A 114023-nucleotide genomic window follows, 5' to 3' on the forward strand; every position below is an offset into this window, starting at 1 on the left:
GGTATCGATCCAGTTAGCCTGATCGCCTTCGACAAAGTCGTTATGACTGCTGATGCAGTTAAGCAAGTTGAGGAGATGCTGGCATGATCCGTGAAGAACGTCTGCTGAAAGTACTGCGCGCGCCGCACGTATCTGAAAAAGCATCTAGCGCGATGGAAAAAACCAATACCATCGTTCTCAAAGTTGCTAATGACGCGACCAAAGCAGAGATCGTTGCTGCTGTTGAGAAACTGTTCGAAGTAGAAGTTAAAGACGTAAACACCCTGGTAGTTAAGGGCAAAGTTAAGCGTCAAGGACAGCGTATCGGTCGTCGTAGCGACTGGAAAAAAGCTTACGTCACCCTGAAAGAAGGCCAGAATCTGGACTTCGCTGGCGGCGCTGAGTAAGTCGGAGGAGAAAGACAATGGCAGTTGTTAAATGTAAACCGACATCTCCGGGTCGTCGCCATGTAGTTAAAGTGGTAAACGCGGAGCTGCACAAGGGCAAACCATTTGCCCCGCTGGTAGAAAAAAACAGCAAATCCGGTGGCCGTAACAACAATGGTCGTATCACTACCCGTCATATCGGTGGTGGTCACAAGCAGGCTTACCGTATTGTTGACTTCAAACGCAACAAAGATGGTATCCCGGCAGTTGTTGAACGTCTTGAGTACGATCCGAACCGCTCTGCGAACATCGCACTGGTTCTGTACAAAGACGGCGAGCGCCGTTACATCCTGGCCCCTAAAGGCCTGAAAGCCGGCGACCAGATCCAATCTGGCGTTGATGCTGCGATCAAAGCAGGTAACACTCTGCCGATGCGTAACATCCCGGTGGGTTCAACCGTGCATAACGTAGAAATGAAACCAGGCAAAGGCGGTCAGATTGCTCGCTCAGCTGGTGCTTACGTGCAGATCGTTGCGCGTGAAGGTTCTTACGTTACCCTGCGTCTGCGTTCAGGTGAAATGCGTAAAGTCGAGTCTGACTGCCGCGCAACACTGGGCGAAGTCGGCAACGCTGAGCATATGCTGCGCGTTCTGGGTAAAGCTGGTGCAGCCCGTTGGCGTGGTGTTCGTCCGACCGTTCGTGGTACCGCGATGAACCCAGTTGATCACCCGCACGGTGGTGGTGAAGGTCGTAACTTTGGTAAGCACCCGGTAACTCCGTGGGGCGTTCAGACCAAAGGTAAGAAGACCCGTAGCAACAAGCGTACTGATAAATTTATCGTACGTCGCCGTAGCAAATAATATTAGAGGATAAGCCATGCCACGTTCTCTCAAGAAAGGTCCTTTTATTGACCTGCACTTGCTGAAGAAGGTAGAGAAAGCGGTGGAAAGCGGTGACAAGAAGCCTTTGCGCACTTGGTCCCGTCGTTCAACGATCTTTCCTAACATGATCGGTTTGACCATCGCTGTCCATAATGGTCGTCAGCACGTTCCTGTCTTTGTTTCCGACGAAATGGTTGGTCACAAACTGGGTGAATTCGCGCCGACACGTACTTATCGCGGTCACGCGGCTGATAAAAAAGCCAAGAAGAAATAAGTAGGAGGAAGAGATGGAAACTTTAGCTCAACATCGCCACGCTCGTTCTTCTGCTCAGAAGGTTCGCCTTGTTGCTGACCTGATTCGCGGTAAGAAAGTGTCGCAGGCACTGGACATTTTGACCTACACCAATAAGAAAGCGGCTGTACTGGTCAAAAAAGTTCTGGAATCTGCCATTGCTAACGCCGAACACAACGATGGCGCTGATATCGACGATCTGAAAATCACGAAAATTTTCGTTGATGAAGGTCCGACCATGAAACGCATTATGCCGCGTGCCAAAGGTCGTGCAGATCGCATCCTGAAGCGCACCAGCCACATTACTGTGGTTGTGTCCGATCGCTGAGACTCTGGAGACTAGCAATGGGTCAGAAAGTACATCCTAATGGTATTCGCCTGGGTATTGTAAAACCATGGAACTCTACCTGGTTTGCGAACACCAACGAATTCGCTGACAACCTGGACAGCGATTTTAAAGTACGTCAGTTCCTGACTAAAGAACTGGCTAAAGCATCTGTCTCTCGTATCGTTATCGAGCGTCCAGCGAAGAGCATCCGTGTGACTATTCACACCGCTCGTCCGGGCATCGTTATCGGTAAGAAAGGCGAAGATGTAGAAAAACTGCGCACGGTCGTCGCGAAAATCGCTGGCGTTCCTGCACAGATCAATATCGCCGAAGTCCGCAAGCCGGAACTGGACGCGAAACTGGTAGCTGACAGCATTACTTCACAGCTGGAGCGTCGTGTGATGTTCCGTCGTGCTATGAAGCGTGCAGTTCAGAACGCCATGCGTCTTGGCGCGAAGGGTATTAAAGTTGAAGTTAGCGGCCGTCTGGGTGGCGCTGAGATCGCACGTACCGAATGGTATCGTGAAGGTCGCGTGCCATTGCACACACTGCGTGCTGACATTGACTACAACACCTCTGAAGCGCACACCACTTATGGTGTAATCGGCGTTAAGGTATGGATCTTCAAAGGTGAGATCCTGGGTGGTATGGCTGCTGTTGAACAACCGGAACCGGCTGCTCAACCTAAAAAGCAGCAGCGTAAAGGCCGTAAGTAAGGAGAGTCGCTGATGTTACAACCAAAGCGTACGAAATTCCGTAAGGTGCACAAAGGCCGTAACCGCGGTCTGGCTGCGGGTACGGATGTCAGCTTCGGTACTTTCGGTCTGAAAGCTGTTGGCCGTGGTCGTCTGACTGCTCGTCAGATCGAAGCAGCACGTCGTGCTATGACCCGTGCAGTTAAGCGTCAAGGTAAGATCTGGATCCGAGTATTCCCGGACAAACCGATCACCGAGAAGCCGCTGGAAGTGCGTATGGGTAAAGGTAAGGGTAACGTAGAGTATTGGGTTGCCCTGATCCAGCCTGGTAAAGTCCTGTATGAAATGGACGGCGTACCAGAAGAGCTGGCCCGTGAAGCATTCAAGCTGGCAGCAGCAAAACTGCCTATCAAAACCACCTTTGTAACTAAGACGGTGATGTAATGAAAGCAACTGAGCTGCGTGAAAAAAGCGTTGAAGAGCTGAACACTGAGCTGCTTAATCTGCTGCGTGAGCAATTTAACCTGCGCATGCAGGCAGCATCTGGCCAACTGCAGCAGACTCATCTGCTGAAACAGGTTCGCCGTGATGTTGCACGCGTTAAGACTTTACTGACTGAGAAGGCGGGTTCGTAATGACCGATAAAATCCGTACTCTGCAGGGTCGTGTAGTAAGTGACAAAATGCAGAAATCTGCAGTTGTCGCTATCGAACGTTTCGTGAAACACCCGATCTACGGCAAATTCATCAAACGTACGACCAAGCTGCACATCCATGACGAGAACAATGAATGTGGAATTGGTGACGTGGTAGAAATCCGCGAATGCCGTCCACTGTCCAAGACTAAATCCTGGACCCTGGTTCGCGTAATCGAGAAAGCGGTTCTGTAATAAGAATTGTTTTTTCTGAGGAAACCCTCTGCTTCGGCAGGGGGTTTTTTTTTACCTTTTATTCTGACTTGATCCATTTGTGCCTGCGGCAGAGCAGATTTGATGGCGCTCACAAATTTAGGGAATGGCGAGGATTAAGCTGCGACTCTTCAGGCGATGTGACCTGAAAGCTCCAGTCTGTTGAGGCCGGAGTTATCATAACTGTACAAGGAAATGTGCCGTGGAAATGGAGAATCATGATCGCTTACGCCGGTCACTGTTAAAATTACCACTGTTAGCTGCGTTACCAGCTATTAGCTCTGCCAAAAGCCTGCCGCTATTATCGGGTAGTACACACCCACAACCCACAGGCAATAGCATGGAACGAACGTTATTACTAAAGAACGCTGAATGCGTGGTCTGCATGGATGCCGAGCGTCGGGAAATACGTAACGCCAGTATTCTGATTAAAGGGAACCAAATCGTTGCGGTCGGGGAAGCAGGATCGTTACCTGATAGCGCGGATGAAATGATTGACCTTCAGGGACACATTGTTATCCCCGGGCTGATCAATACGCATCATCACATGTATCAGAGCCTGACCCGGGCTATTCCTGCGGTACAAAACGGCGAACTGTTCAACTGGCTGACCCACCTCTACCCACTGTGGCAGAACCTGACGCCTGAGATGATTCATATCTCAACGCAGATTTCGATGGCTGAGTTAATGCTCTCCGGTTGCACCACCACCAGTGACCATCTCTATGTCTACCCTAACGGTTGTAAGCTTGACGACAGCATTGAGGCTGCAGCACTGATGGGCATGCGTTTCCATGCCAGCCGGGGCAGCATGAGTGTGGGCAAATCCCTCGGAGGTCTGCCGCCCGATTCGCTGGTTGAGAATGAAGCCGCCATCATCAAGGATACGCAGCGTGTGATTGAACGCTATCACGATGACAGCCACGGCTCGATGTTACGCATCGTGGTGGCCCCATGTTCACCGTTCTCAGTCAGTCGTGAACTGATGAAACAATCCGCTGCACTGGCACGCAGCTTCAACGTCTCGATGCATACTCATCTGGCGGAGAACGACAACGATATCCGATATAGCCGCGAAAAGTTCCACATGACGCCAGCACAGTACGTTGAAGACCTCGGCTGGGTAGGGCCGGATGTCTGGCATGCACACTGCGTTAAACTGGATCAGTATGGTATGGAGCTCTTTGCACGCACCGGAACCGGCGTCGCACACTGTCCCTGTTCAAACATGCGGCTCGGTTCGGGCATTGCACCAATACGCCACATGTGCGATGCCGGTGTCCATGTCGGTATGGGCGTAGATGGGTCAGCCTCCAATGACAGCTCAGACATGATAGCGGAGGTACGTCAGGCAATGCTGTTACAACGCGTGGGTTTCGGCCCGGATGCGATGACGGCTCGTCAGGCTCTGGAGCTGGCGACGCTGGGTGGAGCAAAAGTGCTGAATCGCGATGACGTGGGCGCCATTGCGCCGGGCATGATGGCTGATCTGGCCATCTTTGATTTGAATCGCATTGGTCTTGCCGGGGCGGGGCACGATCCTGTCGCCGCCCTGGTGTTCTGTAATCCGGGGCAGGTCGCTTACAGCATCATCAACGGAAAAGTCAGGGTGCGAAACGGACAACTGGCCGGAATTGAACTGCCAGCCGTGCTGCATCAGCATAACCAACTGGCCAGAAAACTGGTTAGTTGAGTCATAAGGGCACTTTATTAGGGAGGCGACGAAAAATAAGGCAGATTACATTTGCTACTGTTCGCACTATTCCCTAGAATACGCCCTCCCTGTCATCAGGGAAAATCAGCGGCTCGATTGAGAGCCGTTTATTTTTTCTACCCATCTGTGAGAACCGGTGTTACAATGCCGCGCCCTCAATTATGGGGCTTTCTAACGACCTGAGGTTTAGGTCCCGAAGTAGTAGTTGACATTAGCGGAGCACTAAAATGATCCAAGAACAGACTATGCTGAACGTCGCCGACAACTCCGGTGCACGTCGCGTAATGTGTATCAAGGTTCTGGGTGGCTCGCACCGTCGCTACGCAGGCGTCGGTGACATCATCAAAGTTACCATCAAGGAAGCAATTCCTCGTGGTAAAGTCAAAAAAGGTGATGTCCTGAAGGCGGTAGTGGTGCGCACCAGGAAGGGTGTTCGTCGCCCGGACGGTTCTGTCATTCGCTTCGATGGTAATGCATGCGTTATTCTGAACAATAACAGTGAGCAGCCTATCGGTACGCGTATTTTTGGGCCGGTAACTCGTGAACTTCGTACTGAAAAGTTCATGAAAATTATCTCTCTGGCACCAGAAGTACTCTAAGGAGCGAACAATGGCAGCTAAAATCCGTCGTAACGACGAAGTTATCGTGTTAACCGGTAAAGATAAAGGTAAGCGCGGTAAAGTTAAGAATGTCCTGTCTTCTGGTAAGGTCATCGTTGAAGGTATCAACCTGGTTAAGAAACATCAGAAGCCGGTTCCGGCTCTGAACCAACCAGGTGGCATCGTTGAAAAAGAAGCTGCTATTCAGGTTTCTAACGTTGCACTGTTCAACGCGGCAACTGGTAAGGCTGACCGTGTAGGCTTTAGATTCGAAGACGGCAAAAAAGTCCGTTTCTTCAAGTCTAACAGCGAAACTATCAAGTAATTTGGAGTAGTACGATGGCGAAACTGCATGATTACTACAAAGACGAAGTAGTCCAGAAACTCATGACAGAGTTTGGCTACAATTCTGTCATGCAAGTCCCTCGGGTCGAGAAGATCACCCTGAACATGGGTGTTGGTGAAGCGATCGCTGACAAGAAACTGCTGGATAATGCAGCAGCAGACCTGGCAGCAATCTCCGGTCAAAAACCGCTGGTCACCAAAGCACGCAAATCAGTTGCAGGCTTCAAAATCCGTCAGGGCTATCCGATCGGCTGTAAAGTAACTCTGCGTGGCGAGCGCATGTGGGAGTTCTTTGAGCGTCTGGTCACCATTGCAGTTCCACGTATCCGTGACTTCCGTGGCTTGTCCGCTAAGTCATTCGATGGTCGTGGCAACTACAGCATGGGTGTACGTGAGCAGATCATCTTCCCAGAAATCGACTACGACAAAGTCGATCGCGTTCGTGGTTTGGATATCACCATTACCACTACTGCGAAATCTGATGATGAAGGCCGTGCTCTGCTGGCTGCCTTTGACTTCCCGTTCCGTAAGTAAGGTAGGGTTACTTAATGGCTAAGCAATCTATGAAAGCGCGCGAAGTTAAGCGTGCAAAATTAGCAGACAAATTCTTCGCTAAACGCGCTGAACTGAAAGCGATCATCTCTGATGTGAACGCTTCCGACGAAGACCGTTGGGATGCTGTTCTGAAGCTGCAGAGTCTGCCGCGTGATTCCAGCCCTTCACGTCAGCGTAACCGCTGCCGTCAAACAGGTCGTCCGCACGGTTTCCTGCGGAAGTTTGGGTTGAGCCGTATCAAGGTCCGCGAAGCCGCCATGCGCGGTGAAATTCCGGGTCTGAAAAAGGCTAGCTGGTAATTGTCACCAATTGAATCACGGGAGTAACACAGATGAGCATGCAAGATCCGATCGCGGATATGCTGACCCGTATCCGTAACGGTCAGGCCGCGAACAAAGTTGCGGTCACCATGCCTTCCTCCAAGCTGAAATTGGCAATTGCCAACGTTCTGAAGGAAGAAGGATATATTGAAGATTTCAAAATCGAAGGCGACATCAAGCTGGAACTGGAACTTACTCTCAAGTATTTTCAGGGCAAAGCTGTTGTAGAAAGCATTCAGCGAGTAAGCCGTCCTGGCCTGCGCATCTATAAGAAAAAAGATGAGCTGCCAAAGGTAATGGCTGGTATGGGCATCGCTGTAGTTTCTACATCTAAAGGTGTCATGACTGATCGTGCAGCGCGCCAGGCAGGTCTTGGTGGCGAAATTATCTGCTACGTAGCGTAATCGGAGGATACATATGTCTCGTGTTGCTAAAGCACCTGTCGTTGTTCCTGCCGGCGTAGAGGTAAAACTCGACGGTCAGGTAATTTCGATTAAAGGTAAAAACGGCGAGCTGACTCGTACTATCAATGATGCTGTTGAAGTTAAACATGCTGACAACGCTCTGACTTTCGCTCCGCGCGAAGGTTTCGTTGACGGCTGGGCGCAGGCGGGTACTTCTCGCGCGCTGCTGAACGCAATGGTTATCGGTGTTACCGAAGGCTTCACTAAGAAGCTGCAGCTGGTTGGTGTAGGTTATCGTGCAGCCGTTAAAGGCGACGTGGTAAACCTGTCTCTGGGCTTTTCTCATCCAGTCGATCACCAGCTGCCCGCGGGTATCACTGCAGAATGTCCAACTCAGACTGAGATCGTGCTGAAAGGCGCTGATAAACAGCTGATTGGTCAGGTTGCTGCGGACCTGCGCGCCTACCGTCGTCCTGAGCCTTATAAAGGCAAGGGTGTCCGTTACGCCGACGAAGTCGTGCGTACCAAAGAGGCTAAGAAGAAGTAAGGTAACACTATGGATAAGAAATCTGCTCGTATCCGTCGTGCGACCCGTGCACGTCGCAAGCTCAAAGAGCTGGGTGCTACTCGCCTGGTGGTACATCGTACCCCGCGTCATATTTACGCACAGGTAATCGCCCCGAATGGTTCCGAAGTTCTGGTCGCTGCTTCTACTGTAGAAAAAGCTATCACTGAACAACTGAAGTATACCGGTAATAAAGAAGCCGCAGCTGCAGTAGGTAAAGCTATCGCAGAACGCGCAATCGAAAAAGGCATCACTGGTGTTTCTTTCGACCGTTCCGGTTTCCAATATCATGGTCGCGTCCAGGCACTGGCAGATGCTGCCCGTGAAGCTGGCCTTCAGTTCTAAGGTAGAGGTCTAAGATGGCACACATCGAGAAACAAGCTGGCGAACTGCAGGAAAAACTGATCGCGGTAAACCGTGTTTCTAAAACTGTTAAAGGTGGTCGTATCTTCTCCTTCACAGCACTGACTGTGGTAGGCGATGGTAATGGTCGCGTAGGTTTTGGTTACGGTAAAGCGCGTGAAGTTCCAGCAGCGATCCAGAAAGCGATGGAGAAAGCCCGTCGCAACATGGTTAACGTCGCGCTGACCAACGGCACCCTGCAGCACCCTGTTAAAGGTGCACACACGGGTTCCCGCGTGTTCATGCAGCCGGCTTCAGAAGGTACCGGTATCATCGCCGGTGGTGCAATGCGCGCCGTTCTGGAAGTCGCTGGAGTTCATAACGTACTGGCAAAAGCCTATGGTTCTACTAACCCGATTAACGTGGTTCGTGCAACTATCGACGGCCTGGGCAATATGAAATCTCCGGAAATGGTCGCTGCTAAGCGTGGTAAATCCGTTGAAGAAATTCTGGGGTAATCACGATGGCTAAGACTATTAAAATCACTCAAACCCGTAGTTCAATCGGCCGCTTGCCTAAGCATAAAGCCACTCTGGTTGGCCTGGGTCTGCGTCGTATTGGCCACACCGTTGAGCGTGAAGACACGCCTGCAGTACGCGGTATGGTTAACGCGGTTTCCTATATGGTTAAAGTGGAGGAGTAAGAGATGCGTTTAAATACTCTGTCTCCGGCCGAAGGGTCTAAGCACGCTACCAAGCGTCTGGGTCGTGGTATCGGTTCTGGCCTCGGAAAAACCGGTGGTCGTGGTCACAAAGGTCAGAACTCACGTTCTGGCGGTGGCGTACGTCGCGGTTTCGAAGGTGGTCAGATGCCTCTGTACCGTCGTCTGCCGAAGTTCGGTTTCACCTCTCGCAAAGCAATGATCACCACAGAGATTCGTCTGTCTGATCTGGCGAAAGTTGAAGGCGGTATCGTCGACCTGAACGCGCTGAAAGCAGCCAACATTGTCGGTGTTCAGATTGAATTCGTTAAAGTAATTCTGTCTGGTGAAGTATCTACACCGGTAACGGTTCGCGGCCTGCGTGTCACCAAAGGTGCTCGTGCTGCAATCGAAGCTGCTGGCGGTAAAATCGAGGAATAAGTAGCAGATGGCTAAACAACCGGGATTAGATTTTCAAAGTGCCAAAGGTGGCTTTGGTGAGCTGAAACGCAGACTGCTGTTTGTAATCGGCGCACTCATTGTCTTCCGTATTGGCTCTTTTATTCCAATCCCTGGTATTGATGCCACTGTACTTGCCAAACTGCTTGAGCAACAGCGTGGCACCATCATTGAAATGTTTAACATGTTCTCTGGTGGTGCTCTCAGCCGTGCTTCTATTTTCGCACTGGGTATCATGCCGTATATTTCGGCATCGATTATCATCCAGTTATTAACGGTGGTTCATCCGGCGTTAGCGGAAATTAAGAAAGAAGGTGAGGCTGGCCGTCGCAAGATTAGCCAGTACACCCGATACGGTACGTTGGTATTGGCCATATTTCAGTCGATCGGTATTGCTACCGGTCTGCCGAATATGCCAGGGATGCAAGGCCTGGTCATGAATCCAGGCTTTGCTTTCTACTTTACCGCTGTTGTGAGTCTGGTCTCAGGAACAATGTTCCTGATGTGGCTGGGCGAACAGATTACTGAGCGTGGTATCGGTAACGGTATTTCGATCATTATCTTCGCAGGTATTGTTGCGGGTCTTCCGCCGGCCATTGGCCATACCATCGAGCAAGCGCGGCAAGGCGACCTGCACTTCCTTCTGTTGCTGTTGGTTGCAGTACTCGTATTCGCAGTGACCTTCTTTGTTATCTTCGTTGAACGTGGTCAGCGCCGCATTGTGGTGAACTACGCAAAACGTCAGCAGGGTCGTCGCGTTTACGCTGCACAGAGCACACATTTACCGTTGAAAGTGAATATGGCGGGTGTTATTCCAGCCATCTTTGCTTCCAGCATTATTCTGTTCCCGGCAACGATTGCATCGTGGTTTGGGGGCGGTACCGGTTGGAACTGGCTGACAACAATTTCGCTGTATTTGCAGCCAGGACAGCCGCTTTATGTGCTACTCTATGCGACTGCAATCATCTTCTTCTGTTTCTTCTATACGGCGTTGGTTTTCAACCCACGTGAAACAGCAGATAACCTGAAGAAGTCTGGTGCATTCGTACCGGGAATTCGTCCGGGAGAGCAAACGGCGAAGTATATTGATAAAGTGATGACGCGACTGACCTTAATCGGCGCGCTGTATATTACTTTTATCTGCCTTATCCCGGAGTTCATGCGTGATGCGATGAAGGTTCCCTTCTACTTTGGCGGTACTTCACTGCTCATCGTAGTTGTCGTCATCATGGACTTTATGGCTCAAGTGCAAACTCTGATGATGTCTAGTCAGTATGAGTCGGCACTGAAGAAAGCTAACCTGAAAGGCTACGGCCGTTAATTCAGTTGGTTGAGAAGTTACGGAGAGTAAAAATGAAAGTTCGTGCTTCCGTCAAGAGATTATGTCGTAACTGCAAAATCATTCGTCGCGACGGTGTCGTACGTGTGATCTGCAGCGCCGAGCCAAAGCATAAACAGCGCCAAGGCTGATTTTGTCACATATTTTTCTTGCAAAGTCGGGTTGAGCTGGCTAGATTAGCCAGCCAATCTTTTGTATGTCAGTACGTTTCCATTTGAGTATCCTGAAAACGGGCTTTTCAGCATGGGACGTGCTTGTTTAATTATAGGAGTGCATAGTGGCCCGTATAGCAGGCATTAACATTCCTGATCAAAAACATACCGTTATCGCATTAACTTCGATCTTCGGTATTGGTAAAACCCGTTCAAAAGCCATCTGCGCTTCTACGGGTATTGCTGAAAATGTTAAGATCAGTGAGCTGTCTGAAGAACAAATTGATCAGCTGCGTGATGCAGTTGCGAAATTCGTTGTAGAAGGTGATCTGCGCCGTGAAATCACCCTGAGCATCAAGCGTCTTATGGACCTTGGTTGCTACCGTGGTTTGCGCCATCGTCGTGGTCTTCCGGTTCGCGGTCAGCGTACTAAGACCAACGCACGTACCCGTAAGGGTCCGCGTAAACCGATCAAGAAATAATCGGGGTGAGTAAATAATGGCAAAGGCACCAGTTCGTGCACGCAAGCGTGTAAGAAAACAAGTCTCAGATGGCGTGGCTCATGTCCATGCTTCTTTTAACAACACCATCGTTACCATTACTGATCGTCAGGGTAACGCACTGGGTTGGGCAACCGCCGGTGGTTCCGGTTTCCGCGGTTCACGTAAATCCACTCCGTTTGCTGCTCAGGTCGCTGCAGAGCGCTGTGCAGAAGCGGTAAAAGATTACGGAATTAAGAACCTGGAAGTTATGGTAAAGGGTCCGGGTCCAGGTCGCGAATCTACGATTCGTGCTTTGAACGCCGCTGGTTTCCGCATCACTAATATTACTGATGTGACTCCGATCCCTCATAACGGTTGTCGTCCGCCGAAAAAACGTCGCGTATAACGCCCGTTTTTTAGGATAGTTGGAGAAAGAAAATGGCAAGATATTTGGGTCCTAAGCTCAAGCTGAGCCGTCGTGAGGGCACTGACTTATTCCTTAAGTCTGGCGTTCGCGCGATTGATTCCAAGTGTAAGATTGAACAAGCCCCTGGTCAGCATGGTGCGCGTAAACCGCGTCTGTCTGATTACGGCGGTCAGTTACGTGAAAAGCAGAAAGTTCGTCGTATCTACGGCGTGCTGGAGCGTCAGTTCCGTAACTATTATAAAGAAGCAGCTCGTCTGAAAGGCAACACCGGTGAAAACCTGTTGGCTCTGCTGGAAGGTCGTCTGGACAACGTAGTTTATCGTATGGGCTTTGGTGCCACTCGTGCGGAAGCACGTCAGCTGGTAAGCCATAAGTCTGTTCTGGTAAATGGCCGCGTTGTTAACATCGCTTCTTATCAGGTATCTCCGAATGATGTCGTTAGCATCCGTGAGAAAGCCAAAAAGCAATCTCGCGTGAAGGCCGCTCTGGAGCTGGCTGAGCAGCGTGAAAAGCCAACCTGGCTGGAAGTTGATGCGACTAAGATGGAAGGTGTGTTCAAGCGTATTCCTGAACGTACTGATCTGTCTGCGGACATTAACGAACACCTGATCGTCGAGCTTTACTCCAAGTAAAGCTTAGTACCAAAGAGAGGACACAATGCAGGGTTCTGTGACAGAGTTTCTAAAACCGCGCCTGGTAGATATCGAGCAAGTGAGTTCGACGCACGCCAAGGTGACCCTTGAGCCTTTAGAGCGTGGCTTTGGCCATACTCTTGGTAACGCACTGCGCCGTATTCTGCTTTCATCCATGCCGGGTTGCGCGGTGACCGAGGTTGAAATTGATGGTGTACTTCATGAGTACAGCACCAAAGAGGGCGTACAGGAAGATATCCTGGAAATCCTGCTCAACCTGAAAGGGCTGGCGGTAAGAGTTCAGGGTAAAGATGAAGTTATTCTGACCCTGAATAAATCTGGCATTGGCCCTGTGACTGCAGCCGACATTACCCATGATGGTGATGTCGAAATCGTCAAGCCTCAGCATGTCATTTGCCATCTGACCGATGAGAACGCGGCTATCAGCATGCGTATCAAAGTTCAGCGTGGACGTGGCTATGTGCCGGCTTCTGCCCGAATTCATTCGGAAGAAGATGAGCGCCCAATCGGCCGCCTGTTAGTTGACGCTTGCTATAGCCCTGTAGACCGTATCGCCTACAATGTTGAAGCAGCGCGAGTAGAGCAGCGCACCGACCTGGACAAGCTGGTCATCGAAATGGAAACCAACGGCACAATCGATCCTGAAGAGGCGATTCGTCGTGCGGCAACCATTCTGGCAGAACAACTTGAAGCTTTCGTTGACTTACGTGATGTACGTCAGCCGGAAGTTAAAGAAGAGAAACCAGAATTCGATCCGATCCTGCTGCGCCCTGTTGACGATCTGGAATTGACTGTCCGCTCTGCTAACTGCCTTAAGGCAGAAGCTATCCACTACATCGGTGATCTGGTACAGCGTACCGAGGTTGAGCTGCTTAAAACGCCTAACCTTGGTAAAAAATCTCTTACTGAGATTAAAGATGTGCTGGCTTCGCGTGGTCTTTCTCTGGGCATGCGCCTTGAGAACTGGCCGCCAGCAAGCATTGCTGATGAATAATCAGATCACAGGTTAAGGTTTCACTGAGAAGGATAAGGTCATGCGCCATCGTAAGAGTGGTCGTCAACTGAACCGCAACAGCAGCCATCGTCAGGCTATGTTCCGCAACATGGCCGGTTCTCTGGTTCGTCATGAGATCATCAAAACGACTCTGCCGAAAGCCAAAGAACTGCGTCGCGTAGTTGAGCCGCTGATTACTCTTGCCAAGACCGACAGCGTAGCTAATCGTCGTCTGGCATTCGCCCGTACTCGTGATAACGAGATCGTGGCAAAACTGTTTAATGAGCTGGGCCCGCGTTTCGCGAGCCGTGCCGGTGGTTACACTCGTATTCTGAAGTGTGGCTTCCGTGCTGGTGACAACGCTCCGATGGCTTACATCGAGCTGGTTGATCGTCCAGAAGCTCAAGCAGAAGCAGCCGCAGAGTAATCTGTAGCAACGTAAAAAACCCGCTTCGGCGGGTTTTTTATTGCCTGAAATTTACTACCTTAGAACTTACTCTTTTCATGTTCAAAGGAGCTAACTATGTGGCTGGTTGATGAACTTGCTGAACAGCACATCAAAGCGGCGCTGGAAAAAGGCGAGCTGAGTAATCTTCCCGGCTCTGGTAAGCCACTGCAGCTGGATGATGACAGTCATGTTCCGCCTGAGTTAAGAGCGGGCTACCGGTTGCTGAAAAATTCGGGCTTTCTGCCGCCGGAGCTTGAGCTCAGACGTGAAGCCTTGGAAGTTAACGATCTTATTCGCAACCTCGATCCTGCGGATCAACACTATCAGGATCATTGTCATCGGCTTCAGGTGCTGGAGCTAAGATTACGCCAGGCGGGTATCAGTACCGATTTTCTTCATGGCAGTTATTCTACTGCTATTGAGCATCGTTTCCGCGAGGAGGAGTAAATGTTTCGCATCGGTCAGTTAGCTAAGCTTGCAGAGGTGACGCCAGACACCATCCGTTTTTATGAAAAACAGCAGATGATGGATCATGACGGTCGTACGGAAGGGGGATTTCGCCTTTATACCGAGGCCGATCTTCAGCGTCTGAAATTTATTCGCTACGGTCGTAAACTCGGATTTAGCCTTGAAGCCATCAGAGAGCTACTTTCTATAAGGGTCGATCCTGCGCATCATACCTGTCAGGAATCGAAAGCGATCGTTGAAAAACGGCTAAGTGAAGTGGCTCAGATGATCGCAGAATTGGAAACGATGCAACGTTCTCTGCGTCACCTCTCGGACGCGTGTTGTGGTGACAGTCACAGTAGCATTTCGTGCTCAATTCTTGAGGCGCTTGAGCGGGGAGAGGCATTGAGTAAATAAGCATCTTGTTATTTTGCTGCAATGGAATAGAGTATCTGACCATCTCGACAGGAGGCGTTATGAGTAAATATCAGCACACTAAAGGGCAAATTCGCGATAACGCGATTCAGGCTCTGCTGCACGACCCGTTATTTCGACAGCGTATTGAACAGAAGCAAAAGGGTAAGGGCAGTTTTAAGCGGAAAGAGAAACATGGTAAGGGGACGGGATGGGAGGGCAGTGATAAGAAAGCGTCTTATCACTGCCCTTCTACTTTTTCAGTAAAAAAAACGCCGTTGAGGCGGCTTATTCACTATACCCGGGTGTTCTGCTGTTTCAGCAGATCGCGGATTTCAGTCAGTAAAACTTCTTCATTAGACGGTTTAGCAACCGGCTTCTCCACTTCTTTTTTCTTATACAGACGATTCATCAACTTAATCGCCATAAAGATCGCGAAAGCGATAATGACGAAATCAAAGATGGTCTGAAGGAAGATACCGTACTGCATAACAACAGCTGGCGCATCGCCTGTTGCGGGCTTAAGAACCCATGCGAATGATTTGAAATCGACTCCACCGATCAGCAAGCCTAATGGTGGCATGATGATATTAGCGACTAATGATGAAACGATTTTACCGAATGCTGCACCGATGATAACACCCACGGCTAAATCCATTACGTTGCCGCGCATTGCGAAATCACGAAACTCTTTGATTAAACTCATACTTATCTCCTTGCCCAAGCCAACGCCATAAAGTCTAACAAACCTCACTGTTTTTGCCATCAACACAGCCAATTAAGCGGCAGTTTTGCATGCAGCATTCAGAGTTAGCCTGTAAAAGCGGCATTTACAGGAAAAACGGACTCGGCTGGAAGAGGCGTTCCACATCTGACACGAATTTCTTGTCGGTCAGGAACATGATGACATGATCGCCTTGTTCAATACGCAGGTTATCATTGGCAATCATCACATCATCACCACGAACGACTGCGCCAATAATGGTCCCTGGCGGCAGTTTGATGTCATCAATCGAACGACCCACAACGCGTGACGTCGACTCGTCACCGTGCGCTATCGCTTCGATCGCCTCTGCAATACCGCGTCGTAATGATGAAACGCCTACGATATCCGCTTTGCGCACATGACCCAGCAGAGCCGAGATTGTGGCTTGCTGAGGGGAAATAGCGATATCGATGACGCTGCCCTGGACCAGATCGACGTAAGCGCGGCGTTGAATCAGTACCATCACTTTTTTCGCACCCATCTTTTTCGCCAGCATGGCTGACATGATGTTGGCTTCATCATCGTTGGTGACGGCGATAAACAGATCGACCTGCTCAACGTGTTCTTCAGCGAGCAGCTCCTGATCGGACGCATCGCCATAAAACACCACGGTGTCATGCAGATGTTCTGCGAGTTCCGCTGCGCGCTGGGGATTCCGCTCAATCAGCTTAACGCTGTAGTGCTTCTCAAGCCGCTGCGCCAGACCGAAACCGATGTTGCCGCCACCGACCAGCATAATCCGTTTATAAGGTTTCTCCAGCCGCTGCATTTCACTCATCACCGCACGAATGTTCTGGCTGGCAGCGATGAAGAACACTTCATCACCGGCTTCTACGATGGTTGAACCCTGCGGACGAATAGGGCGATCCTGGCGGAATATAGCGGCTACGCGCGTATCAATGTGTGGCATGTGCTCACGCATGATCGAGAGCGGATTTCCCACCAGCGGCCCGCCATAATAGGCTTTTACCACTGCCAGACTGACTTTTCCTTCAGCAAAGTTAACCACCTGCAATGCGCCAGGATACTGAATCAGACGGTAAATGTTGTCGATGACCAACTGCTCAGGGGAGATCAGATGATCGATAGGCACTGCTTCAGGTATAAACAACTTGTCTGCATCACGCAGATAGTCGGCCGCACGGATACGGGCGATGCGATTCGGCGTATTGAAAAGCGAATAAGCAATTTGGCAGGCGATCATGTTGGTTTCATCCGAGTTGGTTACAGCAACCAGCATGTCGGCATCTTCTGCACCCGCCTCACGCAAAATTCTCGGATGGGAACCATGACCCTGAACCACGCGCAGATCGAATTTGTCCTGCAGATGACGCAGGCGCGAAGAGTCAGTATCGACAACCGTGATGTCGTTGTTCTCACCTACCAGATTTTCTGCCAGGGTTCCGCCAACCTGTCCTGCACCCAGAATGATTATTTTCATCGCTTATCAATACTCATCTCAGTTTGTACCCGATTTCTTTATCAGCTTAGCGTAGAAGAAACCATCTCCGCCCTCGGCTTCCGGGAATACCTGCAACCCGTTAGCGGACGCATCCCACAACGGTTCCGCCTGGGCGTCGTGCTGGCGTTGCAGGAAAGCGTCTATCTGCTGATGATTCTCTTCTGGCAGGATAGAGCAGGTCGCATAAATCAGCGTACCGCCGGGTTTAAGGTGTGGCCAGATAGCATCAAGAATTTCGCTCTGAAGCTTTGCCAGCTCAGCGATATCACGATCGCGACGCAGCCACTTAATGTCGGGATGGCGTCGGATAACACCGGTTGCAGAGCAGGGCGCATCCAGCAGAATCCGGTCAAACTGACGATTACCGCACCACTGCTGCGGCGTCCGTCCATCACCCTGTTTAATGTCTGCTTTCATGCCCAGTCGCTGCAGATTCTCCTCCACGCGTTTAAGGCGTTGCGCATCCACGTCGACGGCCATTACATGGGCTTCCGGCGCGATTTCAAGGATGTGGGTCGTTTTGCCGCCGGGAGCCGCGCATAAATCCAGGATCTGTTCGCCGTTTTGCGGTTCAAGCAGTAACGCACAGCGCTGAGCGGACAAATCCTGCACGGTTACCCAACCCCGATCAAACCCAGGTAACTGACTGACGGGGGCAGGGGCGTCAAGCCGCAGCGCATCCGGCACGTCGTCAGCCGGTTGTGCATTCCTGCCACTTTCAACCAGCTTGTGCAGCCACGCGTCACGATCCTGGTGCTGACGGTTAATCCGCAGCCACATCGGCGGACGCAGATTATTGGCTTCCACAATCTGTTGCCACTGTTCCGGCCAGACATGCTGCAATCGCTTTAGCAGCCATCCCGGATGCAGATAACGCTGTGGGCCATCCTGAATGCTGGCGAGCAGCTCTTCCCGCTGGCGCTGAAACTGGCGTAATACACCATTTAATAAGCCTTTCAGGCTGGTACGCTTCAGGACTTCGGCGCCCGCGACGGTTTCTGCCAGTGCGGCATGGGCAGGTACGCGGGTATATTCCAGCTGATAAAGACCGACCATAATCAGATAGTGCAGAACCCGCTGTTTGCCTGTCAGTGGACGCTCCATCAGTTTGCCGATTAGCGCTTCCAGCTGCGGCAATGTGCGCAATACGCCAAAACAGATTTCCTGCACTAACGCGCTATCTTTGTCAGAGAGTTTTTTCTGGGCGGCGGGGAGTGCCGTATTCAGGGATTCGCCCTTGTCGACAACGCGCTCAATAAGTTGAGCGGAGAGGCTACGCAGGTTGATTGATTTAGTCATAAGGTTTTGTCATCAAACAAAAGGCCCGGTGAGTGACCGGGCCTGAGAGTCAGTCCAGAAGGGTTCCAGGTTCAAACCATTCCCGGCGCGAGTTGAGAAGATCCTGAGCCGACATCGGTTTTTTACCGGCGGGCTGTAACTGCAGCAGATTAAGTACACCCTGAGCCGTCGCTACCTGTATGCCATGCTTATCCGCACTGATTATTTCACCCAGCGAACGATCGCAGTGAGGCAGGACACTTGCCTGCCAGACTTTTACGGGTTGATCATCAATGGTGAAAAAGCTCATCGGCCACGGGTTAAACGCGCGAATACAGCGTTCGAGCTGTTCTGCTGAGAGTGTCCAGTCAAGACGCGCCTCCTCTTTACTAAGCTTCTCAGCATAGTTGGCCAGAGTCTCATCCTGTTTTTCAGGTGAAGCCTGCTGTGTGCTCAGTAAGGTCAGCGTATCCAGCAGCCCCTGTGGACCAAGCTGCGCGAGCTTGTCATAGAGCGTTGCACTGGTATCGTGGGCAGTAATCGGACAAGCGAGCTTATGCAGCATATCGCCAGTATCCAGACCGACGTCCATCTGCATAATGGTCACGCCGGTTTCACTGTCGCCAGCCCACAGAGCGCGCTGAATAGGCGCGGCTCCGCGCCAGCGCGGCAGCAGCGAACCATGAACGTTGATACAGCCGAGACGTGGCATATCCAGCACGGCCTTGGGCAGAATCAATCCGTAGGCCACAACTACCATCACATCTGCCTTCAGATCAGCGACCAGTCGCTGATTTTCTTCAGGTCGCAGAGACTTCGGCTGATAAACCGGAATGTCATGTGACAGCGCCAGCGTTTTGACCGGGCCTGGGGTGAGTTTGTTACCGCGACCCGCAGGACGATCAGGTTGGGTGAATACGCCGATAACCTGATGTTCAGAAGCAAGCAGCGCGTCAAGATGACGCGCTGCGAAGTCAGGTGTGCCGGCAAAGATGATTTTTAGCGGGGCAGACACGTTTATCCCTTCTTAAGCTCTCAGGAAGCCTGCGCGTTCTGACGCGCCAGTTTCTCTAATTTAGTTTTGATTCGTTGCCGCTTCAGAGGCGACAGATAATCAATAAACAGTTTGCCTTCCAGATGATCAATCTCATGCTGGATGCAGATGGCCAGTAACTCGCTGGCTTCCAGCTCGAAACTTTTACCGTCACGATCAAGGGCGCGAACCTTTACCCGCTCGGCACGTGGAACAAATGCGCGCTGTTCCGGAATAGAGAGGCAACCCTCTTCAATACCGGTTTCGCCGCTTTTTTCCAGCAGCTCAGGGTTGATCAGGACTAAACGCTCTTCACGACTTTCAGAGACATCAATCACGATAATGCGCTGATGAATATCGACCTGCGTAGCCGCAAGACCTATACCTTCTTCGGCATACATCGTCTCGAACATATCATCAACGATACGCTGAATGTCTGCGTTAACTTCTTTAACGGGCGCGGCGACTTTGCGAAGACGCTCGTCAGGGAAATGTAATACCTGCAAAACTGACATAAATATCCAGATCTGTATTCGGTTAAGAAAAGATTACTGCCTCATATTGTAGACTTTTCGAGGCCTGATTGACAGCATTGTGCGGCAGGAAGCAAGGGCGATCAGGGAGCAGGAGATGGACAAAATAGGGCAGTATGTGCGGCTGGCTGCCGTCACCGGAATGACAGGGAAACGCTGGGTTGACGTGGCGCAGCAGACAGGTGCCGGACCGGCAGACGATGAGCAGCTTATCCGGCTTGGGTTAGACGCCAGCCAGCGGCAGCAATATTATGAATTTAATGAAAAAAATATTGAGCAAGTCTGTTCCTGGCTGGCGCAGAGTCCGGCTCATCATCTGATTACCGCTCTGGATGCAGCTTATCCAGCCCGTCTTAAAGAAACCAATCGTTTTCCGCCCCTGCTCTATATTGATGGCGATCCTGCCGTTATCACTACACCACAGTTAGCCATTGTGGGGAGCCGAAACAGCTCCCACTATGGTCGTTACTGGTGTGACTGGTTTACCCAGCATTTAAGCGCGGGCGGATTGACTATCACCAGCGGACTGGCGCGGGGTATTGATGGCGTTGCACATCAGGCCGCACTCAACGTGGGCGGTAAAACGGTGGCAGTGTTAGGAAGCGGATTGCAGCGTCTCTATCCCAAAAACCATACAGGCCTTGCCGCCGAGATCGTCGAGCAGGGCGGTGCTATCGTTTCTGAGTTTCCACTGACGACCATACCGCATCCCCTTAATTTTCCACGCCGCAATCGTATCATTAGCGGCCTGAGCCACGGTGTGCTGGTGGTAGAAGCCTCGCTGAAAAGTGGCTCACTGGTGACGGCCCGTTATGCGCTGGAGCAAAATCGCAATGTCTATGCTTTACCTGGCGCACTCGGCAACCCGTTAAGCGAAGGCGTAAACTGGCTGATTCAGCAGGGCGCGCTGCTGGTGGCTCATCCCAATAACATCGTAGAAGATCTGGCAAATGCACTTAACTGGCTACCTGTGGCTCAGGCGGATGAAATTTATTCTGAGGTGAGGGACGATGCTCCATTGCCATTTGCTGATGTGTTGGCTAACGTAGGAGATGATGTTACACCTGTTGACGTTGTCGCTGAACGTGCCGGCCAATCTGTGCCAGTTATCTCAGCTCAGTTGCTGGAACTGGAGTTAGCAGGATGGATCGCAGCTGTACCCGGCGGCTATGTCCGATTGAGGAGGGCATGCCATGTTCGACGTACTGATGTACTTGTTTGAAACATATATCCACAACGAAGCAGAAATGGGTGTTGATCAGGACAGATTGACAGACGACCTGACGGATGCCGGGTTCCATCGTGAAGATGTTTACAGTGCGCTGAACTGGTTAGAAAGACTGGCTGACTATCAGGAAGGACTGGTAGAACCAATTTTACTGACAAATGATCCGCTCTCCATGCGTATTTATACCGATGAAGAGAGCAAACGTTTAGATGCTGACAGCCGTGGTTTCCTGCTGTTCCTGGAGCAGATTCAGGTGCTGAACCTGGAAACCCGTGAAATGGTCATCGAACGTATCATGGCGCTGGATACCTCTGAGTTTGACCTTGAGGATCTCAAATGGGTGGTGCTGATGGTGTTGTTCAACATCCCGGGATGTGAAAATGCCTATCAGCAGATGGAAGAACTGCTATTCGACGCCAATGAAGGTATGCTGCATTAAATTTCCTTTCATGCATTGATCGCTATGAGTAAAGCTGCACTCTTCACCGTGCGTAAACAGGATCCCTGCCCCGCTTGCGGGGCAGAACTGGTTATCCGCTCCGGTAAACACGGTCCTTTTCTGGGCTGCACGAACTACCCGGCTTGTGACTACATCCGACCTTTAAAAGGTCAGGCCGATGGCCATGTGGTCAAAGTGCTGCAAGGCCATGCCTGTCCTGAATGCGGTGCGGATAAAGTGTTGCGGCAGGGGCGTTTTGGCATGTTCATCGGCTGCAGCCTCTATCCGGAATGCGGATACACAGAAACCATCGATAAGCCGGATGAAACCTCGCTGGCCTGCCCACAGTGCCATGAAGGCCGGTTAGTTCAGCGGCGTTCCCGTTATGGCAAAACGTTTCACTCCTGCGATCGTTATCCGGCCTGTCAGTTTGTCGTCAATCTGACACCCGTTGCCGGAATCTGTCCTTATTGTGAGTATCCGCTGTTAGTTGAGAAAAAGACGGCTCAGGGCGTTAAGCGCTTCTGCGCCAGTAAGAGTTGTGGCAAAGCCATCGCTGAAGAGAATTCATAGACCATGGAAAATCAACACCTCGCCGATTCACTTGAGACCTGTTTAGAGCATCTGAATCGTCAGGCGGTCATCGCCTATCCTACGGAAGCCGTATTTGGTCTGGGCTGTGACCCTGACAGTGAATCTGCCGTTATGGCCCTGCTGGCACTCAAACAGCGCCCGGTAGAGAAGGGGCTCATCCTCATTGCGGCTGATTACAGTCAGCTTGAGCCTTACATCTCGGCGCGCGAACTTTCTGTAATCCAGCGGGAGCGGATGTTTGCCCGCTGGCCCGGCCCGGTGACTTTTGTCGTACCGGTACCGCCACAAACGCCTCGCTGGCTTACCGGACAGTTTGATTCACTGGCCATTCGCGTCAGTGATCATCCGGATGTTCAGGCGCTATGCCGCGCGTTTGGCAAACCGCTGGTCTCGACCAGCGCAAATCTGTCAGGCCTCCCTCCCTGCCGCACAGCAGAAGAAGTGAAGCAGCAGTTTGGTGAGCCGTTCCCGGTTCTGGCGGGTAAAACGGGTGGACGACTCAATCCTTCTGAAATCCGCGATGTCATCAGCGGCGAACTTATACGTCAGGGTTAATTTATGGATCACTTCGCCGTTTTCGGTAATCCGATCAGCCACAGTAAATCGCCGCTAATCCATCAGGCTTTTGCTGAGCAGACGGGCATTGAACATTGCTATGGTCGCATCTGTGCCCCGGTTGATGGTTTTCCTCAATCGCTTTCTGCTTTTTTCGAGCAGGGAGGTCGTGGTGCCAACGTGACGTTACCTTTCAAACAGCAGGCATGGGAATTTGCCGATCAGCTCAGCGAACGTGCAGCTCTGTCCGGTGCGGTAAACACCGTCAAAAAGCTCAGTGATGGGCAAATCCTGGGAGACAACACGGATGGTATCGGCTTGTTAAGCGATCTTGAACGGCTAAATATGATCAACGCTGGCGATAATGTCTTGCTGGTGGGAGCGGGCGGGGCCGCTCGCGGTGTCATTCTGCCGCTGCTTTCAGCAGGCGTGACGCTTACCGTCGTCAATCGTACAGCCGCGCGCGCTGAAGAGCTGGCGAACCTGTTTAGCGCGAGCGGGAGTATCCGGGCATCTGGTTTTGAGCAACTGACGGATCAGCGCTTTAATCTGATCATCAACGCCACGTCAAGTGGTGTGAATGGAGAAACGCCTCCTTTACCTGCAGAAGTAATCCATTCAGATGTGCGCTGTTATGACATGTTTTACCAAAGCGGGCTAACGCCTTTTTTATGCGGGTGTCAGGCGCAGGGGACTCATCATCTGGCCGATGGACTGGGGATGCTGGTGGGGCAGGCTGCGCATTCCTTCTATCTATGGCACGGTGTGATGCCGGAAATCACGCCGGTGATTGCTCAGCTTAAGCAGAACATGCAGCCATGAATCAGGCGATACAGTTCCCGGATGAGGAAACCTATGACGCTGAACTAAACGCAGTCTGTTTTCCAGTACTGGTCAATGGCATGCGGCTGAATTGTGCAATCAGCCGCGATTCGCTGGCTTCACGTTTTGGTAAAGGGGAGGCGATGGCGCTGTTTCGGCACCATCGTTGGGATCTGGAAGATGAGGCCGAAGCGGCTGTTCGTCAGGATAACGTGGATGCTCAGGGCTGGGTCTGGCTATCTCCCGCCAGATAATCCTCTTTCCAGCCAACATAGTTATTGGCGGAATAGCGCAGACCTTCCTTCTCACTGTCATTCAGCGGCCTGACCTGCTTTACCGGGCTACCCAGATAGAGATAGCCGCTCTCCAGTCTTTTACCGGGCGGCACCAGGCTTCCGGCACCAATCATCACCTCTTCTTCTACTATTACGCCATCCAGCAGAATCGATCCCATTCCGACCAGCACGCGATCGCCAATGGTACAGCCGTGTAGCATCGCTTTATGCCCGACGGTGACGTCCTCGCCAATAATAAGAGGAAAGCCCAGCGGGTTGGCGGCTGATTTATGTGTGACGTGCAGAACACTGCCGTCCTGCACATTAGTACGGGCACCAATGCGGACCTGATTCACATCACCCCTGATCGCAACCAGCGGCCAGATGCTCACATCATCCTCCATAATCACATCACCGACGACAACACTGCTTGGATCGACCATCACGCGCTGGCCAGTTTGCGGGAAAAGATCTTTATAGGGACGTAGGGCGGAAGTCATCTTGTTCTCCTTTGTTCTGTTTTCACTGCAGCCTGATGCCATTTTAGCCAGCTGACAAGCCAATTCTGACCCGGATCGCTGGCGATCTCATCAATCTGGATCATTTATAACCGTTCAGATAAAAGATCCTAAAAAAGGGTTGTGCTCTGAAACGGGATCCCTATAATGCGCCTCCATCGACACGGCACACCGGCAACGGGAAACGGGTTGAAGGTTCAGGAGACTGACCCGCCGGAGAAAACTTCTGAAATAGAGGTTGACTCTGCAGGAGGAAAGCGTAATATACGCCACCTCGCGACAGGACGCTAACGCACTGTTCGCACTGCTCTTTAACAATTTATCAGACAATCTGTGTGGGCACTCGCAGGATTGATATCAGCGTCTCCGGACGCACAAAAATATCAAAGCCTCACGAGTGAACACATAATGAAATTCATTATGACGTTTTACAGATGAGCATCGCTGCACTTGTTGCAGCAAATCAAACTTAAATTGAAGAGTTTGATCATGGCTCAGATTGAACGCTGGCGGCAGGCCTAACACATGCAAGTCGGACGGTAGCACAGAGGAGCTTGCTCCTTGGGTGACGAGTGGCGGACGGGTGAGTAATGTCTGGGGATCTGCCCGATAGAGGGGGATAACCACTGGAAACGGTGGCTAATACCGCATAACGTCGCAAGACCAAAGAGGGGGACCTTCGGGCCTCTCACTATCGGATGAACCCAGATGGGATTAGCTAGTAGGCGGGGTAATGGCCCACCTAGGCGACGATCCCTAGCTGGTCTGAGAGGATGACCAGCCACACTGGAACTGAGACACGGTCCAGACTCCTACGGGAGGCAGCAGTGGGGAATATTGCACAATGGGCGCAAGCCTGATGCAGCCATGCCGCGTGTATGAAGAAGGCCTTCGGGTTGTAAAGTACTTTCAGCGGGGAGGAAGGCGGTGCGGTTAATAACCGCGCCGATTGACGTTACCCGCAGAAGAAGCACCGGCTAACTCCGTGCCAGCAGCCGCGGTAATACGGAGGGTGCAAGCGTTAATCGGAATTACTGGGCGTAAAGCGCACGCAGGCGGTCTGTTAAGTCAGATGTGAAATCCCCGGGCTTAACCTGGGAACTGCATTTGAAACTGGCAGGCTTGAGTCTTGTAGAGGGGGGTAGAATTCCAGGTGTAGCGGTGAAATGCGTAGAGATCTGGAGGAATACCGGTGGCGAAGGCGGCCCCCTGGACAAAGACTGACGCTCAGGTGCGAAAGCGTGGGGAGCAAACAGGATTAGATACCCTGGTAGTCCACGCCGTAAACGATGTCGACTTGGAGGTTGTTCCCTTGAGGAGTGGCTTCCGGAGCTAACGCGTTAAGTCGACCGCCTGGGGAGTACGGCCGCAAGGTTAAAACTCAAATGAATTGACGGGGGCCCGCACAAGCGGTGGAGCATGTGGTTTAATTCGATGCAACGCGAAGAACCTTACCTACTCTTGACATCCACGGAATCTGGCAGAGATGCCTCAGTGCCTTCGGGAACCGTGAGACAGGTGCTGCATGGCTGTCGTCAGCTCGTGTTGTGAAATGTTGGGTTAAGTCCCGCAACGAGCGCAACCCTTATCCTTTGTTGCCAGCGATTCGGTCGGGAACTCAAAGGAGACTGCCGGTGATAAACCGGAGGAAGGTGGGGATGACGTCAAGTCATCATGGCCCTTACGAGTAGGGCTACACACGTGCTACAATGGCGCATACAAAGAGAAGCGACCTCGCGAGAGCAAGCGGACCTCACAAAGTGCGTCGTAGTCCGGATCGGAGTCTGCAACTCGACTCCGTGAAGTCGGAATCGCTAGTAATCGTGGATCAGAATGCCACGGTGAATACGTTCCCGGGCCTTGTACACACCGCCCGTCACACCATGGGAGTGGGTTGCAAAAGAAGTAGGTAGCTTAACCTTCGGGAGGGCGCTTACCACTTTGTGATTCATGACTGGGGTGAAGTCGTAACAAGGTAACCGTAGGGGAACCTGCGGTTGGATCACCTCCTTACCTGAAGATACCTTCCCGCGCAGTGTCCACACAGATTGTCTGATAGAAAATAACGAGCAAAGTGTCTTTCGAAGACAGACTTAATTGTCCCCTTCGTCTAGAGGCCCAGGACACCGCCCTTTCACGGCGGTAACAGGGGTTCGAATCCCCTAGGGGACGCCAAAGCTTGGTGACAGGTGAAAGATGTTGCCCACATATCTTAAAGATGACTTACGAGTCATGTTTAAGATATTGCTCTTTAACAATCCGGAACAAGCTGAAAATTGAAACGACGTGTCGCTTTCATTCTCCGTAATAAGAATGAAAAACGCGGCACGTTCGAGTCTCTCAAATGCTTGCAGTCTGCAGCGTTGCAAAACGCCTGTGGGTTGTGAGGTTAAGCGACTAAGCGTACACGGTGGATGCCCAGGCAGTCAGAGGCGATGAAGGACGTGCTAATCTGCGTAAAGCGACGGTAAGGTGATATGAACCGCTACAGCCGTCGATGTCCGAATGGGGAAACCCGGTGCACTCTGTGCATCATTGCAGCATGAATACATAGTGCTGCAAGGCGAACCGGGGGAACTGAAACATCTAAGTACCCCGAGGAAAAGAAATCAACCGAGATTCCCCCAGTAGCGGCGAGCGAACGGGGAGCAGCCCAGAGCCTGAATCAGCATGTGTGTTAGTGGAAGCGTCTGGAAAGTCGCAGGGTACAGGGTGATACTCCCGTACACAAAAGCACACGCGCTGTGAGCTCGATGAGTAAGGCGGGACACGTGGTATCCTGTCTGAATATGGGGGGACCATCCTCCAAGGCTAAATACTCCTGACTGACCGATAGTGAACCAGTACCGTGAGGGAAAGGCGAAAAGAACCCCGGCGAGGGGAGTGAAACAGAACCTGAAACCGTGTACGTACAAGCAGTGGGAGCCCTCTTTACGGGGGTGACTGCGTACCTTTTGTATAATGGGTCAGCGACTTATATTCTGTAGCAAGGTTAACCGTATAGGGGAGCCGCAGGGAAACCGAGTCTTAACTGGGCGTTAAGTTGCAGGGTATAGACCCGAAACCCGGTGATCTAGCCATGGGCAGGTTGAAGGTTGGGTAACACTAACTGGAGGACCGAACCGACTAATGTTGAAAAATTAGCGGATGACCTGTGGCTGGGGGTGAAAGGCCAATCAAACCGGGAGATAGCTGGTTCTCCCCGAAAGCTATTTAGGTAGCGCCTCGTGAACTCATCTCCGGGGGTAGAGCACTGTTTCGGCTAGGGGGCCATCCCGGCTTACCAACCCGATGCAAACTGCGAATACCGGAGAATGTTATCACGGGAGACACACGGCGGGTGCTAACGTCCGTCGTGAAGAGGGAAACAACCCAGACCGCCAGCTAAGGTCCCAAAGTCATGGTTAAGTGGGAAACGATGTGGGAAGGCACAGACAGCCAGGATGTTGGCTTAGAAGCAGCCATCATTTAAAGAAAGCGTAATAGCTCACTGGTCGAGTCGGCCTGCGCGGAAGATGTAACGGGGCTAAACCATGCACCGAAGCTGCGGCAGCGACACTATGTGTTGTTGGGTAGGGGAGCGTTCTGTAAGCCGTCGAAGGTGTGCTGTGAGGCATGCTGGAGGTATCAGAAGTGCGAATGCTGACATAAGTAACGATAAAGCGGGTGAAAAGCCCGCTCGCCGGAAGACCAAGGGTTCCTGTTCAACGTTAATCGGAGCAGGGTGAGTCGACCCCTAAGGCGAGGCCGAAAGGCGTAGTCGATGGGAAACAGGTTAATATTCCTGTACTCGGTGTTACTGCGAAGGGGGGACGGAGAAGGCTATATCAGCCGGGCGACGGTTGTCCCGGTTTAAGCGTGTAGGCGGAGGGTCCAGGTAAATCCGGTCCCTTATTAACGCTGAGGCGTGACGACGAGGCACTACGGTGCTGAAGTGATAAATGCCCAGCTTCCAGGAAAAGCCTCTAAGCATCAGGTAACACAGAATCGTACCCCAAACCGACACAGGTGGTCAGGTAGAGAATACCAAGGCGCTTGAGAGAACTCGGGTGAAGGAACTAGGCAAAATGGTGCCGTAACTTCGGGAGAAGGCACGCTGGCGCGTAGGTGGAGGGATTTACTCCCCGAGCCGAAGCCAGTCGAAGATACCAGCTGGCTGCAACTGTTTATTAAAAACACAGCACTGTGCAAACACGAAAGTGGACGTATACGGTGTGACGCCTGCCCGGTGCCGGAAGGTTAATTGATGGGGTTATCCGCAAGGAGAAGCTCTTGATCGAAGCCCCGGTAAACGGCGGCCGTAACTATAACGGTCCTAAGGTAGCGAAATTCCTTGTCGGGTAAGTTCCGACCTGCACGAATGGCGTAATGATGGCCAGGCTGTCTCCACCCGAGACTCAGTGAAATTGAACTCGCTGTGAAGATGCAGTGTACCCGCGGCAAGACGGAAAGACCCCGTGAACCTTTACTACAGCTTGACACTGAACATTGAGCCTTGATGTGTAGGATAGGTGGGAGGCTTTGAAGCGCGGACGCCAGTCTGCGTGGAGCCAACCTTGAAATACCACCCTTTAATGTTTGATGTTCTAACGTAGGCCCGTTATCCGGGCTGCGGACAGTGTCTGGTGGGTAGTTTGACTGGGGCGGTCTCCTCCTAAAGAGTAACGGAGGAGCACGAAGGTCAGCTAATCACGGTCGGACATCGTGAGGTTAGTGCAATGGCATAAGCTGGCTTGACTGCGAGAGTGACGGCTCGAGCAGGTGCGAAAGCAGGTCATAGTGATCCGGTGGTTCTGAATGGAAGGGCCATCGCTCAACGGATAAAAGGTACTCCGGGGATAACAGGCTGATACCGCCCAAGAGTTCATATCGACGGCGGTGTTTGGCACCTCGATGTCGGCTCATCACATCCTGGGGCTGAAGTAGGTCCCAAGGGTACGGCTGTTCGCCGTTTAAAGTGGTACGCGAGCTGGGTTTAGAACGTCGTGAGACAGTTCGGTCCCTATCTGCCGTGGGCGCTGGAGAATTGAGGGGGGTTGCTCCTAGTACGAGAGGACCGGAGTGAACGCACCACTGGTGTTCGGGTTGTCATGCCAATGGCACTGCCCGGTAGCTAAGTGCGGAAAAGATAAGTGCTGAAAGCATCTAAGCACGAAACTTGCCCCGAGATGAGTTCTCCCTGACCCCTTGAGGGTCCTGAAGGGACGTTGAAGACTACGACGTTGATAGGCCGGGTGTGTAAGCGCAGCGATGCGTTGAGCTAACCGGTACTAATGACCCGTGAGGCTTAACCTTACAACGCCAGAGGCGTTTTTGAGAGACACGATTTTCAGCTTATTCCGGATAAAATTAGCGGAAACGAAAGATTTTGCGGCGTGACAAGGCGCAGAGCGAAGACATCAGCGGGAGCATACTGAGGTATGTGACCGGTGTGGCTGAGCGATGGCAACGCGGTCATGGCGTAAAAGATTCGTTTCGTGCACCAAGATTTGCCTGGCGGCTGTAGCGCGGTGGTCCCACCTGACCCCATGCCGAACTCAGAAGTGAAACGCCGTAGCGCCGATGGTAGTGTGGGGCCTCCCCATGCGAGAGTAGGGAACTGCCAGGCATCAAATTTAGTGTGCTGATATGGCTCAGTTGGTAGAGCGCACCCTTGGTAAGGGTGAGGTCCCCAGTTCGACTCTGGGTATCAGCACCAGTTAAGACACGAGTTCGGTAAATAAAAGAATTTGCCTGGCGGCTGTAGCGCGGTGGTCCCACCTGACCCCATGCCGAACTCAGAAGTGAAACGCCGTAGCGCCGATGGTAGTGTGGGGTCTCCCCATGCGAGAGTAGGGAACTGCCAGGCATCAAATAAGAGAGAGCCCTTCGCGTATGCGAAGGGCTTTTTTCGTTGTGGCAATCCGATAATCCGCACTAAAACTCCCTCATATCAGCCCGGTTTTCTGTGCCTTTATCACCGCATCGGCTCATTCAGCTGATTAAAGTGTATAAATGCCATAAAAAACCCGGCACCAGGCCGGGTGGTAAGATAACGGGGTCGGTAATCAGTGAATAACCTGCGATAAAAACGCCCGGGTACGCTCCGATTTTGGATTAGAAAAGAACTCCTGCGGTGGGGCAACTTCGACGATCTCACCCCGATCCATAAAGATCACCCGGTCAGCAACCGTTCGGGCAAAGCCCATTTCGTGGGTGACGCAAAGCATGGTCATCCCATCCTCCGCCAGACCAATCATCGTGTCCAGCACCTCTTTAACCATCTCCGGATCCAGCGCTGAGGTTGGCTCATCAAACAGCATAATTTTTGGTTTCATACAGAGTGAGCGAGCGATAGCGACGCGTTGCTGCTGTCCGCCGGAAAGCTGACCCGGAAACTTATGTGCATGCTCTGCAATGCGCACGCGTTGCAGATAGTGCATGGCCAGTTCATCCGCTTCCTTCTTTGGAATCTTTCTCACCCAGGAAGGTGCCAGCGTGCAGTTTTGCAAAACAGTCAGATGCGGGAAGAGATTGAAGTGCTGAAATACCATCCCCACTTCTGTGCGTACGCGCTCAATGTTACGTACGTCGTCATTAAGATGGATACCGTCAACAATAATGCGTCCCTGCTGATGCTCTTCCAGATGGTTGATGCAGCGGATCGTGGTCGATTTGCCGGAGCCGGAAGGGCCGCACAGCACGATGCGCTCACGGGGTTTAACCTGCAGGTTGATGTCTTTCAGTACGTGAAACTGCCCGTACCATTTATTCACGTTCTCAAGCGAAATCATCAACGCGTCGGAAGAGTGTGTTATAGAGTCAGTCATGTAAAACCTCAGTGCGATGTACGCCCGGTGTGAAAGCGCTTTTCCAGATACTGGCTGTAGCGCGACATGCTAAAACAGAAAATCCAATAGACCAGTGCAGCAAAGACATAACCTTCAGTCGACATGCCCAGCCAGGTTGGATCGACCGTTGCCTGCTGGACGCTGCTGAACAGATCGAAAAGACCAATGATGATGACCAGGCTGGTATCTTTAAACAGCGCGATGATGGTGTTAACCAGGCCAGGGATGGTGAGCTTCAGTGCCTGGGGAAGAATGACCAACATCTGCGTTTTCCAGTAGCCCAGCGCCAGCGATTCTGCAGCCTCATACTGACCCTTCGGTAATGCCTGCAGGCCACCGCGCACCACTTCCGCCACATAAGCAGACTGGAACAGGATCACACCGACCAGCGCACGTACCAGCTTGTCGATAGTCGTACCTTCAGACATAAACAGCGGCAGCATCACCGATGACATAAACAGCACGGTAATCAGCGGAACGCCGCGCCAGAACTCGATAAAGATAATCGACAGCGTACGCACAACCGGCATCCGTGAGCGACGGCCAAGCGCCAGCAGGATGCCCAGCGGCAGCGCACCAGCAATCCCCACCGACGCGATAATCAGCGTCAGCGTTAACCCGCCCCACTGACGTGTTTCCACACGTTCCAGTCCCAGATAGCCGCCATACAGCAGGAACCAGACAATCACCGGATAGATGACGGCCCAGGCCGCAATGTAGCGTCCACGGTAGGGCAGGCTTTTGAGGAACATCGGCACAATCGACAGCAGGCCAATCACCAGCGCCAGGTTAATACGCCAGCGCAGCTCATGTGGATAAAGCCCATACATGAACTGACCGAAACGAGCATGGATAAAGACCCAACAGGCACCTTCTTTAGTGCAATCGGCGCGTGTCGTACCGATCCAGTTAGCCTGAAAGATCAGCCAGTTCAGCGCAGGCGGAATGACGTGCCAGATGACCCAGATGCAAAACAGCGTCAGTAACGTATTAAACCAGCTGGAAAACAGATTCTTACGAGCCCAAAGCCAGGCGCGACTGACAGGCGTCGTCGGGATGGGGGGCGTTTCATGCGTAGTGACAGACATAGTTATCCCGTTCTCTTAACGCTCAACCAGCGCAATTTTGCGGTTGTAGAAGTTCATAAGCAGCGATATCAGCAGACTGATAATCAGGTAAACGCCCATTGTGATAGCAATTGTCTCAATAGCCTGACCGGTCTGATTCAGCACCGATCCCGCGAACAGCGACACCATATCGGGATAACCGATAGCAGCGGCCAGTGAGGAGTTCTTCACGATGTTCAGATACTGGCTGGTGAGCGGCGGAATAATGACGCGCATGGCCTGTGGAATAATCACCTGACGCAGCGTCACCGGATTCGGCAGACCCAGCGATCGTGCAGCTTCGTGCTGACCATGTGGCACCGACTGAATCCCGGATCGGATCACTTCAGCAATAAACGACGAGGTATAGATCGACAGTGCCAGCGTCAGTGCTGCCAGTTCCGGAATCATCACCGAGCCGCCACGGAAATTGAACCCGCGTAGTTGCGGCACATCCCAGTGCGTCGCTGCTCCAAACCCAAGGTGTGCAAGCAAAGGAAAGAGGATGAGCATTGCAACGGCTGCGGGCCATGTACGACGTAACTCACCGGTTTTCAGCTGATGCTGACGGTTAAAGCGGTACAGGCCATAGCTGACAGCCACGGCCAGCAGCAGTGCGATAACAAACGGCCAGCTGCCTGGTGCATAGGTTGGCCACGGGACGTAGAGTCCGCGATTGCTGACATAGGCCAGGTCGAACGCATTCAGCGCCTGACGTGGGCCTGGCAGATTGCGTAATACCGCGAAGTACCAGAAGAAGATTTGCAGCAGAGGGGGGATATTACGGAAGGTTTCGATATAGATATTCGAGAGTTTCCGCAGCAGCCAGTTGTCAGAAAGACGGGCAAGACCGACCGCAAAGCCGAGAATTGACGCAAAAACAATACAGAGTGCAGAAACCAACAGCGTGTTGGTTAATCCGACCAGAAACACGCGTGCGTAGGTATCTCCCTCCGTGTACTCTATCAGATGCTGAACGATGCCGAAGCCGGCAGTGCGCTCAAGAAATCCAAACCCTGATGTAATGCCGCGATTGGCGAGGTTAATGATGGTGTTATGTACCAGATAACCCACCACACCAAGCACCGCGACGACGGCGATGAACTGATAAATCCAGGCGCGAACCGTGGGATTACCAAATGAAAAATCCCTTTTCACGGTTGGGCGTTGTGACATGTTGAAACCTCAGTAACGAAAGCCGGGGTAGGGCACCGCAGAATACGGTGCCCGATTGGTGAGGTCTGTTAACGTACCGGTGGTGCGTATTGAATCCCGCCCTGGTTCCACAACGCATTCTGACCGCGCGCGATCTTCAGTGCACTGTCTTTACCGACGTTGCGGTCAAAGCTTTCCTGATAGTTGCCGACCTGTTTGATGATGTTGTAGGCCCACTTATTATCCAGCTTCAGATCTTTACCAAAATCACCCTCAGCACCCAGCAGATGCGCCATATCTGGCGTGGTCGGCTTAGCTGTCATCTGATCAACGTTCTTCGAGTTGATGCCCATCTCTTCGGCATTCAGCATGGCGTAAAGCGACCATTTGACGATGGTGAACCAGTCATCATCGCCACGACGCACCAGCGGTCCCAGCGGCTCTTTGGAGATCACTTCTGGCAGGACGATAAACTCGTCAGGTTTGCCGAGCTTAATACGCAAGGCATAAAGCTGAGACTGATCGGACGCCAGCGTATCGCAGCGACCGCTGTCCAGCGCCTTAGCAGATTCGTCAGAGCGATCAAAGGTCACCGGCGTATATTGCATTTTGTTGGCTTTGAAGAAGTCTGCCACGTTCAGCTCGGTGTCGGTTCCAGCCTGAATACAGACGGTGGCACCATCCAGCTCTTTCGCACTTTTAAGTCCGGCTTTCTGGTGAGTCAGGAAGCCGATGCCGTCGTAATAGTTCACGCCCGCAAACAGGAAGCCCATGCCGCCATCACGCGATGAGGTCCAGGTGGTGTTACGTGAAAGTACATCCACTTCGCCTGACTGCAGCGCGGTAAAACGCTCTTTCGCGGTCAGCGGGGTGTATTTCACTTTGGTCGCATCGCCGAATACCGCGGCAGCAGCAGCACGACACACATCCACATCGATACCGGTAAACTTGCCGCCAGCATCTGCATAGGAGAAGCCCGGCAGGCCGTCACTGATACCACATTGAACAAAACCTTTTTTCTTAATCGCATCCAGTGTGGTGCCTGCGTGTGCCTGCTGAGCAATGGCAACCAGCGAGGCGGCAGCGATCAGCGTAGAGAGCATCATCTTTTTCATAAAGCATCCTGTGTGGCGGGATCATGTTGTTATGTTTGCGCACTTTAGTGTGCGTTTTTCCTGTCTGTGGCGGTCAGCCATTCACGACTCTGCAAAGCTGATGCCAGGTTTGCAGGATCCTGAATTCGTATGAAAGAACGGTTAATAATCAGAAGCACCTGGAAAGTTTCGCTAATATGGCGCACCAAAAGGAAGCAATGCGAGTCGACCCGATCACATTTAGTGCAAATAGTTTCACTAGATGAGAGCAGTGTGAGCGCTCGCTCAGGCAGAAATGTATGAAAGGAAGGCGTTACTTTTTTATGCGCAGGAAGTCACATGCCCAGCAGTGGCGGGCACAGGCAGCAAGACGGGCGACAGAACATTACTTAAATCAAATCCAGGCGGACAAAAGCGAGAAGGTGAAATATCACACCAGCGATTGCAACTATAGTTACCATACGGCAGGCAACTGTTTCACGCTTCCTGCCGTTACTTTGTGCGATGACGCACAAATAAAAACGCCAGCCCGAAGGCTGGCGTGATTAACAGACAGAACTAAAAATCAGTTCATGCCGTATTTTTTCAATTTCTTACGCAGCGTACCGCGGTTGATACCCATCATCAGGGCAGCACGGGTCTGGTTGCCACGGGTATACTGCATCACCATGTCCAACAGAGGCTGCTCGACTTCAGCCAAAACCAGCTCATACAGGTCGCTCACATCCTGACCATTCAGTTGAGCAAAATAGTTCTTCAGTGCCTGTTTAACCGAATCACGCAAAGGTTTTTGAGTTACCTGATCCTGTGAGTTAACGGTAGAAACGGTCAGTACGTCAGAATTTACGCGTTGTTCGAACATAGTTCTTTCAGCTCTTTATTTCGTTACGCAAGATTTTCGAAGTATGCCTCCAACGCCTCCAGCTGTTCGCTGGCATCCTCTATGGCGTTGAATGTGCGCCGAAACTGGTCATTCGGGGCGTGCTCCTGCAGGTACCAGGAGACGTGCTTTCGCGCTATACGGTATCCCTTGCCTGAACCGTAAAAGTCGTGCAGCTCACGTATATGCGAAACAAGCAAGCGCTTGACCTCTGCCATCGGCAGCGGGGCAAGCAACTCCCCAGTGTCCAGATAATGCTGGATTTCCCGGAAGATCCACGGTCTTCCCTGAGCAGCGCGTCCTATCATCAGAGCATCGGCCCCTGTATAGTCGAGCACCGCTCTGGCTTTATGCGGGTCAGTTATGTCTCCATTCGCGATAATCGGAATGGAGACACTCTGCTTAACTGTCCGAATGCTGTCATACTCAGCTTCTCCGTTGAACAGGCAGGCACGAGTGCGACCATGTATCGTCAGAGCCTGTATACCGCAGCGTTCAGCCAATTGGGCAATCGCGACACAGTTCCTGTTTTCAGGATCCCAGCCAGTACGAATTTTCAGCGTGACCGGCACGTTCACTGCATTAACCACTGCGGAGAGAATGGACTCCACCACGGTGGGATATTGCAATAAGGCTGAACCCGCCATTTTGCGGTTAACCTTCTTGGCAGGGCATCCCATATTAATGTCGATGACCTGTGCACCAGCCTCGACATTAATGCGTGCAGCTTGCGCCATTTCACTGGGATCGCAACCGGCAATTTGCACGGCGCGAATGCCTGGCTCATCACTGTGAACCATACGTAATCGAGATTTGTCGCTAGCCCAGACTTCCGGGTTAGAAGACAGCATCTCAGAAACTGCCATGCCTGCACCCATTTCGTGACACAGCGTCCTGAACGGCCTGTCGGTAATACCGGCCATCGGTGCTGCAATCAGTCGATTTCTCAGCTGGAGGTTTCCAATACGCATGAAGTCAGAATGGCCATACTGTGTCTGCAAGGCGGCGTATATTACGCATTTTTGCAGGAAGATGAAAGGCCAAACTTTGAACAATCAGCAAGAAAGATCAATGAAATCCGGATGATGATCGATGCTATTCATTATTATTATTAAATAACAATGATTTAGCTATTTATGCTGAAATTGTGAGCAAAAGTTTTTCCAGAAAAGTACGTCAATTCGCCAGATAAAAAACGTCACATGCCGTGATTAACGATACAAGCATCCATTTCAAATCGGGAAAGCCCGCAACTTACGCTACGGGTTGGCTGAATATTCTGTTAAGCCGCTTTGTTACGACGACGGCGATATCAGTGCAAACGGACAAACGCAAAAATCAGGATTTAATCCCGGTAATCCGGCACCATTCCTCTTTAACCGCAACCGGGTCGAGCGTGAACGCGCTGACATACGCTTCGCAGACGCTCTCTGCCTGGCTCTCTAACACGCCCGAGAGGCCCAGATGACCGCCAGACTTCGGCAGTACACCGATCAGCGGGGCCAGTTCACGTAGCGGGCCGGCCAGGATATTGGCCACCACCACATCAGCCTGCAGATTTTCGGGTTGCTGGTGGGGCAGATAGAGCGACAGGCGATCGGAGACGCCGTTGCGCTCAGCATTATCCCGGCTGGCCTGAATAGCCTGCGGATCGATATCAATCCCGATCGCCTGAGCCGCGCCCAGCTTCAGTGCGGCGATCGCCAGGATCCCCGAACCACAGCCGAAATCGATCACCGTTTTGCCTTCCAGATCCAGCCCATCGAGCCAGGTCAGGCAGAGCGAGGTAGTCGGATGGGTACCGGTTCCAAATGCCAGACCGGGATCGAGCATTACGTTGACGGCATCAGGATCCGGCACATCACGCCAGCTCGGACAGATCCAGAGACGTTCGCCGAAGCGCATCGGGTGGAAGTTCTCCATCCATTCGCGCTCCCAGTCTTTATCCTCGATCTGCTCGATCCGGTGACGAAAACCGTCTCCCAGCAGCGGATGTTGTGTCAGTTCGGCAGTAATCAGGGCCATATCCGTTTCTGCATCGAACAGGCCGATAACGTCGGTATCGCCCCACAGGCGCGTTTCGCCTGGCAGCGGCTCATACACCGGCGTGTCGTTGGTATCCTGAAAGGTGACTGAAACCGCACCGATCTCCATCAGCGCATCGCTCAGCATTTCCGCATGTTCACCTGAGCTGTTAATTTTGATTTGAATCCACGGCATAACGTCTCTCTTTCCGTCAATGTTGCGGCGCGTCCGCCACGTGCGGCGCGCGTCCAAACAGGTTACCCACCAGAAATGCCAGCAGGCTTAAAAGCAGGGAGGGCACGATAGGGTGAAAACCCAGAATCTGCAGGTTAAGGCTCGCCATAAAAGCGTAGCAGCCTCCACCCACTACCATGCCGGTGATGGCGCCTGCGGCATTGGCACGTTCCCAGTAGAGGCCGAGAACCAGCGGCCAGAGGAAAACCGCCTCCAGGCCGCCAAATGCCAGCAGGTTGAGCCAGATAATCATATCGGGCGGATTCCAGGCCGCAATCAGCAGCAGGATACCCAGTGCGAAGGTAATGGTGCCAGATAACAGCCGCAGTCGCGTCTCATTTTCCAGCTGCTGCGGGGCGATACGCAGGTAGAGATCTTTAATCAGCGTGGCTGAAGCCTGTAACAGCTGGGCATTGATGGTCGACATAATTGCGGCCATCGGGGCCGCCAGGAACAGCCCGGCCGCTAACGGTGGCAGAACAGTAATCATCAGTGTCGGAATAACGCTATCCGGCACGGCCAGATTCGGCAGTACCGCGCGGCCCAGCGCACCGGCCAGATGCATGCCCAGCATCAATACCACTACGACAATGGTGCCCAGAATAATGGCCCGATGGACGGCCTTACTGTCTTTATAAGAGATACAGCGCACCGCCGTATGCGGCAGGCCAATCACCCCAAAGCAGACCAGCACGACGAACGAACTGAGGAAGGTTGGCGTAATAATCTCGCCCGGCCCCTGAGGGGACAGCAGAGCCGGATCGATGTCGTGCAGTTTCTGCACCGCCGTACTCAGGCCACCTGCCTGATGAATCACTGCGAATAGCAGCAGAAAGGTGCCAATCAGCATCACAATGCCCTGCATGGCGTCGTTGAGCACACTGGCACGGAATCCACCGAACGCGGTATAGAGCGCGATGGTGCCACCAAAAATCAGCAGGCCGGTGTCATAAGGAATGCCAGCGGCGGTTTCGAGCAGCCGCGCACCGCCAATAAACTGCACCGTCATGGCACCGATAAAGGCAATCAGCAGACTCAGACTCGCCAGCCAGATCAGCAGCGGGCTTTGATAGCGGGCATAGAGCATATCATTCAGCGTCACCGCATTGTGCTTACGTGCCAGAATGGCAAACTTTTTCCCCAGCACACCCAGCGATAGCCAGACGGCGGGCACCTGCACCATTGCCAGCAATACCCAGCCCAGTCCATATTTGTAGGCGGCACCGGGACCCCCAATAAATGAGCTGGCGCTGATATAGGTGGTAGTGAGCGTCATCGCCAGCACAAACCCGCCCATGGAGCGGCTGCCAAGGAAGTATTCAGTGAGGAAGCTGCCTTCGCGCTTTTTACGGACGGCAAACACCGATAGCGCGGCAATCAACACCAGATAAATCAGTAACGGCAGGATAATTTCACTGTTCACTTTGATCCTCCAGCGGCATGTCGCGGAAAATCACCCGCACCATCATCCAGCACAGAAAAATGAACAACAGGGGAGCAAACAGGCAGGAGAGTTCAAACCAGCGCGGCAGGCCGGTAACACCGATTTCACTGCCACCCAGCCAGGCAGAGAGCCCCCAGGCAGCGAGCCAGAGCAGTGTGAGGTAAAGCGACCAGCGCGCCTCTTTATGTGCCTGTATAAAACGAGCATCCATGATTCAACCTTAACGCCAGCGGCAAAAGAAAAAGGCCGGATTAACCGGCCTCAGACTGACTCAGCGTTGCGATTATTTCTCGTGCAAGCCGAGTTTTTTCTCCAGATAGTGGATATTGGTTCCACCGTGCTGGAAGTTTTCGTCGGACATGATTTTCATCTGCAGTTCAACGTTGGTTTTGATACCGTCGATGATCAGTTCCGCCAGCGCATTTTTCATGCGAGCGATAGCCACGTCACGCGTTTCGCCATAGGTGATCAGCTTGCCGATCATGGAGTCGTAATAAGGCGGTACGGTGTAGCCTGAGTAAATATGCGACTCCCAGCGCACGCCAAAACCGCCTGGCGCGTGGAAGCGGGTGATTTTACCCGGGCTTGGCAGGAAGGTCACTGGATCTTCGGCGTTGATACGGCACTCGACCGCATGTCCGCGAATGATCACATCTTCCTGTTTAATTGACAGTGGCTGACCGGCAGCAATACGCAGTTGCTCTTTGATCAGGTCCACACCGGTGATCATCTCGGTTACCGGATGTTCTACCTGAATACGGGTGTTCATCTCAATGAAGTAGAACTCACCGTTTTCGTACAGGAACTCAAAGGTACCTGCGCCGCGATAGCCAATCTCAATACAGGCCTGGGAACAGCGGTTGCCGATAAAGCGACGCTGTTCTTCTGTGATGCCTGGGCCTGGCGCTTCTTCGACAACTTTCTGATGACGACGCTGCATGGAGCAGTCACGTTCGCCCAGATAGATCGCGTTGCCCTGACCGTCAGCCAGTACCTGAATCTCGATGTGGCGCGGGTTCTCCAGATACTTCTCCATGTAAACCATGTCGTTGTTGAAAGCCGCTTTGGCTTCCGCTTTCGTCATATTGATGGATTCTTCCAGATCTTTGTCGCCGCGCACTACGCGCATACCACGACCGCCGCCGCCGCCAGACGCTTTGATGATGACCGGATAACCGATGCGCTTGGCAAAGGCACGGTTTTTTTCCATATCATCCGTCAGCGAACCGTCAGAACCGGGTACGGTCGGGACGCCGGCTTTCTTCATCGCATTGATTGCAGAAACTTTGTCACCCATCAGGCGAATGGTGTCTGCTTTCGGGCCGATAAAGATAAAGCCGGAGCGCTCAACCTGCTCAGCAAAATCGGCATTCTCAGAGAGGAAGCCGTAGCCGGGGTGAATCGCCACCGCGCCGGTGATCTCTGCTGCAGAGATCAGCGCCGGGATGTTGAGGTAACTTTTGACTGACTGCGCCGGGCCGATGCAGACGGTTTCGTCTGCCAGCAGCACGTGCTTCAGGTCACGATCCGCGCTTGAGTGTACCGCAACAGTCTTGATGCCCAGTTCTTTACAGGCACGCAGAATGCGCAGTGCGATCTCACCACGGTTAGCAATAACAATTTTATCCAGCATGATCTGCCCCGTTACTCGATGATAACCAGTGGCTCGTCAAATTCGACCGGCTGACCGCTTTCAACCAGGATAGCTTTCACCACGCCTGATTTGTCAGCTTCGATCTGGTTCATCATTTTCATAGCTTCGACGATGCACAGGGTATCGCCGGCATTGACTTTCTGGCCAACTTCCACAAAGGCTTTCGCATCCGGGCTCGGCGTACGGTAGAAGGTACCTACCATTGGTGAACGCACGATGTGACCGCTGATTTCAGCCGGTGCCGCTTCGGCAACGGCTGCAACAGGGGCAACGGCTGTCGCCAGAGCAGGCTGTTGAACCGGCGCAGCATAAGCCTGCTGCATCATCGGGTAACCCACGTTTGCAGGTGCACGACTGATGCGAACGGACTCTTCACCTTCAGAGATTTCCAGCTCAGAAATGCCAGACTCTTCAACCAGTTCGATCAGTTTTTTAATTTTACGAATATCCATGAGTGGGGTTCCGTACTCAGTTTGATTAATTAGTTTGAGACAGGCGTTTTACTGCCGTTTGTAAAGCCCATGTGTAGCCGTCAGCGCCAAGCCCACAGATCACGCCAGCAGAAACATCAGAAAGATAGGAGTGATGACGGAAGGGCTCGCGGGCATGCACATTGGAGAGATGAACCTCGATAAACGGTATTTCTACCGCCAGCAGGGCATCACGCAGTGCGACACTGGTATGGGTAAACGCGGCAGGATTAATGATGATGTAATCCACATTGCCTTTGGCCTCATGAATGCGATCAATCAGCTGAAATTCAGCATTGGTTTGCAGGTGGCTCAACTCCACATTCAACTGGTCTGCCTGACGCGTCAAATCGTCAACGATCTGACTCAGCGTGGTATGACCATACTTCTCAGGTTCACGTGTTCCCAACAGATTCAGGTTGGGCCCGTTTAAAAGCAGAATATGTAATTTATGCGCCATCGTGCTGCCATCTCCCGCAATCATTGAGGCATCGCGTAAAATACCTTGCGAATCTTCATTTGTCACCTTTCAGGCTGAAAAAGAAGACCCGACGAGCAATAAAGCCGGGCATTATATCCGTTTCGTGTCATTTCGCAGCAAAATACTGGTCTTATCTGCGAAGATGATCGGATGTGGCCTGCGGGCCACATCTTTTATCAGAAAACAGCAGAGGAAAACAACGGGTGAAGTGCTAGCGGGGCCACCATTTGAGAAATTTTTTGTAACGCCAGGCTAACAGCAGTGCAGCAATGAGGGCATAGATAAGTGGCTGTGGGGACACGGTTTTCACCGACCAGATATAGTGAATCGGCACCAGAATCGCCACAAGATAGACCGCATTGTGCAGGGTTTGCCAGCGTTTACCAAGCCTGCGCTGAGCGCGCTGAAACGACGTTACCGCCAGGGCCAGTAATAGCAGCCAGCTGATAATTCCCAGCGTCAGATAGGGCCGGGAGATGAGTTCGCTGCCCAGCAGACGCAGATTATCCACGCCCAATTCCAGCAGGTAGTAGCTCAGCAGGTGGAGTGAGGCCCAGACAAACGTCCAGACGCCGAGGAGGCGCCGGGTGCGGATTAACAGCGGCTGCCTGCCGTAGCGTGCCAGGGGTGAAACCAGCAGCGTACCCAGCAGCAGCTTCAGCGCCATGTGGCCGGTAAAATGCTGAATATCTTTTGCCGGGTCCGCACTCAGCCCACCCTGCATCGCGGCAAGCACCAGATAGACCAGCGGCAACAGGGCTGCCAGATGCAGGATCACCTTGAGCCACATGATCTGTTTTATCGACAGGCGGACCACTTAGTAATTCTCCCGTAAATCCATGCCGCGGTAGAGCGACGCCACCTGTTCGGCATAGCCATTAAACAGCAGCGTTGGCTGACGTTCGACCTTCAGACTGCCGCCCGGGCCAATAAACCGCTCTGTCGCCTGTGACCAGCGTGGATGATTGACATGGGGATTCACATTGGCATAAAAACCATACTCGTCGGCGGCAATCTGGTTCCAGGTGGTCGGCGGCTGTTTGTCGGTCAGCGTAATTTTGACGATCGACTTAATGCCTTTAAAGCCATATTTCCACGGCACCGCCAGACGAATCGGCGCGCCATTCTGCGGCGGCAGCGCTTTGCCATAGACGCCAGTGGTCAGTATTGTCAGCGGATGCATCGCTTCATCCAGACGCAAACCTTCGACATAGGGATAATTGAGGCCACCGCCAATAAAGCGATCTTTCTGGCCCGGCATCTGCTCAGGATCGTAGAGCGTCTGAAAGGCAACAAAGCGCGCTTTGCTGGTGGGTTCCGCCAGCGAGAGAAGTTTATTCAGCTCAAAGCCTACCCAGGGCACCACCATCGACCAGGCCTCTACGCAGCGCATGCGATAGATTCGCTGCTCCATAGCAAAGCGTTTGAAGATGTCATCCATATCAAGGGTTAGGGGTTTCGCCACTTCGCCATCAATGGTCAGTTTCCAGGGCTCTGTTTTCAGTGTTCCGGCATTGGCAGCCGGATCGGCCTTATCCAGCCCGAACTCATAGAAATTGTTGTAGCCGGAAACTTTATCCGCAGGCGTCAGCGTCAGATCGGCCTGATATTGCGCCGGTTTGGTGAAGTCGAGCGGTCGGCCTGCTGGAGCAGGTGGGCGATCGTTGCCTTTGAACCAGCTGAGAATATCGGCATTAGCCACGCCCGGCATACCCATCGCCGCAGCGCTTAGTCCCAGCGTTTTCAGCACCTGGCGGCGCTTCATATTAAATATGCTTTCCGGCGTTACGTCGGCTTCGGTCAGACAGGGTATGCGTTTCATGGGGCTTCTCCAGACAGGATGTCATCAACCAGCATGATGACTATCGCTGATATCAGCCAGTTTCGCCCTGAAAATGTGAAATTTCCTGGCTGGCCTGTGCGATGAGAATGCGCTGAAAAGTGTCGGGATCAACGTCAGCAATCCTATCCCGACGATATACTTCGGCTTCATGCGACTCGGCGCTGTCGGCAGCGGCAAATTATGCTATTTTGCTCGCGTTTTCGTCAGGCTGACGGTACAAGGTGGGGTGATCCGGTTATCACCGCAGCAATACAGGCACAGGGATGCGATTAACCACAAAATTATCTGCGTTTATTACCTTTTTAAGCCTGCTGGCGATGTCATTGATGCTGGCAGGCTGCGCATTCAGTGTTTTCTGGTTCAGTCATCAGCGGGTTGAACATCGGGCGCAGGTGCTGGCGACCGAGGTCGATCAGGCGATGTTCTCCGAGACGCCAGAACAGCTTCATAACTGGCTTACGCGCATGATGCCAATAATGAATGCCGAGCAGATTTCCCTTCATAACGGCAGGCAGACTTTCCTCACACTCTCCCGACACGAAAACCAGATGCTGGAAGACGAACCCAATCGTTTTATCCAGGTCGATGTGCCTTTGATGCACCAGACCGGCTTACAGCTGCGGGTTGTGACCCTTGATCCTGCCAAAACCTGGCTGCGCTCCATCACCGGCACCTCTACGCTGGGCATTCTGTTTACGGTCATGCTGGTGATGAGTCTGCTACTGCTGATGATGCATCGCTGGCTTAGTCGTCAATGGCGCGGCATGGAGCATCTTGAAGGACGGGCACAGGCGATTATCAACGGCGAACGTGGGGTTGTGCCGAAACGGGATGTGGATGAGTGGCCACCCAGGGCGAGTCGCGCGATGGATATACTGCTGGCGGATCTACAGGAAGCGGGCGAACAGCGCCTGCGTATCGACACGCTGATCCGCACCTTTGCCGCGCAGGATGGACGCACTGGCCTTAACAACCGACTGTTCTTTGATAACCAGCTCGCGACCCTTCTGGAAGATCAGGAAGCTGTCGGCACCCATGGTGTGGTGATGATGGTGCGCCTGCCCGATCTGGACGCGCTGAAAGATTCACTGGAGCCAGCGCTGGTTGAGGAGTACCTGTTCAATTTCGTCAACATGCTCTCTACCTTTGTGCTGCGCTATCCCGGCGCTTTGCTGGCACGCTATTTTCGCAGTGATTTTGCCGTATTACTGCCGCATCGCAGTCTTAAAGAGGCAAACAGTATTGCCGATCAGCTGATCAATGCTGTTGATTCTTTGCCACCGATGCGCCTGGTCAATCGCGATGATCTGATCCACATCGGAATCACCGCCTGGCACAGCGGGCAGACCGTCCTGCAGGTGATAGAAAATGCCGAAATGGCCACGCGACGTGCAGCACTGCTGGGTGGTAATAACTGGATTAATGGTGAAGGAAACCCTCAGGACGCCGGGCGGGGCAGCGTGCGCTGGCGAACCCTGCTGGAGAATACGTTAAGCCGCGGTGGTCCGCGGCTGTACCATAAACCCACCGTTAATATCGAAGGCAAAGTACAGCATCGGGTCATGCTGACCCGTATCTTTGACGGCGATAAAGAGGTGCTGGCCGCTGAATATATGCCGCTGGTACAGCAGCTCGGTATGGCTGATGGCTGGGATCGTCAGCTGGTCACGCGCATCGCGGCACTCTCTGAACTGTGGCCGGAAGAGACGCTGGTGATGCCGGTGACGATGACCTCGCTCCTGCAACGTTCATTTGTCCTCTGGCTACAGAATATGCTGCTGCAGTGCCCCAAATCACAAAGAAAACGATTTTTATTTGAACTTGCCGAGGCAGATGTCTGTCAACACATCGACCATTTAACACCAGTATTCCGTGCACTTAAGGCTTTTGGCTGCCGTGTAGCGGTGAATCAGGCGGGTTTAACCGTCGTCAGCAGTGCCTATATACGACAGCTGCCGCTGGAACTGATCAAGCTTGATGCAGGTCTGGTGCGCAACATTGAACGACGGACCGCCAATCAGCTGTTTGTACAGAGTCTGCTGGAGGTCTGTAAGTCCACGGGTATTCAGGTGTTTGCCACCGGTGTCCGCACCAAAGCGGAGTGGCAGACATTAGTGGCGCTGGGTGTGGCAGGCGGGCAGGGCGACTTTTTTGCCCCTTCGCTTCCGGTTAACAGTAACGTGAAGAAGTATTCCCAACGTTACCGTATTTAATGATTTGCTGTCGTAATGACAGAAATTGACGGTTTTTTTTAATGTTAAACCGCATCTGAACCCATAACCATCGTGCCGGAAATGTTAAATTTTATGTCGGGCATGGCAAGCGGAAATCACGTTAAATGCAGCACTGATGGCGTCTGGTCGCCATTCTGCTGCTACGGATCGCGGGTTCAGATGACTTAAACGCAATCAGGCGTCTTTTTTCACCGAAGCAGAACGTTTTTGCGCCTTGTGGCAGCTTCGTGTGGTTGGTAAAGTAAGCGGATTTTATTTTCCGCCCCCAGCTTGCAGGATTATCCCTTAGTATGTTTAAAAAATTTCGTGGCATGTTTTCCAACGACTTGTCCATTGACCTGGGTACCGCGAATACCCTGATTTACGTAAAAGGACAAGGCATCGTGCTGAACGAGCCTTCTGTGGTTGCTATTCGTCAGGACCGTGCCGGTTCACCGAAAAGTGTCGCGGCCGTGGGTCATGACGCCAAACAGATGCTCGGTCGTACGCCAGGCAATATTGCCGCTATCCGTCCGATGAAAGATGGCGTTATCGCTGACTTCTTCGTGACCGAAAAGATGCTGCAACACTTCATCAAGCAGGTTCACAGCAACAGCTTTATGCGTCCCAGCCCACGTGTGCTGGTCTGCGTACCCGTCGGGGCCACGCAGGTAGAACGTCGTGCGATTCGTGAATCCGCTCAGGGCGCCGGCGCGCGTGAAGTCTTTCTGATTGAAGAGCCGATGGCTGCAGCTATTGGTGCAGGTCTGCCCGTTTCTGAAGCGACCGGTTCAATGGTCGTTGATATCGGTGGTGGTACTACCGAAGTGGCGGTGATCTCCCTGAACGGTGTGGTCTACTCCTCATCCGTACGTATTGGTGGCGATCGTTTCGATGAAGCTATTATTAATTATGTGCGTCGTAACTACGGTTCACTGATTGGTGAAGCGACCGCAGAACGCATTAAGCATGAGATTGGTTCAGCTTATCCGGGTGATGAAGTCCGTGAAATTGAAGTTCGTGGCCGTAACCTGGCAGAGGGTGTACCGCGCGGCTTCACGCTGAACTCCAACGAAATTCTGGAAGCGCTGCAGGAGCCGTTAACCGGCATTGTCAGCGCGGTGATGGTTGCTCTTGAGCAGTGTCCGCCTGAGCTGGCCTCCGATATCTCAGAGCGCGGCATGGTGCTGACCGGTGGTGGTGCGTTACTGCGCAACCTGGATCGCCTGCTGATGGAAGAGACGGGTATTCCGGTTGTTGTTGCTGAAGATCCGCTGACCTGTGTGGCTCGCGGTGGCGGCAAGGCGCTGGAAATGATCGACATGCATGGCGGCGATTTGTTCAGCGAAGAATAATTGCCTCAACCGGCTGAGAACGCAATGATCATGCGAGGGAGTGACATGTGAACCGGCGAAATGTGTGCCGGTACAGTGCGTTCAGCCCAGGGAAGCACGGTGTTTGGCCGTCGCTTCCTCTCCTGTTGTCGAGGATCACGCAGATTATATGAAGCCGATTTTTAGCAGGGGACCTTCCCTGCAGTTGCGTCTTTTCCTGGCGGTCATCGTGGCAATTGCCATTATTGTTGCCGACAGCCGTGTGAGCTCTTTCACCCAAATACGCAACTATCTGGATACGTCGGTCAGTCCGTTTTACTTCCTGGCTAATGGGCCACGTCAGCTGCTGGATGGCGTGTCAGAGTCGCTGGCGTCGCGTCAGCAGCTGGAGCAGGAAAACAAAGCGTTACGTCGTGAGCTCTTCCTGAAAAACAGTAACCTGCTAATGCTGGGGCAATATAAGCAGGAAAACGCACGCCTGCGTGAACTGCTGGGTTCACCGCTGCGTCAGGATGAGCAAAAGATGGTGACGCAGGTAATCTCTACCGGCACCGATCCTTACACCGACCAGGTGGTGATCGACAAAGGCAGCGTTAACGGTGTCTATGAAGGTCAACCGGTCATCAGTGATAAAGGCGTGGTCGGTCAGGTTATCGCCGTCGGACAGCTCACCAGCCGTGTTCTGCTGATCTGCGATGCGTCACATGCGCTGCCTATTCAGGTGTTGCGTAATGACATTCGTGTGATTGCCGCGGGTAACGGCTGTACTGAAGATCTCCAGCTTGAGCATCTGCCGGGTAATACGGACATTCGGGTCGGCGATGTGCTGGTGACGTCAGGTATCGGTGGTCGTTTCCCTGAGGGGTATCCGGTGGGCGTGGTCTCCTCAGTGAAAGTGGATACGCAGCGCGCTTATACGGTGATTCAGGCGCATCCGACCGCGGGTCTGCAGCGTCTGCGTTATCTGCTGCTGCTGTGGGGCGCGGATCGTAATGGCGATATGCCGCTGCCGCAGGATGAAGTTCATCGCGTTGCGAATGAGCGTCTGATGCAGATGATGCCGCAGGTCTTACCGCCTGCGGGTGAAATGGGCCCGCCTGCGCCTGCCGCACAGATGGGGCCGCCTGCTCCATCAACAGGCAGCAGTGGCAGTAGCGGACAGAACAACTCCTCGCGTTCACGCGGGGGGCAGCCTTGAGTCGATATCGCAGCCAGGGACGTTGGGTCATCTGGCTCTCTTTCCTGGTCGCGTTAGTTCTGCAGATCATGCCATGGCCGGATGAAATTTATATGTTCCGGCCTTCGTGGCTGCTGCTCATCCTTATCTACTGGGTTCTTGCACTGCCGCATCGGGTCAACGTCGGCAGCGGATTTATGCTGGGTGCCATCATGGATCTGATTGCCGGGTCCACGCTTGGCGTACGTGCGCTGGCGCTCAGTATCATCGCCTACCTGATAGCCTTTAAGTTCCAGTTATTCCGCAACTTAGCGTTGTGGCAGCAAGCGTTAATGGTTATGGTGCTGTCTCTGGCGATGGATGTGATTGTCTTCTGGGCAGAATTCCTGGTAATCAACGTTTCATTCCGACCTGAAATTTTCTGGAGCAGTGTCGTCGACGGTATTCTCTGGCCCTGGCTATTCTTACTTATGAGAAAAATTCGTCGTCAGTTCGCTGTTCAATAAGGAAATTTATGGTAACCCTCTATCTTGCTTCCGGTTCACCGCGTCGTCGTGAGCTGTTAACTCAACTTGGCCTGACATTCGAGCGCATTGTGACTGACGTTGAAGAACAGCGTCAGCCGAATGAAGCGGCGGAGAGTTATGTCCGCCGTCTGGCCAATGACAAAGCGCAGGCGGGTGTAAAACTGGCCGCGCAGGATCTGCCGGTGCTGGGCGCGGATACGATTGTCGTGCTGAATGGTGACGTGCTGGAAAAACCGCGCGATGCCGCCGATGCCCACGCGATGCTGCGTAGACTCTCCGGTCATACGCATCAGGTCATGACGGCAGTGGCGCTGGCCGACAGCCAGCAGGCGCTGGATTGCATCGTGACGACTGATGTGACATTCCGCACCTTAACGGAGAGCGACATCGACGACTATATCGCTACCGGTGAGCCGATGGATAAAGCGGGTGCATACGGCATTCAGGGCAGGGGAGGAAACTTTGTCCGCAAAATTAACGGAAGTTACCATGCAGTGGTCGGATTACCGTTGGTTGAGACAGCGGAGTTGCTCAGCCATTTTCACTCACTGCGTGCCGTAAGGGGTCAACATGACGGCTGAATTACTGGTTAACGTCACGCCTTCTGAAACACGCGTTGCCTACATTGATGGCGGCATCCTTCAGGAAATCCATATTGAGCGTGAAGCGCGGCGCGGCATTGTTGGCAATATTTATAAAGGACGGGTAAGCCGTGTTCTGCCCGGCATGCAGGCGGCCTTTGTTGATATAGGCCTGGAAAAAGCCGCCTTTTTGCACGCCTCAGATATCATGCCGCATACGGAATGTGTGGCGGGCGACGAAAAGAAAAATTTCATCGTGCGCGATATTGCCGAGCTGGTGCGTCAGGGACAGGATCTGGTGGTTCAGGTGGTCAAGGATCCGCTTGGCACCAAAGGCGCCCGGCTGACCACGGACATTACCCTGCCTTCGCGTTATCTGGTCTTTATGCCAGGCGCATCGCATGTCGGTGTCTCTCAGCGTATCGAGAGTGAGAAAGAGCGCGATCGGCTTAAAGCGGTAGTCGCTGACTACTGTGACGATCTGGGTGGCTTTATTATCCGCACCGCTGCAGAAGGGATTGGCGAAGAGGAGCTGGCGCAGGACGCGGCTTTTCTCAAACGTCTCTGGACCAAAGTTAGCGAGCGTAAAAAGCGCAATCAGACCCGCTGCCTGCTCTACGGTGAGCTGGCTCTGGCCCAGCGTATTCTGCGTGATTTTGCGGGCGCAGCGCTGGATCGCATCCGGGTCGACTCCCGCCTGACCTGCGATATGCTGGTGGAATTTACCGGTGAATATATCCCGGAAATGGCCGGTAAGCTGGAGCTCTACAATGGTAAACAGCCTATTTTCGACCTGTTTGACGTCGAAAATGAGATTCAGCGCTCGCTGGATCGCAAAGTTGAACTAAAGTCAGGCGGATATCTGATCATCGATCAGACCGAAGCGATGACGACCATCGATATTAATACCGGTGCATTTGTTGGTCATCGCAATCTCGATGAGACGATATTCAACACCAATGTTGAAGCCACTCAGGCGATTGCGCGTCAGCTGCGCCTGCGGAATCTGGGCGGCATCATCATTATCGACTTCATCGACATGAGCAATGAAGATCACCGACGCCGGGTACTGCATTCACTGGAAAGCGCGCTCAGTAAAGATCGGGTCAAAACCGGGATTAATGGTTTTTCGGCGCTGGGTCTGGTAGAGATGACGCGTAAGCGTACCCGTGAAAGCATTGAGCATGTCCTGTGCCAGGATTGCCCGGTCTGTAAAGGGCGCGGCACCCTGAAAACAGTTGAAACGGTCTGCTATGAAATCATGCGTGAGATTGTGCGGGTTCACCACGCCTATGATTCTGATCGTTTCCTGGTGTATGTTTCACCGACGGTGGGTGAGGCGTTAAAAACCGACGAGTCTCATGCGCTGGCTGAAGTGGAAATCTTTGTCGGTAAGCAGGTTAAAGTTCATGTTGAAGCGCTCTACACTCAGGAGCAGTTCGACGTGGTAATGATGTAACGTCAGCCCGTTATCAGGCTGAATAAACGCCCTTGTTTGGGATAAAATGCGCGTTTTAACGCTTTTATCTGAAGACGGTCGGGTATGAGAACCAACTATCCGTCGTTTACGGAACACAAGGAGAGGCGTGAGTGAGGCAGTTGCCGAGGATTTTGTTACTGCTGGTCGCGGCAATCATCGTGATTGTCGCGCTGCTGGTCAGCGGATTGCGTCTGGTAATGCCGCATCTCGACAGCTATCGCAACAACCTTCTGCAATTCATCTCCGACAAAACGGATGTGCCGGTCAACGCCAGCCAGTTACAGGGTAAATGGGAGAATTTCGGCCCAACCCTGCAGGTTCGTGACCTCAGCGTCGATCTGCATGAAAACGGCAAACTCACGATTAAACGTATCAATCTGGCGCTCGACGTCTGGCAGTCTCTGCTGCACTGGCGCTGGCAGTTTCGCGATCTGACCTTCTGGCAGCTGCATCTCGACACGAATCGCCCCTTACTCGACAACGACAAAGAGAAAAACAGCTTCCGTCCGGCGCAGATTAACGAACTTTTCCTGCGTCAGTTTGACCACTTTGATCTGCGCGACAGCACCATTCGTTTCCGTACCCCTTCCGGCCAGCATGCTGAGCTGGCGATCCCCCGACTCACCTGGGTCAATGAAGATAACCGCCATCGCGCCGAAGGCGAAGTCAGTCTGTCGAGCTTTACCGGTCAGCACGGCGTGGTTCAGGTGCGGCTCGACCTTAACGACAGTAACGGTTTACTTAATGACGGCCGCATCTGGATGCAGGCCGATGACGTCGACATGCGTCCATGGCTGGGCCGCTGGGTGCGCGACAATACCCGGCTGGACAGTGCCCGCTTCAGCCTGGCGGCCTGGGTTAACCTGCGCGATGGTGACATCTATGCTGGCGATCTGCTGCTGCGCAAGGGCGGTGCCAGCTGGCAGGGCGAAACCGGACGACACCGCATAGAGGTCGATGGGCTGACCGCGCATCTGTCACGCTTCCAGAATGGCTGGGTGGTCAATGTGCCGCAGACCCGGCTCAGCACTGACGGTCAGGCCTGGCCCGCCGGTCACTTCTCGCTGTTATGGCGTCCTGAAGATAAGCAGTTGCTGGGGCCGGATGGTCAGCAGGAGGTGCGGGTGCGCGCCACACAGCTGGTGCTGAGTCATATTGCGCCGATCGTTCCGTTATTTGCGCCGCTCTCTCCGGCCCTGTTTGAAAACTGGCAGACGCTGCAGCCACAGGGCACCATCGATGGCCTGGCGCTGGATATTCCATTACAGCAGCCTGAAAACACCCGTTTACAGGTGAAGTGGCGTGATTTCAGCTGGCAGCACTGGAAACTGTTGCCGGGCATCAGTCACCTGAGCGGAGAAGCACGCGGCAACCTGAGCCATGGTCAGGTCAGTGTGGATATGGGCGCGGCAACCGTTCCCTATGGCGATATGTTCCAGGCTCCGTTAGAGATTAAGCGGGTGACCGGGGCACTGCGCTGGCTTAAAGATGAACATGGCCTGACGCTGGCGGGTGAAAAGCTTAACCTCGAAGCGCGCTCACTCTGGGCGCGCGGCGACTTCAGCTACCAGCAGAATAGCGGCGGCGAGCCCCGTCTGGATATTCTGGCGGGTATCCGACTTACTGATGCGGGCGATGCCTGGCGCTACTTCCCGGTGCCGCTGATGGGTAACAGCCTGACGCACTATCTGAGTGGGGCGGTGAAGGGTGGCAGGGTGGACAACGCCACGCTGCTGTTTGCCGGTAATCCGGCGCTGTTCCCGTTCAAGCACAATGATGGCATGTTCCAGGTCTGGGTGCCGCTTCGCCAGGCGACCTATGCGTTTCAGCCCAAATGGCCAGCGTTGAGCAATCTCGATGTCGACCTTAACTTCCTGAACGATGGTCTGTGGATGAAAGCGCCAATGGCGCACCTGGGCGAAGTAGACGCTCACAACGTCACGGCGGTGATCCCTGACTACCTGAAAGAAAAACTGATCATCGACGGGGATATCAGTGGTGAAGGCCAGCAGATCGCTGACTATTTCGATCAGACGCCGCTTAAACCGTCACTGGGTGCCGCACTGGAGCAGCTGAAAATTAAAGGCCGTGTCGGTGGCCATCTGAATCTGAACATCCCACTGGATGGAGAGCAGGTGCACGCCCGCGGTAATGTCGATCTGAACAACAACGCGCTGTTTATCAAACCGTTAAAAACCACCATCAACAATCTTTCTGGTCGCTTCCGTTATGACAACGGCAATCTGGCCAGTGAGGATCTGCGGGCGAACTGGTTCGGGCAGCCGATGGGCGTTCGTTTCAGCACCCACGAGAACCCGGATGACTTTGGCGTTAACGTCAAACTTCAGGGCGACTGGCAACCCGCGAAAATCAGCCAGATTCCGGCAGCCGTCAGCAAGCAGCTCGGCGGGCATCTGCCGTGGCAGGGCGACGTCAATATTACGTTACCGCATCATGGCGGGGCGCGTTATGACGTGACGCTGAACGGTAATGCTAAAGAAGTAAGTAGTCACTTACCTGCGCCGCTCAATAAGAAAGCCGGTGAGGCGATGCCAGTTGCCATTCAGGCCAGTGGTGACCTGAACCATTTCGATCTCAGCGGCAGCGTCAATGCAAACCATCGTTTTAACAGCCGCTGGTTGCTGGAACCGACGCTGCGCGTCGATCGTGGCATCTGGCTGAATGATGCACAGAAAACGCCTGCGCTACCCGACCATAAGGGCATGGTACTGAATCTGCCCGTGCTGGATGGCGAGGCCTGGGTAGCGATGATGGCTGCCGGCGGTTCTGCAGGTGCGGGGACGACAGGCGGCGGCAGCGACTTCCAGACGGGTGGCGTCACGCTGCCGGGTAACATCACGCTACGCAGTCCGGCGGTCACGCTGGCGGGGCAGCAATGGCATGACGTTGAAGCGACACTGGCACAGCGTTCAGGCGGCAATGGCCAGGTCAGCGTCAGTGCGAAAGAGCTGCGCGGTGAACTGGCGATGGCCCCCAAAGCGCCATGGCAGGTGAACCTGGATTACCTCTACTACAATCCGCAATGGGAAAACGAGACAGGCAAGGGCGGCAAAGCGCCTTCTCAGCAAACCACAAACATTAACTTCAGCCAGTGGCCCGCCTTACAGCTGCGCTGTAAAGAGTGCTGGGTACTGGGCCAGAAATATGGCCAGGTCTCCGCGGTGCTGCAGCCTAAAAGAGATACGTTAGCGCTTACTAACGGAAAAGTGGATACCGGCAGCTCCCAGCTTAAAATTAACGGTGAGTGGGTTAATCGCCCGGACGACCAGCGCACCTCGCTGAAGGGCACGCTTAAGGGACCGAATATTAATAACGCGACCAACTGGTTTGGCGTCAACACGCCGCTGCGCGATGCGCCCTTTAATATTGCTTACGATCTGCACTGGCGCTCTGCACCCTGGCAGCCCTCTGCAGAGACACTGAGTGGCACCCTGAAGACCCACTTTGGCAAAGGCCAGATTGCAGATGTGAATACCGGCACGGCGGGAAAAATCCTGCGTCTGGTGAGCTTCGATGCGCTGCTGCGCAAGCTGCGCTTCGACTTCAGCGACACCTTCACCAACGCGTTCTATTTCGATTCGATTAACGGCACGGCCTGGATCGAAAACGGCGTCATGCGCACCGATAACCTGCTGGTAGATGGACTGGAAGCAGACATCGCCATGCAGGGCAATCTCGACCTGGTGAAACGTCAGATCGATATGGAAGCGGTGGTTGCGCCTGAGATTTCTGCCTCTGTCGGAGTAGCGACCGCCTTTGCGATTAATCCGGTGATTGGCGCGGCGGTATTTGCTGCCAGTAAAGTCCTGGGCCCCCTGTGGAACAAGATATCGCTGCTGCGTTATCACATCAGTGGCCCACTGGATAAACCGGAAATCAATGAAGTACTGCGTAAACCGCGTGAAACAGACAACAAGTGAATTTGACGCCGTACCGGAATTACCGCAGGCTATGATTATCTGAGCACATAATGAGTGAGAAACGATGACTCTGAACCTGGTAAGTGAGCAGTTACTGACTGCTAACGGCATTAATCAGCAGGACCTATTTTCCCTGTTAGGGCAGCTTTCAGAACGTCGTCTGGATTATGCCGATCTCTATTTTCAGTCCAGCTTTCACGAATCCTGGGTGCTGGAAGACAAAATCATTAAAGATGGCTCATACCATATCGATCAGGGCGTCGGCGTGCGCGCGGTCAGCGGTGAGAAAACCGGCTTTGCCTATGCCGACCAGATTACGCTGAATGCGCTGCGTCTCTCCTCTGAAGCGGCTCGCAGCATTGTACGCGAACAGGGAAACGGCAAGGCCCATACGCTTTCTGCCGTGATGAACCGTTCACTCTATTCGGCGGTCGATCCGCTGAGCAGCCTGACGCGTGAAGACAAAATTGCCCTTCTGCATCGCGTCGATAAAGTCGCCCGCGCGGCTGACCCACGTGTGCAGGAAGTCAATGCCAGCCTGACCGGTGTTTACGAGCAGGTGCTGGTGGCGGCCACTGATGGCACGCTGGCGGCAGACGTTCGTCCGCTGGTTCGCCTCTCTATCAGCGTTCAGGTTGAAGACCAGGGCAAGCGTGAGCGCGGCGCAAGCGGCGGCGGTGCACGCACCGGTTATGCGTTCTTCCTTGAAGATGAAAATGGCGACGTGCGCGCTGACGCCTGGGCGCGTGAAGCGGTGCGCATGGCGCTGGTTAATCTCTCTGCGGTGGCGGCTCCTGCTGGCGCATTGCCGGTAGTGCTGGGTGCGGGCTGGCCGGGCGTGCTGCTGCATGAGGCGGTCGGTCACGGTCTGGAAGGTGACTTCAACCGCCGTGGCACCTCGGTGTTCAGCGGTAAAATCGGTCAGCAGGTCGCGTCTGAGCTGTGTACCGTGGTGGATGACGGCACCCTTGAAGGGCTGCGCGGCTCACTTGCGGTGGATGATGAAGGCGTTCCCGGTCAGTACAACATGCTGATTGAGAACGGGGTGCTGAAAGGCTACATGCAGGACAAGCTGAATGCGCGACTGATGGGCGTCAGCCCGACCGGGAATGGACGTCGTGAATCTTATGCACATCTGCCGATGCCGCGCATGACTAACACCTATATGCTGGCAGGCAAATCATCGCCGCAGGATATTATTGAAAGCGTTGAGTACGGCATCTATGCGCCGAACTTTGGTGGCGGTCAGGTGGATATCACCTCCGGCAAATTTGTCTTCTCAACCTCAGAGGCTTATCTGATTGAAAACGGCAAAATCACCAAACCGGTCAAAGGTGCCACGCTGATTGGCTCCGGCATTGAAGCGATGCAGCAAATCTCGATGGTAGGTAATGACCTGGCGCTGGATAAAGGCGTGGGCGTCTGCGGTAAAGAGGGCCAGAGCCTGCCGGTCGGTGTCGGTCAGCCCACCCTGAAGCTGGATAAACTGACCATCGGCGGCACCGCCTGATGTGACCTCAACAACCCGCCGCCCGGCGGGTTGTCAGCTTTTACGGTGTTGCTGATACTGTTCAGCCACCTGTTCAAAATAGCCGGTCAGATAATCGATGCAGACCTGCACCTTCAGCGGCAGTTTATCCTTCTCGGTATAGAGCGCATACACCGGACGCGGATCGGACTGATAGTGCGGAAACAGAATATCGATCTCGCCTGCGGTGATCTCATCAATCACCCACATCATTGGCACATAAGCGATACCATTGCCCGACTTCAGCCATCGGATCAGCGTCAGCGAATCATTTGTTACGAAACGTCCCTGTGGTGCCAGGCGGGTCACCAGGCCTTCCGGCGCAATCAGCTCAAAATTGTTGTCGGGCCGTACGCTATATTCCAGCCAGGAAAAATTATCGATATCGCCCGGCTTCTCCGGCGTGCCGTGCTGGGCAAGATAGCTTTTTGCGGCACACACCACCATCGGCATCGCGCCAAGGCGACGCGAAAAGAGACTGGAGTCTTTTAATGCGCCCACCCGAATCACCAGATCCAGACCATCCGCAATCAAATCCGGGGCCGGAACGCCAGTAACCAGATTCACACTCAGCCCCGGATACTCCCGCAGCATATCGCTGGTCATACCGGCTAACACATTCTGCGCCATGGTCGAGGAACTGCCGATCCGCAACACGCCAATCGGCGTATTGTTAAACGCGTAAAGCTGTTCATGCACCTGCGTCGCCTCCGCCAGCATACGGCGGCAGCCCTGATAATAGATTTTACCCGCTTCGGTCAGTCCGATACTGCGGGTACTGCGATTCAGCAACTTAACCTGCAATGCATCCTCCAGTTTCGCGACGATCTGGCTGATGGACGAGACGCTCAGATGGAGCTGACGAGCCGCCGCGGTAAACGAACCGAGTTCGACCACTCTGGCGAAGACAGACATACCTTTCAGTCGTTCCATTATTTACTCTGGCTTAAAAGTGATTTAGATCACATTCAGTAGAAAACGTATAGTCAGGCGCGTTATTATAAGCGCGCCGGGGTATTTCCCGGTGATTCTTCATTGCCTGATACCCTTCGATGATACGCTATTATTAAGCCAGCTGCGGTTCGGATAACGCTGCCAGAGGGGTTTCCTGCGACATCTGAAAAGGCAACGAAGTATCCCGGCAAGGTCGAACTAAGGATTTGTGATGAGTGTGCTTCCGGTATTTGTCATGTTTGGGCTCTCTTTTCCGCCCGTTTTCATCGAATTGATTATTTCACTGATGCTGTTCTGGTTAGTGAAACGCGTGCTGACGCCGAGCGGCATCTACGATCTTGTCTGGCATCCGGCACTTTTTAATACAGCGCTTTACTGCTGTGTGTTTTACCTTGTCTCCCGTTTATTAGTCTGAGGTTGAAGTGAAAGCACTCATAAGAAAAATCGCGCGCTACGCGATCACTATTCTGCTGGTCATCATCGCAGTGGTTATCATCTTCCGCGCCTGGGTGTTCTATACCGAATCACCCTGGACCCGTGATGCACGTTTTGCGGCTGACGTGGTGGCGATTTCGCCTGACGTCACTGGCCTGATTACTGAGGTTCCGGTACATGACAACCAGCTGGTGAAGAAGGGCGATACACTGTTTGTGGTTGACCGCCCTCGCTATCAGAAGGCACTCGATCAGGCACAGGCGGATGTTGAATATTACCAGGCCCTAGTGAGTGAAAAACGTCGCGAAGCCGGCCGCCGCAATCAGCTTGGCACCTCTGCGATGTCGCGCGAGGCGATCGAACAATCCAATAACGACCTGCAAACCAGTGAGCATCAGCTGGCAAAATCGGTGGCGACGCGCGATCTGGCGAAGATCGATCTTGAGCGCACCACCGTGAAAGCACCCTCCGATGGCTGGGTCACCAACCTCAACGTCTACCAGGGCGAATTTATTACCCGGGGTTCTGTGGCGGTGGCGCTGGTTCAGCAGCACTCTTTCTATGTGCTGGCTTACCTGGAAGAGACCAAACTTCACGGCGTGGAGAAGGGCTTCCGCGCGGAAGTGACTCCACTTGGCAGCAACATCGTGTTGCGTGGCACCGTGGACAGCGTCGCGGCGGGTGTCACCAACAGCAGCAGCTCGGTCGACAATAAAGGCATGGCAACGGTAGATTCCAATCTGGAGTGGGTCCGTCTGGCGCAGCGTGTGCCGGTGCGCATCCGGCTTGATCAGCAGCCCGGCAATCGCTTCCCGGCGGGCACGACAGCGACAGTGGTGATCACCGGTCAGGCCGATCGCCAGCCTGAACAGGTTTCACCGATGGTCCGACTGTTCAATCGCCTGCGTGAGTTTGGTTAAGAGGGCGATATGATCGAGTTCCTGCGGTTCCCGGTAAAGCTCACCTTTGCGCTGGTGTTAGCGCTGATGGTGGGTTTTCACTTTAACCTTGAAACGCCGCGCTGGGCGGTGATGACCGCCGGGATCGTGGCAGGTGGTACGGCATTTGCGGCAGGCGGCGATCCCTATTCCGGGGCACTACGCTATCGCGGTGTTTTGCGTATTATCGGGACATTTATTGGCTGTATCGCCGCGCTGACCATCATGATTGCCACCGTGCGTGCACCGGTCGTGATGCTGCTGCTGTGCTGCATCTGGGCAGGACTCTGCGTCTGGCTCTCTTCGCTAATTAAAGTCGAGAACTCCTACGCACTGGGTCTGGCCGGCTACACCGCGCTGATTATTGTAGTAACGGCGAACGCCAGCGGCGGTCTGACGCTGGTGCCCCAATATGCGGTAGAGCGCTGCAGTGAAATCGTACTCGGTATTCTTTGCGCTATTCTGGCCGACATGATTTTCTCACCCCGTTCGATTAAAAAAGTGATCGACGCGGAAGTTGATTCGCTGCTGGTGGCCCACTACCAGCTGCTGCAACTCTGCGTCGCACACGGTGATAAGGAAGAGGTCGACAAAGCCTGGAGCGCGCTGGTGCGGCGCACCACGGCGCTGAATAGCATGCGCAGCCAGCTGATGATGGAATCATCACGCTGGAAGAACAGCAACCGCCGCTTGCAGATGCTCAATACCCTGTCACTGACGCTGATAACGCAGGCTGCCGAAACCTTCCTCATTCAGAATTCCCGCCCGGACTACATTCCGCCCCAGTATCGGTTGATGGTTGAAAAACCGGCCTCGACGGTTGAAGAGGTGCATAAGCGGATGAAAGTGATGCGCCGGGTGATTGGTGCCAGCGGCAAATCAACGCCGGTCACGCTGGCCAGCTGGGTAGGCACTGCTACCGAATATCTGTTGCTGCTGAAAGGAATCAAAAGTAATAGCCGGATCACCTCGCTGGAAGAGGAGATTCTGCAGCGCGAAGTGGTGATTCAGGCGCGTTCGGCTGAAACACATCATGCGATGATTAACGGCATCCGCACCTTCGTTGCAACCGCGTTGGGTTCACTGTTCTGGCTCTATACGGGCTGGACCTCTGGCAGTGGCTGTATGGTAATGCTGGCCGTAATTACCGCGCTGGCGATGCGTATGCCTAACCCGCTGATGATGGCCAAGGATTTTCTCTACGGCATGACGGTCGCGGTTCCGCTGGGGGCGCTCTATTTTATGTATGTTCTGCCCGCGACACAGCAGAGCGCACTACTGCTTTGCATCGCTATCGGCATACTGGGTTTTATCGGCGGCATCTTTATTCAGCGGCGTCAGCTCGGCACGCTGGGCGCGTTGATTGGTACGCTCAACGTGCTGGTTCTCGATAATCCGATGGAATTTCACATTAACGTCTTCCTCGATAATGTGCTCGGTCAGGTTATCGGCTGCTTTGTCGCGATGATGGTCATTCTGCTGATTCGGGATAAATCGAAGGCGCGCACCGGCCGCAAACTGCTGAACCGCTTTATGTATGCAGCGGTCTCGGCCATGACCACCAATCAGGCGCGTCGGCGTGAAAATCATCTGCCAGCGCTCTATCAGCAACTGTTTTTGCTGCTGAACCTGTTTCCGGGTGATATCAATAAATATCGCATCGCTCTGACGCTGATCATCGGTCATCAGCGATTACGCGACGCAGAAGTGCCAGTTAATGCCGATCTCTCTGCGTATCACCGACAGCTGCGTTACACCGCCGATCGGGTGATCTCCGCCAGCAGCGACGACAAGCGCCGTTACTACTTTGAACGTCTGCTTAAAGAGCTGGATGTCTATCAGGAAAAACTGGTCCATTACGAGGCACCCGTCAGCGTAACGGAACCGGTCAAACGACTGGCGACGATGCTGGATAAGTACCAGAACACACTCATCCAAATCTGAATCTGGCCGCTGCGACCTGCAGCGGCCAGTGCAATCCCCACCCATCACAAAATCTGTCGCTTTTGCCAACTATACTCTCCAGACGGAAGAGCAAAACTGACAGGAGCGAATCAATGAAATCACTGCAAGAGAGCGAACTGTTCCGGACCGGCTATTTAGCGGACGGTCAGTGGCATCAGGCGGCGTCCACGTTTGACGTGACTAATCCGGCAACCGGCGAGGTGATTGCGCAGGTGGCAAAAGCCGGTAAGGCGGAAACGGAACAGGCTATCGCCGCAGCGGAACGTGCCTTTCCCGCCTGGCGGGCGCAGACCGCAAAAGCGCGCGCTGAAATTCTCAATCGCTGGTACCAGCTGATCATTGAGAACAAGCGCTGGCTGGGACAACTGATGACCACTGAACAGGGCAAACCCCTGAAAGAGGCCGAAGGAGAAGTGGAGTACGCCGCCAGCTTTATTCAGTGGTTCGCCGAGCAGGCGAAACGGGCGAACGGCGAGATCATTCCGCCCGCAAAACCCGGATCCCGCATTCTGGCGACCCGCGAACCGATTGGCGTAGTGGCTGCCATTACGCCGTGGAATTTCCCGATGGCGATGCTGACCCGCAAACTGGGGCCCGCGCTTGCTGCGGGCTGCACCGGCATCATTAAACCTGCTAATAACACGCCACTCTCTGCTTTTGCCCTGCTGGCACTGGCGAAGCAGGCGGGCGTGCCGGATGGCGTGCTGAATGCGGTGGCGGGTGATACTCATGCTATCAGCGATGCGATCATGGCCAGCAAAGCGGTGCGTAAAATCTCGTTCACCGGCTCAACGCAGGTGGGCAAGCTGCTGATGCGTAATGCCGCCGAAACCATGAAGAAAGTGTCGATGGAACTGGGAGGCAATGCGCCGTACATCGTATTCGACGATGCCGACCTTGATGCCGCCATACAGGGTGCCATTGCCAACAAATTCCGTAATGCGGGTCAGGTGTGCGTCAGTGTTAACCGCTTCTATATTCATAACGCTGTCTATGATGCGTTTACTGAGCAGCTGGCAGCCGAAGTCAGCAAGCTCAAAGTCGGTAATGGCATGGATGAAGGCGTGATTGTCGGACCATTGATTGAAGCGTCTGCGGTGGAAAAAGTTGAGCAGCACGTTAAAGACGCGGTAGCAAAAGGCGGCAAACTATTGGCAGGTGGTGAGCGCCATGCGCTGGGTGGCAACTTCTGGCAGCCTACGGTCATTACCGAGGCGCATGAAGGCATGCAGCTTGCGCAGGAAGAGACCTTTGGTCCGGTGGCTGCCTGTTTCCGCTTTGATGATGAAGATGACGTCATCCGCCGCGCTAATGATACGCCATTCGGCCTTGCTGCTTACTTTTATACCCAGAATCTGCAACGGGTGTTTCGCGTTTCAGCGGCGCTGGAAAGCGGCATGATCGGCATTAACGAATGTGCCGTTTCCACCGAGCTGGCGCCGTTTGGTGGGGTGAAAGAGTCGGGTCTGGGCCGCGAAGGTTCGGTACTGGGTATGGAAGAGTATCTGGAGGTCAAAGCGCTGCACCTGGGCGGTTTGAGCTAACGGTCATGAACGGGCGGCAGAGGTCGCCCGCAGACGGAGCATGGGAGCCGTCAGCATGAAAATCGAGCGTTTTGATTTTAATGAAATAGTCGACCAGGCCCATTTCTTTCGCCAGTTCAGCGAGCGATTTGCGCTGGAGGAGCGCCGCATCTGCGATCTGGATGGATTGTGGGATGTTGTGACAGGGGATCTGTTACCGATGCCGCTGGAGATTGAGTTTGTCAATCTGGGTAGAGGACAGCGACGGCGTTATGGCGCGCTGATTCTGTTATTTGATGAAGCGGAAGAGGAGCTGGAAGGCCGGCTGCACTTTAATGTCAGATAATACATCAGATGAAAAAAGGCCCCGGCGAGCGGGGCCAAAGGGTTCGTCATTAATCTGACGAGGAATTACTTATAAAGCTGTGCGGTGATGTGATAGTTATCACCGGTACGCGCCTCGATCACTTTATAGGCGCTGGCACCCTGCTCATCCGCTTTCTGTGAAAGCTCTGCGCGGTAATCCATAGGTGATCCCGCGGTTCCACTGATGGTCACGGTACCCGCAGGCTGCAGATTCTGCGCCTGATCGCCGGTTACCAGCTGTGCGGCAGAAGCGCCGAACGCAATAACGGAAAGCAGACTGACTGTAGCAATGGTTGTTTTGATATTCATGATTATCTCCTCATTACATTCAACAACCTGCGGTTACTCGTAAGGGCGGGTCGTCGATATTTGTTATGCGCCTTCAGACGTCATCACAGTTAATTATTTATAAAGCTCAGCGGTGACATGCCAGGTGTTGTCCTGGTTGTTTTCAATGATGCGATAGTGGCTTGCGCCCTGTGCATCTGCTTTCTCTGACAGCACCTGACGGATATGCGTCTGGTCGCCGTTACGTCCACCGATGCTGATGGTCTGATTCATGGGCTGCAAACCCTGCGCCTGTTCATTCGATACCAGGCTGGCGGCGCTGGCACCCACTGAGAACAGGGACGCCAGACTAAGAGCAGCAATTGCTAATTTAGTTTTCATGGTCAACTCTCCTGAAGATTTTGCTTCAGCTCTCCGGAGCGCAAAAAGGCGCGTCAGACAGAAAGCTGCTGGCATTATTGGGTTTAGTTATACAACGCGGCGGTAGCGTGATAATTGCCGTTGTTGTAAGCCTCGATCACGCGATAGGCTTTTGCGCCCTGCTGATCCGCTTTGTCACTGAGCTTCTGTTTGATATCCATCGGTGAACCCGCGACGCCGCTGACACTGATGGTGCCGACAGCCTGCAGATCCTGTGCCTGCGCGGCATCAATAGATTCTGCTGCTACTGCACCAAATGAGAGTGCAGAGAGAATGCTTAGGGTAGCGATGGTAGTTTTTACGTTCATAGATATTTCCTCGTCGTCTATTTTTATCTTTCTAGTTAGTGTGATTTGCATCACGAAAAGAAGTATAGAACTAATAACGATAGAAATTAATACCCGGCTAATAATGTTTTTTTGTGATTCTTTATCCTTATGCCTACTTTTAATAACTTAACGTTATAAAAACAGCATAAAAAATAGCCTTTACGACGATTTTAATTACAAAAACAGTGAGATAGATCACTTTAGCGTTTAGTGCGAAACTATGAAGCGTATTGGGCTGGAGTTTGATCTGGATCCGGGCAATGGTGCCGGATCAGTGATGTAAAGCAGTGTAAAATAGCGCAGAAGGTTAAGCAGAGTAAACGAACTGACCAGGAGTCAGGTGTATTGAATCAGGCTTATCAGTATTAAACAGCGGAGCAGTGTGACGCAAAACTATGGGCAGAGAGAACAAACTGACGACCTGGGGCAGGATAGCAGGCCGTCAGTCAGCGGTCAGAGTTCCTGTTCAAACAGGTTGAGGATCGCGCTGTGCAGCTGCTTAACCGTAAAGTCGCGCGCACGGGTAATAAAGATTGTGTCATCGCCAGCGATCGTGCCAAGAATCCCATGCGCTTTCCCCAGCGAATCCAGCATACGTGCAATCAGCTGTGCTGCGCCCGGACTGGTATGAATCACCACCAGCGCATCGTTGTAGTCGATATCCAGTACCAGGTTTTTTAACGGGCTGGTGGTGGTCGGCACGCCCAGTTCAGCGGGCAGGCAATAGACCATTTCCATCCTGGCATTACGGGTGCGTACTGCGCCAAACTTGGTCAGCATCCGCGAGACTTTGGACTGATTGATATTTTCAAAGCCCTCATCCTGAAGCGCCTGAACAATTTCGCCCTGGGAACTGAATTTTTCTTCTTTTAATAAGGCCTTGAAAGCCTTGATCAGATCGTCTTGTTTCGATGGGTTTCGCATAGGTTACCAATAAATAGAGAGAATAACCGCGCATCCGCCCGCGGCAGAGTGGTGATTATGCATTTAAATGCATTTTTATGCAATCGGTCGATTGATGAGCAGAGTTCGGGCGGCTAGCGGGCGGCGATAATAGCAAATAAATTCGCTCAGACCAAAACCCCCGTCACAGCCCCGAAAGGCGAAGGTTGCAAAGTTGTTATATTATTGGTGGTGTAGTATCAGAAGTAGTAACAGAAAACGCACACAGCCGTTCTCTGTCTGACGACGGCAAAGTTGTCGGTCATTCAGGCGCAATGATAAGTAACTTTTGAATCCGGCGAGCAAGTGTGAAAACACGTAGAATTAACAGCGGATATTTATCATCGCCTGAGCAGTTGATTAAGGTCTGACACAGATAGAATTTCGGCCCATCTCTGCCCCACCTTAATAAGGAGTTAAGAATGAAAGTTGCCGTTCTCGGTGCCGCTGGCGGCATAGGCCAGGCGCTCGCACTTCTGCTCAAAACCCAGCTTCCCGCAGGTTCAGAACTCTCACTGTATGACATTGCGCCGGTTACGCCTGGCGTTGCCGTTGATCTCAGCCACATTCCTACTGCTGTAGCTATTGAAGGTTTTAGTGGAGAAGACGCCACGCCTGCCTTACAGGGTGCCGATGTGGTACTGATTTCTGCTGGCGTCGCACGTAAACCCGGTATGGATCGCGCGGACCTGTTTAATGTAAACGCAGGCATTGTTCGTAACCTGATTGAGCAGGTTGCCACCACGGCCCCTAAAGCGCTGATTGGCGTGATTACCAATCCGGTCAATACCACTGTTGCTATCGCGGCAGAAGTGCTGAAAAAGCACGGCGTTTACGACAAAAACCGTCTGTTCGGTGTAACCACGCTGGACATTATTCGTGCTAACACCTTTGTGGCCGCGCTGAAAGGTAAGCAGCCGGATCAGGTGGAAGTGCCGGTGATTGGCGGCCACTCTGGCGTAACCATTCTGCCGCTGCTGTCACAGGTCAAAGGCGTCAGCTTCAGCGATCAGGAAGTGGCTGATTTAACCAAACGCATTCAGAACGCCGGCACAGAAGTGGTGGAAGCTAAAGCGGGTGGCGGATCGGCCACGCTGTCGATGGGCCAGGCGGCTGCACGTTTCGGTTTATCACTGGTACGTGCGCTGAAGGGCGAGGCGAATGTTATAGAGTGTGCTTACGTGGAAGGCGAGGGCGAATATGCCCGCTTCTTCTCTCAGCCGCTGCTGCTCGGTAAAAACGGGATTGCTGAACGCAGACCAATTGGCACACTCAGCGCTTTCGAACAACAGGCGCTGTCAGGCATGCTCGATACGCTGAAGAAAGATATTGCTCAGGGTGAAGAGTTCGTTAAGCCGTAACTGACGGATCAGACTTGCAATAACGCCCGGCTTTGCCGGGCGTTTTCATTACAGGCCGCCAGATTTGAAGGCGCGGGCTGCGGGCGTACCGTTGCTGGCAGGGAGCTTCTTGCCCAGGGTTTCCATGCGCATCTGGAATGGTGGGAACGGCATTTCAATACCGTGTTGTTCAAATCCGAGCAGAATCAGCTGGTGCAGTTCATGACGCAGCGGCATACGGTGCCCCATCTCTGCAGCATGTACCCTGATCTCAAACAACTGAATCCCCTGCTGCAAATCGACGAGGAAGGCTTCCGGCTGTGGCGTATCAAGCACATAACTGCAGCGCTCAGCCGCCTGAACCAGAATGGTGGTTACCTGTTCACTGCTGACTTTGGCCGGGGCCGGGATGGTGAGCACCACACGCGTTACGGAATCGGACAGCGACCAGTTAATAAACTGCTCGGTGATAAAGGCCTTGTTTGGCACGATGATCTCTTTGCGGTCCCAGTCGGTAATGGTGGTAGCACGCGTATTAATACGAGTGATGCTGCCGGTCAGGTCGCGGATCGTCACAGTATCGCCGATACGAATGGGCTTTTCGAACAGGATAATCAGACCGGAGATAAAGTTGGCAAAAATCTCCTGCAAACCAAACCCGAGTCCCACACCCAGTGCGGCAACCAGCCACTGTAGCTTCGACCATTCAATACCAATCATGGAGAAACCAATCAGCCCGCCAATCAACAGCAGCAGATATTTGGTCAGTGTGGTAATGGCGTAACCGGTACCCGGCGTCAGATTAAGATGCTGCAACAGTGCCAGCTCAAGCAGCGCGGGCATATTGCGCACCAGCTGAGTGGTGATGATAAACACCAGAATAGCAATCAGTACTGAACCAAGGGTGATGGGCTGAATCGACTCCACGCCCTGTACGGACGTACTGACATCCCACAGCTGAATATTCTCCAGGAAGCCGAAAGCCGAGTGAATTTCTGACCACAGCACGATCACCGAGACCAGGGCAATCAGCGTCAGGATAGAACGCACCAGCCGCAGCGACTGCGCACTGATCGCATCGAGATCAATCACCGGTTCTTCGATTTCAATCGCGTCGGTATTCAGCGCGCTTTGCTCTTTCTCTTCTTCACTACGCGCCCGGTTAGCCAGCATATCGGCACGGCGCTGACGGGCGCGGTCAAAACCAAGACGGCGACGCTGAATCAGCATCCAGCGCCGGATAATGTGATAGATAACCAGCAGCAGGAACCAGATGGCGACTGAGGTTTCCAGTCGCGCCAGCAACGCCTGCGCGGTCGCCAGATATCCCACTGCGGAGGCGAGGGCAGCCATCAGCGGCATGGCGATCATCAGGTTCCACAGCATCCGGTTCACCATATTCTCGCCATTCCCCTCTTTATCGAGATAGAGCGGAATACCGGATCGCTTCAGGCTTACCGTAACAATGCTGATTGCTCCGCAGATCAGGATGAAACAGAGGCGACCCAGCGACGAGGAGAACTGCCGATCTTCCAGGTTGCCAAAGGCGATCAGCAGCATAATCAGCGGCACAATCAGGCCGATGCTCAGCGAGTAGTAGCGCATGGCGCGCGCTACCCGGTTCTGCGGCCAGCGGAAATGCACAATGAACAGACCATTCGGGCGGGCAAAGGCGGCACTGATCATAAATGCCCACAGCAGCGGCAGCGTGGCGGTAATGCCATCGCCAATCGCCACGGCGATAGGGTAGGGCCAGGCGTTCTGCAAGCCGTAACCCAGTGCGCCCCATAACACCGGCAGCGGCAGCGCCACCAGAATCGACCAGAACACGGTACGAATAGTCAGGCGGAAACGATCCTGGGTGACCTTGCCGACTTTGCTGGCAGAACGTTCAAGAAAGGCATTGAAGTGGCGGCGCGAACTGATGCTGAAACCGACCAGCAGCAGGGCACCAATAATCGGCAGCACCGAGTTGCGGCTGGTAAACATCATCGCCATGGCTTTGCCAAGCTGGCCCAGCGTATCCAGCGACAGCAGGCGGGAAAGATCTTTAGCCAGATCCAGCGGATAACTCAGACCGATCGGACTGACGTCAGCGGTCCAGAACAGATAGCGGTGCGTCGCGTCTTTGACTTCCGTCAGCGCATCCTGCAGCTGGGTGTTGCCGACCTTGAGCTTAGTGATCTCCAGGATCAGGGTGTCACAGCCGGAGATCAGGGAGTTGAGCAGTTCACGCTGGGTGCGTAGCTGCGCATCAAGAATACGCTTCTGTTCTGCAGTGAAGGGCTGACCATCTGCCTGCCGTCCTTTGCGCAGCGTCTCCTGACGCTCCAGCAGATCTTCGTAATAGAGACGCTGTACGCGAAGCTGTGCCATCTCATTATCAATCTGCTGAGACTTAGGCATCTCTGGCAGACGCGCGACCTGCGCCCGAAGCGCTTCGCCCAACAGATTAGAGGCGCCCAGCCACTGCGACTGTTCTCTCAACGTAGAGAGCGCCTGACGGACCTGAATAATCTGGTTGGTGGCCAGCCGCTGCTGCGATGCCACCAGATCCATACGCTGCGCCTGCTGATTCAGCGCAACAGAGAGTTCGCGGTTAACCCGAAACTGATCGCTAATCGCCGGCGGCAGATCGCCGCTATTTTCCGCCAGTTGCTCGGTGCGGGCGAGAGCGACTTCCGCTTCACGTTGCCGCTGATCATTGAGCTGGTTGCGCAGTGCCTGCAGATAGTTATCAAGCTGCGTCGCTTTACGCTGGTGAACTTCAGCCCGCATCCGCGCCAGTTCCTGACGGTTATTGGCGGAGAGCTGGGCCAGCTCAAGTTCATCAACGAGCGCTTTATTTGCGGCGCTTTCCGCCTGGCGAGCGGCCAGTTGCAGCTGGCCCTGTGGTGAACTGGTGCTGACGCCCTGCAGCCGGCGTTCACTCTCCGTCATCGCCCGGCGCGCTTCAGTCTGCTGCTGCGGCAATTGCGACAACGAATCGCTGATTTCCCGCGCCCGATCCTGCTCCTGGCGTGCCTGACGACCCTCTTCCAGCAACTGGCTGCTGACCTGCAGAATCTCCTGATCCAGCTCGGCGCTGCTCATGTTGCTGCGTACGGTTTTTCCGCTGTCGCTTAGTGTGGCGATCTGCTGACGCAGTTCGCGCGCCAGACGCGGAAAGTCATCAATCACCTGCTGATATTGCGCCGCGCGCTCCAGCGAGTCATCGCGTTCGGAGAGGAAGTTTAAGGCAGCTTCAATCGTCTGGATCTGTTCCGCCTGGGATGGAGAACTTTTGGCCGATTTTATCTCTTCCAGCTGCTGTTTGAGCTGGCTGGCATCAGGAAGGCTGGCCGCGAAGGCCGGGCTGCTGAGCCACAGGCTCAGCAGCAGGAGGAGAATCGAACGCACAGAGGACACTCAATTTAGTCGATGATGACGTCGGAAATGTCTGTCGCAACCGGCAGCACAATCGCCAGCGGTTGACCCAGACGGGTTTTGCTTTCTGCTTCCAGACTTTCAGCCAGTTTGACGCGACCAGGCGCGAACAGGTTGATGACCGTCGAACCGAGTTTAAAGCGACCCATTTCCTGTCCTTTCAGCAGTACTACCGCACCTTCATCATCCGCTGCCGGATAGTGCCAGCGTTTGATCACACCTTCACGCGGTGGGGTGATGGTGCCCGCCCAGACGGTTTCAATGCTGCCGACAATCGTCGCCCCCACCAGAATCTGCACCATCGGTCCGATATCCGTTTCGAAATAGCAGATGACGCGCTCGTTACGGGCAAACAGATTGGGAATATTACGCGCGGTCAGCGGGTTGACTGAATAGAGATCGCCAGGCACATAAATCATCTCACGCAGGATACCGTTGCACGGCATATGCACGCGGTGATAATCGCGCGGAGCCAGATAGGTGGTGACGAACTCACCATCCACAAATTGAGCGGCCATCCGCTCATCTCCCGCCAGCAGAGCATCGATGGTGTAGTGATGACCTTTAGCCTGGAAAATCTGATCGCCATGAATATGGCCGAGCTGGCTGATAGCACCATCTGCGGGCAGGGCGATCAGGCTGGCATCGGCATCCACCGGACGCGCATCGTCTTTCAGCGGACGGACGAAAAAGTCATTAAACGTCCGATAACTGGCGGTATCGGGCTTGCGCGCCTCCGCCATGTCGACTTTGTAAAACCAGACAAAGATGTCAATGACCAGTTTGGTCAACCAACCACCGCGGCGACTGGCGCCCCAACCGGCAAGTTCAGTCAGCCATTTCTTCGGGAGAATATGATTCAAGCCGAGTTTTAAACGATCAAACACCTTAGCCTCCTGGCTATTTCAGGACATGGTAAAAAGGGGGCGGATTGTAGCAGTGCCCCGTTCAGATGGCGACTATACCTGATTTCCGGCACGCTGCACGGTCCGGACGCATGATCGGAATCTGCTTCGCAAAATGCAGCGGCTTATCCGCTCAGACGCGGTTATACCGATTAACTTTCACCCTCAGGGAAATTTTTACGCGTTTTTACCTGTGCCATGCTCTCCAGAATACGGTGGTAGTTATCGAAACGGGATCGGTTGATTTTTCCCTGTTCGACCGCTTCACGAATCGCACAGCCGGGATCGCTGCCATGTTTACAGTCACGGAATTTGCAAGAGCCCAGGAAAGGGCGGAATTCAACAAATCCTCGGGTAACCTGTTCCGGTTCCAGATGCCATAAACCAAACTCACGCACACCAGGAGAATCAATCACGTCGCCGCCGTGCGGGAAATGATACAGGCGCGATGCGGTTGTAGTGTGCTGGCCTAAGCCTGAGCCATCCGACACTTCTTTAGTGAGAATCGCGACCTGCTCTTCTTTATCGAAGCCGAGCAGGGCGTTCAGCAGGCTCGATTTGCCGACGCCAGACTGACCGGCAAAGATACTCACGCGGTCGGTTAAGGCCGCTTTCAGATCGTCCAGGCCATTTTTCGCCCGGCTGGAGACCATCACCACGCGATAGCCAATATCACGATAGATATCCATCTGCTGATCGACTAAGACGCGCGCTTCGTCATCCAGCAAATCGGTTTTATTCAGGACCAGTAAGGGTTCAATGTCCAGCGTTTCGCTGGCCACCAGATAGCGATCGATGATGTTCAGTGACAGTTCCGGCAGGATTGCAGAGACGATGATGATCTGGTCGATATTCGCCGCCATCGGCTTCACGCCGTCATAAAAATCGGGGCGGGTTAATACGCTGGTGCGTTCGTGCACCGCTTCAACTATGCCTTTGCCGCCGCTGGTCGCCGGACGCCACAGCACGCGATCGCCTGTGACCAGCGAACGGATAGTCCGGCGGATATTGCAGCGGTGGGCGACGCCTGCACTATCTTCAACATCAGCATGCATGCCAAAACGACTGACAACGACCCCATCTGCAGCTTCACCAAACAGGTTGTCATCCGCTTCCGGACGCTCTTTGCGCTGGTTGAGACGGCGATCGTGGTTAGCGCTTACGCGGCGTTGTTGGCCCTTCGACAGTTTATTTTTACTCACTCACCCTCACAGCGTTAGCCAGATTTCGCCCGGCTGGGCAAAACGTCTATGATACACCTTATTCATCGTGAATGACGACTACCGCAACCGCAGGAAACAGCATGGCTACTGGAAATGAACAGAATCTGATCTGGATTGATCTTGAGATGACCGGACTGGATCCGACGCACGATCGTATTATTGAGATTGCGACCCTGGTGACGGACGCCAACCTGAACATTCTGGCGGAAGGGCCGGTCATGGCCGTCCATCAGTCCGATGCGCAGCTGGCGCTGATGGATGAGTGGAATGTCCGCACCCACACCAACAGTGGTCTGGTTGCGCGAGTGAAGGAAAGTCAGATTGACGATCGCGCAGCCGAACTGGCGACCATTGAATTCCTGAAACAGTGGGTGCCGGCTAACACGTCGCCAATCTGTGGCAACAGTATCGGGCAGGATCGCCGCTTCCTGTTTAAGTATATGCCTGAGCTGGAAGCGTACTTCCACTATCGTTATCTGGATGTCAGTACCCTGAAAGAGCTGGCTCGCCGCTGGAAACCGGAGATCCTGCCTGGCTTCAAAAAAGGCGGAACGCACCAGGCACTGGATGATATCCGCGAGTCGGTGGCGGAGCTGGCCTACTACCGCGAACACTTTTTGCAGCTTTAATCGACGACGGGTGCGCATGAAATCACCAGGTTGCTGATTTAATCAGCAAACGCGCTGAAAGCGAAAAATTTTGCTTTCAGACGCTTGCAGCAGCAACGATTTCTCGTATAATGCGCACCCCGTACCGGTGAAGAATTTAGTATCGGTACAAAGCGCGGGAATAGCTCAGTTGGTAGAGCACGACCTTGCCAAGGTCGGGGTCGCGAGTTCGAGTCTCGTTTCCCGCTCCAGATTTTTAAAATGTAAGCAGTAACCTCTTTGCGGGAATAGCTCAGTTGGTAGAGCACGACCTTGCCAAGGTCGGGGTCGCGAGTTCGAGTCTCGTTTCCCGCTCCAGTTTTATAAAGCAGTACCCTTCTATGCGGGAATAGCTCAGTTGGTAGAGCACGACCTTGCCAAGGTCGGGGTCGCGAGTTCGAGTCTCGTTTCCCGCTCCAGATTTTACATCACCCCCTGTTTCAGTTCGTTATATGGCTGTTTTTGGTCGCGTGATTTTAGTTGTCTCCTGAAGGTTATCCACAGCACCACCCCCCATCTTTCATGCCTGTCAGGGCGATCTGTAAATATCTTCTGAACAGAGTTATCCACAGCTTTGTGATTTAACCGCAGCGGTAGTCTCATTATTAAATAAACACAAATTTTTCATAAGTGGTTGATATTTATGTTTATGAAGATATTTCAATTTGTTATTCCACAGTGAAATCAGCGTTGTTGCAGTTGAATGACAACGGCTTTTTATTTTTATTCACAGCATGTGGAAAACGATATCCAGCGGCTCGCTGTTCAATCATGCATCACGCGGTAAACCCTTCTCAACTGCACGAACCAGCCGTTTCTGCTGGGCGGGCTGCACTTCAACTACCAGCTGCTCACGTTTCTGCTGCTGTTGTATCACTGCCCACTGAATATGTTCATCCAGCAGTTCACTCTCACCAAGTCGTTGTTCCAGCACCTGAATGATGTGGGGCGACCAGGGTGCATTACCCAGCGCCACGGCAATATTGCGCAGCCAGCGTAAATGGCCAATACGGCGAATGGCTGAGCCTTCTGTAATGCGTAAAAATTTCGCTTCATCCCACTGAAACAAATCGAGCAGCTCCGGTGCATGTAAAGCCGCGCGCGGTGAAAAGTCGCTTTCGTCACTGAGTTGTCCATAGCGATTCCACGGACAGATCAGCTGGCAGTCATCGCAGCCATAAATCCGGTTACCCATCAGCGGACGAAATTCTTCCGGGATAGCCCCTTCCAGCTCAATGGTGAGATAGGAGATACAGCGCCGGGCATCCACGACGTAAGGCTCAACGATTGCGCTGGTGGGGCAGATGGTCATGCAGGCAACGCAGCGGCCACACTGCTCCTGCTGCGGAGTGTCGACCGGCAGCGGAATGTCGATCAACAGCTCGCCGAGGAAAAACCACGAGCCGGCTTCCCGATTCAGTATCAGCGAATGTTTGCCGGTCCAGCCGAGTCCGGCTTTGGCCGCCAGCGGGCGCTCCAGCAGCGGTGCCGAATCCACAAACGGCCGGAAATTCAGCTCGCCACAGTGCTGCTGGATCATTTCTCCGAGCTTTTTCAGTCGATTGCGCAATACTTTGTGGTAATCACGACCGAGTGCATAACGGCTGACATAGCCCAGTCGGGGATTTTTCAGCGTGGTGGCAAAGGCAGCTTTGGCCGGAAGGTAGTTCATACGAACGCTGATGACGCGCAGCGTGCCGGGCAGCAACTCATGAGGACGCGCCCGCATCATGCCGTGTCGCGCCATCCATGCCATCTCACCATGATACTGCTTATCGAGCCATTCCTGCAGGCGCGGCTCTTCTGCACTGAGATCGGTATCGGTGATGCCGACCTGCTGAAAGCCGAGATCCAATCCCCACTGTTTAATCTGTTGTGCGAGTTCATGAAGATCGAGAGGGTATGACATGAGTGACCAGGATTCGAAGAAAAACAGCCGCAGTTTACCATATTCTGTCTGGCCTGCGCAGGCTGTGGCACAGCTTGAGCAACAGGGAGCCGATGCGCTCGGGATTACTCTGTATGAGCTGATGCAGCGTGCCGGGCAGGCCGCTTACGAGCATCTGACAGCGCACTGGCCAGAGGCCAGCCACTGGCTGATCCTGTGCGGTCATGGCAATAACGGCGGTGATGGCTATGTGCTGGCGCGTCTGGGGCAGGCGGCGGGCAAAACCATCACGTTGCTGGCGTGCGAAAGTGAAAAAGCGCTGCCGGAAGAGGCACAGCGTGCGCGGGACGCATGGCTGGATGCGGGCGGTGAAATTCATGCGGCCGATGCGGCCTGGCCAGATCAGGTTGATATGATTGTCGATGCCCTGCTGGGAACGGGCAGCAATCGTGCGCCCGAAGAACCTTATGCCACACTGATCCAGCAGGCGAACGCCCATGCGGCACCGATAGTCGCCATTGATATGCCTTCTGGCTTATCCGCGCGCAACGGCACTGCGCCCGGCGAGGTGATGAATGCCAGTCATACGCTGAGTATGGTCGCACTGAAACCGGGCCAGATCACCGGCAAGGCGCGAGACTACATCGGAAAGCTCTGGTATGCCGATCTTGGTCTGGCTGCTTTTCTGGCCGGAGAAGAGGCACCTATCGCCCGTTATGATGCCAGCGCATTAACCCGCTGGCTTAAGCCACGTAAACCGACCTCGCACAAGGGCAGTCACGGCCGGCTGCTGGTCGTGGGAGGCGATGCGGGCACCGCGGGTGCCGTTCGAATGACGGCAGAAGCCGCGTTACGCAGCGGCAGTGGGTTGGTGCGAGTACTCACTCACAAAGATAATATTATTCCTATTCTGACCGCACGGCCTGAAATTATGGTCGATGAACTGACTGATGAACGCCTGACGGAGGCGCTGGAGTGGGCTGATGTCATCGCGATTGGACCCGGTCTGGGTCAGCGCGAATGGGGAAAGCAGGCATTGAAGCGGGTAGCAGGCAGTGAAAAGCCGATGCTTTGGGACGCGGATGCACTTAACCTGCTGGCAATCAGTCCTGAGAAACGTCAGAATCGCATTATTACGCCGCATCCTGGCGAAGCGGCGCGTTTGCTGAATATCGAGACCAGTGAAATTGAGAGTGACCGCTTACATGCAGCGCAGACATTGGCGCAGCGTTATGGTGGCGTAGTGGTACTGAAAGGTGCCGGCACGCTGATTGCCAGCGAGCAGGGCGAAATGGCCTTTGCGGATGTAGGCAATGCCGGTATGGCGTCCGGCGGTATGGGCGATCTCCTGAGTGGAATTATCGCCTCGCTGGTGGGTCAGAAACTGACGCTGTTCGATGCGGCCTGCGCGGGCTGCGTTGCACATGGTGCAGCGGCCGATGCGGTTGCGGCAGAACGCGGTACTCGCGGTATGCTGGCCACTGATTTACTGGATCTGCTGTGGCAGTTTGTTAATCCTGAGATGAATAAAGAAGCATGAAGACCTGTGTTATTTCTTTGCCCGATGAGGCGGCTACGCTCAGTTTGGGCGCTCAGCTGGCGCGCGCCTGTGGCAGCGCGGCAGTGATTTATCTCTATGGCGATCTGGGGGCGGGTAAAACCACCTTCAGCCGCGGCTTTCTGCAGGCGCTGGGCCATCAGGGCAATGTCAAAAGTCCTACTTACACCCTCGTTGAACCTTACACGCTGGATGACCGTACGCTCTACCACTTCGATCTCTATCGCCTTGCCGATCCCGAAGAGCTTGAGTTTATGGGCATCCGCGACTACTTCAGCGGTGATGCTATCTGTCTGGTGGAATGGCCTCAGCAGGGTGCCGGTTTTCTGCCACAGCCCGATCTCACCTTAACGCTACGTTATGCGGGTGAGGCGCGTGAAGCAGAACTGACGGCACAATCCGCGTCCGGCCAGCAGTGGCTTGAACACGTTGGTCAAAGCAGGGATGAGGCATGATGTCACGGATGAAAATAGCACTGGTATCACTGCTGCTGCTGGTCTGTACGCCCCTGTTTGCTGCCACGCTGTCTGATATCAAAGTGGCCAATGGCGATAGTCAGGCTACCGTTACGCTGAACTTTGCCGGACAGCCGGTCTATGCCTTTTTCTCTCTGCACAACCCGAATCGTGTAGTGCTGGATGTGCGCCAGAGCGGCGTGGTTCAGGGGCTGCCGTTAAATTTCAGCGGTGAAAACATCGTAAAGCGAATTCGCACCAGCACCCCTAAAGATAAACAGAGCGTGCGGCTGGTGTTTGAGCTGACGCAGGCGGGTAAAACCCGGGCGGTCACCCAACGCAATGGCAACAGCTACAGCGTAGTCTTCACCATTACCGGTAAGCCACCTGCTGTTACGCGCAGTGTGCCTGCGCCCGTCACAGCACCGACGCGCGTACCCACCCAGAGTGCCGCAGCGGCTAACCCCTTTAATTCGAATCCGGTGACGTCCGTGACCAGCACAGCCAGCACCGTGAGTCCTGGCCGGGCCGTTAGCCAGAACGATACCGTGATTGTGGCGATTGATGCCGGACATGGCGGTCAGGATCCCGGCGCCATCGGGCAGCGCGGACTGAAAGAGAAGAACGTCACGATCGCGATTGCACGTAAACTGCGGGTGTTGCTGAATAACGATCCGATGTTTAAAGGCGTCCTGACGCGTGATGGCGACTATTTTATCTCGGTTATGGGCCGCTCCGACGTGGCGCGTAAAGCCAACGCCAACGTGCTGGTTTCAATTCATGCTGACGCCGCGCCGAGCCATGCGGCGACCGGTGCATCGGTCTGGGTATTATCAAACCGCCGGGCCAATAACGAGATGGCTAACTGGCTGGAGCAGAAAGAGAAACAGTCTGAGCTGCTGGGCGGCGCAGGTGACCTGCTGGCTAACAGTCAGGCCGACCCCTACCTCAGCCAGGCGGTACTTGACCTGCAATTCGGCCACTCGCAGCGGGTCGGTTATGACATCGCCCAGAAAGTGTTGCAGCAGATGCGTAGCGTGACGTCGCTGCATAAACGTCTGCCTGAGCATGCCAGTCTTGGCGTGCTGCGTTCACCCGATATTCCTTCTTTGCTGGTGGAAACCGGCTTTATCAGTAATTCCTCGGAGGAGCGACTGCTTGGCAGTAGCGCACACCAGGATAAGATTGCGCAGTCGATCTATAAGGGTCTGCGCACTTATTTCCTGGCGCACCCGCTGCAATCCATCCCAAAGGAGGAAAACCGGCCGCTGGGCTCGTCGCCAGCGGTTAGCGTCGCCAGCAACCCGGCGACAGGTGTGACACAATATACCGGAGCAACGCAGCGCCATACGGTAACGCGTGGTGAGACACTTTCCGGTATTGCCGCGCAGTATGGCGTCAGCATGAACACCCTGCGTGAGATGAACACCCTGAAGCGGGATGTGGTGTGGGTCGGACAGCGGCTCAAAGTGCCGGCCAGTGCAGTCGCCAGTCGCACCACGCGCGCTACGCCGCGCGGCGTTGTGCGCCACAAAGTTGTGGTGGGCGATTCATTAACCGGCATTGCCGCACACTACGGCGTCAGTCCAAAAGCGATAATGCAGACCAATAATCTGAAGTCGACCAACGTCATGTTGGGGCAGAACCTGAAAATTCCTGCATCCTGATTGTTTGCCCGGCCCCTGCGCCGGGCTACCAGCTAAAAGGAAAACCATGCCGATTCAAATTTTACCACCCCAGCTGGCTAACCAGATTGCGGCGGGTGAAGTGGTTGAGCGTCCTGCCTCCGTGGTTAAAGAGCTGGTGGAGAATAGCCTGGATGCCGGCGCGACGCGTATTGACGTTGATATTGAAAAAGGCGGCGCAAAGCTGATTCGCATTCGTGACAACGGGTGCGGCATCGTGAAAAGCGAGCTGTCGATGGCACTCGCCCGTCACGCTACCAGTAAAATAACCTCACTGGATGACCTGGAAGCGATCATGAGCCTGGGTTTTCGTGGTGAAGCGTTGGCCAGTATCAGTTCTGTCTCCCGTCTGACACTCACCTCACGCACCGCCGATCAAACTGAAGCCTGGCAGGCCTATGCAGAAGGGCGTGATATGGCGGTAACGGTTAAACCGGCGGCGCATCCCTGTGGTACCACACTGGAAGTGCTGGACCTGTTTTATAACACGCCGGCACGCCGCAAATTTATGCGCACCGAGAAAACCGAGTTCGGTCATATCGACGAGGTCATTCGCCGTATTGCCCTGGCACGTTTTGATGTCGCCCTTTCGCTAAGCCACAACGGTAAAATGATGCGTCAGTATCGGGCCGTCAGCGAGGAGAGCCAGCGCGAACGGCGGCTGGCTTCTATCTGCGGCACCACGTTTATGCAGCATGCGCTGCGCATCGACTGGCAGCATGACGACCTCTCGCTGCGCGGCTGGGTTGCCGACCCTGCCGGTTCGCGCCAGGTCACCGATCTGCAGTATTGCTATGTGAATGGCCGAATGATGCGCGATAAACTGATTAACCACGCTATTCGCCAGGCGTTCCAGACTCAGCTCCAGGATGACCAGCAGCCCGCTTATGTGCTCTATCTGGAGATCGACCCACATCAGGTTGATGTCAACGTCCATCCGGCCAAGCACGAAGTACGGTTTCATCAATCACGCCTGGTGCATGATTTTATCTATCAGGGTGTGGTCAGCGCATTACAGGCGATGGCGACACCGACCTTACCTGCGCTCCAGGCAGAAGAGCCCGCACCGCGCTGGCAGCCGGAAAACCGTCAGGCAGCAGGCGGTAATCATTTTGCGCAGCCATCGGCATCCGTCAGTGAGAAGAAATCAGCAGCATCCGGGCGTGAAACACAGCCTGCTCCGGCCTGGCAGAACAAAGAGAATGGGTATCGTCAACGTGAAGGGGCGGTTTATCAGCAGTTGCTGAAAACGCCTGTCAGCACGTCATCACCGCCAAAAGCCCGCGAGCCGATAGCGCGTCAGCCCGAAAGACCCTCGCCACTGGCCGCGCATGCTCAAAGTTTTGGCCGTGTACTGACCGTGTTACACAATCACTTTGCACTGCTGGAGCAGGATCAGACATTAATGCTGATGGCGTTGCCGGTGGCGGCGCGCTGGCTGAAACAGGCGCAGCTTGAACCGGGCGAAGAGGGGCTTAAACCGCAGCCACTATTGATCCCGGTGCGCCTGAAAATCGCCCAGGAAGAACGACAGGCAGCAAAAGAAAAGAGCAGCCTGCTCAATCAGATGGGCATTGAACTTCAGCCCGAAGGAGACCACGTGACATTGCGCGCGGTGCCTTTACCGTTACGAACACAAAATTTACAAATCTTGATTCCTGAGCTGTTAGGCTATCTCGCCCGGCAGCAGGAGATCTCTGCGACGCAACTGGCCCAGTGGCTGGCGCGGCGTCAGGATACAGAGTCCTCCGACTGGAATCACTCACAGGCGATCAACCTGCTGGCAGAGCTTGAACGGCTTTGCCCACAGCTGCTGAAATCGCCGCCTTCAGGCTTATTACAGCCCATAGAGATTGAGAGCGCGATCAACGCGTTGAAGCATGAGTGAATTAAACCAGGCTGGCCGGCCAAAGGCTATTTTTTTGATGGGACCCACGGCGTCTGGCAAAACGGCTTTAGCAATTGAATTGCGTAAGCAGTTACCAGTGGAACTAATCAGCGTAGATTCTGCCTTAATCTATCGTCAGATGGATATTGGCACGGCGAAACCGTCGGCTGAGGAGTTAGCAGTGGCGCCCCATCGTCTGCTCGACATCCGCGACCCCGCAGAAACCTATTCGGCAGCGGAGTTCCGGCGGGATGCTTTAGCAGAAATGGCGGATATCGTTGAAGCCGGACGAATACCGTTGCTTGTTGGTGGAACCATGCTCTACTTCAAGGCGTTACTTGAAGGATTGTCGCCGTTGCCCTCGGCCGATCCCGACGTTCGTCAGCGGATAGAGCAAACGGCGCGTGAAAAAGGCTGGGAAGCTTTACACCGCCAGCTGTGTGAAATCGACCCGGTTGCCGGCAGTCGTATTCATCCGAATGATCCGCAGAGACTTTCGCGAGCACTGGAAGTTTTTTTTATTTCGGGTAAAACTTTAACGGAACTGACAAAAACATCCGGTGAAGCGTTACCCTACGACGTGCAACAGTTTGCCATCGCCCCCGCGAGCCGCGAATTGCTGCACCAGCGCATCGCGTTGCGTTTTGAGCAGATGTTGGCGTCAGGATTTGAAGCGGAGTCTCGGGCCCTGTTTGCACGAGGTGATTTGCATACGGACATGCCTTCCATTCGTTGTGTTGGTTATCGTCAGATGTGGTCTTATTTGTCGGGCGAAATCGATTACAGCGAGATGGTTTATCGGGGAATTTGCGCAACCCGGCAGCTTGCTAAGCGACAGATGACCTGGTTACGCGGTTGGGAAAATGTTCACTGGCTTGACAGTGACGAGCCCCGGCTGGCGCGTGATACAGTGTTACAGGTTCTTAGTGCGAAGCATGGGTGATTGTGTACAATTGATGGGTTATCGTGCGCAAATTTTTACGCAGTTTTTTCAGAACCATAGGTTCTACTTGCAACAAACAACAAGCATATAAGGAAAAGATAGAATGGCTAAGGGGCAATCATTACAAGACCCGTTTTTGAACGCACTGCGTCGTGAACGTGTTCCGGTTTCGATTTATCTGGTTAACGGTATTAAGCTGCAGGGTCAGATTGAGTCATTTGATCAGTTCGTCATTTTGTTGAAAAACACGGTGAGTCAGATGGTGTATAAGCACGCCATTTCTACCGTTGTTCCTTCACGCCCGGTTTCTCACCATAGCAATAATACCGGTGGCGGCAGCAACAATTACCATCATGGCGGCAGCAACACAACTGCGCAGCCACAGCCACAACAAGACGGTGATAACGCAGAATAACGCGTCACCGTACAGCCAGGAACGGAGAACAGCGGTTTTCCGTCCTGGTCTTTTATTTAGCGAGGTTATAGCTTGTTTGACCGTTATGAAGCCGGTGAGCAGGCCGTACTGGTACACATCTGGTTCTCCCAAGACAAAGAAGTAGAAGATTTACAGGAGTTTGAAACCCTGGTCTCTTCTGCTGGCGTTGAGGCGCTGCAAGTGGTTACTGGCAGCCGCAAAGCGCCACACCCCAAGTATTTTGTCGGTGAAGGAAAAGCCGTTGAAATTGCCGATGCGGTAAAAACAACAGGAGCATCGGTCGTATTATTCGATCATGCCCTTACGCCCGCTCAGGAAAGAAACCTCGAGCGCCTGTGCGAATGCCGTGTCATTGATCGCACCGGTCTGATTCTGGATATCTTTGCCCAACGCGCACGTACCCACGAAGGTAAATTGCAGGTTGAGCTGGCACAGCTGCGCCATCTTGCGACACGTCTGGTACGCGGCTGGACGCACCTTGAACGTCAGAAAGGCGGGATAGGCTTGCGTGGCCCGGGTGAAACACAGTTAGAAACCGACCGTCGTCTGCTGCGCGGACGTATAAGTCAGATCCTGTCACGTCTTGAGCGGGTTGAAAAACAGCGTGAGCAGGGACGACAGTCTCGTGCTAAAGCGGATGTGCCAACGGTTTCGCTGGTGGGTTACACCAATGCCGGCAAGTCGACCCTCTTTAACGCCATGACCTCTGCCAACGTCTTTGCCGCAGACCAGCTGTTTGCGACACTTGACCCTACACTGCGCCGTCTGAATGTTGCCGATGTCGGAGATGTCGTTCTGGCGGACACGGTGGGCTTTATCCGCCATCTTCCTCACGATCTGGTTGCCGCATTTAAAGCTACGCTGCAGGAGACACGTCAGGCGACGCTGTTACTGCACGTGATTGATGGTGCCGATCTTCGCGTTACGGAAAATATCGCCGCCGTCGATACCGTACTGGAAGAGATCGAAGCGGACGAAATTCCGACCTTACTGGTCATGAATAAAATCGATATGCTCGACGGATTCGAACCGCGTATCGATCGCAACGAAGAGAACCTGCCCATCCGCGTCTGGCTTTCCGCCCAGACTGGTGCAGGCATTCCGTTGCTGTGGCAGGCCCTGTCCGAGCGCCTGTCAGGTGAAATTGCCCAGCACGCGTTACGTCTGCCACCGGAGGCGGGGCGACTTCGCAGCCGTTTCTATCAGTTGCAGGCGATTGAGAAAGAGTGGAATGAAGACGACGGCAGTGTAGGATTGCAGATACGTATGCCCATCATTGAGTGGATGCGTTTATGTAAGCAGGAACCGTCGCTGACCAGTTACATTGTTTGATATTGCCCAAACGCATTTACCTTAAAAATTGAAGATTGTCGCACTTTCGTTGCAGGCCTGAATACGCAGGATTTACCCGGGTATTTCGGATTTCAGCAAGGCGGCAACTGAGTGAATCCCCGGGCGCTTACGCAGATGAGTGAGCGGGGTGAGCGAAGGCAGCCAACACCGCTGCAATCCGAAAGATGAAGGGTAAAAACCGTAATTACAATAAATGGAGTAGAGACATGGCGTGGAATCAGCCCGGAAATAACGGACAGGACCGCGACCCGTGGGGAAGCAGCAATAATCAAGGCGGCAACTCTGGGGGAAATAAGGGAGGACGGGAATCCGGGCCTCCTGATCTGGATGATATCTTCCGTAAGCTGAGCAAGAAGCTTGGTGGACTGGGTGGTGGCAAACAGAGCGATAACGGTCAACGCGGCTCCGGCAGCGGAGGCAAAATCGTTGGCATCGTGGCTGTTGCTGCTGTAGTCATCTGGGCTGCAAGCGGTTTCTACACCATCAAAGAAGCGGAACGCGGCGTGGTAACGCGCTTCGGTAAGTTCAGTCACCTGGTTGAGCCCGGCCTGAACTGGAAACCGACATTTGTTGATCAGGTACGTGCGGTTAACGTTGAATCGGTGCGTGAACTGGCGGCTTCTGGCGTGATGCTGACCTCAGATGAGAACGTGGTACGCGTGGAGATGAACGTGCAGTATCGCGTGACCGATCCGGAACGTTATCTTTATGCCGTCACCAGCGCGGATGACAGTCTGCGTCAGGCGACTGACAGTGCGCTGCGCGGCGTGATTGGTCGTTCTACCATGGACCGCATTCTGACTGAAGGTCGTACCGTGGTGCGTAGCGATACCCAGCGTGAAATCGATGAAACAATTCGCCCTTACAACATGGGGATCGCGGTACTGGACGTCAACTTCCAGGCTGCCCGTCCGCCGGAAGAGGTGAAGTCTGCGTTTGATGATGCGATTGCCGCACGTGAAAACCGCGAACAGTATGTCCGTGAAGCAGAAGCTTACGCCAACGAAGTTCAGCCTCGAGCTAATGGCCAGGCGCAACGTATTCTGGAAGAGGCGCGCGCTTACAAAGAGCGTACCGTGCTGGAAGCGCAGGGTGAAGTGGCGCGTTTCGCCAAGATTTTGCCGGAGTATAAAGCCGCGCCTGAAATTACCAAAGAGCGTCTCTATATTGAGACAATGGAACGCGTGCTGAGCCATACCCGCAAAGTACTGGTTAATGATCGGGGTAACAACCTGATGGTACTGCCGCTGGATCAACTGATGCGTGGTGGTCAGTCTGCACCAGGCCAGAATGGTCAGAAAGGCGGTAACAGTTCTTCGCTGCCAGCCATCTCCGATCGCAACGCCAGCCGCAATGACACGTCGTCATACAGTCCGGACAATATCATGGATCAGCGTCGGGCGAATGCTCAGCGCAGCGACAGCCAGCGCGAAGGGAGAGAGTAATCGATGCGTAAGCCAATAGTATTTTTAATCATTGTCGTGCTGGTGGCGCTCTATGCGTCGCTGTTTGTGGTGCAGGAAGGGCAGCGAGGCATTGTTCTGCGCTTCGGTAAAGTCCTGCGCGACGGCGAAAACAAACCGCAGGTATTTGAGCCGGGTCTGCATTTTAAGATTCCATTCCTGGAAACGGTTAAAACGCTGGATGCGCGAATTCAGACGATGGATAACCAGGCCGATCGCTTCGTCACCAAAGAGAAGAAAGATTTGATCGTGGACTCCTACATCAAATGGCGTATCAGCGATTTCAGTCGCTACTACCTGGCTACCGGTGGCGGTGATGTTTCTCAGGCAGAAGTGCTGCTGAAACGTAAGTTCAGTGACCGTTTGCGTTCTGAAATGGGTCGTCTGGATGTGAAGGATATCGTCACAGACTCCCGTGGTCGCCTGACCACCGATGTGCGTGACGCGCTGAATACTGGTTCTGCGGGCAGCGATGATGAAATCGCCACGCCTGCGGCTGATGATGCGATTGCCAGCGCAGCAGCCCGTGTCGAGCGCGAAACCAACAGCAGCGAGCCGGCACCGAATCCGAACAGTATGGCAGCACTGGGTATTCAGGTTGTGGATGTGCGCATCAAGCAGATCAACCTGCCGACAGAAGTCTCCGATGCCATCTTCAACCGTATGCGTGCTGAGCGTGAAGCCGTAGCGCGTAGTCAGCGTTCACAGGGTCAGGAAGAGGCGGAAAAACTGCGCGCCCAGGCCGATTATCAGGTGACGCGTACGCTGGCTGAAGCCCAGCGTGAAGCCCTGATCACGCGCGGTGATGGTGATGCGGAAACGGCGCGGCTGTTTGCCGATTCGTTCAGTAAAGATCCTGACTTCTACGCCTTTATTCGTAGCCTGCGTGCCTATGAAAACAGCTTCAATAGCGATCAGGATGTGATGGTGTTAAGCCCGGATAGCGACTTCTTCCGATATATGAAGGCGCCCTCTAACGCAACACGCTAAGAACTGATATAACCTGTGGGCCGACAATGTTGTCGGCCTTTTTTTTAGGATTCAGAATGAAAACAAGCATCTGGATGGCGCTGGCGCTGGTGTTAGTGCTGGAAGGGTTGGGACCGATGTTTATGCCGCGCGCCTGGCGACGCATGATCCTGACGATGACGCGGTTGCCCGATCGTCTGCTGCACCGCTTTGGGGGAGGACTGGTCGTTGCTGGCATGGTGATTTACTGCATGCTCAGCCTGCACGGCAACCTCTAGTACCCGAGTTCACACCGGCTAAATTGTGCCTCTTCGCGCCATTATCCCCAACATGTTGTAGTGATCAAAACTCAGGCAAAAAAGCGCGCAATCGTATGCTAAAAGTGCTGAAAGCCATGGGATCAGATGGTAGAATCCTTTTTTAAGCAATCGGTGATTTTGAGAAATGGGTAAGAACGTCGTCGTACTGGGCACCCAATGGGGTGACGAAGGTAAAGGTAAGATTGTAGACCTTCTGACTGAGCGCGCGAATTACGTTGTGCGTTATCAAGGCGGCCACAATGCGGGCCACACGCTTGTCATCAACGGTGAAAAAACCGTCCTCCACCTGATCCCTTCTGGCATTCTGCGCGATAACGTAACCAGCATTATTGGTAACGGCGTAGTGCTTTCTCCTGAAGCCTTAATGAAAGAGATGAAAGGCCTGGAAGCGCGCGGGATCCCGGTACGTGAACGTCTGCTGATTTCTGAAGCCTGTCCGCTGATCCTGCAATATCACGTTGCGATGGATATGGCGCGTGAACGTGCCCGTGGTGCCAAAGCGATTGGTACTACCGGCCGTGGCATCGGCCCTGCTTATGAAGATAAAGTCGCTCGCCGTGCACTGCGCGTTAGCGACCTGTTCAACAAAGAAACCTTTGCTGCCAAGCTGAAAGAAGTGGTCGATTTCTACAACTTCCAGCTGGTTGAGTACTACAAAGAGCCGGCAGTGGACTTCGACAAAGTGCTGAGCGATGTGATGGAAGTCGCTGACATCCTCACGGGCATGGTGGTTGACGTCTCTGAACTGCTGGACGTTGCGCGTAAGCGTGGCGATCTGATTATGTTTGAAGGCGCGCAGGGTACGCTGCTGGATATCGATCACGGAACCTATCCGTACGTGACGTCGTCCAACACGACCGCAGGTGGCGTGGCAACCGGTTCAGGCATTGGTCCGCGTTATGTCGACTACGTGCTGGGTATTGTGAAAGCGTACTCAACCCGCGTGGGCGCAGGCCCGTTCCCGACCGAGCTGTTCGATGAAACTGGCGAATTCCTCTGTGCGCAGGGCAATGAGTTTGGTGCGACCACCGGACGTCGCCGTCGTACCGGCTGGCTGGATGCGGTCGCGGTTCGCCGTGCGGTTCAGATTAACTCCCTGTCAGGTTTCTGCATGACCAAGCTGGACGTGCTGGATGGCCTGAAAGAAGTGAAAATCTGTGTTGCTTACCGTATGCCTGATGGCCGCGAAGTGACCACGACGCCACTGGCGGCAGAGAACTGGGAAGGCATTGAGCCGATCTACGAAACCCTGCCAGGCTGGAGCGAGACCACGTTTGGCGTGAAGACGCTGGAAGGTTTGCCTCAGGCCGCACGCGACTACATTAAGCGTGTAGAAGAGGTAACGGGTGTGCCGATTGATATCATCTCAACCGGTCCCGATCGCAGTGAAACGATGATTCTGCGCGATCCGTTCGACGCATAATCACTCAGGCCGGACGCTGTCCGGCCCTTGTTTTTCCACTATTTGATGCCACTTTACCTCCCTTCGCTTGTCAAACCTTGTGCTGGCTTAAAAAAACGCACGGCAAATCAGACTCTGGTTTATCATCGTAGTTAATCGAATGGCAATCCGATTTAATCCTGACATCAATCACAGGGCGAATAATGCAATGCCACGCCTGAAGGTTCACTGAGGTTACTGTGCAGCTCACGAGTTTTACTGATTATGGCTTACGGGCGCTGATTTATCTGGCAGCGTTGCCTGAAGATCAGCAGACCAATATTACGGAAGTGACAAACACCTATGGTTTGTCCCGTAATCATATGGTCAAAATCATCAATCAGCTGAGCCGTGCGGGCTACGTTGCCGCAACGCGTGGTAAAAATGGGGGCATTCGCCTGGGTATGCCGCCTCGTCAGATTGTCATTGGCGACGTGGTACGCAAGATGGAACCGCTACAATTAGTGGACTGCGCCTCCTGTTCCATCACACCAGCCTGCCGTCTGAAGCAGGCACTGCACGATGCAGTGCAGCGCTTTTTGCAGGAGCTGGATAGCTATACGCTGGCAGATTTGGTCGAAGGTAATACACCACTTTATGAAATCATCCTGTCCAAATCGCCGCCGGAAATAAATATTAAATGACATCGGAGGAACCGCTATGTCAAAAGATCCTTTTCAGGATAGAGAAGCTGAAAAATACGAAAATCCTATTCCAAGCCGTGAATTTATTCTGGCTCTGTTAGAAAAACGTGAAAAACCAGCCAGCCGTGAAGAGCTGGCTGAAGAGATGAATCTGCACGAAGAAGAGCACCTTGAGGCGCTACGTCGCCGTCTTCGCGCCATGGAACGTGATGGTCAGCTGGTGTTCACCCGCCGTCAATGCTATGCGCTGCCAGAACGTCTTGATCTCCTGCGGGGTAAAGTCATTGGCCATCGTGATGGCTACGGCTTCCTGCGGGCAGAAGGTCAGAAAGATGACCTCTACCTCTCCGCAGAGCAGATGAAATTCTGTATGCACGGTGACGTAATCCTGGCGCAGCCGCTGGGTGCCGATCGCAAAGGCCGCCGCGAAGCGCGCGTGGTCCGCGTGCAGGAACCGCGCAACAATCAGATCGTTGGCCGCTACTTTACCGATGCGGGTGCCGGCTTTGTGGTGCCTGACGACAGTCGCCTGAGTTTTGACATCCTCATCCCGCCTGAAGAGACGATGAATGCCCGCATGGGTTCTGTGGTGGTGGTTGAGCTGGTCCAGCGTCCGAACCGTCGCACCAAAGCGATCGGTAAAGTGGCTGAGATACTGGGCGATGATATGGGCACCAGCCTGGCCGTTGATATGGCGCTGCGTACCCATGAAATTCCGCACACCTGGCCGCCAGAAGTGGAAGCTCAGGTCAGCAAGCTGAAAGAAGACGTCCCGGAAGAGGCCAAAAAAGGCCGCGTCGATCTGCGCAAACTGCCGCTGGTCACCATTGATGGTGAAGATGCCCGTGACTTTGATGATGCGGTCTACTGCGAGAAAAAACGCGGTGGCGGATGGCGTCTGTGGGTCGCTATCGCCGATGTGAGCTATTACGTCCGTCCGGGTACGCCACTGGATGACGAAGCGCATCAGCGCGGCACCTCAGTCTACTTCCCGTCGCAGGTTGTGCCGATGCTGCCGGAAGCCTTGTCGAATGGCTTATGCTCGCTTAACCCGCAGGTCGATCGACTCTGTATGGTGTGCGAGATGACCATTTCGACTAAAGGTAAGCTCACCGGCTTTAAGCATTACGAAGCGGTGATGAACTCCCATGCGCGTCTGACCTATAACAAAGTCTGGAACATCCTGCAGGGCGATAAAGAGTTGCGTCAGCAGTATGCACCGCTGGTCAAAGATCTTGAAGAGCTGCACAACCTCTACCAGGTACTGGATGCTGCACGTGAAGAGCGCGGCGGTATCTCGTTTGAAACGGAAGAAGCGAAGTTCATCTTCAACGCCGAGCGCCGTATTGAACGTGTTGAGCGCGCGTCACGTAATGACGCCCACAAGCTGATCGAAGAGTGCATGATCCTGGCGAACATCGCCTCAGCACGCTTCGTTGAGAAAAATCAGGAACCGGCACTGTTCCGCGATCACGATCGCCCGACCGATGAGAGCATCAAGAGCTTCCGTACCGTGCTAAACGAGCTGGGACTGACTCTGCCAGGCGGCAACAAACCGCAGCCTGTCGACTATGCGGCGCTGCTGAAGCAGGTTGCCGATCGTCCTGATGCAGAGATGCTCCAAACCATGCTACTGCGTTCGATGAAGCAGGCGGTTTACGATCCGGAAAACCGCGGTCACTTTGGTCTGGCACTCTCATCGTATGCGCACTTTACTTCGCCAATTCGCCGCTACCCGGATCTGACGCTGCACCGCGCCATCAAATATCTGCTGGCAAAAGAGCAGGATGAAGGTAAAGGCCTGGTACAACGCGCCATCAAATACCTGATGCCGAGAGAGCGCAGCGTCGCCAAAGATATGACGACAGCAACCGGCGGCTATCACTACGAGATGCCGGAGATGCTGCAACTGGGTCTGCACTGTTCCCTGACCGAACGTCGCGCCGATGAAGCAACCCGCGACGTCGCGGACTGGCTCAAGTGTGACTTCATGCAGGACCAGGTTGGCAACGTCTTCAACGGCGTTATCTCCAGCGTGACCGGATTTGGCTTCTTTGTCCGCCTGAGCGATCTGTTCATCGACGGACTGGTCCACGTTTCAACCCTCGACAACGATTACTACCGTTTTGACCCGGTAGGTCAGCGTCTGATTGGTGAATCGGGCGGCCGTACCTATCGTCTGGGTGACACCGTTGAAGTACGTGTCGAAGCGGTCCATATGGACGAGCGTAAAATCGACTTCGCTCTTATCTCCAGCCAGCGTCAGGTGCGTGGTGAGGGTAAAACCGCGCGTGATCGGGCGAAGCGTGAAGACAACGCGCCAGCGAAGCGTCGTCGTAACGTGAACAAAAAGTCCAACTTCGAGCCGGATGCTGCATTCCGGGGTGACAAGGGCAAACCAGCCGTGGCGAATACCGAGAAAAAAAGTAAAAACGTCTCGGAAAAAACCCGTAAAATCGCCGCCGCCACCCGGGCGAAGCGCGCCAGAAAAAAAGCTGAGCCTGAAGGCTGAGCGTAATAGAGTGCGCATACCCGCCCTTTCTTTCCGCAGAAAGGGCGGTCATTTATTCATTTCCAACCACTGAGCAGATCGATGAGCGAAATTATTTTTGGTATCCATGCCGTGCAGGCGCTGCTGGAACGTGATCCACAACGTTTCCAGGAAGTCTTTATCCTCAAAGGCCGCGACGATCGTCGCCTGCAACCCGTGGTCGCCGCGCTGGAAGCTCAGGGGATCGTGATTCAACTGGCCGAGCGTAAGTGGCTCGATAGCCAGGTTGAAGGCGGTGTGCATCAGGGCATCGTGGCACGGGTAAAACCGGGTCGTCAGTATCAGGAAGGCGACCTGCCGGATCTGCTGCAGAGCCTGGAGAAGCCTTTCCTGCTGGTGCTGGATGGGGTTACCGATCCGCACAACCTGGGTGCCTGCCTGCGCAGCGCCGATGCGGCCGGTGTTCATGCGATTATCGTGCCCAAAGATCGTTCTGCTCCCCTGAATGCCACGGCCAAAAAAGTGGCCAGCGGTGCGGCAGAGAATGTGCCGTTGATTCGCGTCACTAATCTTGCGCGTACACTGCGCCTGCTGCAGGAGTACAACATCTGGGTGGTCGGCACCGCAGGTGAAGCGGACCATACCGTCTTCCAGAGCAAAATGACCGGTCCGATGGCGCTGGTAATGGGCGCGGAAGGCGAAGGCATGCGTCGTCTGACCCGCGAGCATTGCGATGAGCTGATCAGCATCCCGATGGCGGGCAGTGTTTCTTCACTCAACGTCTCGGTTGCAACCGGTGTCTGCCTGTTTGAAGCGGTGCGTCAGCGCAACGCCTGATCCCCGATGTGATCCTCGCCACAAATTAGTTTCTGTACCAGGCATAACTGCGCGTCATTCGTATATACCCAAAGGATTTCGGGTTGCATTGAGGCGGCAAGAGAACGCATCCCGATGAGCTTACATGAGTAAGTGATCCGGGTGAGTGAACGCAGCCAACAAAAATGCAGCTTGAAAGACGACGGGTATACTTACTGAGTGACATCCGCGAGGAGTGGTTATGACCTGGACAACACACACCGTTTTTAATCAGCCCCATCCTCTGAGCAACAGTAACCTGTTCCTGTCCGACACGCCGCTTGGCGAGGCACTGTCACGCGAAGGCGCCGGATGGGATGGGGAATGGCTGGCGTCAGTCGGCCGCCAGCTGGGCAGCGCCGAGTCGCTGGAGCTGGGCCGACTCGCCAACGCTGAACCGCCTGAACTGCTGCGCTACGATGCCCGTGGCGTGCGCCTGGATGAGATTCGCTTTCATCCTGCCTGGCATCTGCTGATGCAGGGCGTCTGCGCCAGTCGTCTGCACAATCTCAGCTGGCAACCGACGGTGCGTGAACAGGCCAGCGTAGCGCGCGCTGCACGCTTTATTCTGCACGCACAGGTAGATGCGGGTACGCTCTGCCCGGTGACCATGACGCACGCCGCCATTCCGCTGCTGCAGACTTATCTGCCCGCCGCGTTTGAAAGCTGGCTCGATCCGCTGCTCAGCGACCGCTACGACACGCATACACAGCCTGGCGACCAGAAACGCGGATTGCTGATCGGGATGGGCATGACAGAAAAGCAGGGCGGCAGCGATCTGCTTACCAGCACCACCCGTGCCGAGCCGCTGGGGGCGCGCGGCGCGGGAGAAGCCTACCGACTGACCGGTCACAAGTGGTTCTTCTCAGTGCCGCAGAGCGATGCGCATCTGGTCCTGGCCCAGACGCCCGAGGGATTAAGCTGTTTTTTCCTGCCGCGTCTGTTGCCCGATGGGTCACGCAACGCCATCCAGCTTGAGCAGCTCAAAGATAAGCTGGGCAATCGCTCAAATGCCAGCTGCGAAGTGGAATTTCGCGACGCGACCGGCTGGCTGCTGGGTGAGGAGGGCGAAGGCGTACGACTGATCCTGAAAATGGCCGGTATGACGCGCTTTGACTGCGCGCTCGGCAGTCATGGCCAGATGCGGCGTGCCTTCTCAGTGGCGATCTGGCATGCCCATCAGCGTCAGGTCATGGGAAAAAATCTGGTGGATCAGCCACTGATGCGTCAGGTTCTGGCACAGCAGGCGCTGCAGCTTGAGGGGCAAACCGCCTTGCTGATGCGGCTGGCTCGTGCCTGGTCACAACCGGCCAAACCGCATGAGGTCGCCTTTGCCCGTTTATTTACGCCAGCGGCAAAATATGTGATTTGCAAAGCGGGTGCGCCGTTTGTGGCGGAATCGATGGAAGTGCTGGGGGGCATCGGCTACTGCGAAGCGAGTGAGCTGCCGCGCCTCTATCGTGACATGCCGGTCAACAGCATCTGGGAAGGATCGGGCAATGTGATGTGTCTTGACGTTCTGCGCGTACTCGCCCGTCACGCAGAGGTGACTGAGATGCTGAGTCAGGAGTTTGAGGCGGTAAAAGGGAGTAATCGTCATTTCGATACGCGCTGGCGTCAGCTGCGACTGAGGCTTAAGAACGTTCCCGAAGAGCAGGCGCGCGACGTCACCCACGCGCTGCTGCAGCTGGCGACAGGCGCTCAGCTACTGAAATACAGTGAGCCACCGCTGGCGGATGCGTGGTGCCAGCAGTGGCTCGACCAGCGGGGTTCACACCCGTCTGAGGCTGCAGTAACTGACCGGTTACTGGCCCGCGCCTGTGGCCGGTGAGGCACCATACAGAATTGCGCTGGCGTACCATAAACCGGGCATCACGGTTTCGCTTAGCATCACGATCTGATAGTAAGCCGCGCCAGCCTGATTAGCCTGGGCGGCGATGGCCCGCTGGGCATCATCCGGTGAGCCATGCACGTTAACGGTAATGTTACCCAGCTTCGGCAAACCGCCACTCTGTGCCCGTGAAATTTCCTGCGCCTGTTGGGTTGGCGCAGGCGGGGCTTTTGGCGTGGTTTCAAGCGCGGAACAGCCTGCCAGCAACAGACTGATGATCAGTAAGTAAGCGGAACGCATAGCCAAACCCCTGTTCAGGACGAAACAATAAGTGTATGTCATCGTCCTGAATGACGTCAGGATTTAAGGCTGAAAACGCTGACCAGCTGAGTCAGGTGATGCCCTTTATCACTCAGGTTCTGTGCGCTGTGTTCTGCCTGTGCCACCAGTTCACTGTTCTGATGGGTTGCCTGGCTGATCTGGTTCATCGCCAGATTCACCTGGCCGATACCCGCCGCCTGCTCCTGCGCTGCCACGTTGATCTCGCCCATCAGCGCCTGCACCTGTTCGATGTGGGTCACAATGTTGGTCATCGCATCACGCGTCTGCTCAGAGAGCTGGTGTCCCTCCGCCACGTTGCTGATAGAGGTGGCAATCAATCCATCAATCTCTTTGGCGGCCTGCGCGGAACGCTGTGCCAGCGCACGCACTTCTGCAGCCACCACAGCAAAGCCACGGCCCTGTTCACCGGCTCGTGCCGCTTCAACGGCCGCATTCAGTGCCAGAATATTGGTCTGGAAGGCGATCGACTCAATCACATGGGTGATATCCGCAATGCTTTGCGATGACACCTTAATGGCCGACATGGTGTTAACCGAGTGCACCACCGTCTGGCTGCCATGACTGACGATATCGCTGGCTTCGGCCACCAGTGACATCGCCTGACGCAGGCTGTCAGCGGTGTGTTCGACCGTGGCACCAAACTGCTCCATGCTGGCAGAGGTCTGCTCCACGCTGCTGGCCTGACGCCCGATCTGCTCGCTGATGTTATGGCTGCTGGCCGCGATGGTGTCCGTGCCGTCGCTGATCTCCTGCGCCGCGCCGCGCACCTGGCCGACGATTTTTTCCAGCCCATCGCCAATGCCGTTAATCGCAATAATCAACTGACCGACTTCATCACGACGGCGGGTATCCATATGGACCTGCAGATTTCCGGCGGCATACTGCTCCGCCAGATGGATCACCTGCTGTAGCGGACGGGTAATCGCCCGGCGGCTGTACCAGACAAACCCCAGTGCGAAGATCACCACCAGAATCAGTCCGGTAATCAGGAACAGGTTACGGCTGTGGGTAATCGGGGCGAGCAGGCTGGCACGGTTAACTTCACCGGTAATCACCCAGTTCCAGCCCGGCAGCTGCTGCCATGCCAGCATCTGCTGTTTACCGTTGATCTCCACCTGCTGCATACCCTGCGGCTGCGTCAACAGGGGCTGAAGTGTCGCGTCATCCCAGTCTGGCCGTTTCCCTTCATTTTGCTGATCGAACAGATACTCGCCCTGATTCTTGCCTGGCGTGCCGTTGAGCACATAGAAATGGCCGCTGTCGCCCAGCCGTCGCGCCAGGATTTTCTCGCGCATCAGGGCATACTGCTTATCAATGCCAACACCGACAAACAGGATGGCGACGACTTTGCCACTCTCATCTTTTACCGGCTGATACTGCGTGATGTAGCGATGGCCGAACAGCGTGGCCAGGCCGCGGTAGACTTCGCCCTGGTGAACACTCTTCCAGGCGGCACCGCTGCGGTCCAGCTGCGTACCGATGGCGCGACTGCCATCTTCTTTTTTCAGCGAGGTTGAAACACGGACAAAATCATCACCATCGCGCACGAAAATGGTCGCCACAGCGGCAGTGCGGTCGGTGAAATCGTCAACCGCGGTCTGATCGAGGTTCAGCGTTTTTAATCCGGCACGCAGCACCGGCGTCGAAATGGTACCCACCTGCACCCGCGAGCTTTCATCCAGGCTAAAGCGCCTGGGCAGGAAACTGGTAAATAAATCGGTGTAGTGAGCCACCTCTTCGGTGAGGGTGGCGTTAAACATGGTAGTCATTTCATAGATGCCCTGCACCTGGTTGTGCATGTCATCAATGGCGAGATTTTCCAGCTGGCGCGAGGCGTTGTGGCTTTGAGTCAGGGTCAGTACCAGCAACAGCAGCGCTACGCTGAGAGACGTCAGTACAGACAGCTTAACTCCGAGACTCAGTCCGCTGAGAGAGAGACGCTTCATAAATTACCTTTGATCAAGTTAGGGGAATACACGATCAACGGCACGCTGTGGAAAAAGTTTAGCGTGGAAAAGCATAACTAAGCGCAGCGGGGAATTTCGCAAATTAACCCGCAGAACGTACACTTGAACGGCACGCCTTGCCCCCGCTCAGGAGAGACCATGATTGAACTCACCACAGAAACGCTGGCCGGTATCGAATGCCTGCACGCCACGCCTGCCGGACAGCGGAATCAGCCGCTGACGACCGTACTGTTTTATCACGGCTTCACCTCATCAAAAGAGGTCTACGCCTACTTCGCCGTTGCGCTGGCGCAGGCGGGATTTCGTGCAGTCATGCCGGATGCCGAGCTGCACGGCGCGCGTTTTCACGGTGATGCCGAAGCACGCCTGGGCCGCTTCTGGGAAATACTGAAGCAGAACATTGATGAGCTGCCGCTGCTGGAGACTGCGCTGCGTAATAAGAATCTGATCGCTGACGGGCATTTCGCCGTGGCAGGCGCGTCGATGGGCGGGATGACGGCGCTGGGTGCGATGGCGCGTTATCCACAGATTCAAAGTGTCGCCTGCATGATGGGATCGGGCTATTTTATGCAGCTCAGCGAGTCGCTCTTTCCGCCGCTGGTGGCCGATACGCCAGAGCAGAAGGCGCAGTTTGCAGCCCGCATGGCACCGCTGGCGGACTATGATCCCTGCAATCGTCTGCAGGCACTGGCAAACCGACCGCTGCTGTTATGGCACGGCGAGGCGGATGAGGTGGTGCCCTGGGCGGAGAGCGTCCGACTGGAGCGCGCACTGCGTGAAAACGGGCTGGCGCAGCATCTGACCACGCTATCGGAAAAGCAGATTGGGCATAAGATCACCCCATCCGCATTGACGGCGCTGGTCAGCTTTTTAAAGATCAGCTTTGAACAATGAACGGGCGTAGAAGAACTCTGCCGCCCGTAAACTTACCGGCACTTACCAGTGTGCAGACGATTTTTCTGCTGTTCTGGCAGGCGCATTGACCGGGTTTCTTTCCGGCGTATCCAGACGGTTAACGTAGACATAACCCGATGCCGCTTCGCTGCTGTGACTTCTCATCTGCTGCGCACAGTCAGCATAGCTGGCAAGAGCGGGTGGAGACAGGAAGAGACCCAGTAAAGTGGCGATGACGAACGTTTTCATGCCCGACTCCTCACTTCAGGGAACACACTCTGAATGACGCCACGAAGCGAATCGTCGCGTCTTTATTCAGTTTAGCGACTGAGCATAGTATCGCCAGATCGTTCCTCTGAACCTCTTCGTCAGCGTTTTTGAACAAAGCGGCATTAACCCGCTGTATTCACGCCATTAGCACAAAAAGCCACGGTATCTGGCACGCTACCGGCAATTTGTTTAAATGTGCGCTTGAGTTCACGGGCCGTCACCAGTATGATTACGCGTCAATTTTTCAGCCGCATTCTCAGGCTGTGTCCCACAAACGCTCGTCACAGCGAACCTTTGTGGGACACAGCCTATAACGTTCCTTGCTTCCATGGGCCGCGGTTGACCCCGACAGGAGGCTGAATAATCCGTAAGGAGCAATTTCGATGCGTCATTACGAAATCGTATTTATGGTTCATCCTGACCAGAGCGAACAGGTTCCTGGCATGATCGAGCGTTACACTGGTGCTATCACTGGTGCAGAAGGCACGATTCACCGTCTGGAAGACTGGGGCCGCCGTCAGCTGGCTTACCCGATCAACAAACTGCACAAAGCGCATTACGTTCTGATGAACGTTGAAGCGCCGCAGGAAGCGATCGATGAGCTGGAAACGAACTTCCGCTTCAACGACGCCGTTATCCGTAGCATGGTTATGCGCGTTAAAAACGCGGTAACTGAAGCATCGCCGATGGTTAAAGCGAAAGATGAGCGTCGTGATCGTCGCGAAGATTTTGCTAACGAATCCGCTGATGAGTCAGATGCTGGGGATTCTGAAGAGTAATCCATCGTGACGGTCAATCGACTTCGCCTGTCAGGCACTGTGTGCAGGACACCGGTTCGAAGAGTTAGCCCGTCAGGAATTCCTCACTGTCAGTTCGTGCTTGAGCACCGCTCAGTGCAGGAGGAGGCCGGGTTTCACCGGCAAGCCTGGTGTCGTATGCCTGTTATTATTAGCGGCAGCGCCCATCAGGTGATTACTCAACATATAACGGTCGGCACGCAACTCACACTCGACGGTTTCATTAGTTGCCATCAGGCACGAAATGGCCAGAGCAAAGTGGTGTTCCATGCCGAGCAGATTGAATTGATAGATTCTGGAGACTAGCCTAATGGCACGTTATTTCCGTCGTCGCAAGTTCTGCCGTTTCACCGCGGAAGGCGTTGTTGAGATCGATTACAAAGACATCGCAACGTTGAAAAACTACATTACCGAAAGCGGTAAAATTGTCCCGAGCCGTATCACCGGTACTCGTGCAAAATACCAGCGTCAGTTGGCTCGCTGCATCAAGCGTGCGCGTTACCTGTCTCTGCTGCCGTACACTGATCGTCATCAGTAATCGGCAACTGTCCATTAACGACTTTAAGAGGATAAGGTAATGCAAGTTATTCTGCTTGATAAAGTAGCAAACCTTGGCACCCTGGGTGATCAGGTTAACGTTAAAGCGGGCTACGCTCGTAACTTCCTGGTACCACAGGGCAAAGCTGTTCCTGCCACCAGGAAAAACGTTGAGTTCTTCGAAGCACGCCGTGCTGAACTGGAAGCCAAACTGGCTGACGTTCAGTCTGCAGCAACTGCACGCGCTGAGAAAATCAATGCACTGGGCACGGTAACCATCACGTCTAAAGCAGGCGATGAAGGTAAACTGTTCGGTTCAATCGGTACCCGCGACATCGCTGATGCAGTGACTGCAGCAGGCGTTGAAGTTGCTAAGAGCGAAGTTCGTCTGCCGAACGGCGTTCTGCGCACTACCGGTGAGCATGAAGTAAGCTTCCAGGTTCACAGCGAAGTCTTCGCTAAACTGAACGTGAAAGTTGTTGCTGGTTAATCCTGATTAACTAAGCACGACATCAACGCCGGCCCTGTGCCGGCGTTTTTGTTTTTATACCTTTGTTTATCCGCTGTTCGCATTACTGCGCGCGAATAAAGCTGCCATCGGGCTGACGGGTAAACAGCACCGGGCCGTTAGCGCCCTCCACCGTCAGACCTGTTACTGCACCCTGCGCATCCTGACGGATTTTTACCTGCTGACCACTTTTCAGTGTGCTGAGCGGCTGATCGCTACCCTCTACCCGCGCCATCGCAAACACATCATTGACCGGCAGACTGTTGTCACGGAACAGCTGCGCCAGCGTCTGACCGGAAGCGATGGTGAGGTTACGCCATTCCCCCTGAGAATCGGCTTTTGGCGTCTGCTGAGATTGTGAGGATGAAGGCTGGCGGGTACCGTTGTTTTCATAAATATCCGCCTGCATCGGTACCTCCTTCTCAGCCGAGGGTGTAACAGGCTGCTCAACCGGATAGCGCAATGTACTGGCGGGCCAGAGAAACGCCACCAGTATCACCAGCAGGGCAGCTACGATGCCCCGGCGGTGCGGCGCTGGCAGCGGATCCATCCAGCGAATGTGGTCGGTAAAATGCCAGATACGCTGTAGCCAGCTCGGCAGGCGGGATGACGCGTCTGAAGCCATTCGGGGTTCCTCCTCTCCGGCAGGCTGCTGCGGCCTGCGTGCGGCCAGCCAGGTCTGTAGCCGGGTTACAATATGTTGTGCACGCATCCTGCGGCGGCGTGGGGCAATCTGGCCCATGTTTACTCTCTTATTCAGGTGCTACAGACGGGGTGATCCCCATCGATAGTTATAGTATGGGCAATACCGGCGCGAAGTGCCTGCCAGCATTGATAAATTTGACGGCTCTATTGTTTCTCTTTCATCAGTAAAAGTCATCTGCGACGCAGGGCATTTTACGCCAGCGGCCTGCACTGCTATGCTGCCGGTTCGAATTTATCCGAGAGTGAAAGGAACGAAGATGACTACCCCTTCTTTCGACAGCGTCGAAGCACAAGCAAGTTACGGTATTGGTTTACAGGTTGGCCAGCAGTTGCTGGAATCTGGTCTGCAGGGTCTGCAACCAGAAGCACTGCTCGCGGGTCTGCGCGACGCGCTGGAAGGGAACTCACCGGCCGTACCGGTTGACGTGGTTCATCGCGCACTGCGTGAAGTACACGAACGTGCAGAAGGCGTGCGCCGTGAGCGCACCGAAGCCATGGCAGCAGAAGGTCAGGCGTTCCTGCAGGAACATGCGCAGCGTGAAGGCGTGAGCAGCACCGAATCAGGCCTGCAGTTCAGCGTGATTACTCAGGGCGAAGGTCCAATCCCATCACGTCAGGATCGCGTACGCGTTCATTACACCGGCAAACTGATCGACGGCAGCGTATTCGACAGCTCGGTTGCCCGTGGCGAACCGGCTGAATTCCCGGTAAGTGGTGTTATCCCTGGCTGGATCGAAGCACTGACCCTGATGCCGGTTGGCTCAAAATGGGAACTGGTGATCCCACAGAACCTCGCGTATGGCGAGCGCGGTGCGGGTGCCTCTATCCCACCATTCAGCACCCTGATCTTCGAAGTCGAACTGCTGGAAATTCTGTAATACCCGGACGCTGCAACCAATCCGGTTGCAGCGTTTTTCTCCCGCCTTATTTTTGCTGTAAATTCACCTGCCACAGCGCAAAGCCAATCGCATCTGTGCCTTTGGGCTGAAGCGGATATTGCGCATGCTGCTGAATAAAGTTGGTCGCCTTATCACCCGGTGCCGTTTCAAACTGAATATTGAGCGGGGTGGATGCGGTAATCGGTGCCAGACGCCAGTTATTGTCCGCCTTCGGCTGCACTTCACCGTGTGCTTTGGTTTCCGCGCTGATATAAGCCGCAACCGCTGCCCGGTTCTCGTCCGGCGAAGCAAAGGCAATGTACTTATCCCCGGTGCCAGCAAACTTGCCGCCGTAAGCGCGATAGTTATTGGTCGCGACCAGGAAAGTGGCCTGCGGATCGACGGGCTTACCCTGCCAGGTAAGCTGGCGGATACGTGAAGCATCCGGGTGGATCAGTTTACACTCCGCGTCGTAGCGCGCGGGTTGAGTCACATCGATCTGGTAATTTACCCCATCGATCACATCGAAGTTATAGGTGCGGAAATCCCAGTTGATCAGCGACTGCGTTTTGCTGCTGTGTGGATCGATCTGGTTAAACTGGCCCGCAGAACACTCCAGCCACTCTTTGACCTGTGCGCCTGTGACTTTCATCACCACCAGCGTATTGGGATAGAGATAAAGGTCGGCGGCGTTACGGAAGGTCAGCGCGCCTTTCTCCACTTCGGTGTAGCTTGATGGGTCGTTTTTACGTCCGCCCGCTTTAAACGGCGCAGCAGCGGAGAGTACCGGCAGTCGGCCCAGATCCGGATCGCCCTGAATAAAGTGCTCCACATAGGCGCGTTGAGCATTATTGACGATCTGCACGGTTGGGTCGTCCTGAACCAGCGACAGATAGCTGTACATCACATCGGCGGACTTGCCGATGGGTTTCGCCACAAACTCCCGTGTCGCGCGGTGATCGTCAGCGAGCACTTTTACCAGCGTCGGATCCTCTGCGGCCAGTGATTTCTTTGCGGCGATGTCATAAATTGGCCGCGCCTGTGCTTTGCCACTGCTTACCTGCCAGTGTCCATCTTCATTGCTCAGCACCAGATCGACCACACCCAGATGATCGCCCCACATGCCTGGCATCACTGCCGGAATCCCGTTCAGCGTGCCGTTAGCGATGTCTGCACCCTTAATGGCGGCGAACTCCTCACTGGGGAAGACTGCATGTGCATGACCAAACAGGATGGCATTGATGCCTTCTACCTGGCTGAGATAGTAAACCGAGTTTTCCGCCATCGTGTGATACGGCTCGCTGCTCAGGCCGGAGTGAGGGATAGCAATAATCAGATCGGCACCCTGCGCACGCATCTCAGGCACGTAGCGGCGTGCCGTTTCGGTGATGTCATCGACCCGTACCTTGCCCTGCAGGTTGGCTTTATCCCACACCATGATCTGCGGCGGCACAAAGCCGATATAGCCAACCTTCAGGGTCTGTGTTTTCCCCTCACGATCAACCACCGTGGTGGATTTGATGATATATGGGGTAAACAGCGGCTTGCCGCTCTTCACATCAATCACGTTGGCGTTCACATAAGGAAAGCGGGCGCCTGCCAGCGCTTTTTTCAGGTAGGGCAAGCCATAATTGAATTCATGATTACCGAGGTTACCGACGCTGTAATCCAGGGTGTTGAGCGCCTTATAGACCGGATGAATCTCGCCATCACGTAACCCTTTGGCCGCCATATAGTCACCCAGCGGGCTGCCCTGGATGATGTCACCATTATCGACCAGCAGACTGTTCTTCACCTCCTGGCGCGCAGTGTGAATCAGCGTGGCGGTTCGCACCAGCCCAAACTTCGCGGTTGGCGTGTCTTTGTAATAGTCGAAATCCATCATATTGCTGTGCAGATCGGTGGTTTCAAGTATCCGCAAATCCACCGTTGCGGCCTGGGTGGCGACGGAAACGCTCAGGGCCAGTAACATCATTCCGGGCTTAAACATGCTTGCTCCTGCTGCAAATTAAATTAAGGCTCTCAAAATAATGTAAAAGCATGACAGATAGTCATTTTAAATCGTGATGGATATAACGTTTTGGTGCATCAGCCAGCGGCGGATTCTTATACGACGGAGGCGCATCGGCGCAGGCGTAGCGATAAGCGTGTAACTATGGTATTGATATATCTATAAATTGATGGGTCAGCCTGCCTGTGCATGAGCACCGCAGGCTGAACTGCTAAAATGTCACTAGCTGGGGTGAACCTATCCCGCAGCAGACAGACACAACGAGGTGAAAAATGTTAGAGCAAATCTGCCAACTGGCACGCGAAGCGGGCGACGCGATTATGCAGGTCTATAACGATGCCGCGCCGCTTGACGTTTCTCACAAATCGGACGATTCACCGGTGACCGCCGCAGATATCGCGGCGCACCACGTTATCATGCAGGGCCTGAAGCAGTTATCGCCTGAAATCCCGGTGCTGTCAGAAGAAGATCCCCCTGCCTGGGAGGTGCGTCAGCACTGGCAGCGTTACTGGCTGGTCGATCCGCTGGATGGCACCAAAGAGTTCATCAAGCGTAACGGCGAATTTACCGTCAATATTGCGCTGATCGAAGCGGGCAAGCCAGTGATGGGCGTGGTTTACGCGCCGGTGCTGGGCGTAATGTACTCCGCAGCAGATGGCAAAGCGTGGAAAGAGGAGGGCGGTCAGCGTGAGCAGATTCATGCCCGTGACGCGCGTCCTCCGCTGGTGGTGGTAAGCCGCTCACATGGCGATGACGCCGAGATGAAAGAGTACCTGAAACAGCTGGGTGAACATCAGACCGTCGCCACCGGCTCTTCTCTGAAATTCTGCCTGGTGGCGGAAGGGAAAGCCCAGCTCTATCCCCGTTTCGGGCCAACCAACATCTGGGATACCGGCGCGGGTCATGCCGTGGCGATGGCCGCTGGCGCCCATGTTCATGACTGGCAGGGTAAAACCCTGGACTACGCGCCGCGCGAATCCTTTCTTAATCCTGGCTTCCGCGTCTCACTGTTTTAATGCTGTCTGAATTTGCAGGCTTATGAAATGCCGACGGTCGCTCTGTGACCGCCGGGATTTCAGCGATTACTCTTTCAGCAGTGAGGCCAGCAGCGCCATCACTTTTGTCACTTCATCCTGCGTCAGCGATCCATCCTTCACAAATCTCACCTTGCCCTGTTTATCCAGTACCACAATGGCGGAACCGCCCGACTGTAACTGCCAGGCATGCTGCACATTGCCCTTGCTGTCGATGACAAACTGCGACCAGGGATATTGCTGCTTGTTGGTCTCAACGCTGCTGCGCACAAACATGCCGGTGCCGGGAATGGCGTCATCGGTATTTACGATAGTGGTGGTCTGATAGCGCTCGTGCGGCAACTTCGCGGCCTTGATCGCCTCTATCAGTGCCGCATTCATCTCTTTAGCGGAGGAGCGGCCAGCAATATGCTGGACCACGCGAACTTTTCCACTAAGCTGCGCGCTATTCCAGTTTTTGTAGCTAAACTTCTTCTGCTGTAATAACAGTTCGCCCTTATCGTTGACGCCAATGGCGGGGACTCGTGATCCCAGCCTGAGGTCATGGGCCATCACGCTTGCTGGTATCAGCAAAGACAGCGCCACCGCGGTCAGAATGTTTCGCATTGCTATTTCCTTGAGTGATCGGACCAGTTAGTCATTTTACTGCAATAGTAAGCAGGGATGATGCGCCTGTCATGGAAAGGTGTCAGGTTTGTTATGGACACCACAATTCCTTAACCAATGAAGGTTTATACTGTCTTGTATGACGCTGATAACAGAGTGTTCTGTAATGATGTGTCAATTCAGTAAAAAAATTCACTTTTCGGAACACCAGTCGATTTTAGTGTTCTATAGTTATCGCGAATTCGCGCTTCATGGGCTGGAACCAAATTTGGAAACGGCGAAGCGTGCTTTAAAAATGTACAGGAGTTAGTCAGTATGAAGATCTTCCAGCGCTATAATCCGCTACAAATAGCGAAATATGTAAAAACGCTGTTCAAAGGAAGGTTGTATATCAAGGACGTTGGCGCGTTCGAGTTCGATAAAGGGAAAGTCTTAATCCCGCGCGTTAAAGACAAACAGCATCTGAGCGTGATGTCAGAAATTAACCGCCAGGTCGTTCGTCTCAAGCTTGAGTTCAACTAATATCAAGGGCGCCGATGGCGCCCTTAGTGTCTGGCCCGTCAGACTATTTTATTTGACAGTCTGAACCTGGCCCTGAGTCATTCTACTCTTCTTCGCTTTTCGTCATGCTCAGTACCGGCGGTCGTTCGTCGATGCGGGTCACCAGCAGCTGGTCGATGCGATAGCTATCAATATCCACCACCTCGAACTTGTAGCCAGCAAACTTCACAAAATCAGTACGCTTCGGAATCTTACGCAGCATATACATCATAAAGCCGCCGATGGTTTCGTAGTTGCCTGACTGCGGGAAATCATCAATGTCCAGCACGCGCATTACGTCATCAATGGGTGTGCCGCCCTCAACCAGCCATGAATTTTCATCGCGCGCCACAATCTGCTCTTCCATGCCCTGTCCCACCAGGTCACCCATCAGCGTGGTCATCACGTCATTCAGGGTAATGATGCCCACGACCAGCGCATACTCGTTCATGATCACCGCAAAATCTTCGCCAGCGGTTTTAAAACTTTCCAGCGCTTCGGAGAGGGTCAGCGTGTCCGGCACAATCAGCGCAGAGCGAATCTGCAGGCCGCTGTTCAGCGCCATACTCTGATTGCCCAGCACACGCAGCAGCAGCTCTTTAGAGTCGACATAACCGACGATATGATCGATATCACCGCTGCAGACCAGAAATTTAGAATGCGGATGCTCAGCGATTTTGGTCTTGAGGCTGGTTTCATCTTCATGCAGATCAAACCAGACGATATTCTCACGCGAGGTCATGGAAGAGGGAACGGTACGTGATTCCAGCTCAAACACGTTTTCAATCAGTTCATGCTCCTGCTTACGCAGCACGCCCGCCAGGGCACCCGCTTCAACGACGGCATAGATGTCGTCAGAGGTGATGTCATCTTTGCGCACCATCGGCAGTTTGAATATACGGAAGAAGACGTTGGCCAGGCCGTTAAACAGAAACACCAGCGGACGCATCACCAGCAGGCAGAAACGCATTGGGTTGATGATGCGCAGCGCGATGGTTTCCGGGGCGACCATGCCGACCCGTTTCGGCGTTAAGTCGGCGAACAGGATAAAGAGGCTGGTGACGATGGTGAAAGAGCAGATAAAGCTGAGCTGCTCTGCCAGTTCTGGCGAGACAAAGCGGTTAAACAGGCCGCTGAAAACCGGTGAAAAGGCGGCGTCGCCGACAATACCGCCCAGGATGGCGACGGCGTTAAGGCCAATCTGCACCACGGTGAAGAACATGCCCGGCGTTTCCTGCATTTTAAGCACACGCTGCGCATTAACATTGCCTTCATCGGCCAGCAGTTTGAGTTTGATCTTACGGGCGGCCGCCAGCGATATCTCTGACAGAGAAAAAAAGGCACTGATTACGATCAGCAACAGAATGACAAGTAAGCTATCTAACATATGAGATCCAAAGGGTTATCCACTTGTCATTTTTGGCCTGGGCAGCGTGGGTAAGCGCAAACAGAGTTGGTTTATCCGTGAAACACAGCTATCCGTGCCAAAAATGTCTGCGCCTGTTCGACAGGAAAAAAGATGTCGGGGCAGAAATGAAAACAGGCGGAATGCCTGTGGTGGCAGATTATAGCAGGAGCGCTCATTGTGCCGCCAGAGGGCAAACCGCCGCATCGGACAGCATTAGCGTCCAGAGCAGCCGGTTATCGGCTCGGATTTATCTGGCTGAGTCATCTGAAATTGATCATTCCACTCCTCAGGAGTTGTATCGCGATCCTCATTTACCGACAATACCCTGTTATTTGACTTAGATGTCAGCGTTGCGCCGCCGTTTACCATAAAGTGCGGCTATGATGAGGGTGTTGCCGTTGCGGTAGTGCGGGCAAAGATGATTAATAAGTGCCCCGCGGAAAAGGGGCCGGCATGATTAACAGGAGTACAGGTGCCACGATTTTATGTTTATTGCATGGCTGGCCTGCTGCTTGCCGCGCCCGCCCTTGAGGCGGCGACAGTGCGATTACAGGTAGACGGCTTAACCGGGGATCTTCAGAGAAATGTCAGGGCGCGCCTGTCGACCATCGGCAGCGATGAGGTCTCTAACGATGGCCGTTTTCGCGCGCGTGTTTCTGTTGCGATAAAAGAGGGGCTACGTGCACTCGGTTATTATGAGCCCACCATCGATTTTGAATCCCGCCCCGCGCCTGCGCAGGGCGGACGCCCGGTATTAGTGGCCCATGTCACCCCTGGCGAGCCTGTCAAAATCGGCGGCAGCACCATCGTCGTTGAAGGCGATGCGCGCAATGATCCCGATTACAAAGCCTGGGTGAAGCAGGGACGGCCCAAAGTGGGCGCGCAGCTTAACCACGGGCAATATGACAAATTCAAAAGCGGTTTCTCAAATCTTGCGCTGCGTAACGGCTACTTCGACGGTACGTTTAAAAAAAGCCAGCTCGGCGTCTCGGTAGAGCGGCGTGAAGCCTTCTGGGATATTGATTACGACAGCGGCGAGCGCTATCGCTTTGGCGACGTCACGTTCCAGGGGGCGCAGATTCGCGAAGAGTACCTGCAGAATCTGGTGCCGTTCAAAGAGGGGGATTACTACAGTTCCCGCGATTTAGCCGAACTGAATCGCCGCCTTTCCGCCACCGGCTGGTTTAATTCGGTGGTGGTCGCGCCGGAATTCAGCAAGGGACGCCAGACCAAAGTCCTGCCGCTGAATGCCGTGATGTCGCCCCGCACCGAAAACACTATTGAAACCGGTGTCGGCTACTCTACAGATGTCGGTCCGCGCCTGAAAGGCACCTGGAAAAAACCGTGGATCAACGACAGCGGCCACAGCCTGGCGGCCAGCGCCTACGTTTCTGCGCCGGAACAGCAGGTCGATCTCAGCTACAAAGTGCCGCTGCTGAAAAGCCCGCTGGAGCAGTATTACACCTTCTCTGGCGGTCTGAAGCGCACCGACCTCAACGACACGAAAGCCGATACCACGACGCTGGCGATGTCGCGCAACTGGGACAGCAGCAGCGGCTGGCAGAAGGCCGTTAACCTGCGCTGGAGCCTGGACCACTTTACGCAGGGCAGCGTGACCAACACCACGATGCTGCTCTATCCCGGCGTCAGCGTAAACCGCACCCGTTCGCGTGGCGGTCTGATGCCGACCTGGGGCGATTCACAGCGCTACTCGGTGGACGTCTCTGATACGACCTGGGGTTCGGACGTTGACTTTCTGATCCTGCAGGCGCAAAACGTCTGGATCCGCACGCTGGGCGACAGCCATCGCTTTGTGGCGCGCGGCAATCTTGGCTGGATCGAAACCAACGACTTTGACAAAGTGCCGCCGGATCTGCGCTTCTTTGCCGGGGGTGACCGCAGTATTCGTGGCTACAAATACAAAAACATTTCCCCGCGTGATGACGACGGCAAACTCACCGGTGCATCCAAACTCGCCACCGGATCGTTGGAATATCAGTACAACGTCACCGGGAAATGGTGGGGCGCGGTGTTTGTCGACTCGGGCGAAGCGGTTAACGACATCAAGCAAAGTAACGTCAAAACCGGTGCGGGCGTCGGCGTACGATGGTCTTCACCGGTTGGCCCCATCAAATTTGATATCGCCAGACCTATCGGGGATGACGAGGCACATGGATTACAATTTTACGTAGGGCTGGGGCCAGAACTATGAAGCTGTGGAAAAAGGTCCTGATCGGTATTCTGATCTTTCTGGTACTGCTGTTGGGCGGCGCGGCATTTTTAATCGGTACCACGCCAGGGCTGCATTTAGTGCTGAAAGGGGCATCGCGCTGGGTGCCCGGCCTGTCAATCAAACAGGTCGATGGCGGCTGGCGTAACCTGACGCTCAACGGTCTGCGCTATGAAATGCCAGGCGTCAGCGTGGATGCCGGGCAGATTCATCTGGCGGTGGATCTCAACTGCCTGCTGCACTCCTCCGTGTGCGTTAACGACGTCTCCCTGCACGATATCAGCGTGGTCGTTGACAGCAAGAAGATGACACCTGCTGCACCTGCGCCGGAAGAGGAGAGTGGCAGCACTAACCTCAGCACGCCATACCCGATTACGCTGCGTCATCTTGGCCTGCACAACATCAATGTCAAAGTGGATGACACGGCGATCTCGCTGCTCGACTTCACTACCGGCCTGCAATGGCAGGATCGCGCGCTGACGCTGAATCCGACCCATATTCAAAGCCTGCTGATTGCGCTGCCGAAAGCGGCGAAAGTGGTCAATGACGAGGTAGTAGAACCGAAAGTCCAGGAGCCCCATCCTGCCGAGAAACCGCTGGGTGAAACGCTGCAGGCGATGTTTGCCCAACCGCTGCTGCCTGCGCTGCCCGATTTCCGTCTGCCGCTGGATATTGAGGTTCAGCAGATTCTGGGCGAACAGCTGCGCATTACCGGCGATACCGATATCTCCGTCAGCCGGTTGCTGCTGAAAGCTAAAACCGCCGATCGTCAGATGCAACTCAGCACGCTGGAGGTGGACTCGAACCTCGGCAACCTGAAGGGTAGTGGTCAGGCGACGCTGGCGGATAACTGGCCGGTCGATTTCTCCCTTAACGGTACAGTTAACACCGATCCGATTAAAGGCGAAAAGCTGGCGCTGAAACTGAATGGCGCGATGCGCGACGAGCTGAAGATGGGGCTGAACCTCTCCGGTCCGGTGAATGCGCAGCTGGACGCCACGACCCAGCTGGCGGTGGCGGGACTGCCGCTGTCACTGAAGCTGACCAGCCCGCAGCTTCGCTGGCCGTTAACCGGCCCGGTACAGTACCAGGCGGATAACCTGGACTATCAGTTCAAAGGCAAAGCCACTGACTATGTGATGTCACTGCAAACCGCCGTGAAGGGCGAGTCCGTACCACCAGCCACTATCTCGCTGACGGGTAAAGGCAATGTTGAGCAGTTCAGCCTGGATCGCCTGCGCGTGGCTGCATTGCAGGGCAACATCGATCTCACCGCGCTGGTGGACTGGAGCAAGGCGATCAGCTGGCGCAGTGAGCTGACGCTGGCCGGGATCAACACCGCGAAACAGTATCCTGACTGGCCGGCGCGGCTGGATGGAAAAATTACCACCCGCGGCAGCCTTTATGGCGGCAACTGGCAGTTGAGTGTGCCGCAGCTTCAGCTGAAAGGAAACGTGAAGCAGAACGCCGTGACCGCTGACGGCTCACTGACCGGTAACAGCTACAACCAGTGGACAGTGCCGGGCATTAAGCTGGCGCTGGGACGCAACCATCTGGATGTCAAAGGGGCGTTGGGTGACAGTCTGGATCTCGATGCCAGCATCGACGCACCGCAGCTCGATAATGCACTGCCCGGTCTGGGCGGTGTCGTCAACGGCACCCTCAAAGCGCGCGGCACCCTGAAGGCGCCGCAGCTGCTGGCCGATCTCAACGGTCGTGGTCTGCGCTGGCAGCAGATGCAAATTAATCGCGTTACGCTGAATGGCGATGTGCGTTCCGGCGAACAGGTGGCGGGTAAACTGCAACTGCGCGTCGAGCAACTGAAGCAGGATGCGCTGAACATCAGCCTGCTGACGCTGAATGCGGATGGCAACGAGCGTCAGCATCAGCTGAAGCTGAATGTGCAGGGCAAACCGGTCTCTGGCCAGCTGGCGCTCAATGGCAGCTTTGATCGCCAGACCGAACGCTGGAGAGGCTCGCTGAACGATACCCGCTTTGATACGCCTGTCGGCGAGTGGCGTCTGACCCGCGCGATGGCCATCGACTATCTCAACAGCCGCCAGACGGCGACCATTGGGCCGCACTGCTGGCAGAACCCGAATGCACAGATTTGTGTACCAGAGCCGGTAGAAGCCGGGCCGGAAGGCAAGGCGCATGTCGTGCTGAATCGCTTTGACCTGGCGATGGTGAAGCCGTTTATGCCGGATGCGACCCAACTCAGCGGCCTGTTCAGCGGTGATGTGCGCGTCAACTGGACGGCCGACGGCGCGCTGCCGACCGGAACCGTGGCGCTGAAAGGCAATGGCGTGAAAGTGGTGCAGGATGTGCAGGGCAATAACCTGCCCATCGCCTTTGATACGCTGAACCTCAATGCCGCGCTGCGTAATGGACGCGCCCAGCTCGACTGGCTGATCCGCATCGCTAAAAACGGGCAGTTGGATGGCAGTGTGCAGATCGACGATCCGCAAAACCGGCGCACGCTGGGTGGCAACGTTAACATCCGCAATATCTCGCTGGCGATGCTCAATCCGGCCCTGATGCAGGGTGAGAAAATCAAAGGCAGCCTGAACAGCAGCCTGCGTCTGGGTGGCAGCATCCAGCAGCCACAGGTGTTTGGTCAGCTTGGTCTGACGGGTGTCGATGTGGATGGCAACTTTATGCCGGTCGATCTCACTGCCGCTAACCTGAATCTGGTGTTCAACGGAATGAGTTCGACCCTGAACGGGCTGGTGCAGACCGGGCAGGGCAACATCAACCTTAGCGGTAACGCGGACTGGAGTCAGCTTGATAACTGGCGTGCGCGCATTGCGGCGCAGGGCAGCCGGGTTCGCGTGACCGTGCCGCCGATGGTGCGTATGGACGTCTCGCCGGATCTGGTATTTGAAGCGACGCCAGCCGCCTTTAACCTTGATGGCCGGGTCGACATTCCGTGGGCGCGCATCACGGTGCAGGAAGTGCCGGAAAGCGCCACTGGCGTCTCGTCGGATGAAGTGATGCTGGATAAACAGCTGAAGCCAATCGCACCGCAAACCGCCGCGATTCCGATTAACAGTAATCTGGTGATCCATGTCGGTAACGATGTGCGGCTCTCAGCATTTGGCCTGAAAGCGAAACTGAATGGCGATCTGAAAATGGTGCAGGATCGGTCAGGACTGGGCTTAAACGGTCAGATCAATATCCCATCAGGTCGCTTCCACGCCTACGGTCAGGATCTGATTGTGCGTAAAGGCGAACTGCAGTTTGCTGGCCCGCCGGACCAGCCTTACATCAACCTGGAAGCCATCCGTAACCCGGATGCGACTGAAGATGGCGTCACTGCCGGTCTGCGCGTCACCGGCCTTGCCGATGAGCCGAAAGCAGAGGTCTTCTCCGATCCGGCGATGTCGCAACAGGAAGCGCTTTCCTACCTGCTGCGCGGTCAGGGACTGGGCAGTGACGGCGACAGTAACGCCCTGACTTCGGCTCTTGTTGGCTTAGGGGTTGCACAAAGTGGGCAGGTTGTGGGTAAAATCGGGGAGACATTCGGTGTCAGTAATCTGGCCGTTGATACTGCGGGTGTTGGCGACAGCCAGCAGGTGCAGGTCAGTGGCTATGTACTACCGGGTCTGCAGGTAAAATACGGTGTTGGCATATTTGATTCACTGGCGACGTTAACCTTGCGTTACCGCCTGATGCCTAAACTCTATCTGGAAGCCGTGTCCGGTGTGGATCAGGCTCTCGATTTGCTCTATCAGTTTGAGTTTTAGCAATGCGAATAATTGTCTACGGCAGTTTACGGCGCAAACAGGGAAACAGTCACTGGATGACGAATGCGCAGTGGCTGGGTGATCACCAGATTGAAGGCTTTGAGCTTTACAGTCTGGGGCATTATCCCGGCGTCATAGAGGGCAATGGAGCGGTACAATGTGAAGTGTACCGCATTGATGCCTCAACCCTTGCGGAGCTGGATGCGCTTCGCACCAAAGGGGGAGAGTACAAACGTTATCTGACTCAGACGCCGTTTGGCAGTGCATGGCTTTATGTCTATCAACGCTCAGTGGCAGGACGCCAGCGCATTATGAGTGGTGACTGGCTGAAGCGCGATGAGGAGCCAGAGGCCTGAACAAAAACACCGTCCAGTTGGACGGTGTTTTTTTTTCGACTCACAAACCGGCAGCAGGATTACTTCTTCTGTGCGCGCTCGTAAGAGGCGATGATTTCGGCTTTAGCGGCTTCGGCGTTATCCCAGCCATCCACTTTCACCCATTTGCCTTTTTCCAGATCTTTGTAGTGCTCAAAGAAATGGGTGATCTGTGCACGCAGCAGTTCTGGCAGGTCGTTCACATCTTTGATGTGATCGTACTCTTTAGAGAGCTTGGTGTGCGGAACGGCAACCAGTTTGGCATCTTCGCCAGACTCGTCGGTCATTTTCAGCACGCCAACCGGACGGCAGCGAATCACTGAGCCTGGGACCAGTGGATACGGGGTCGGAACCAGTACGTCAACCGGATCACCATCCAGAGAAAGGGTGTGGTTGATGTAGCCGTAGTTGCACGGATAGAACATGGCGGTAGACATGAAACGGTCTACAAACAGGGCACCAGACTCTTTATCAACTTCATATTTGATCGGATCAGCATTCGCTGGGATCTCAATGACAACGTAGATATCTTCTGGCAGGTCTTTACCTGCTGGCACCTGGTTCAAACTCATCTGGCATTCCTTCAGTAGTCGTATGTTGAGTGTCGGCTATTATAGCCAACTGACTCTGAAAGTATGCCCTCTTTTTGGCGTTTCGGAATGCGCCCAAACGCTACTTCGCCGCCACAAACAGCGAAACAATGCCTGCGGCAATCAGTGGCCCTACCGGCACGCCACGGAAGAACGCTACGCCAATCACCGTACCAATCAGCAGTCCCCCGATGACCGACGGCTGCACGCTCATAAAGTTCACGCCACGACCGCCCAGCCAGGCGACAAAAATCCCCACCACAATCGCCACAATCGACTTCCAGTTGGCAAACGATTTGAGCAGCGCGGAGGCGGGCAGTGAGCCGCTGGCCAGCGGGGCCATCACCGCCACGGTAAGAATAATGATGCCTAAAGTAATGCCCTGTTTTTCCACATAGGGAAAGAACTGCGCCAGTGGGGTAATTTTAATCGCCAGCAGCACCAGAATCGAAATCGTGACCGCGTTGTTGTGAACGAAATAGCTCAGTACGGCAAGGGCAATCAGAATCAATGTCGAGGCGTAAGCAGCCATGGTTTCTCCCTGAAGGTGAATGAGCGCGCTGACTTCAGCCAGCGCAAAAGCCGGTTATCGATCAGCAGTCATCGGGGTTAGCACAGCTGCCTTTACCAAGTGACTGCAACATCAGTGTCTGATTGCGCACCAGGCTCAGGCTCTGAGCGCTCAGCGCCACGCTGCCCAGCGAGCCTTGTGTAGTGAGCTGGCTGCGGCTCGCCTCAAGCCAGCTGTCGCGGTAGCTCAGCCAGGCACGCTGCGCGGCACGCAGTTTGTTTTTAGGTTCACCGGAGAGGGTTTTCATCAGTGTGTTGTACTGCTTATTCATCTCCTGATCCCAGGCCCGATTGGCCGCAGCGTAGCACTGGTTCATGGCAAGGGTAGTCGAGGCGTCATTGAGGCAGCGGTCGGGCGAGGCGTCTGTCGGCAGATCCTCTGCCAGCGCCGCCGTGCTGAGGCACAGCAGCATCAGAAGTAATCCTGGTTTCATTCTTTTCTCCGGATAACGGATAAGCGGCGATTAGCTTGATGGATGTTCCCGTGATGATCAAGTTGTTAACACTAATCAGAGTTAAAGTTTCGCGCCGTTACTGCCGATACTTCATCCGTTTTAGGGCCGCTGGAAAATTCGCCTTTTCTCTTACACGGAAATTATCAGGATGAAACAGATATCACTTCGCACGGGGTTGCTGGCATTGCTGGCATTTATGACACTGCTGCTGTTGGCGGTGAGTTTTATGGGTATCGTGGCAATTAATAAAGGGAATCGCTCGCTGGATGTGATCAACCGTATTCAGGGGATCGAGCTGAACAGTCTTTACCAGAGTAATTCAGATCTGATGCGGGCCCGCGCTAATGCAGCGCTGGCGGTGCGTAAAATTGAAATCGGTATGCTGGAAGAGGGCGCGGCAGTGACAAAGCTGTCGCAGGCGGATGTGGTGTCATCACAGCGAAACCTGAAGCGCTTTGTGGATGCCGGAACGGTGACGGCGCACGGGAAAATGCTGGCGGACGCGATTTCAGCCAGTTACAAAGCCTATCTCGACCAGGGCATCAAACCGATGATGGACGCGCTTGATAAGCAATACACTGACGAATATTACCAGCTGCTGGAAGGCAACCTGGCGACGCTGGCGGCAAGCTACAACAACGCTGTCACAGACTTCAGCCAGTTCGCCGGACAGGTCACCGAGGCCCAGCTCGCACAGGCGGCCTACAATGAAACCAAAATGAAAATTCTGATCGCTGTGGCAGGCGTATTAACACTACTGCTGCTGGTGCTCGCCTGGCAACTGCTGCGCCGGATGCTGCTGCAGCCGCTGAATCTGGCGATTGTCCATCTTGAACAGATCGCGGCTGGCGACCTGTCGCAGGCGCTGCCGCCGTCCAGCAACAACGAGCTGGGCAGGCTTAATCATGCACTGAGCGGGATGCAGCAGTCACTGCGCACCTCGGTGAGTCAGGTGCGTGAAGCGAGTATGCAGATCGACATCGGCAGCCGTGAACTGGCGGCGGGTAACGTCAATCTGTCGCAGCGCACCGAAGAGTCCGCTGCCTCGCTGGAGCAGACGGCGGCCAGCATGGAGCAGCTTACGGCCACGGTCCGTCTTAACGCCAGCAACGCTCAGCAGGCGCATCAGCTGGCTAACGCGGTCTCTGATACCGCCGATCGCGGCGCTGAAGTGGTCTGCTACGTGATGGAAAAAATGCATGAGATTACCGATAGCGCCAATCGTATCGGCGACATTCTCAGCGTGATTGACGGCATCGCCTTCCAGACCAACATTCTGGCGCTTAACGCCGCCGTCGAAGCGGCGCGAGCCG

General features: G+C 54.1%; 116 protein-coding genes, 5 tRNA genes, 4 rRNA genes and 1 pseudogene (2 of these 126 cut by a window edge). 87 read left to right on the forward strand and 39 right to left on the reverse strand.

Annotated elements, in window-relative coordinates; genetic code table 11:
- The 30 genes and pseudogenes from rplD to arfA all read left to right on the forward strand — a co-directional run.
- A protein-coding gene (gene rplD, locus K6R05_RS02145) for a 50S ribosomal protein L4 (RefSeq protein ID WP_003850711.1) crosses the window boundary here: on the forward strand, positions 1 to 87 show its end. The gene continues 519 nt to the left of window position 1, outside the view; 87 of the gene's 606 nt are visible here — the last part of the coding sequence; the start codon falls outside the window, past its left edge; it ends in the stop codon at positions 85 to 87.
- Positions 84 to 386 (forward strand): 50S ribosomal protein L23, encoded by a 303-nt coding sequence (gene rplW / locus K6R05_RS02150; RefSeq protein ID WP_003850708.1) that lies wholly within the window; start codon positions 84 to 86, stop codon positions 384 to 386. The genes rplD and rplW overlap by 4 nt, the downstream gene beginning before the upstream one ends.
- A gap of 17 nt (positions 387 to 403) precedes the next feature.
- Positions 404 to 1225 carry a 50S ribosomal protein L2 gene (rplB, locus tag K6R05_RS02155; protein ID WP_008927137.1) on the forward strand — a complete coding sequence of 274 codons (822 nt, stop codon included), beginning with the start codon at positions 404 to 406 and terminating at the stop codon, positions 1223 to 1225.
- 16 nt (positions 1226 to 1241) lie between these two features.
- Positions 1242 to 1520, forward strand: coding sequence for a 30S ribosomal protein S19 (rpsS, locus tag K6R05_RS02160; protein ID WP_001138115.1), 279 nt, complete (start codon positions 1242 to 1244; stop codon positions 1518 to 1520).
- A gap of 13 nt (positions 1521 to 1533) precedes the next feature.
- On the forward strand, positions 1534 to 1866 hold the full coding sequence (gene rplV, locus K6R05_RS02165; RefSeq protein ID WP_008927136.1) for a 50S ribosomal protein L22: 333 nt from the start codon (positions 1534 to 1536) through the stop codon (positions 1864 to 1866).
- A gap of 17 nt (positions 1867 to 1883) precedes the next feature.
- Positions 1884 to 2582 carry a 30S ribosomal protein S3 gene (gene rpsC, locus K6R05_RS02170; protein ID WP_008927135.1) on the forward strand — a complete coding sequence of 233 codons (699 nt, stop codon included), beginning with the start codon at positions 1884 to 1886 and terminating at the stop codon, positions 2580 to 2582.
- Between the two features lie 12 nt (positions 2583 to 2594).
- A complete protein-coding gene (gene rplP / locus K6R05_RS02175) occupies positions 2595 to 3005 on the forward strand; it encodes a 50S ribosomal protein L16 (RefSeq protein WP_008927134.1) in 411 nt (136 codons plus the stop codon).
- Positions 3005 to 3196 (forward strand): 50S ribosomal protein L29, encoded by a 192-nt coding sequence (gene rpmC, locus K6R05_RS02180; protein WP_003850146.1) that lies wholly within the window; start codon positions 3005 to 3007, stop codon positions 3194 to 3196. The genes rplP and rpmC overlap by 1 nt, the downstream gene beginning before the upstream one ends.
- Entirely contained in the window at positions 3196 to 3450 is a 255-nt protein-coding gene (rpsQ, locus tag K6R05_RS02185; RefSeq protein WP_003850147.1) for a 30S ribosomal protein S17, read from the forward strand. Before rpmC ends, rpsQ begins: the two co-directional genes overlap by 1 nt.
- 358 nt (positions 3451 to 3808) lie before the next feature.
- Positions 3809 to 5161: an 8-oxoguanine deaminase gene (locus K6R05_RS02190; protein ID WP_161736569.1), complete on the forward strand. Its 1353-nt coding sequence runs from the start codon at positions 3809 to 3811 to the stop codon at positions 5159 to 5161.
- Positions 5162 to 5409: 248 nt separating this feature from the next.
- Entirely contained in the window at positions 5410 to 5781 is a 372-nt protein-coding gene (rplN, locus tag K6R05_RS02195; protein WP_006120590.1) for a 50S ribosomal protein L14, read from the forward strand.
- Between the two features lie 10 nt (positions 5782 to 5791).
- Positions 5792 to 6106 (forward strand): 50S ribosomal protein L24, encoded by a 315-nt coding sequence (rplX, locus tag K6R05_RS02200; protein WP_003850150.1) that lies wholly within the window; start codon positions 5792 to 5794, stop codon positions 6104 to 6106.
- Positions 6107 to 6120: 14 nt separating this feature from the next.
- Positions 6121 to 6660: a 50S ribosomal protein L5 gene (gene rplE / locus K6R05_RS02205; RefSeq protein ID WP_003850155.1), complete on the forward strand. Its 540-nt coding sequence runs from the start codon at positions 6121 to 6123 to the stop codon at positions 6658 to 6660.
- A gap of 14 nt (positions 6661 to 6674) precedes the next feature.
- A complete protein-coding gene (gene rpsN / locus K6R05_RS02210) occupies positions 6675 to 6980 on the forward strand; it encodes a 30S ribosomal protein S14 (protein ID WP_008927132.1) in 306 nt (101 codons plus the stop codon).
- Positions 6981 to 7012: 32 nt separating this feature from the next.
- Entirely contained in the window at positions 7013 to 7405 is a 393-nt protein-coding gene (gene rpsH, locus K6R05_RS02215) for a 30S ribosomal protein S8 (protein ID WP_003850158.1), read from the forward strand.
- A 13-nt stretch (positions 7406 to 7418) separates the two neighbouring features.
- Positions 7419 to 7952: a 50S ribosomal protein L6 gene (gene rplF / locus K6R05_RS02220; protein WP_013359237.1), complete on the forward strand. Its 534-nt coding sequence runs from the start codon at positions 7419 to 7421 to the stop codon at positions 7950 to 7952.
- A gap of 9 nt (positions 7953 to 7961) precedes the next feature.
- Entirely contained in the window at positions 7962 to 8315 is a 354-nt protein-coding gene (gene rplR, locus K6R05_RS02225) for a 50S ribosomal protein L18 (protein WP_003850163.1), read from the forward strand.
- 14 nt (positions 8316 to 8329) lie between these two features.
- Positions 8330 to 8830 (forward strand): 30S ribosomal protein S5, encoded by a 501-nt coding sequence (gene rpsE, locus K6R05_RS02230; protein WP_003850164.1) that lies wholly within the window; start codon positions 8330 to 8332, stop codon positions 8828 to 8830.
- A gap of 5 nt (positions 8831 to 8835) precedes the next feature.
- Positions 8836 to 9015: a 50S ribosomal protein L30 gene (rpmD, locus tag K6R05_RS02235; RefSeq protein WP_003850166.1), complete on the forward strand. Its 180-nt coding sequence runs from the start codon at positions 8836 to 8838 to the stop codon at positions 9013 to 9015.
- Between the two features lie 3 nt (positions 9016 to 9018).
- Entirely contained in the window at positions 9019 to 9453 is a 435-nt protein-coding gene (gene rplO / locus K6R05_RS02240; RefSeq protein ID WP_003850168.1) for a 50S ribosomal protein L15, read from the forward strand.
- Between the two features lie 7 nt (positions 9454 to 9460).
- On the forward strand, positions 9461 to 10792 hold the full coding sequence (secY, locus tag K6R05_RS02245) for a preprotein translocase subunit SecY (protein WP_003850175.1): 1332 nt from the start codon (positions 9461 to 9463) through the stop codon (positions 10790 to 10792).
- A 32-nt stretch (positions 10793 to 10824) separates the two neighbouring features.
- The gene (gene rpmJ, locus K6R05_RS02250) at positions 10825 to 10941 is read left to right on the forward strand and encodes a 50S ribosomal protein L36 (RefSeq protein ID WP_010252805.1); all 117 of its coding nucleotides are present in this window, start codon (positions 10825 to 10827) and stop codon (positions 10939 to 10941) included.
- A gap of 146 nt (positions 10942 to 11087) precedes the next feature.
- The gene (rpsM, locus tag K6R05_RS02255; protein WP_003850176.1) at positions 11088 to 11444 is read left to right on the forward strand and encodes a 30S ribosomal protein S13; all 357 of its coding nucleotides are present in this window, start codon (positions 11088 to 11090) and stop codon (positions 11442 to 11444) included.
- 16 nt (positions 11445 to 11460) lie between these two features.
- Positions 11461 to 11850: a 30S ribosomal protein S11 gene (gene rpsK / locus K6R05_RS02260; RefSeq protein ID WP_004160563.1), complete on the forward strand. Its 390-nt coding sequence runs from the start codon at positions 11461 to 11463 to the stop codon at positions 11848 to 11850.
- A gap of 32 nt (positions 11851 to 11882) precedes the next feature.
- A complete protein-coding gene (gene rpsD / locus K6R05_RS02265) occupies positions 11883 to 12503 on the forward strand; it encodes a 30S ribosomal protein S4 (protein ID WP_008927131.1) in 621 nt (206 codons plus the stop codon).
- A 25-nt stretch (positions 12504 to 12528) separates the two neighbouring features.
- Positions 12529 to 13518, forward strand: a complete 990-nt coding sequence (locus tag K6R05_RS02270) for a DNA-directed RNA polymerase subunit alpha (RefSeq protein ID WP_003850179.1) — start codon at positions 12529 to 12531, stop codon at positions 13516 to 13518.
- A gap of 40 nt (positions 13519 to 13558) precedes the next feature.
- Positions 13559 to 13945, forward strand: coding sequence for a 50S ribosomal protein L17 (gene rplQ / locus K6R05_RS02275; RefSeq protein ID WP_003850180.1), 387 nt, complete (start codon positions 13559 to 13561; stop codon positions 13943 to 13945).
- Between the two features lie 96 nt (positions 13946 to 14041).
- The gene (locus K6R05_RS02280) at positions 14042 to 14413 is read left to right on the forward strand and encodes a DnaJ family domain-containing protein (protein WP_222924925.1); all 372 of its coding nucleotides are present in this window, start codon (positions 14042 to 14044) and stop codon (positions 14411 to 14413) included.
- On the forward strand, positions 14414 to 14830 hold the full coding sequence (gene zntR, locus K6R05_RS02285; RefSeq protein WP_161736567.1) for a Zn(2+)-responsive transcriptional regulator: 417 nt from the start codon (positions 14414 to 14416) through the stop codon (positions 14828 to 14830).
- Positions 14831 to 14889: 59 nt separating this feature from the next.
- Positions 14890 to 14964: pseudogene (arfA, locus tag K6R05_RS22355) on the forward strand (alternative ribosome rescue factor ArfA); the annotation flags it as partial.
- A 158-nt stretch (positions 14965 to 15122) separates the two neighbouring features.
- Here the strand turns inward: arfA and mscL are convergent.
- The 5 genes from mscL to def form a co-directional block, all read right to left on the reverse strand.
- Complete coding sequence (gene mscL, locus K6R05_RS02295; protein WP_033734108.1) at positions 15123 to 15533, reverse strand: large-conductance mechanosensitive channel protein MscL; 411 nt, start codon at positions 15531 to 15533, stop codon at positions 15123 to 15125.
- 124 nt (positions 15534 to 15657) lie between these two features.
- Positions 15658 to 17034 (reverse strand): Trk system potassium transporter TrkA, encoded by a 1377-nt coding sequence (gene trkA, locus K6R05_RS02300; protein ID WP_013359233.1) that lies wholly within the window; start codon positions 17032 to 17034, stop codon positions 15658 to 15660.
- An 18-nt stretch (positions 17035 to 17052) separates the two neighbouring features.
- Positions 17053 to 18354 carry a 16S rRNA (cytosine(967)-C(5))-methyltransferase RsmB gene (rsmB, locus tag K6R05_RS02305; RefSeq protein ID WP_222924926.1) on the reverse strand — a complete coding sequence of 434 codons (1302 nt, stop codon included), beginning with the start codon at positions 18352 to 18354 and terminating at the stop codon, positions 17053 to 17055.
- Positions 18355 to 18403: 49 nt separating this feature from the next.
- Complete coding sequence (fmt, locus tag K6R05_RS02310; RefSeq protein WP_161736877.1) at positions 18404 to 19348, reverse strand: methionyl-tRNA formyltransferase; 945 nt, start codon at positions 19346 to 19348, stop codon at positions 18404 to 18406.
- 20 nt (positions 19349 to 19368) lie between these two features.
- A complete protein-coding gene (def, locus tag K6R05_RS02315) occupies positions 19369 to 19881 on the reverse strand; it encodes a peptide deformylase (protein WP_013359230.1) in 513 nt (170 codons plus the stop codon).
- Positions 19882 to 19996: 115 nt separating this feature from the next.
- Here def and dprA point away from each other — a divergent pair, with 115 nt between their 5' ends.
- From dprA to K6R05_RS02345, 6 genes are read left to right on the forward strand one after another with little or no spacing between them, the layout of a single operon-like run.
- The gene (dprA, locus tag K6R05_RS02320) at positions 19997 to 21121 is read left to right on the forward strand and encodes a DNA-protecting protein DprA (RefSeq protein ID WP_222924927.1); all 1125 of its coding nucleotides are present in this window, start codon (positions 19997 to 19999) and stop codon (positions 21119 to 21121) included.
- The gene (smg, locus tag K6R05_RS02325; RefSeq protein ID WP_013359228.1) at positions 21093 to 21566 is read left to right on the forward strand and encodes a DUF494 family protein Smg; all 474 of its coding nucleotides are present in this window, start codon (positions 21093 to 21095) and stop codon (positions 21564 to 21566) included. Before dprA ends, smg begins: the two co-directional genes overlap by 29 nt.
- Before the next feature lie 24 nt (positions 21567 to 21590).
- On the forward strand, positions 21591 to 22139 hold the full coding sequence (locus K6R05_RS02330) for a DNA topoisomerase family protein (protein WP_161736879.1): 549 nt from the start codon (positions 21591 to 21593) through the stop codon (positions 22137 to 22139).
- Positions 22140 to 22142: 3 nt separating this feature from the next.
- Positions 22143 to 22715: an L-threonylcarbamoyladenylate synthase type 1 TsaC gene (gene tsaC / locus K6R05_RS02335; RefSeq protein ID WP_161736880.1), complete on the forward strand. Its 573-nt coding sequence runs from the start codon at positions 22143 to 22145 to the stop codon at positions 22713 to 22715.
- Positions 22716 to 22718: 3 nt separating this feature from the next.
- Positions 22719 to 23537, forward strand: a complete 819-nt coding sequence (aroE, locus tag K6R05_RS02340; RefSeq protein WP_222924928.1) for a shikimate dehydrogenase — start codon at positions 22719 to 22721, stop codon at positions 23535 to 23537.
- Entirely contained in the window at positions 23534 to 23791 is a 258-nt protein-coding gene (locus K6R05_RS02345) for a DUF1488 family protein (RefSeq protein WP_161736882.1), read from the forward strand. The genes aroE and K6R05_RS02345 overlap by 4 nt, the downstream gene beginning before the upstream one ends.
- Here K6R05_RS02345 and K6R05_RS02350 read toward each other — a convergent pair.
- Entirely contained in the window at positions 23758 to 24312 is a 555-nt protein-coding gene (locus K6R05_RS02350; RefSeq protein ID WP_222924929.1) for a gamma carbonic anhydrase family protein, read from the reverse strand. The genes K6R05_RS02345 and K6R05_RS02350 overlap by 34 nt on opposite strands.
- Before the next feature lie 489 nt (positions 24313 to 24801).
- Here K6R05_RS02350 and K6R05_RS02355 point away from each other — a divergent pair.
- The 6 genes from K6R05_RS02355 (at position 24802) to rrf (K6R05_RS02380) (ending at position 30178) form a co-directional block, all read left to right on the forward strand.
- Positions 24802 to 26343: ribosomal RNA gene (locus tag K6R05_RS02355) — 16S ribosomal RNA — on the forward strand.
- 86 nt (positions 26344 to 26429) lie between these two features.
- A tRNA-Glu gene (locus K6R05_RS02360) sits at positions 26430 to 26505 on the forward strand.
- Between the two features lie 212 nt (positions 26506 to 26717).
- Positions 26718 to 29625 (forward strand): 23S ribosomal RNA (locus tag K6R05_RS02365).
- Between the two features lie 197 nt (positions 29626 to 29822).
- Positions 29823 to 29938 (forward strand): 5S ribosomal RNA (gene rrf / locus K6R05_RS02370).
- A gap of 14 nt (positions 29939 to 29952) precedes the next feature.
- A tRNA-Thr gene (locus K6R05_RS02375) sits at positions 29953 to 30028 on the forward strand.
- Between the two features lie 34 nt (positions 30029 to 30062).
- A 5S ribosomal RNA gene (rrf, locus tag K6R05_RS02380) occupies positions 30063 to 30178 on the forward strand.
- Together the 16S, 23S and 5S rRNA genes with 2 tRNA genes alongside form the textbook arrangement of a ribosomal RNA operon.
- 199 nt (positions 30179 to 30377) lie before the next feature.
- On the opposite strand, the gene K6R05_RS02385 is transcribed toward rrf (K6R05_RS02380), so the two are convergent.
- From K6R05_RS02385 to msrP, 14 genes are all read right to left on the reverse strand, one after another.
- Positions 30378 to 31139 (reverse strand): amino acid ABC transporter ATP-binding protein, encoded by a 762-nt coding sequence (locus tag K6R05_RS02385; protein WP_161735976.1) that lies wholly within the window; start codon positions 31137 to 31139, stop codon positions 30378 to 30380.
- Between the two features lie 8 nt (positions 31140 to 31147).
- Positions 31148 to 32248 carry an amino acid ABC transporter permease gene (locus tag K6R05_RS02390; RefSeq protein WP_222924930.1) on the reverse strand — a complete coding sequence of 367 codons (1101 nt, stop codon included), beginning with the start codon at positions 32246 to 32248 and terminating at the stop codon, positions 31148 to 31150.
- A 15-nt stretch (positions 32249 to 32263) separates the two neighbouring features.
- Positions 32264 to 33442 carry an amino acid ABC transporter permease gene (locus tag K6R05_RS02395; RefSeq protein ID WP_033784127.1) on the reverse strand — a complete coding sequence of 393 codons (1179 nt, stop codon included), beginning with the start codon at positions 33440 to 33442 and terminating at the stop codon, positions 32264 to 32266.
- Between the two features lie 68 nt (positions 33443 to 33510).
- On the reverse strand, positions 33511 to 34536 hold the full coding sequence (locus K6R05_RS02400; protein ID WP_013359218.1) for an amino acid ABC transporter substrate-binding protein: 1026 nt from the start codon (positions 34534 to 34536) through the stop codon (positions 33511 to 33513).
- A gap of 544 nt (positions 34537 to 35080) precedes the next feature.
- On the reverse strand, positions 35081 to 35377 hold the full coding sequence (gene fis, locus K6R05_RS02405; RefSeq protein WP_003855228.1) for a DNA-binding transcriptional regulator Fis: 297 nt from the start codon (positions 35375 to 35377) through the stop codon (positions 35081 to 35083).
- A gap of 23 nt (positions 35378 to 35400) precedes the next feature.
- Positions 35401 to 36366, reverse strand: coding sequence for a tRNA dihydrouridine synthase DusB (gene dusB, locus K6R05_RS02410; RefSeq protein WP_031592707.1), 966 nt, complete (start codon positions 36364 to 36366; stop codon positions 35401 to 35403).
- 367 nt (positions 36367 to 36733) lie between these two features.
- Positions 36734 to 37615: a 50S ribosomal protein L11 methyltransferase gene (gene prmA, locus K6R05_RS02415; protein ID WP_222924931.1), complete on the reverse strand. Its 882-nt coding sequence runs from the start codon at positions 37613 to 37615 to the stop codon at positions 36734 to 36736.
- Positions 37616 to 37631: 16 nt separating this feature from the next.
- Positions 37632 to 39077 carry a sodium/pantothenate symporter gene (gene panF, locus K6R05_RS02420; RefSeq protein WP_222924932.1) on the reverse strand — a complete coding sequence of 482 codons (1446 nt, stop codon included), beginning with the start codon at positions 39075 to 39077 and terminating at the stop codon, positions 37632 to 37634.
- Complete coding sequence (locus K6R05_RS02425) at positions 39067 to 39309, reverse strand: YhdT family protein (protein WP_033784124.1); 243 nt, start codon at positions 39307 to 39309, stop codon at positions 39067 to 39069. The genes panF and K6R05_RS02425 overlap by 11 nt, the downstream gene beginning before the upstream one ends.
- A 72-nt stretch (positions 39310 to 39381) precedes the next feature.
- Positions 39382 to 40731 carry an acetyl-CoA carboxylase biotin carboxylase subunit gene (gene accC, locus K6R05_RS02430; RefSeq protein WP_013359213.1) on the reverse strand — a complete coding sequence of 450 codons (1350 nt, stop codon included), beginning with the start codon at positions 40729 to 40731 and terminating at the stop codon, positions 39382 to 39384.
- A gap of 11 nt (positions 40732 to 40742) precedes the next feature.
- Positions 40743 to 41204, reverse strand: a complete 462-nt coding sequence (gene accB, locus K6R05_RS02435) for an acetyl-CoA carboxylase biotin carboxyl carrier protein (protein ID WP_013359212.1) — start codon at positions 41202 to 41204, stop codon at positions 40743 to 40745.
- 25 nt (positions 41205 to 41229) lie between these two features.
- Positions 41230 to 41682, reverse strand: coding sequence for a type II 3-dehydroquinate dehydratase (aroQ, locus tag K6R05_RS02440; RefSeq protein WP_033734740.1), 453 nt, complete (start codon positions 41680 to 41682; stop codon positions 41230 to 41232).
- Between the two features lie 232 nt (positions 41683 to 41914).
- A complete protein-coding gene (gene msrQ, locus K6R05_RS02445) occupies positions 41915 to 42493 on the reverse strand; it encodes a protein-methionine-sulfoxide reductase heme-binding subunit MsrQ (RefSeq protein WP_262390913.1) in 579 nt (192 codons plus the stop codon).
- 27 nt (positions 42494 to 42520) lie between these two features.
- The gene (msrP, locus tag K6R05_RS02450) at positions 42521 to 43525 is read right to left on the reverse strand and encodes a protein-methionine-sulfoxide reductase catalytic subunit MsrP (RefSeq protein WP_222924934.1); all 1005 of its coding nucleotides are present in this window, start codon (positions 43523 to 43525) and stop codon (positions 42521 to 42523) included.
- 284 nt (positions 43526 to 43809) lie between these two features.
- Between msrP and csrD the strand changes: the two genes are divergently transcribed.
- From csrD to tldD, 8 genes are all read left to right on the forward strand, one after another.
- Positions 43810 to 45759: an RNase E specificity factor CsrD gene (gene csrD, locus K6R05_RS02455; RefSeq protein ID WP_161735983.1), complete on the forward strand. Its 1950-nt coding sequence runs from the start codon at positions 43810 to 43812 to the stop codon at positions 45757 to 45759.
- Positions 45760 to 46070: 311 nt separating this feature from the next.
- Positions 46071 to 47114, forward strand: a complete 1044-nt coding sequence (mreB, locus tag K6R05_RS02460; protein WP_003855260.1) for a rod shape-determining protein MreB — start codon at positions 46071 to 46073, stop codon at positions 47112 to 47114.
- A 148-nt stretch (positions 47115 to 47262) separates the two neighbouring features.
- A complete protein-coding gene (gene mreC / locus K6R05_RS02465) occupies positions 47263 to 48291 on the forward strand; it encodes a rod shape-determining protein MreC (protein WP_161735984.1) in 1029 nt (342 codons plus the stop codon).
- Positions 48288 to 48776, forward strand: coding sequence for a rod shape-determining protein MreD (gene mreD, locus K6R05_RS02470; RefSeq protein ID WP_013359205.1), 489 nt, complete (start codon positions 48288 to 48290; stop codon positions 48774 to 48776). Before mreC ends, mreD begins: the two co-directional genes overlap by 4 nt.
- An 8-nt stretch (positions 48777 to 48784) precedes the next feature.
- Complete coding sequence (locus K6R05_RS02475) at positions 48785 to 49378, forward strand: Maf family protein (RefSeq protein WP_161735985.1); 594 nt, start codon at positions 48785 to 48787, stop codon at positions 49376 to 49378.
- Positions 49368 to 50837, forward strand: coding sequence for a ribonuclease G (gene rng / locus K6R05_RS02480; protein WP_003855268.1), 1470 nt, complete (start codon positions 49368 to 49370; stop codon positions 50835 to 50837). Before K6R05_RS02475 ends, rng begins: the two co-directional genes overlap by 11 nt.
- A 131-nt stretch (positions 50838 to 50968) precedes the next feature.
- Positions 50969 to 54799 (forward strand): AsmA2 domain-containing protein YhdP, encoded by a 3831-nt coding sequence (gene yhdP, locus K6R05_RS02485; protein WP_222924935.1) that lies wholly within the window; start codon positions 50969 to 50971, stop codon positions 54797 to 54799.
- 64 nt (positions 54800 to 54863) lie between these two features.
- Positions 54864 to 56309, forward strand: coding sequence for a metalloprotease TldD (gene tldD / locus K6R05_RS02490; RefSeq protein WP_222924936.1), 1446 nt, complete (start codon positions 54864 to 54866; stop codon positions 56307 to 56309).
- Between the two features lie 33 nt (positions 56310 to 56342).
- Here tldD and aaeR read toward each other — a convergent pair whose 3' ends face one another.
- A complete protein-coding gene (gene aaeR, locus K6R05_RS02495; RefSeq protein ID WP_135907618.1) occupies positions 56343 to 57260 on the reverse strand; it encodes an HTH-type transcriptional activator AaeR in 918 nt (305 codons plus the stop codon).
- Positions 57261 to 57492: 232 nt separating this feature from the next.
- Here aaeR and aaeX point away from each other — a divergent pair, with 232 nt between their 5' ends.
- The 5 genes from aaeX to K6R05_RS02520 all read left to right on the forward strand — a co-directional run bounded on the left by aaeX (position 57493) and on the right by K6R05_RS02520 (position 62488).
- Entirely contained in the window at positions 57493 to 57696 is a 204-nt protein-coding gene (aaeX, locus tag K6R05_RS02500) for a p-hydroxybenzoic acid efflux pump operon protein AaeX (protein ID WP_003855277.1), read from the forward strand.
- A 7-nt stretch (positions 57697 to 57703) separates the two neighbouring features.
- A complete protein-coding gene (aaeA, locus tag K6R05_RS02505; RefSeq protein WP_222924937.1) occupies positions 57704 to 58636 on the forward strand; it encodes a p-hydroxybenzoic acid efflux pump subunit AaeA in 933 nt (310 codons plus the stop codon).
- A gap of 9 nt (positions 58637 to 58645) precedes the next feature.
- Positions 58646 to 60598, forward strand: a complete 1953-nt coding sequence (aaeB, locus tag K6R05_RS02510; protein WP_161735988.1) for a p-hydroxybenzoic acid efflux pump subunit AaeB — start codon at positions 58646 to 58648, stop codon at positions 60596 to 60598.
- Positions 60599 to 60711: 113 nt separating this feature from the next.
- Positions 60712 to 62163 (forward strand): NAD-dependent succinate-semialdehyde dehydrogenase, encoded by a 1452-nt coding sequence (locus K6R05_RS02515; RefSeq protein ID WP_161735989.1) that lies wholly within the window; start codon positions 60712 to 60714, stop codon positions 62161 to 62163.
- A gap of 55 nt (positions 62164 to 62218) precedes the next feature.
- Positions 62219 to 62488, forward strand: a complete 270-nt coding sequence (locus tag K6R05_RS02520; RefSeq protein WP_033734738.1) for a barstar family protein — start codon at positions 62219 to 62221, stop codon at positions 62486 to 62488.
- Positions 62489 to 62553: 65 nt separating this feature from the next.
- On the opposite strand, the gene yhcN (K6R05_RS02525) is transcribed toward K6R05_RS02520, so the two are convergent.
- The 4 genes from yhcN (K6R05_RS02525) to argR all read right to left on the reverse strand — a co-directional run bounded on the left by yhcN (K6R05_RS02525) (position 62554) and on the right by argR (position 64469).
- Entirely contained in the window at positions 62554 to 62817 is a 264-nt protein-coding gene (gene yhcN, locus K6R05_RS02525; RefSeq protein ID WP_161735990.1) for a peroxide/acid stress response protein YhcN, read from the reverse strand.
- Between the two features lie 93 nt (positions 62818 to 62910).
- The gene (locus tag K6R05_RS02530; RefSeq protein WP_161735991.1) at positions 62911 to 63177 is read right to left on the reverse strand and encodes a YdgH/BhsA/McbA-like domain containing protein; all 267 of its coding nucleotides are present in this window, start codon (positions 63175 to 63177) and stop codon (positions 62911 to 62913) included.
- Positions 63178 to 63260: 83 nt separating this feature from the next.
- On the reverse strand, positions 63261 to 63524 hold the full coding sequence (gene yhcN / locus K6R05_RS02535) for a peroxide/acid stress response protein YhcN (RefSeq protein ID WP_098052264.1): 264 nt from the start codon (positions 63522 to 63524) through the stop codon (positions 63261 to 63263).
- Between the two features lie 474 nt (positions 63525 to 63998).
- On the reverse strand, positions 63999 to 64469 hold the full coding sequence (gene argR / locus K6R05_RS02540) for a transcriptional regulator ArgR (RefSeq protein ID WP_013359192.1): 471 nt from the start codon (positions 64467 to 64469) through the stop codon (positions 63999 to 64001).
- Between the two features lie 440 nt (positions 64470 to 64909).
- Here argR and mdh point away from each other — a divergent pair, with 440 nt between their 5' ends.
- Complete coding sequence (gene mdh / locus K6R05_RS02545) at positions 64910 to 65848, forward strand: malate dehydrogenase (RefSeq protein WP_161734944.1); 939 nt, start codon at positions 64910 to 64912, stop codon at positions 65846 to 65848.
- Between the two features lie 48 nt (positions 65849 to 65896).
- On the opposite strand, the gene mscM is transcribed toward mdh, so the two are convergent.
- From mscM to rsgA, 3 genes are all read right to left on the reverse strand, one after another.
- Positions 65897 to 69226, reverse strand: a complete 3330-nt coding sequence (gene mscM / locus K6R05_RS02550) for a miniconductance mechanosensitive channel MscM (RefSeq protein ID WP_161734941.1) — start codon at positions 69224 to 69226, stop codon at positions 65897 to 65899.
- A gap of 14 nt (positions 69227 to 69240) precedes the next feature.
- The gene (gene asd / locus K6R05_RS02555) at positions 69241 to 70140 is read right to left on the reverse strand and encodes an archaetidylserine decarboxylase (protein WP_161734938.1); all 900 of its coding nucleotides are present in this window, start codon (positions 70138 to 70140) and stop codon (positions 69241 to 69243) included.
- A gap of 170 nt (positions 70141 to 70310) precedes the next feature.
- Complete coding sequence (gene rsgA, locus K6R05_RS02560; RefSeq protein WP_161734935.1) at positions 70311 to 71360, reverse strand: small ribosomal subunit biogenesis GTPase RsgA; 1050 nt, start codon at positions 71358 to 71360, stop codon at positions 70311 to 70313.
- Between the two features lie 101 nt (positions 71361 to 71461).
- Between rsgA and orn the strand changes: the two genes are divergently transcribed.
- From orn to K6R05_RS02580, 4 genes are all read left to right on the forward strand, one after another.
- Positions 71462 to 72010 (forward strand): oligoribonuclease, encoded by a 549-nt coding sequence (gene orn, locus K6R05_RS02565; RefSeq protein WP_003855299.1) that lies wholly within the window; start codon positions 71462 to 71464, stop codon positions 72008 to 72010.
- 154 nt (positions 72011 to 72164) lie between these two features.
- A tRNA-Gly gene (locus K6R05_RS02570) sits at positions 72165 to 72240 on the forward strand.
- 30 nt (positions 72241 to 72270) lie between these two features.
- Positions 72271 to 72346: transfer RNA gene (locus K6R05_RS02575), tRNA-Gly, on the forward strand.
- 25 nt (positions 72347 to 72371) lie between these two features.
- Positions 72372 to 72447, forward strand: a tRNA-Gly gene (locus K6R05_RS02580).
- A 350-nt stretch (positions 72448 to 72797) separates the two neighbouring features.
- Here K6R05_RS02580 and queG read toward each other — a convergent pair.
- Positions 72798 to 73937 (reverse strand): tRNA epoxyqueuosine(34) reductase QueG, encoded by a 1140-nt coding sequence (queG, locus tag K6R05_RS02585; RefSeq protein WP_222924938.1) that lies wholly within the window; start codon positions 73935 to 73937, stop codon positions 72798 to 72800.
- Here queG and nnr point away from each other — a divergent pair.
- The 15 genes from nnr (at position 73936) to K6R05_RS02660 (ending at position 92248) form a co-directional block, all read left to right on the forward strand.
- A complete protein-coding gene (gene nnr / locus K6R05_RS02590) occupies positions 73936 to 75456 on the forward strand; it encodes a bifunctional ADP-dependent NAD(P)H-hydrate dehydratase/NAD(P)H-hydrate epimerase (RefSeq protein ID WP_161734929.1) in 1521 nt (506 codons plus the stop codon). The two genes, queG and nnr, sit on opposite strands and share 2 nt — an antisense overlap.
- Positions 75453 to 75929 (forward strand): tRNA (adenosine(37)-N6)-threonylcarbamoyltransferase complex ATPase subunit type 1 TsaE, encoded by a 477-nt coding sequence (tsaE, locus tag K6R05_RS02595; RefSeq protein WP_222924939.1) that lies wholly within the window; start codon positions 75453 to 75455, stop codon positions 75927 to 75929. The genes nnr and tsaE overlap by 4 nt, the downstream gene beginning before the upstream one ends.
- Entirely contained in the window at positions 75926 to 77596 is a 1671-nt protein-coding gene (gene amiB / locus K6R05_RS02600; RefSeq protein ID WP_222924940.1) for an N-acetylmuramoyl-L-alanine amidase AmiB, read from the forward strand. Before tsaE ends, amiB begins: the two co-directional genes overlap by 4 nt.
- A 46-nt stretch (positions 77597 to 77642) precedes the next feature.
- Complete coding sequence (mutL, locus tag K6R05_RS02605) at positions 77643 to 79502, forward strand: DNA mismatch repair endonuclease MutL (RefSeq protein ID WP_161734920.1); 1860 nt, start codon at positions 77643 to 77645, stop codon at positions 79500 to 79502.
- Positions 79495 to 80445 (forward strand): tRNA (adenosine(37)-N6)-dimethylallyltransferase MiaA, encoded by a 951-nt coding sequence (miaA, locus tag K6R05_RS02610; protein ID WP_161734917.1) that lies wholly within the window; start codon positions 79495 to 79497, stop codon positions 80443 to 80445. The genes mutL and miaA overlap by 8 nt, the downstream gene beginning before the upstream one ends.
- 103 nt (positions 80446 to 80548) lie before the next feature.
- Complete coding sequence (hfq, locus tag K6R05_RS02615; protein ID WP_010256116.1) at positions 80549 to 80860, forward strand: RNA chaperone Hfq; 312 nt, start codon at positions 80549 to 80551, stop codon at positions 80858 to 80860.
- A gap of 72 nt (positions 80861 to 80932) precedes the next feature.
- Positions 80933 to 82213, forward strand: a complete 1281-nt coding sequence (gene hflX, locus K6R05_RS02620; RefSeq protein ID WP_161734914.1) for a ribosome rescue GTPase HflX — start codon at positions 80933 to 80935, stop codon at positions 82211 to 82213.
- 227 nt (positions 82214 to 82440) lie between these two features.
- Positions 82441 to 83679 (forward strand): FtsH protease activity modulator HflK, encoded by a 1239-nt coding sequence (gene hflK, locus K6R05_RS02625; RefSeq protein ID WP_161734911.1) that lies wholly within the window; start codon positions 82441 to 82443, stop codon positions 83677 to 83679.
- A 3-nt stretch (positions 83680 to 83682) separates the two neighbouring features.
- Positions 83683 to 84687, forward strand: a complete 1005-nt coding sequence (hflC, locus tag K6R05_RS02630) for a protease modulator HflC (protein WP_161734908.1) — start codon at positions 83683 to 83685, stop codon at positions 84685 to 84687.
- 56 nt (positions 84688 to 84743) lie between these two features.
- Positions 84744 to 84944, forward strand: a complete 201-nt coding sequence (locus K6R05_RS02635; RefSeq protein WP_010256126.1) for a DUF2065 domain-containing protein — start codon at positions 84744 to 84746, stop codon at positions 84942 to 84944.
- A gap of 166 nt (positions 84945 to 85110) precedes the next feature.
- Entirely contained in the window at positions 85111 to 86409 is a 1299-nt protein-coding gene (locus K6R05_RS02640; RefSeq protein ID WP_031592738.1) for an adenylosuccinate synthase, read from the forward strand.
- 218 nt (positions 86410 to 86627) lie between these two features.
- Positions 86628 to 87071, forward strand: a complete 444-nt coding sequence (gene nsrR / locus K6R05_RS02645) for a nitric oxide-sensing transcriptional repressor NsrR (protein ID WP_161734886.1) — start codon at positions 86628 to 86630, stop codon at positions 87069 to 87071.
- A 16-nt stretch (positions 87072 to 87087) separates the two neighbouring features.
- Entirely contained in the window at positions 87088 to 89583 is a 2496-nt protein-coding gene (gene rnr, locus K6R05_RS02650; RefSeq protein ID WP_222924941.1) for a ribonuclease R, read from the forward strand.
- Positions 89584 to 89664: 81 nt separating this feature from the next.
- A complete protein-coding gene (rlmB, locus tag K6R05_RS02655; RefSeq protein ID WP_033734044.1) occupies positions 89665 to 90399 on the forward strand; it encodes a 23S rRNA (guanosine(2251)-2'-O)-methyltransferase RlmB in 735 nt (244 codons plus the stop codon).
- 220 nt (positions 90400 to 90619) lie between these two features.
- Positions 90620 to 92248: an isovaleryl-CoA dehydrogenase gene (locus K6R05_RS02660; protein WP_161734877.1), complete on the forward strand. Its 1629-nt coding sequence runs from the start codon at positions 90620 to 90622 to the stop codon at positions 92246 to 92248.
- Here K6R05_RS02660 and bsmA read toward each other — a convergent pair.
- Together bsmA and K6R05_RS02670 are read right to left on the reverse strand one after the other, a co-directional pair.
- Positions 92222 to 92548: a biofilm peroxide resistance protein BsmA gene (gene bsmA, locus K6R05_RS02665; RefSeq protein ID WP_033734041.1), complete on the reverse strand. Its 327-nt coding sequence runs from the start codon at positions 92546 to 92548 to the stop codon at positions 92222 to 92224. The two genes, K6R05_RS02660 and bsmA, sit on opposite strands and share 27 nt — an antisense overlap.
- A 56-nt stretch (positions 92549 to 92604) precedes the next feature.
- Positions 92605 to 94536, reverse strand: coding sequence for a methyl-accepting chemotaxis protein (locus K6R05_RS02670; RefSeq protein WP_222924942.1), 1932 nt, complete (start codon positions 94534 to 94536; stop codon positions 92605 to 92607).
- 159 nt (positions 94537 to 94695) lie between these two features.
- Between K6R05_RS02670 and yjfP the strand changes: the two genes are divergently transcribed.
- The gene (yjfP, locus tag K6R05_RS02675; protein WP_222924943.1) at positions 94696 to 95451 is read left to right on the forward strand and encodes an esterase; all 756 of its coding nucleotides are present in this window, start codon (positions 94696 to 94698) and stop codon (positions 95449 to 95451) included.
- A gap of 42 nt (positions 95452 to 95493) precedes the next feature.
- On the opposite strand, the gene K6R05_RS02680 is transcribed toward yjfP, so the two are convergent.
- Positions 95494 to 95700, reverse strand: a complete 207-nt coding sequence (locus tag K6R05_RS02680; protein WP_013359170.1) for a hypothetical protein — start codon at positions 95698 to 95700, stop codon at positions 95494 to 95496.
- A 404-nt stretch (positions 95701 to 96104) separates the two neighbouring features.
- Between K6R05_RS02680 and rpsF the strand changes: the two genes are divergently transcribed.
- From rpsF to rplI, 4 genes are read left to right on the forward strand one after another with little or no spacing between them, the layout of a single operon-like run.
- Positions 96105 to 96500, forward strand: a complete 396-nt coding sequence (gene rpsF, locus K6R05_RS02685) for a 30S ribosomal protein S6 (protein ID WP_003855334.1) — start codon at positions 96105 to 96107, stop codon at positions 96498 to 96500.
- 6 nt (positions 96501 to 96506) lie between these two features.
- On the forward strand, positions 96507 to 96824 hold the full coding sequence (gene priB / locus K6R05_RS02690; protein WP_013359169.1) for a primosomal replication protein N: 318 nt from the start codon (positions 96507 to 96509) through the stop codon (positions 96822 to 96824).
- A 4-nt stretch (positions 96825 to 96828) separates the two neighbouring features.
- Positions 96829 to 97056: a 30S ribosomal protein S18 gene (gene rpsR, locus K6R05_RS02695; protein WP_002210155.1), complete on the forward strand. Its 228-nt coding sequence runs from the start codon at positions 96829 to 96831 to the stop codon at positions 97054 to 97056.
- A gap of 39 nt (positions 97057 to 97095) precedes the next feature.
- The gene (gene rplI, locus K6R05_RS02700; protein WP_161734864.1) at positions 97096 to 97545 is read left to right on the forward strand and encodes a 50S ribosomal protein L9; all 450 of its coding nucleotides are present in this window, start codon (positions 97096 to 97098) and stop codon (positions 97543 to 97545) included.
- A gap of 82 nt (positions 97546 to 97627) precedes the next feature.
- On the opposite strand, the gene K6R05_RS02705 is transcribed toward rplI, so the two are convergent.
- Positions 97628 to 98305, reverse strand: a complete 678-nt coding sequence (locus K6R05_RS02705) for a LysM-like peptidoglycan-binding domain-containing protein (protein WP_161734861.1) — start codon at positions 98303 to 98305, stop codon at positions 97628 to 97630.
- A 220-nt stretch (positions 98306 to 98525) separates the two neighbouring features.
- Here K6R05_RS02705 and bamJ point away from each other — a divergent pair, with 220 nt between their 5' ends.
- Entirely contained in the window at positions 98526 to 99146 is a 621-nt protein-coding gene (gene bamJ, locus K6R05_RS02710) for a BamJ family beta-barrel-assembly machinery protein (protein WP_010256433.1), read from the forward strand.
- 46 nt (positions 99147 to 99192) lie between these two features.
- Here bamJ and K6R05_RS02715 read toward each other — a convergent pair whose 3' ends face one another.
- Positions 99193 to 101136: a bifunctional 2',3'-cyclic-nucleotide 2'-phosphodiesterase/3'-nucleotidase gene (locus tag K6R05_RS02715; protein ID WP_222924944.1), complete on the reverse strand. Its 1944-nt coding sequence runs from the start codon at positions 101134 to 101136 to the stop codon at positions 99193 to 99195.
- 293 nt (positions 101137 to 101429) lie between these two features.
- Here K6R05_RS02715 and cysQ point away from each other — a divergent pair, with 293 nt between their 5' ends.
- Positions 101430 to 102173, forward strand: a complete 744-nt coding sequence (gene cysQ, locus K6R05_RS02720) for a 3'(2'),5'-bisphosphate nucleotidase CysQ (protein WP_161734855.1) — start codon at positions 101430 to 101432, stop codon at positions 102171 to 102173.
- Between the two features lie 66 nt (positions 102174 to 102239).
- Here the strand turns inward: cysQ and K6R05_RS02725 are convergent, their stop codons facing one another.
- Entirely contained in the window at positions 102240 to 102797 is a 558-nt protein-coding gene (locus tag K6R05_RS02725) for a YtfJ family protein (RefSeq protein WP_161734852.1), read from the reverse strand.
- A 315-nt stretch (positions 102798 to 103112) separates the two neighbouring features.
- Here K6R05_RS02725 and K6R05_RS02730 point away from each other — a divergent pair, with 315 nt between their 5' ends.
- Entirely contained in the window at positions 103113 to 103319 is a 207-nt protein-coding gene (locus K6R05_RS02730) for a DUF1107 domain-containing protein (protein ID WP_003855513.1), read from the forward strand.
- An 82-nt stretch (positions 103320 to 103401) separates the two neighbouring features.
- Here the strand turns inward: K6R05_RS02730 and paeA are convergent, their stop codons facing one another.
- A complete protein-coding gene (gene paeA, locus K6R05_RS02735; RefSeq protein ID WP_013359164.1) occupies positions 103402 to 104724 on the reverse strand; it encodes a polyamine export protein PaeA in 1323 nt (440 codons plus the stop codon).
- Between the two features lie 517 nt (positions 104725 to 105241).
- Here paeA and tamA point away from each other — a divergent pair.
- From tamA to K6R05_RS02750, 3 genes are read left to right on the forward strand one after another with little or no spacing between them, the layout of a single operon-like run.
- Entirely contained in the window at positions 105242 to 106957 is a 1716-nt protein-coding gene (gene tamA / locus K6R05_RS02740; RefSeq protein WP_222925448.1) for an autotransporter assembly complex protein TamA, read from the forward strand.
- A complete protein-coding gene (tamB, locus tag K6R05_RS02745; protein WP_222924945.1) occupies positions 106954 to 110721 on the forward strand; it encodes an autotransporter assembly complex protein TamB in 3768 nt (1255 codons plus the stop codon). Before tamA ends, tamB begins: the two co-directional genes overlap by 4 nt.
- A 2-nt stretch (positions 110722 to 110723) precedes the next feature.
- A complete protein-coding gene (locus K6R05_RS02750) occupies positions 110724 to 111077 on the forward strand; it encodes a gamma-glutamylcyclotransferase family protein (RefSeq protein WP_013359161.1) in 354 nt (117 codons plus the stop codon).
- A gap of 59 nt (positions 111078 to 111136) precedes the next feature.
- Here K6R05_RS02750 and ppa read toward each other — a convergent pair whose 3' ends face one another.
- The 3 genes from ppa to K6R05_RS02765 all read right to left on the reverse strand — a co-directional run bounded on the left by ppa (position 111137) and on the right by K6R05_RS02765 (position 112689).
- On the reverse strand, positions 111137 to 111667 hold the full coding sequence (gene ppa, locus K6R05_RS02755; protein WP_033734022.1) for an inorganic diphosphatase: 531 nt from the start codon (positions 111665 to 111667) through the stop codon (positions 111137 to 111139).
- 100 nt (positions 111668 to 111767) lie between these two features.
- Positions 111768 to 112217, reverse strand: a complete 450-nt coding sequence (locus K6R05_RS02760; protein WP_013359160.1) for a DUF441 domain-containing protein — start codon at positions 112215 to 112217, stop codon at positions 111768 to 111770.
- 61 nt (positions 112218 to 112278) lie between these two features.
- Complete coding sequence (locus K6R05_RS02765; protein WP_222924946.1) at positions 112279 to 112689, reverse strand: lysozyme inhibitor LprI family protein; 411 nt, start codon at positions 112687 to 112689, stop codon at positions 112279 to 112281.
- Between the two features lie 169 nt (positions 112690 to 112858).
- Between K6R05_RS02765 and K6R05_RS02770 the strand changes: the two genes are divergently transcribed.
- A protein-coding gene (locus K6R05_RS02770; protein ID WP_161734838.1) for a methyl-accepting chemotaxis protein crosses the window boundary here: on the forward strand, positions 112859 to 114023 show its 5' portion. It continues 395 nt past the right edge of the window; only the first 1165 of its 1560 coding nucleotides appear in the window; the start codon lies at positions 112859 to 112861; the stop codon falls past the right edge of the window.

The sequence above is a fragment of the Pantoea alfalfae genome (assembly GCF_019880205.1).
Lineage (GTDB): Bacteria > Pseudomonadota > Gammaproteobacteria > Enterobacterales > Enterobacteriaceae > Pantoea > Pantoea alfalfae.

Coding starts and splice junctions, on each gene's coding strand:
- rplW (WP_003850708.1), top strand. CDS start 84: ATGATCCGTGAAGAACGTCTGCTGAAAGTACTGCGCGCGCCGCACGTA.
- rplB (WP_008927137.1), top strand. CDS start 404: ATGGCAGTTGTTAAATGTAAACCGACATCTCCGGGTCGTCGCCATGTA.
- rpsS (WP_001138115.1), top strand. CDS start 1,242: ATGCCACGTTCTCTCAAGAAAGGTCCTTTTATTGACCTGCACTTGCTG.
- rplV (WP_008927136.1), top strand. CDS start 1,534: ATGGAAACTTTAGCTCAACATCGCCACGCTCGTTCTTCTGCTCAGAAG.
- rpsC (WP_008927135.1), top strand. CDS start 1,884: ATGGGTCAGAAAGTACATCCTAATGGTATTCGCCTGGGTATTGTAAAA.
- rplP (WP_008927134.1), top strand. CDS start 2,595: ATGTTACAACCAAAGCGTACGAAATTCCGTAAGGTGCACAAAGGCCGT.
- rpmC (WP_003850146.1), top strand. CDS start 3,005: ATGAAAGCAACTGAGCTGCGTGAAAAAAGCGTTGAAGAGCTGAACACT.
- rpsQ (WP_003850147.1), top strand. CDS start 3,196: ATGACCGATAAAATCCGTACTCTGCAGGGTCGTGTAGTAAGTGACAAA.
- K6R05_RS02190 (WP_161736569.1), top strand. CDS start 3,809: ATGGAACGAACGTTATTACTAAAGAACGCTGAATGCGTGGTCTGCATG.
- rplN (WP_006120590.1), top strand. CDS start 5,410: ATGATCCAAGAACAGACTATGCTGAACGTCGCCGACAACTCCGGTGCA.
- rplX (WP_003850150.1), top strand. CDS start 5,792: ATGGCAGCTAAAATCCGTCGTAACGACGAAGTTATCGTGTTAACCGGT.
- rplE (WP_003850155.1), top strand. CDS start 6,121: ATGGCGAAACTGCATGATTACTACAAAGACGAAGTAGTCCAGAAACTC.
- rpsN (WP_008927132.1), top strand. CDS start 6,675: ATGGCTAAGCAATCTATGAAAGCGCGCGAAGTTAAGCGTGCAAAATTA.
- rpsH (WP_003850158.1), top strand. CDS start 7,013: ATGAGCATGCAAGATCCGATCGCGGATATGCTGACCCGTATCCGTAAC.
- rplF (WP_013359237.1), top strand. CDS start 7,419: ATGTCTCGTGTTGCTAAAGCACCTGTCGTTGTTCCTGCCGGCGTAGAG.
- rplR (WP_003850163.1), top strand. CDS start 7,962: ATGGATAAGAAATCTGCTCGTATCCGTCGTGCGACCCGTGCACGTCGC.
- rpsE (WP_003850164.1), top strand. CDS start 8,330: ATGGCACACATCGAGAAACAAGCTGGCGAACTGCAGGAAAAACTGATC.
- rpmD (WP_003850166.1), top strand. CDS start 8,836: ATGGCTAAGACTATTAAAATCACTCAAACCCGTAGTTCAATCGGCCGC.
- rplO (WP_003850168.1), top strand. CDS start 9,019: ATGCGTTTAAATACTCTGTCTCCGGCCGAAGGGTCTAAGCACGCTACC.
- secY (WP_003850175.1), top strand. CDS start 9,461: ATGGCTAAACAACCGGGATTAGATTTTCAAAGTGCCAAAGGTGGCTTT.
- rpmJ (WP_010252805.1), top strand. CDS start 10,825: ATGAAAGTTCGTGCTTCCGTCAAGAGATTATGTCGTAACTGCAAAATC.
- rpsK (WP_004160563.1), top strand. CDS start 11,461: ATGGCAAAGGCACCAGTTCGTGCACGCAAGCGTGTAAGAAAACAAGTC.
- rpsD (WP_008927131.1), top strand. CDS start 11,883: ATGGCAAGATATTTGGGTCCTAAGCTCAAGCTGAGCCGTCGTGAGGGC.
- K6R05_RS02270 (WP_003850179.1), top strand. CDS start 12,529: ATGCAGGGTTCTGTGACAGAGTTTCTAAAACCGCGCCTGGTAGATATC.
- rplQ (WP_003850180.1), top strand. CDS start 13,559: ATGCGCCATCGTAAGAGTGGTCGTCAACTGAACCGCAACAGCAGCCAT.
- K6R05_RS02280 (WP_222924925.1), top strand. CDS start 14,042: ATGTGGCTGGTTGATGAACTTGCTGAACAGCACATCAAAGCGGCGCTG.
- zntR (WP_161736567.1), top strand. CDS start 14,414: ATGTTTCGCATCGGTCAGTTAGCTAAGCTTGCAGAGGTGACGCCAGAC.
- mscL (WP_033734108.1), bottom strand. CDS start 15,533: ATGAGTTTAATCAAAGAGTTTCGTGATTTCGCAATGCGCGGCAACGTA.
- trkA (WP_013359233.1), bottom strand. CDS start 17,034: ATGAAAATAATCATTCTGGGTGCAGGACAGGTTGGCGGAACCCTGGCA.
- rsmB (WP_222924926.1), bottom strand. CDS start 18,354: ATGACTAAATCAATCAACCTGCGTAGCCTCTCCGCTCAACTTATTGAG.
- def (WP_013359230.1), bottom strand. CDS start 19,881: ATGTCAGTTTTGCAGGTATTACATTTCCCTGACGAGCGTCTTCGCAAA.
- dprA (WP_222924927.1), top strand. CDS start 19,997: ATGGACAAAATAGGGCAGTATGTGCGGCTGGCTGCCGTCACCGGAATG.
- smg (WP_013359228.1), top strand. CDS start 21,093: ATGTTCGACGTACTGATGTACTTGTTTGAAACATATATCCACAACGAA.
- K6R05_RS02330 (WP_161736879.1), top strand. CDS start 21,591: ATGAGTAAAGCTGCACTCTTCACCGTGCGTAAACAGGATCCCTGCCCC.
- tsaC (WP_161736880.1), top strand. CDS start 22,143: ATGGAAAATCAACACCTCGCCGATTCACTTGAGACCTGTTTAGAGCAT.
- aroE (WP_222924928.1), top strand. CDS start 22,719: ATGGATCACTTCGCCGTTTTCGGTAATCCGATCAGCCACAGTAAATCG.
- K6R05_RS02345 (WP_161736882.1), top strand. CDS start 23,534: ATGAATCAGGCGATACAGTTCCCGGATGAGGAAACCTATGACGCTGAA.
- K6R05_RS02350 (WP_222924929.1), bottom strand. CDS start 24,312: ATGACTTCCGCCCTACGTCCCTATAAAGATCTTTTCCCGCAAACTGGC.
- K6R05_RS02385 (WP_161735976.1), bottom strand. CDS start 31,139: ATGACTGACTCTATAACACACTCTTCCGACGCGTTGATGATTTCGCTT.
- K6R05_RS02390 (WP_222924930.1), bottom strand. CDS start 32,248: ATGTCTGTCACTACGCATGAAACGCCCCCCATCCCGACGACGCCTGTC.
- K6R05_RS02395 (WP_033784127.1), bottom strand. CDS start 33,442: ATGTCACAACGCCCAACCGTGAAAAGGGATTTTTCATTTGGTAATCCC.
- K6R05_RS02400 (WP_013359218.1), bottom strand. CDS start 34,536: ATGAAAAAGATGATGCTCTCTACGCTGATCGCTGCCGCCTCGCTGGTT.
- fis (WP_003855228.1), bottom strand. CDS start 35,377: ATGTTCGAACAACGCGTAAATTCTGACGTACTGACCGTTTCTACCGTT.
- dusB (WP_031592707.1), bottom strand. CDS start 36,366: ATGCGTATTGGAAACCTCCAGCTGAGAAATCGACTGATTGCAGCACCG.
- prmA (WP_222924931.1), bottom strand. CDS start 37,615: ATGCCGTGGATTCAAATCAAAATTAACAGCTCAGGTGAACATGCGGAA.
- K6R05_RS02425 (WP_033784124.1), bottom strand. CDS start 39,309: ATGGATGCTCGTTTTATACAGGCACATAAAGAGGCGCGCTGGTCGCTT.
- accC (WP_013359213.1), bottom strand. CDS start 40,731: ATGCTGGATAAAATTGTTATTGCTAACCGTGGTGAGATCGCACTGCGC.
- accB (WP_013359212.1), bottom strand. CDS start 41,204: ATGGATATTCGTAAAATTAAAAAACTGATCGAACTGGTTGAAGAGTCT.
- aroQ (WP_033734740.1), bottom strand. CDS start 41,682: ATGGCGCATAAATTACATATTCTGCTTTTAAACGGGCCCAACCTGAAT.
- msrQ (WP_262390913.1), bottom strand. CDS start 42,493: ATGTGGCTCAAGGTGATCCTGCATCTGGCAGCCCTGTTGCCGCTGGTC.
- msrP (WP_222924934.1), bottom strand. CDS start 43,525: ATGAAACGCATACCCTGTCTGACCGAAGCCGACGTAACGCCGGAAAGC.
- csrD (WP_161735983.1), top strand. CDS start 43,810: ATGCGATTAACCACAAAATTATCTGCGTTTATTACCTTTTTAAGCCTG.
- mreB (WP_003855260.1), top strand. CDS start 46,071: ATGTTTAAAAAATTTCGTGGCATGTTTTCCAACGACTTGTCCATTGAC.
- mreC (WP_161735984.1), top strand. CDS start 47,263: ATGAAGCCGATTTTTAGCAGGGGACCTTCCCTGCAGTTGCGTCTTTTC.
- K6R05_RS02475 (WP_161735985.1), top strand. CDS start 48,785: ATGGTAACCCTCTATCTTGCTTCCGGTTCACCGCGTCGTCGTGAGCTG.
- rng (WP_003855268.1), top strand. CDS start 49,368: ATGACGGCTGAATTACTGGTTAACGTCACGCCTTCTGAAACACGCGTT.
- tldD (WP_222924936.1), top strand. CDS start 54,864: ATGACTCTGAACCTGGTAAGTGAGCAGTTACTGACTGCTAACGGCATT.
- aaeR (WP_135907618.1), bottom strand. CDS start 57,260: ATGGAACGACTGAAAGGTATGTCTGTCTTCGCCAGAGTGGTCGAACTC.
- aaeX (WP_003855277.1), top strand. CDS start 57,493: ATGAGTGTGCTTCCGGTATTTGTCATGTTTGGGCTCTCTTTTCCGCCC.
- aaeB (WP_161735988.1), top strand. CDS start 58,646: ATGATCGAGTTCCTGCGGTTCCCGGTAAAGCTCACCTTTGCGCTGGTG.
- K6R05_RS02515 (WP_161735989.1), top strand. CDS start 60,712: ATGAAATCACTGCAAGAGAGCGAACTGTTCCGGACCGGCTATTTAGCG.
- K6R05_RS02520 (WP_033734738.1), top strand. CDS start 62,219: ATGAAAATCGAGCGTTTTGATTTTAATGAAATAGTCGACCAGGCCCAT.
- yhcN (WP_161735990.1), bottom strand. CDS start 62,817: ATGAATATCAAAACAACCATTGCTACAGTCAGTCTGCTTTCCGTTATT.
- K6R05_RS02530 (WP_161735991.1), bottom strand. CDS start 63,177: ATGAAAACTAAATTAGCAATTGCTGCTCTTAGTCTGGCGTCCCTGTTC.
- yhcN (WP_098052264.1), bottom strand. CDS start 63,524: ATGAACGTAAAAACTACCATCGCTACCCTAAGCATTCTCTCTGCACTC.
- argR (WP_013359192.1), bottom strand. CDS start 64,469: ATGCGAAACCCATCGAAACAAGACGATCTGATCAAGGCTTTCAAGGCC.
- mdh (WP_161734944.1), top strand. CDS start 64,910: ATGAAAGTTGCCGTTCTCGGTGCCGCTGGCGGCATAGGCCAGGCGCTC.
- orn (WP_003855299.1), top strand. CDS start 71,462: ATGGCTACTGGAAATGAACAGAATCTGATCTGGATTGATCTTGAGATG.
- nnr (WP_161734929.1), top strand. CDS start 73,936: ATGAGTGACCAGGATTCGAAGAAAAACAGCCGCAGTTTACCATATTCT.
- queG (WP_222924938.1), bottom strand. CDS start 73,937: ATGTCATACCCTCTCGATCTTCATGAACTCGCACAACAGATTAAACAG.
- tsaE (WP_222924939.1), top strand. CDS start 75,453: ATGAAGACCTGTGTTATTTCTTTGCCCGATGAGGCGGCTACGCTCAGT.
- amiB (WP_222924940.1), top strand. CDS start 75,926: ATGATGTCACGGATGAAAATAGCACTGGTATCACTGCTGCTGCTGGTC.
- mutL (WP_161734920.1), top strand. CDS start 77,643: ATGCCGATTCAAATTTTACCACCCCAGCTGGCTAACCAGATTGCGGCG.
- miaA (WP_161734917.1), top strand. CDS start 79,495: ATGAGTGAATTAAACCAGGCTGGCCGGCCAAAGGCTATTTTTTTGATG.
- hfq (WP_010256116.1), top strand. CDS start 80,549: ATGGCTAAGGGGCAATCATTACAAGACCCGTTTTTGAACGCACTGCGT.
- hflK (WP_161734911.1), top strand. CDS start 82,441: ATGGCGTGGAATCAGCCCGGAAATAACGGACAGGACCGCGACCCGTGG.
- hflC (WP_161734908.1), top strand. CDS start 83,683: ATGCGTAAGCCAATAGTATTTTTAATCATTGTCGTGCTGGTGGCGCTC.
- K6R05_RS02635 (WP_010256126.1), top strand. CDS start 84,744: ATGAAAACAAGCATCTGGATGGCGCTGGCGCTGGTGTTAGTGCTGGAA.
- K6R05_RS02640 (WP_031592738.1), top strand. CDS start 85,111: ATGGGTAAGAACGTCGTCGTACTGGGCACCCAATGGGGTGACGAAGGT.
- rnr (WP_222924941.1), top strand. CDS start 87,088: ATGTCAAAAGATCCTTTTCAGGATAGAGAAGCTGAAAAATACGAAAAT.
- rlmB (WP_033734044.1), top strand. CDS start 89,665: ATGAGCGAAATTATTTTTGGTATCCATGCCGTGCAGGCGCTGCTGGAA.
- K6R05_RS02660 (WP_161734877.1), top strand. CDS start 90,620: ATGACCTGGACAACACACACCGTTTTTAATCAGCCCCATCCTCTGAGC.
- bsmA (WP_033734041.1), bottom strand. CDS start 92,548: ATGCGTTCCGCTTACTTACTGATCATCAGTCTGTTGCTGGCAGGCTGT.
- K6R05_RS02670 (WP_222924942.1), bottom strand. CDS start 94,536: ATGAAGCGTCTCTCTCTCAGCGGACTGAGTCTCGGAGTTAAGCTGTCT.
- yjfP (WP_222924943.1), top strand. CDS start 94,696: ATGATTGAACTCACCACAGAAACGCTGGCCGGTATCGAATGCCTGCAC.
- K6R05_RS02680 (WP_013359170.1), bottom strand. CDS start 95,700: ATGAAAACGTTCGTCATCGCCACTTTACTGGGTCTCTTCCTGTCTCCA.
- rpsF (WP_003855334.1), top strand. CDS start 96,105: ATGCGTCATTACGAAATCGTATTTATGGTTCATCCTGACCAGAGCGAA.
- rpsR (WP_002210155.1), top strand. CDS start 96,829: ATGGCACGTTATTTCCGTCGTCGCAAGTTCTGCCGTTTCACCGCGGAA.
- rplI (WP_161734864.1), top strand. CDS start 97,096: ATGCAAGTTATTCTGCTTGATAAAGTAGCAAACCTTGGCACCCTGGGT.
- K6R05_RS02705 (WP_161734861.1), bottom strand. CDS start 98,305: ATGGGCCAGATTGCCCCACGCCGCCGCAGGATGCGTGCACAACATATT.
- bamJ (WP_010256433.1), top strand. CDS start 98,526: ATGACTACCCCTTCTTTCGACAGCGTCGAAGCACAAGCAAGTTACGGT.
- K6R05_RS02715 (WP_222924944.1), bottom strand. CDS start 101,136: ATGTTTAAGCCCGGAATGATGTTACTGGCCCTGAGCGTTTCCGTCGCC.
- cysQ (WP_161734855.1), top strand. CDS start 101,430: ATGTTAGAGCAAATCTGCCAACTGGCACGCGAAGCGGGCGACGCGATT.
- K6R05_RS02725 (WP_161734852.1), bottom strand. CDS start 102,797: ATGCGAAACATTCTGACCGCGGTGGCGCTGTCTTTGCTGATACCAGCA.
- K6R05_RS02730 (WP_003855513.1), top strand. CDS start 103,113: ATGAAGATCTTCCAGCGCTATAATCCGCTACAAATAGCGAAATATGTA.
- paeA (WP_013359164.1), bottom strand. CDS start 104,724: ATGTTAGATAGCTTACTTGTCATTCTGTTGCTGATCGTAATCAGTGCC.
- tamA (WP_222925448.1), top strand. CDS start 105,242: ATGGCTGGCCTGCTGCTTGCCGCGCCCGCCCTTGAGGCGGCGACAGTG.
- tamB (WP_222924945.1), top strand. CDS start 106,954: ATGAAGCTGTGGAAAAAGGTCCTGATCGGTATTCTGATCTTTCTGGTA.
- K6R05_RS02750 (WP_013359161.1), top strand. CDS start 110,724: ATGCGAATAATTGTCTACGGCAGTTTACGGCGCAAACAGGGAAACAGT.
- ppa (WP_033734022.1), bottom strand. CDS start 111,667: ATGAGTTTGAACCAGGTGCCAGCAGGTAAAGACCTGCCAGAAGATATC.
- K6R05_RS02760 (WP_013359160.1), bottom strand. CDS start 112,217: ATGGCTGCTTACGCCTCGACATTGATTCTGATTGCCCTTGCCGTACTG.
- K6R05_RS02765 (WP_222924946.1), bottom strand. CDS start 112,689: ATGAAACCAGGATTACTTCTGATGCTGCTGTGCCTCAGCACGGCGGCG.